Origin of the sequence: Chryseomicrobium aureum (genome assembly GCF_016909155.1) — a bacterium.
Taxonomy (GTDB): domain Bacteria; phylum Bacillota; class Bacilli; order Bacillales_A; family Planococcaceae; genus Chryseomicrobium; species Chryseomicrobium aureum.
Map to the genome: position 1 here is coordinate 1 of NZ_JAFBFG010000006.1, position 102,098 is coordinate 102,098.

The window sequence follows — 102,098 nt, forward strand, 5'->3', positions numbered from 1 at the left end:
GAATCGTACAAAGGTATATCCGGAGCCCACTATCAAATATCAGATGTGAAATAGTTCAAAAAGGTCCGGCCAGGGTTTTTGGCCGGATTTTCTTAGAATGGATGATAGGATGAAAAAGGTTTTAAGTTGGATCGGGGTAGCATTTGCAGGGCAGGAGGATTGTTTATGGCATATGACTATTTGGGTGGAAGTCTGTGGAGCTATTCAAATTTAATTTTTGTTCAGTGTCCCAAATGTGAAAAAGGTGCTAGAGTGTTTACGCTTTCGAATGATGAGGATGAACAAAGAGTTGTTGGTCACGAATCTAAACGGTTGCTTTGTAAGGAATGTGGCTATATAAAAGATATACATCCAGTAAGAAGATGGGACAACCTTTTAGCTTTTGAACATACACTTTATGATGTGAGAGAGGGAGTCGACTGGTACTTCGGTCTGCCTCTGTACCTTCAAACTACATGTTGTGGTCATAAGATTTGGTTTTTAAATTATGACCATTTGAAAGAAATCGAAGACTATATTCAAAAGAATAACAGGCCCTCCGGTTTATATTATTTAAGTGCTGAGAGTAGATTGCCAAAATGGATGAAGCTTTCAAAGAACAAGTCTGAGGTGCTTAAAGCGATTTCGAAAGTAAAGACATTAAAACCAATTTAGCAGTAATTAGTTTATTTTTGGAGGTGCACCATGATTTATATCGAGACCCCGAGATTAATAGTGCGTGATTGGAAAGACACGGATTTAGAGCCTTTCCGACAACTGAATGCAGATGAAGAAGTGATGAGATTTTTCCCAAAAACATTATCAAAAAGAAGAATCCGATGCCTTTTGTCAGGCCATCATTGCTGAGATCAAAGAGTGCGGGTACGGATTGTATGCTGTGGAAGTGAAAGCGACAAATGAGTTCATCGGCTTTATTGGATTTCACACAGCCACGTTCGAATCTGATTTTACACCCTGTATCGAAATTGGCTGGAGATTGAAAAAAGAAGCGTGGGGTAAAGGGTACGCAACCGAGGGAGCAAAAGCTTGTCTAGAGTATGGATTTGAGGAATTAGGTTTTGACGAGATTTACAGCTTCACTGCAGATATCAACGAGCCTTCGAAGCAAGTGATGAGAAAAATCGGGCTCAAGTTTTTGACGGAGTTTGATCATCCTAAAGTTGATCCAGATAGTACGTTAAGGGAGCATGTTTTGTATTATGTTCAGAGGAACGTTTGGCTAAAAGAATAGTAGATAAAGCGCAGAGTTAAACACGAGTCTTTTATTTAGGTTCGTGTTTTTTATATTGATTTGACTGGAATATATTTCACTAATTTCCTATATGTGATTTTATAAATGGAATATAATGCTATAATCAATTTAATTTCAATAAGTAATGATTTGATTGGGGGAGTAAATGATGGCTAGTGATCTACTTAATTTAATGATGTACATTGTTTATCTTCCCATCATCATTCTCATCCATGAACTTGGCCACGCTGCATTTGTTGTCCTGTTTGGACGCAATGTAACAGAAGTGAGTATAGGTCGCGGGGAAGAAGCCTTTCGATTTGGTAAGTTCGTGTTGTATAAAAGCCGGGTTTTGTGCATGGGAAGATATAGATTCTCTCGCAGAGTATAAACAACTTCTCATTTATATGGGAGGAATCATTTTTAATCTAGCTACTGCAACTACTGTGTGGATTTTTGGGGAGGCGCAGTATGCAGATTGGTATAGGTCATTTATTGTTGCCTCTTACTTTATGGCAGTACTCAATTTACTTCCAATCGTTTATAAAAATCTAAATTTGAAATCAGATGGTCTTCAATGCTTGGAACTCATTAAATCAACTGGAGGAAAATAAATGAGCGATTTAGAGTTTATGACGTCGTATGTAGATCATCTGAGTTTAGCACTTCTAGTATCAATCTTCAGCTTAATCGCTTCCGGTATTTTCAAGTCTAGAACGGATCTGATCTGGCTACTCAGTACAACTTTACTGTTAATTCTCTTTTCAAGCTTACTTGTCACCAATATGGAGTACATAGCAGAGAATCTTTCAACCGACTTCTATGTGATGTTCATCGCATACATCGCTCTTGTCATCATCTTCATTCGGAATTTGTATGTGTATTTCAGAAATCGGAAAAGAACAAAATACAATACTAATAAGGAAGTTTAGATAGTGTACTTTTTACTACCTCTTTAGCTACTAATAATAGTTGGAACATTATCAGTAGCGACAATTACTCGAACTAAAGTGGTTATGTGTTGATTGGGTAAAACCGTACCTGTGCCTCACACAATTCAACAATCTTAATTTAATAAGGTTTGCTCTATATAGTTATAGAATTGCAATGCAAACTCAGAATCATTGGGTACACTGTTACCTTAGAATAAAACGCTTAATTTAACAGTAATTGATTATGAATCTAGAGGATCAAAAAATTCTAGTAAATGGAAACGGAAGAGCAGTTTTTGTTGGAATTACATTTGATATATACTGAAAACTACTATATGATACTCTTATACAATAACGCCCGAAATAAAACGGGAGAGGTTCATAGCTACTACCCTCTATAAAAAACTATGGAAACATGACTATTCGCCATGTCCATATAGGACGTGGCTTTTTTTATGTTTTCTTCCTATGTTTTAATAGAACGAATCATAGCGCCTCTCTTGGAAAGTGTCGGAAACATTTTACGAGGGAGTTTTTTATATTTATAAGCTGAAGGAGATTTTAACATATGCCTGAATTTAGAATTGTCGATAAGCTACAAAAAATCGATGTGGATATTAAAAGTAGTCAATTGAAGTATCATGCGAAGCGTGTACTTGTCAGTAAAGAGTTTACGTTTGACGCCGCACATCATCTCCATAACTATGAGGGAAAGTGTAAAAATCTACATGGACATACGTATCGTGTGATTTTAGGCTTAAGCGGTTATACGGACGATCGAGGATTGATGATTGATTTTGGAGAAATTAAGGAAATGTGGAAGCAAATCGAAACGTATTTGGACCATCATTATATCAATGAAACGCTACCTCCGATGAATACAACAGCTGAAAATATTGTTGTTTGGATTTATGAAGAATTACATGGTGCTTTGCAACAGGAGCAACGGTATGATGGCGCACGTGTAGAGTTTGTAAAGCTATATGAAACGCCTACGAGCTATGCTGAAGCAAGAAGGGAATGGATGGAAGTTGAGTAAAGTCCCTGTAATTGAAATTTTTGGTCCTACAATGCAAGGCGAGGGCATGGTAATAGGTCAGAAAACGATGTTTGTACGCACAGCTGGATGTGATTATGCCTGTTCTTGGTGCGATTCGTCATTTACATGGGACGGCAGCGGCAAGCATTTAATCGTGCAAATGACGGCCGAGGATATTTGGACAGAGTTGAAACGTGTTGGTGGAAATAGGTTTTCATTTGTCACAATTTCAGGAGGAAATCCAGCACTTCTTTCCAACCTAGGTGCACTGATTGCGATTTTAAAACAAAATAATATAAAAATTGGGGTAGAGACGCAAGGAAGTAAGTGGCAGGATTGGCTATACGACATCGATGAATTAACAATTTCACCAAAGCCACCTAGCTCTGGTATGACCACAAATTTTTCGATGCTGTCTACTATTTTAGAGAAGTTGAAAATTCGAAATGGTAATCAACATATGTCCCTAAAAATCGTTATCTTTAATCAAGAGGATTATGAGTATGCCAAAGATGTACATCAACGATACCCAGACATCCCCCTTTATTTACAAGTCGGAAATGATGATATTACCACTTCAGACACTGGACAATTAGCAAATCATCTATTGGCAAAGTATGAAATGCTCATTGATCAAGTGATGATGGATGAACAATTAAATGATGTTAAAGTACTGCCACAGCTGCATACCCTCATCTGGGGAAATAAAAGAGGGGTGTAAGTCTGGGCTGTAAAATGATAGGCAAATGTGGAGGAAGCTTAAGTTTAGTATGAAATGAATTCACATTATTCTAGAAAAGCATCATGTCGAAATATTGATTTACAGGTACTACTATATATAATACAATGAACACTAATGAAATACCTGAGTTGTTCAGGAGAGGTTCATAGCTGATACCCTCTATAAAAAACTATGGAAACATGACAATTCGCCATGTCCATATCGGATGTGGCTTTTTTTATGTCTCTACTAGTTTATTTAGAGTCGTTATAGTTAGCCCTCCTTGAAATACTACGGTATTAACTTAAGGAGGTTTTTTTATGTCTGGTCGTCACCAAAAAGAAGGATTAGAGGATTTAACATTATTAGGGAATCAAAATGTGAAGTACACATTTGAATATGCACCAGAAGTTTTAGAGTCTGTTGACAATTTACATGTAGACCGTGATTATTTTGTGAAATTTAATTGCCCAGAGTTTACAAGTCTTTGTCCGATTACGCAGCAACCGGATTTTGCAACGATGTATATTTCATATATTCCAGATAAAAAAATTGTGGAAAGTAAGTCGTTGAAATTATATTTATTTAGTTTCCGCAACCACGGTGATTTCCATGAAGATTGTGTAAATATTATTATGAATGATTTAATTAAACTTTTAGATCCTCGCTATATTGAAGTATGGGGCAAGTTTACACCACGTGGAGGTATTTCAATTGATCCATGGTGCAACTACGGTCGTCCAGGTACAAAATATGAAGAAATAGCAAACTATCGTTTAATGAATCATGATTTATATCCTGAAAAAATTGATAATCGCTAATTTTTCAATTTACTAAACTTTGCTTGCAAAAAGAGGAGAAAAAATAATGAAACATGATAAGGCCGTTGTTGTATTTAGTGGCGGGCAAGATAGTACAACGTGTTTGTTTTGGGCTTTAAAAAACTTTAAAGAGGTAGAAGCCGTAACTTTTGATTATGGACAACGCCATGCACTCGAAATTGAATGTGCTAAACAAATTGCCCAGGAGTTGAACGTACGACATCATATTTTAAATATGTCGCTCTTGAATCAGTTGGCACCGAATGCGTTAACGCGAGACGATATCGAAATAAAAGAAGGGGAGGAAGGCGAGCTCCCATCTACGTTTGTACCAGGTCGTAATTTAGTTTTTTTATCCTTCGCAGGGATTTTAGCAAGCCAAATTGGCGCGAAGCATATTGTAACAGGTGTGTGTGAAACCGATTTTAGTGGCTATCCAGATTGTCGCGATGCCTTTGTAAAATCATTGAATGTCACATTAAATTTGTCGATGGATACATCATTTGTTATACATACGCCACTCATGTGGATCGATAAAGCAGAAACATGGGCTTTAGCAGATCAGCTAGGTGCGTTTGACTTTGTGCGTCAAAAAACATTGACATGTTATAACGGAATAATTGCGGATGGATGTGGGGAGTGCCCAGCATGTAAGCTTCGTCTGCAAGGAATGGAAGCTTATGTACACTCGTTAAAATAGGAGTATTTTAGCGAGCAGGATACCCTCAGTCATCTTAGGCAAGTCTAAATGGAGGTCGATGTCTCTCTCAATCATTATTGACATTTCAGCAAGAGGCAGCGAGTATTTAGATGAAATCTATTATGAAAATGGAAAGCTGAAGAGTCCGATCACTGGATTTGTAAATCCGCTTAGTGGGTTGTATCCTGTAGATTTTGATTACAATCAACAGTTTGAGTTGTTGGCCTATCAGAAAATTGCGGGGCGATATAATGCGGATTCTTTAGGGTATGTTTTGAATACTTTAGCATGGTCGGGTAATAGATTTGGTTTGCAAAATCAGTATGTTGCTATCTTTGGAAGTTAGGATATAAAAAGGTGTTAGGAGAGCATCAAAATGTAATCAACTAAATAGAAAAACAACCAGTTAGCCTTTAATTAACTGGCTGTTTTTATTACAAGAGTTCTTCAGCAATCAATTTATACGACTGTAAGCGATCCATATAGTCATGAGTGATAGTAATAATCATGAATTCATTGGTGTGGTAGATGGATTGTAACTGTTCAAGCTGCTCCCGTACTTCTTGTGGATTGCCGATGATCATTTTGCGCCGCATCTCTTCAATTTCTTGTTGATCTTCGCTTGTATATGGATAGTTTTCGACTTCTTCTAGTGAAGGGACCCCAACGCTACCTTCCCCTTTTGCCATATTTAACTTCCAGAGAAAACCACTCTTTGCCAAGTGTTCAGCTTTCTCGGTCGTTTCTGCACAAATGGCAGACACGGCTATGATTGATTCTGGTTGTTGGGATAAACCCGGTTGAAAATTTTCTTTGTAGGTTTTAAGGATTTCCGGCCCGTCTTTATCGCTCATAAAATGACCGAATGCATAGGCGCTTCCGTTCTCTGCAGCAAGCTTGGCACTTTTACTACTTGTCCCGAGAAGCCATGGTTTAGGAGAAATTTCCGGAAGCGGTGCTGCAGATACTTTTGAATACATATGGTCTTCCGGAAAATCATCTTTGAGGAAATGCAAAAGTTCTTTAAAGGATTCCGGCATTTTGTAGACATTTTGTAAATAATTATCCGAGAGAGCCGTCGTCACTTCCGCTGATCCGCCCGGAGCCCTTCCGATCCCTAAATCAATTCTGCCAGGAAACAGGGTCGCTAGCATATTATAGACTTCAGCAACCTTGTATGGTTTATAATGCGGAAGCAATACCGCCCCTGCTCCGATACGGATTGTTTTGGTGTGCGCCCCAATATAGCCCAGCATTACTTCCGGCGCAGAACAGGACAGTCCGGTGAAATCGTGATGCTCGGCAATCCAATAACGTGTGTACCCGAACTGTTCACCACTTTTTGCGAGCTCCATGGAAGCCTGCAAAGCCGTAGCTGGTGTTTTGCCAGCGGATACAGGTGATTGATCCAGGATGCTTAACTTCAGTCGATTTTCTCTATCCAATTTCAATCAGCTCCAGGCTGAATAGTGATGAAGAATTTTCATCCGTGAAATCAGTCCGTGAAGTAGAGTAATTGTTGATAGTTCCTCTGAAGCTCAAATCGAGTTCAGGGATCTTTACATCAAATGTATTTTTGTATAAATGGACCGTAACGTCGTGGTACTCATTTCCGCCTCTTACTTCGAAATCAAACCGAATCGTCTTTGCTTTTTTTTCGGAGCTGTTTGTGGAGACTCCCTCTTCAAAATCAGTTACCTTCAAAGAAAAATCGTCCAAAATCACTTCATTTACCATTACAGATCCTCCTCAATAGTTACCTAAGTTTGTCCATAGTAACACTCGCTAAAAACGTTTAACAAATCTTCTGCTTTGTTGAGTTAGGGTACAATAAAAGATAGGGTGAAGGAGATACCTGAAATTTTATAAACGAGCTGAACAGAAGTAAGCGATATTGTTTAACTAACGGGGTAGAAAAGATTAATGATTTTTTTAGGATTTGACGAATCAAATCAATTGAGGGGTTTCCATCTCGATCATGGACCTTCAACATGTCACGACGAACAACATCCTGAGAAACAAGAAGTGTGCCATTTCCTAATTGGTTTTGAAGAGTCTTCGCAGCAGTTGTTTTTCCACTTCTAGAGTTTCCTCTTATAATGATCAACGTAGATTCCATAATTTCCTCCTTGTATGTTACTTAATTCATTTTCCTAAATATATCTATGAAAATATCAGAGCTATCCTTAGCCTAATTCTAATGCAGTCGAGCTTCTTCTGAAAGTCATTCTCCAAGCAAGTAGTCCTACCGTGAGGAAAACTAAAGAACCTATAAATCCTACTAGTTGAACAGATGCACCTGTCGCTGCTAAACCAATACCCCCTGTTAAGACAATAATCATGAAGGCCTGCACAATTCCGAATAGACTACTAAATCTGCCCATCATTGAAGCAGGAACGTGGTTTTGATAAAACGTTAAGTATCCAGTGTTGGCAAAAGTAAATGCAAAACCTATGAGCACTGTTCCAATGACAGCGCTCATAAAATCTTGGGAGCTATAGAGAAGAATATAGCCGATTGTAGTTCCAAGTGAACCGTATCCAATCAAAGTATTGACAGCTAAATACTTTGTGAATAGTGTGTTGATGGCCGAGCCGAGTAAGATACCTGCACCAAATAGACTTAAAAGAAGTCCATAATTAGTATCTGATAGTTCAAGTGACTGCTTAATAAAAGCTGCTTCTATGGAATCGAGTGACGTCATCATCACAAGCATTGCGATAAAAAGTAAATAGATTTTAATGACGAATGTATTGGAATAGCTGAACGAATAGATGAGCGAAATGTCTTTCTTGACCATTGCCCAACTTAAGATACGAGAGTCGGTTTCCGAAGACTGCAAATCAACAGTTGGTAACAAGAGAAGAATACCTGCTGAAACGAGAAGTGCTAGAGAATTGATGTAAATGGCATTTTCTGCAGAACCAATAAAGAATAACAGTCCGGCCACGGCAGGACCAAATAATGTACCACACGAAAGAATCAGTCCTCGCAGTGCATTAAACCGCTGTCTATCTTCTTCCCGAATCAGTTTAGTCATATAGACCATAGAAGTGGGTTCGAACATCGTGCTTGCCACATTGATGAAGAATACGAGTATGTAAACGTAAAATATAGAAGGCATGATAGGTAGGAAACCAATAAGAGCTGCACGTAAAATATCGAGTACAATCATCAGATGCTTTGAGTTCGTGCGATCAATAAAACTTCCCGCCCAAAAATTTGTGAAAAGCGTCGCTAGCGGTCCAAGGATATAAAGGACCGATACAGCAATAACTGATTCGGTTCTTTCTAATACCATCAAATTTAAAGCGATTAGGTAAACCCATCCCCCTAAAGTAGAGGTTCCGATTCCAACCAATAGTAGACTTCTGTTCTTCCAATTCTTCATATTCATTCCCCCTAAAATAAAAAAATCCCGCCCTCAAGACGATTAGTCTTGAGGACGAGATTCTCTCGTGGTGCCACCTCTATTTGTTTATGCATTGCTACACAAACCTCATTCGGTACGACCGTCATTGCGGTGTATACCTAAGCTCTATAACGGGAGCGCCCGTTACACCTTCCCTTCACAGTTCCGGTGCAATGCTCAGAGGTTTGATTCGATACCCAGCCCTTACTCCTTCTCACCAACCGGAGCTCTCTTTCAAAGGCGTATGATATGTACTAGTCTCTTCCACGCATTTTGATTTTGCCTATCGTATCATAATTGGATTTGATTGGTAAAGAAAGAATTTAGAAATCCTTAAGAATTTCCCTACCTATTTCTTCAGATTTCAATGAAATAATTAGTGTATCAGCTATAAAGCATACATGCGATTGATCTGAAGAAGAGGAGTTGGATGAGAATGAAGATGGAAGAGTCTTGGTCGTATATAGCCACTATTGACGCATGGTATGTTTTGGGACCACTGTTTGTCGTGTATTTGATTTTGATGATGGGGAAGATAAAGAAACAGAGTGAGAGGTACAGTGTGTTTCAATACATCACGTTGATCACTTTAGGCATTTATCTACTATCGGTGCTAGCTTTAACCACGTTCCCAATTGAAGTGAACTGGGGAATGTATAAAAATCAGACTTCCTGGATTAGCCGAATCAATCCAATCCCGATACTAACAATTGATTTAGCAACATTTGTATTGAATATCATTATGTTCATTCCATTTGGCGTCTACCAATGGTTAGTGATGAGGAAAGATAAAATCTCGTGGGAGCCGGTCGTAGTCGGTAGTTTGCTGTTCAGTATCTGTATAGAAATAATGCAACTCCTAATGTACATTATTTTCAATAGTGCTCGAAGTGTAGATGTGAACGACTTGATTGCCAACACACTAGGTGGAGTAGTCGGTTTTTATACAATAAAATGGATTTCAAAAAATACGTACTTCCGAAACCTTATAGATGTATTTAAAGTTCCAGCAAAAATCTTATAAACTAAAATTGTAATTTCACAAATCCTAATATTTCAGGATTTGTGTTTTTTTATTTAACCTTCAATAGGTACCTGTGAGGGGAACTCTGGAAATTGTGATCACTTCTTCAATTGACTGATAATAAGATCTGTTACATCCTTCTGTGAAAGGTCACTTGTATAACTAAAACAGAAAGAAGCCACCAGAGGTTTGATGGCTTTTGTTTGGTTATGGAGTGAATAGATTGTTAATGATTGCAGTCAGTTTCCATTCATCGCTAGCATCTTCTTGCTCAAATACTAAGTTGAGGCTCCGGTAGTCGAGATTGCTATATTGGGCGGTTCCCGCGTGATAGAACTCGATGATCTTAGCTTCTGGATAGACACTCATTAAATAGTTCGACGGGTCGAGTTCTTCGTTCGGTGTATCGACGAAGACTTCATCTGCTTCGAAAAAGCGCTCGATTTGAAGATGTTCTTCAAAGTAACCCGCAGGCGTCAAACGAATCTCCGTATTGGCTTCTCCGTAGCCCCAAAGATACGTTTCGGAGTCGGATAACAGACCTGCGATTTCACTTTGCTGGAAGCTGACCGTAGAGTCTGAGACAGAAAGGTAAGGCGAGAACTGAATTCCTTTTTGTGAGTGAACGTTGTTTGCAAGTGCTTCCATATCGCGGTCGTGAAGAGCTTGCAGGATTTCATTGGCTTGTTGTTCAAGTGCAGCAGAATCAAACGGTGCTTCTTCTGGTTGTTCTTCGGGTGCAGTTCCTGGAACGAGGTCACCTGGTTGTTCAGTAGGAAGGGATGGTTCTTCCACTGCTGTGTTTGATGGTGTGTTGAACAGATTAATCGAAAGAATCGTCAGGATGAAAAGAGCAGCGACTGCAATGAGCCCAGTTCGTGCTTTAGACCAGTTCGTATGGCTTCGCTTTGGTGGAGCGACAGGTTGTTCAAGTGCTTTAATGATGTTTTGATGAAGGCGGTGTTGCGTTTCTTCTGACATGCGGTGCATCGGGAATGCGTTCAGTTTGTTGTCTGTGAGGCGATTATCGTTCATACAATTCCCTCCAATTGGGTTCGGATCGTAAGGCTTTAATGGCACGATGGAAATTTGTGCGAACCGCGGTCTCTTTACAACCTAGGATAGTGGCCGTTTCGCTGACTGAAAGTCCTTGGATTCCACGGAGTAGCAATACGTCTCGAAATTTCTTTTTTTGTTGGTTGATGAGATGGTAGAGTGCCAGTTTGTGTTCGCTATCAAGTACCTGTTGTTCGGGTGAGTCACTCGTCGGCGTAGTGAGAGTGGCGTCTTGCCACGGAAGTGCGGTCAAGCTGACTTTGGTTTGTCGTTTTCTTGCGTGATCGATTGCGATATTGCGTGCGATGCTCATCAGCCAGGTCTTGGGGCTCGATTGGTTCTGGAAACTGCCCAGGCCTCTTCCAGCTTTGATAAATACGTCTTGCACTAAATCTTCAACGTCTCGCGTGCCTGTATAGTAGACAAGGAAGTTGTAGATATCTTGGCTGTAGAGATAGAACCAGTCGGAGATGGTTTGTTGGTCGCTGTTCATGTAGCTTTGATCCTCCTTTGCGTGCAGGTACTAATTAGACGGATTGTTTTTCTCTGTGTGTCACAACGAAAGAGAATATTTTCGAGATGATTGAAACAAAAGTGGAGTTGATTGATATACTCATAGTACCAATATTTACGTTTTGAGAATTATGAGATTTCAAAATTAGGAAGACTTTCGAAAACAGGAGGATTTATTTATAACAAGGAGGTTCTCATGACAATCATCTATATAACAGGGTTATCTGGTGTCGGGACAACAAGTGCATTGGATGAATTAAATTATAGAGGCTATAGAACAATCGACACAGATTATGGAGACTATGTTGAAGAAGTAGTCACAGGAACAGCAAAAGCGCATTTCTTAAACGAGAATAAAATGAAGCAGCTAGTTGAAAGTAGTGGGGAGGAACACCTCTTTATTTCCGGATGCTGCGACAATCAAGGAAAGTTCTATAAAGACTTTGATGTCGTAGTCTTGTTGAAAGCGGATCTTTCTACAATGTTTGAGAGAATTGAGGCACGGACTACAAATCAATATGGAAAAACACCGGAACAGAGACAAGAAATTCTTGAAAACCACAGTGCAGTTCTGCCACTTTTAGAGAAGAGTTCAGATGTCATCATAGACACTACAAACTTATCTATTCCGGAAGTAGCAAATCAGTTAGAAGCTTTGCTTTGAAAGTATACTCGTATACCAGTATATGAATATACTGATATACAGCTGCCCAAAAGATAAAATCTATACTAAACTAAAACCAGCTGACCCCAAACAGGAGCCAGCTGGTTTTTGTATAATCTTACTTTTTACAATACAACTCCACAAAATGCGCAGGGTTGAGCTTTTCGCCTGTGATACGCTCGATTTTTTCGTTCCAGTCGTACAGGGCCGCTGGTTTGAAGAAATCATTCAGGAGCATGTCACCCGCTTCTTTTGTAAAGAATTCCGGTGAGATTTCTGTCTCGATATGGCGCTGAAGCTGTGCCGCCATCAATTCACCTAACAAGTAGTTCTGATAGTAGACTGGTGCTAGTGTGAAGTGGATTTTCGCTGCCCAGTCTGGATTCGATGTATCTTCTGGTGGCGTGACAAGTTGCACGTCGCTCACAATTTTCCACCATAATGCATTCAAATCTTGGTCAGGATTTTCATACAGTTCCTTCTCAAAGAACACAAACGTAATAATCCAGCGCACCATGATCAACATTTGAAGCTGTTGGTACTCTGCCAGCTCGCCCTCGAGGCCATCGACCGTCTTTTCGTCGAGCTTCAAGAAACGCTTTAACCAGCGCGGATCTTTCCCCATCTTGCCGAACAACATCGCAATCGCCTCTGTCGTCAACGTATGGCTATTCGTGCGTAACATGAACGGAAGGTCGCTATCAACATATTTGAAATACGCTGCATGCCCAAACTCATGCAAGTTCGTTTCCATCCAGTACGCATCCTCTGTCAGATTGCACAATACGCGCGTATCGCCAGCGCGGTCGACGTCCATACAAAACGCTGTCGGATTCTTTTTCGCACGCGGGAACAAATCGCTCTTTGCATACAAATCATCAATCTGGATTCCCATAGAATTGAACGTCTCTGTCGTCAGTCGTAGGATATCTTTCCCTTTATAGAACGAATCGAGGTTCGTCGCGTCCGATGCAGGCGCTTCTTGGAAGAACGGGTCCACATAGTGCCACGGGCGAATCTCTTCCGGTGTGATGCCGAACTTTTTCGCTAGACGTGCATCCAGATCTGACTTCATCTTGCGGTAGGCAGCATCCGACTGGTCAATCAGATCGTTGAAGATAGAAAATATCTCCTCGCGGTCCAGTTCCTGCAGTTCAAAACTCATTTGGTGATGGTTGTCGTAGCCAAGTAAACGCGCCGCTTCATTGCGTTTCTTCACAAGCTCAAGTAAACCTTTCTCTACAACGCCGCCAACCTCTTTGCTCGCGAGCCACACTTTCTTACGCAGTTCAAGGTCTGTACTTGTCAAAAGTACTTCGCGGATATCGTTTGCAGAATACACTTTGCCGTCCACTTTCGGTGAATAAGTATTAAACAAGTAGTTCAGTTCTGAACCACGCTTCGCAAGGTCCGCAATGATTTCTTCCGGAAGCTGATTGCTCTTCATATCATTCACCAGTAACTGCAATTGACGACGTTCTTCTGGGCTTCCACTGTCGGTTTCAAGGAACTTGAGCGTCTCTTCATATTTCTCTTTTGATGAAAACAACAGACTATACTTCGTGTCTTCTTCTCCAGATTTCTCCGCCCATTCCGCTTCTCCTGTCGTCTGCGCCATCCATCCTGCTTCCGAAGAACGAATATACAAGTCTTTCATTTGGTCATTGAATTCATTTAAAAACGTCTCGCGTGTACTCAAATCGTCGCAACCTTTCTCGTTTGAATTTACTTCCTCTATCTAACTATTCGACTTCCGTTATAAAATTCCTTCAAGAAGTACACAAAATCGCCTATAGCCAACTGAAAGAACATGGTATAAAGTGGTAGTATATATACTACTATTGGAGGTGGAAGGACATGTTTGTTGAACAGGAATCGATTTCAGAAGACTTGAAGGAACTGTTGAAATTACCACATGTGGTGAAGAGTTTCAGTAAAGACAGCTATTTGTTCCAAGAAGGCGATAAAATTCAGCATTTGTTCTTCCTCACAAAAGGCAAAGTGCAACTGAACAAAGTCAGCTCGGACGGTCGAGAACTCACGCTGCGCATCTGCGGAGCAGGCCAGTTGCTTGGTGAGGTGTATCTGTATTCCCCTGAGGCATTCTATATGCTGGATGCGAAGGTGAAAGAGGATGCCGAATGTTACTTGTTTCCGGTGCATGAGCTCGAAGCGGAACTCCAAAAGAATGCGCGACTCGCTGCGGCGTTTATGAAATGGATGTGCTTGAATCAGCAGAAGACGCAGACTCGCTTCCGGGACTTGTTATTGAACGGGAAAAAGGGAGCACTTTACTCGACGTTGATCCGGTTGTCGAACAGTTACGGCGTTCAGAAGTCAGAAGGTGTGTTGATTGATGTACAGTTGACCAATCAAGACCTCGCGAATTTTTGTGGCATGGCTCGCGAAGTGACCAATCGGATGTTGTCGGAACTGAAGAAGCAGCAAGTGGTGTCGACGTGTGATGGGAAACTCCTAATCCGAGACCTCGCGTATTTAAAAACTGAAATCCAATGCGAGAACTGCCCGTTGTCGCTGTGCCGAGTTGATTAACTGAAGAGATGCTAGATGACCACTTCCGAATTGCGGAGGTGGTTTTTTGTGTTTGAGACGATTTAGTTTCCATAATATGACTTCGGTAGAAGAAATCCTCGTTAGTGCAGAATAAATCGGCGATTCGGTAGAAGAAATCGAGTTTCGGTAGAAGAAATCCGCCATTCAGCCGATGAACGCCCGCTCACCCAAAACTTCCATCCTCTCCATCAGACAAAGTTTGACAAAAGTATGAAGTAATTTCACATTTTGCATAGATTAATGTCACAGATGTGATTTATGTCACAGTTGCCGCCTAGGGATTGCTTTACGCTTAAGTCATAAACGAAGTAGGAGAGGTGAGTGTCGTGGCAAAGAAAAAACAACACGAAGAAGAGAACCTAAAAGGCACATTGATCAGCGTATTTTTTGTCGGCTTTGTTATCGTGGCGATGTGGGTCGCCGTTTATCTAATGTACTTGTCGCTCTAGACAGAAAGGAGAATGAACATGCATCTGCATAAGTATGAAAAAATCTGGTTAGTTTTTGGAATCACGTGTTTAGTAGTATTTTTAACAGTCGTGGGAGTCAGCGCATTTACAGATAACCACCACACCCCAGCTGGAGGAATCGAGCACATCGATCCGGAAAAGGTAAGAGAAACAGCACCATTTGATAATCCAGGCGTGACGCAACTGGATGACGACACGTATCAAGTGTCCATCATTGCTATGGCATTCGGATACGAAGGACCAGAACTGAAAGTCCCTGTTGGGAAAGAAATCGTCTTTAAAGTAACAAGCACAGACGTGGTGCACAGTTTCACGATCGATGACACGAAAGTCAATATGATGGTTGTACCTGGCCAAGTGACGACGAAATCGTACACGTTCGATAAGCCAGGGAAGTATTTAATCATCTGTAACGAATACTGTGGAGCTGGCCACCATTTCATGTTCACAGAAATTGAGGTGACAGAATAATGATCGCATCAGGAGAACGCAAACTGGCCCTTTGGAACGTCGGGGTCGCGTACGCTGCCTTTTTAATTGGAACACTTGCAGGTTTACTACAGGTCTTTATTCGAAACGATAAGCTCCAACTTCCGGCATGGCTGGATTATTATCAAATTTTGACCGCACATGGAGTTTTACTCGCACTTATCTTTACGACATTTTTCATCTTTGCTTTCTTTATCACCGGCATGAGCAAGAGTCTTGGCGCATTCGGACCGAAAGTGTTGCTGTGGAACTGGATCGGTTTCCTGACAATGCTTGCTGGGACAGTGTTAGCAACCGTCATGATCATTAGCGGAAAAGCATCTGTTCTTTATACATTCTACGCACCAATGATGGCGAGTCCTTGGTATTACATCGGGTTGGCACTCTTTATTGTTGGGTCGCTCGTGATGGGCTTTGCACTTGTGGGTCATTATATTCGCTGGCGCAAGGAACATAAAGGTGAGTTAAGTCCTTTGTTTGCCTTCATGACCGTTTCTACAGTCATCTTATGGGCAATTGCGTGTCTAGGTGTTGTCGCGACGGTGTTGTTCCAATACATCCCGTGGGCATTCGGCTGGGTCGATACAATCAACGTTGAATTGAGCCGTACATTGTTCTGGTATTTTGGTCACCCGCTTGTGTACTTCTGGTTACTTCCAGCATATATGGCATGGTATGTGGTAGTTCCGAAGATTTTAGGCGTACCCGTATTTAGTGATGCACTTGCTCGTTTATCATTTGTGTTGTTCATCTTGTTCTCGATTCCAGTCGGTTTCCACCACCAGCTGATGGAGCCAGGAATCGAAAACTTCTGGAAGTTCTTCCAAGTCATTTTGACATTCATGGTCATCATCCCATCATTGATGACGGCGTTCTCGATGTTCGCGAATTTTGAGCGAGCAGGCCGCAAGAATGGTGGGAAAGGGTTGTTCGGCTGGTTTACAAAACTGCCTTGGAACGACCTACGTTTCACCTCATTATTTATTGCGATGGCGTTCTTCATTCCTGGAGGCGCGGGCGGAATTATCAATGCAAGTTTCCAATTGAATGAAATCGTCCACAACACGCTTTGGGTTGTTGGCCACTTCCACATCACAGTTGGAACTCCGGTTGCGATGACATTCATGGGTATCACGTTTTGGATGGTTCCATATTTAACTGGACGGAAGTTCACGAAGACGATGGAGAAGCTCGGCTTCATCCAAATCGGATTATGGGCAGTCGGAATGTTATTGATGAGTACAGCGCAGCACGTGTTAGGGCTTCTCGGAGCACCTCGTCGTACTGCGTATAGCGGCTACAATGATCACCCGGCAGCACTTGAGTGGTTTGAGGGGATTATATCCAATCACGTGACGATGGCGATTGGCGGAAGTATTTTGTTCTTGTCCGCGATGTTGCTTCTCTACATCGTGATCATGAGTGCATTCTTGTCACCAAAAGCTGTGGAAGTGGATGAGTTTGTGGAGTTCCCACTAGCAGAAAGTGATAAAGCGGCGACTCCAAAATTCTTAGAAAACTGGCTTCTGTGGATCGGCATTGCATTTGCGTTGATCATTATTGCGTATGCGATTCCAATTTTCCAGATGATCCAGCATGCACCACCAGGTTCCAAAGGCTTTATTACATGGTAAGGAGTGGAGAACAATGGTTTTAGGATTAATTGGTTTGTTCGTGGTGATTGTTTTGTCGACGGGAATTTTGGTTGAGGTTATGACAGAAGAAGAGTAAAAATAGAGCCAGTTGAGTCCCTTGTTTAGGACTTAACTGGCTTTTGTTTTGTTAGAGAATCGCCTCAGCAATGATTTTGTCGAGCTTGCGGACGTCTACTTTTTTATTGAGGTTTAGTTTGAAACGACCAGCTCTTGTCCAAAGTTCGAGCTCTGAGTTGATATCAAATGTGCCGCCGTTTTCAGACGAATACATCACGATGGATTTGAACGGAATTGTGTAGATTTCAATCTTCTTTCCTGTTAGACCTTGGCGATCGGCGATAATCAATCGTTTATTTGTGACTACGGCAACATCTCGGATTGTCTTGTAAGCAGTCGTTGCTGTCTCCCCAGCAATCAAAATATCCTTGATAGAATCTGGTACTGGGACCTCTTCGGTGAAAGTCCATGTCATGAATTTGTTCAATTCGCTCATATTTCCACTCCTATTCGTATGTAATTAGTTTAAGTATATACATAGTTTCCAGAAATGGAAGGAAAGGTAGTCTCAACTATCACTTTGCTTCATGTTGTAAGATGATTTTCGTGAATTTCTTAAAATCATCGATATGTTTGGTAAGGATGGATTCGAGTATTTCGATTTCTAAGGCCTGATAATCGTGGACAGCAATATTACGAAAACCAACCATATTCATCAAAGTTTTTGCTAAAGCTTCATCAATGATTTTAGCTTCATGTAACAACTTGAAGCCATCTCGACTAGACTTTGGTACTCCAAGTTTATTTTCACTGATAATGTGCATGGCCATGTCTATGCTTGCTTCACATGCACGCTGAATATTTAAGACAATACTATCTTGTTTAGTAAAATCTTTAAGATTAGTTGGATTACCTTCGTAAACCTCATGAATTCTTTTAATGCATCGTTCAATAGTTGCCGACTTATTCACTAGTACATCATTCATATCCAAAGACACTTCCTCGCTCTTTAATTGATTCAATAACAGGAGCACGCTGTTCATTTAAAGCTAGATACATACTATAGGCGCGCATACGCTGAATATAAAATTGATCGTGATTATTAATAAAAATAGGAAGACCTTGAGAGAAGATTTGCATAGTAAATACAGTATCTAGATTTCTAATATCGACCAAATCAACTTCTCTACCAGTGGCTTCTGCTAGCTCGCTAGCCAACAGAAATCGATCATAGGCTGAGATTCTTTGTTGACTAAAAAAAGCGATATCTAAATCACTGCTTTCTCTTTGCATTTCTTTCGCAAATGAGCCAAAAAGAATTATAAAATCAACATCAATTTTTTTTAGAATAACTTCAATGATTTGATTTTGTATCGTTGGAGTTAGCATTAGATCCACCACCTTTAAACTAGTATAGCTTGAAATATGCGATATCGCATAGAAAAATCCCCCTCACAGATGTGAAGGGGATAGCGATTATTTTAGGGCTTTGCTGACTTTCAGCTTTTTGCCTTTGACTGGAGTTGTTTCCATTGCTTGCAGCACAAGAGATCCTTTACCGTTCAAGATGTCCACATACGACATTTGATCTTGGATTGTAATGATGCCGATATCTTCTGCAGTGACACCCGGGATATTGGCGATTGTACCGACTAAATCGATGGCGCGGATTTTTTTCTTTTTCCCGCCGCTAAAGTGAAGCTTCATGATGTCTTGGTTGATACGAGCCGTCTTATTGTTGCGGACGACACGACGACTTGCTAGCTTCTCGTCGAAATCGTAGCGCGCACGTTTCACTTCCTGTTCTTCCGGAGCTTCTGCTTTAGGAAGTTCGAAGCCGATGTAACGCTCAATGGCACGAATGAATTTACTTTCATAAGGAGTAGCGAACATAATCGCAGTTCCAGCAGCACCAGCACGACCTGTTCGGCCCGTACGGTGAACGTAACTTTCTTTTTCCATTGGAACATCATAGTTGATGACTAGGTTGACGTTATCGATATCGATTCCACGTGCAGCCACGTCTGTAGCTACAAGATAGCGGAAGTTTCCAAGCTTGAATCCTTCCATTACAGCGAATCGGTCTTCTTGCACAATCCCGCCGTGAAGTTTCTCGACTGGGTAACCAGCTTCTTCAAGTTCACTGTAAACCGTATCAACATTTTCTTTCGTACGGCAGAAAATCAAGCAGCTGTTTGGATTTTCAACAACCGTTATGTCTTTAAGAAGAGCGATTTTGTCTTCTTCTTTCACTTCAATTAACGAGTGCTCGATTGTATCAGCAGTGACACCAGTCGATTCAATCTCGATGTACGTTGGGTCTTGCATATATTCATGGCAAAGACTCGCGATATCTTGTGGAAGCGTTGCAGAGAAGACCATTGTGACGCGGTCAGAAGGCACTTGTTTGATGATGGCTTCGACTTCATCGATGAAACCACGGTTTAGCATCTCGTCTGCTTCATCAATGATCAAGTACTTCACCATCTCAAGGTCTAGCGTTCCGCGGTCGATGTGGTCCATCACACGGCCAGGTGTACCCACAACTACGTGTGTCTTTTGTTTCAGCTCATCTCGCTGTTTCGAGAATGGCTCTTTTCCGTAAAGTGCAACGGCCTTCACGCGCTTGAAACGACCGATATTTGTAATATCTTCACGCACTTGAACAGCAAGTTCACGCGTTGGTGTCAAAATCAACGCCTGTGGCTTTTTCTCTTCCCAGATGATCTGGTCCGCTACAGGGATCCCGAATGCAGCTGTTTTTCCGCTTCCTGTCTGAGATTTCACTACAAGGTCCAGGTTTTCAAATGCAAGAGGAAGTACTTTTTGTTGTACTTCAGTCGGTGTGTCATATTTCAAAATCGTCAAGGCGCGGCGGATATCATCACTAATCGGTAAATCTGTAAAGCGTGTGGTTATCATTCAAATACCTCATTTTCTAGTTTTTCGTCATATATCTTCACAATCTGTTCCGTACATATGTCAATAGCTCTCATTATACGTGAAAACCGCGCACTTTATCCGGTTTTCTTTGAAACGTAACAGAGAAGATATATAGGAAATGAGAAACCATCGAATTCTGTTCACACTTTGACAAAATATGGCCCACACGTCTCGGTTTCATGCGTGATCACAAACGTCCATGTGAAATCCGCGTCTACCAGGTAAATGTCTTCTTCATTCTGCAGTATGTTCATATCTATACAAGAGGCATCCTCTATCAAAAAAGCATCATTCGAATGTTGATAAAAGACAAAACAGCGCTTTTTACACAAGGCATGAAATGCACTGATTGCCTCACTTCCAGAAAGATGTTCGTTTGTTTGATAGCTGAATACATGCCATAAGTATCCAGAGTAGTAACCAACATCCTTCAGATAGATTCTTTTCTTTCCAGCGGGTCTTAAATGACTAGCAAAAGCTTCTTCCCACTTCGCGTGGAGATACGCACTCCAGCCAGTAAGGACACGAGTTCGTGGGTCAATTTTCAATAATTCAGTGTGTAGGTTCATGTGTAAACTCCCTAGGATTTCAACCTTCCACCGGTGTCTCAGGTCCTTCTAAATCCAGCTGATAAAAAGCAAGATCAAGCCAGCGCTCGAACTTGTAACCGGCGTTGCGTAAAGTTCCGGAGTGCGTGAAGCCAAGACTTTGATGAAGCAAGATGCTTTTCTCATTCGCTGCATCGATTCCGGCAACTAGGGTTTTATACTCACCATTTTTAGCAAGTTGAATGATTTCCTGAAGCAATGTACGTCCGATTCCACGTTTTTGATAGTCGTTGCTGACATACACCGAATGTTCTATCGAATATTTATAGGCAGGCCACGCGCGGAAGGGACCAAATGTCGCAAATCCAGCTACATGTCCGTCGACTTCAAAGACAATCACAGGATAGCCATCTTTCATCTTTTGATCAAACCAAATCGTGCGGTCTTCTAAAGTTTGAGCGTGGTACGAATAAACAGCGGTCGTGTTGACAATAGCGTCATTGTAGATAGCTAAGATTTCTTTTAAATCATCAGAGGTGGCTGGTCGGATCATCGGGTTCTTCCTTTCAGGGTGGGAGTAAAGTCAAACTAGAATAGTCCTAGTTTAGCAGAAAACTATCAAAAGAGAAGAGGTTTTTTGTGAATCGAAACACAAAAAAGGCACCCCAGATGGGATGCCTTTTCGTATCATAAAATTAAAGTTTTACGATGTTTGTAGCTTGAGGTCCGCGTTGACCTTCTTCGATGTTGAATTCAACTTTTTGACCTTCGTCTAAAGATTTGAATCCTTCACCTTGGATTGCTGAGAAGTGAGCGAATACGTCTGCTCCGCCTTCAACTTCGATGAATCCGAAACCTTTTTCTGCGTTAAACCATTTTACTGTACCTTGTGTCATATAAATGACCTCCATTATAAATTATTAATAAGATCATTTTTCTGCAATAAAAAAATTCACGTATTACAAAAAGTACGGAAATAATACACAGATACTTTTTGTAATAGGTGAATTAAATGTGTTGTACTTCATGAACTTATTAAACCTAGTATACAACACAAAATCTGGTTTGTCTACTAAAACAAAAACAACCCCACAAAAGTGAGGCTGCTCTAAGCATAAACTTAATTAGGGAATTTGATTTTCATTGCTTTCGCCATATGTTTTGGAATATCTGTATTGTCCAAGAGACCTGTGAACAAGTCAGATTGAGGGCCATAGGCGTAGATTGGAAGATCCGTCCCGGTGTGTGCACCTGTTGTCCAGCCGATCAACGCGCGGTCGCTGACAACTGTGTTGATAGCACGTACAGGATTTTCGGCAGAAGCAATGGCTTCGATTTCCGCAGCTGTTAAATCAAATCCGGTGTGCGCTTCTACGACTTCCTCCACATTGTTACGCGTTTCATTCAACTGCGCAGCCATAAAGTCACCAGTAGCTGTAACGTCATGAAGTACTTCCGTTTTTACATCGTACACACTGTTCGAACCAACGGACATGCCGCCTGTGTCATGATCCCCTGCAACGACGACAAGTGTATTGCCATCTTTTTTCGCAAATTCAAGAGCAGCAGCAACAGCTTCATCGAATGCTTGGGAGTCTGTCATCGCCCAAGCTGCATCATGTGCATGACCCGCCCAGTCAATTTGTGAGCCTTCTACCATTAAGAAGAAACCGTCTTTGTCTTTTTTCAATGCTTGGATTGCGATATCCGTCATCTCGGCCAGACTTGGCTGATCTGTTTCACCGCGCTCTAGTTCAGGAGCCATTGCGTCGTCTGCAAATAAACCGAGTAGTTTTCCACTCTTCGCTTTTAGTAACTCTTCACGGGAGGTCACATACTCATAGCCATCATTCTGAGCAGCTTCCACTAAGTTTCCGGCAGGTTGTTTGCCACCTTCTTCTAGTGAAACGAAGTAGTCACGGCCTCCTCCGAGGAGCACGTCCACATCGTTCTCAAAATATTGCGGGGCAATCGACGATTCATCGCCGCGTGATGCGACACTTGCGCCGAACACAGCTGGCGTCGCGTGTGTGATTGTAGAAGTGGCAACTAGCCCTGTAGATTTCTTCGCAGCTTCTGCCGCATCTAAGATAGAGTCGACTTCTTTTCCATCGGGTGTAACACCGACCATCCCGTTATTCGTTTTTACACCTGTTGCCATCGCCGTCCCAGCAGCAGCTGAGTCCGTCACTTCTGTATCTGCTGAATAGGTTTTGATTAGACCTTTTACATACGGATCAAAAGAAGAGTCTTCGCCTTTGAACCAACGGTAGTTCGTTGCATAGGCGGCACTGTAGCCGTCAGGAATCATATAAATTACATTTTTGACTTTCCCATTATGAGCGTTATCTTTCCGTGCTTCTGCGTGATCCATCGTCACATTGACACTGATTCCGGATACGACAAGTCCTCCAACCAAAGCGGCTATTACAAGCTGTTTTTTCATGCACATTTCCTCCTTTTGTTTGGTACACGGCAATGATACTAACGAATTGTAAAGAGAGTGTGACAGGAATGTAAAAGCTTATGTGAAGCAGAAAAAATCGGTTTTTGGTCATAGGAAACCTGAAAACCATTTAATTTTTAGTAGCTATTTGGACCGTTCCGTTTGCAGTCATTTTGACGGATGTTCCGTTATCGAGTTCGACTTCGAGGGGAAAGACTCTAGATGGTTTGTCGGAAAAATACTAATTTGAAAGTGAAAGATACTGCTGCAACTTACGTTCATTTAAGCACAAAATATGAGATAATAAAGTATACTTAAATTAAGCAAATTCATTTTATTGAACTGGAGGGAAAATGTTTGACTAGACTATCTTTAGACTCAAAAGAATATCGTTTAGTAGAAAAGAGCCTTTCGTTAGAAGAGTTTAAAATCAATAAAAAAATTGCTTTGAGAGCTATAGAAGCAGTTAATACGAACCAAAGGTTAACTTCCAATTTGATTAAGGCTGTAATTAGAGATGGAAAAGTATAATTTTGGTTCTGATGAATCTTATTTGTTACAACATAATTTGTTGGGAATTGATGATTTAAGTGAGTTTCAATTAGCGGAGCAATATGTGTTTACAGTTAGGGCACTTCAAATTGCACAAGGAGTTTACAAAATTAGAGATTTTAAAATGGATGATTTATGTGCACTCCACAAACATTTATTTCAAGACATTTACTCTTTTGCAGGTGAGGTTCGAAGTGTACAGTTAACCAAAGGCAATACTAGATTTTGTCAATTTCAATATATCGATTCCTATGGAGCTTCAATTATAGGCGAATTAGCGTTAGAGAAAGATTGGAATACAATTGAGTTTGCCTCAGAGAAACTCGCTTATTATAAAAGTGAGTTAAATATGCTTCATCCATTTCGAGAGGGAAACGGTAGAACCCTTCGTATCTTTATTAGAGAATTAGAAAAAACAAAAGGATATGATTGGGATTTTGAGAAAATGGACAAAGAAGATTATATGAATGCAATGATTAGAGCAACATCAGACTCAACAGAACTTAAAAGGATTTTTTTAAATACACTTCATCTACAGACCTGAATTGATTTCGATCGATTTCGGTCTTTATTTAATTTTAAATACAAGGGGAGATTTTGTGTGCAGACGATTTATTTAGCAGGGGGATGCCTATGGGGCGTACAAGCATTTGTAAAGACGTTGCCAGGGGTTGTCTCGACTGAAGCGGGAAGAGCAAATGGAACATCTAAAACGTTAGACGGGGAATATGACGGATATGCGGAATGTGTAAAAACGACTTTTCATCCAGATGTGGTATCTGTCGAGGAGTTGATGGGCTATCTTTTTGAAATCATTGATCCGTATAGTATCAATAAACAAGGGGAAGATGTTGGAGAGAAGTACCGAACTGGGGTGTATAGTATAGACCCAAAACATTTAGAGCAGGCCAAGGCGTTCATCAAGAAACGTGAAGATGCGGGCCGAATTGCTGTAGAAGTTCTGCCGCTTATCAATTATGTACGTAGTGCTGAAGAACACCAAGACCGTCTTGCTCGCTGTCCGGATGATTACTGCCACATTCCCCAGCAGTTGCTGACAAAATACAAATCGAACGTGCTTACATGAGACGAGCCTCCTTTCTGTATTTAGAAAGGAAGCTCTTTTTTATTAGATAGCTTGTTCACATCTAGGAAATCAAAATAATGCTTTTTAAAGAATTTTTAATAAAACTAATAAAAAACTATCCGCGTCGTACCAACAAAGCAACCGCTTACATAGTCAGACTACTAAAAAAATTAGTAAAATTACTATTGACGACAAAACTTTGATGCTTTAGACTGTGAAACAGTTAGCAAGACGAACGAAATTCAAAACTACATACCAGCAATTCTTATCACGAGAGACGGAGGGACAGGCCCTGTGAAGTCTCGGCAAAGCGCGCATGCGTCAGTGCCAAATCCTGCAAGTGTCCACCACTTGAGAGATAAGACTGAGAGGCTTTTTCAAGGCTTTCATTTCTTATGTTCTTAAGAGATGAAGGTCTTTTTTTATGCACTCTAGCAAGAAAGTAGGGAAGTCCACCATGATTACATTCCAAAACGTATCCAAAACATTCAAAGTCGGAAAGCGTGATGTGTACGCGGTCCAAAACGTCACGCTCGACGTCAAAAAGGGCGACATCTTCGGCATCATCGGGTTTAGTGGAGCCGGCAAGAGCACGCTCCTTCGCCTCGTGAACCTTCTAGAGAAGCCGACGAGTGGCGTCATCAAAATCAATGATACCGACATCACATCTCTAAAAGCCAAACAACTTCGCTTGCAACGCCGACGTATCGGGATGATCTTTCAGAACTTTAACTTGTTCACATCCCGCACTGTCGCAGGGAATGTTGCCTATCCGTTGAAACTTGAAGGCACGCCAAAAGCGGAAATCGCAAGACGCACAAAAGAGTTACTTGAATTCGTTGGCCTATCTGATAAAGCAGATAACTATCCTGAGCAACTCTCGGGGGGGCAAAAGCAGCGGGTTGGGATTGCGCGAGCTCTTGCAACGAACCCGGAAATCCTAATTTGCGACGAAGCAACGTCCGCACTTGATCCGGAAACGACAGAGGACATCTTGAAACTTTTGAAGCGCGTCAATCAAGAATTCGGCATCACAGTGCTCTTGATTACACACGAGATGAACGTCATTTCAACCATTTGCAACCGAGTGGCGATTATGGAAAACGGACACGTCATCGAGCACGGGGAAGTCTTCGATGTCTTCACAAACCCGTCCCATCCGACGACAAAACGGTTTATCCAGTCGGTCAATAAAGACCTTCCTTCTCAAGAATTGCTAAAAGAATGGCGAGCAGCGGGAGATGAGCACATCTACCAAGTAACGTTTACTGGAAGTGCGACAAGTCAGCCGCTTCTTTCAAAAATCTCACAGCAACACAATGTCCACTTTAACGTTGTGTACGGCGCTGTTCGAGAAATCCAAAATCAGTTGCTAGGAAACCTGGTCGTTTCCTTCAAAGGAGAGACGACCGCGATTCAAAACGTGATCCGTGAACTAGCAGATGTTGTCGACATCAAGGAGGTGATCATCCATGAAAGTTGAGTGGAGTACATTTTATCAGCGCATCATAGAAGCAACCGGCGAGACGATTACGATGGTCATCCTGACTCTGATTCTCGGTTCGATTTTAGGCGTCTTGGTGGGACTCGCTTTATTCGTCTCTCGCCAAGGCAATATCTTAGAAAATCGCTTGTTATACGGCCTTCTCAACTTACTCATCAATGTGATTCGGCCGATTCCATTTATCGTGTTCCTCGTATTCTTGATGCCAGTGACGCGCCTCGTGATGGGTACGACAATTGGTGTAGGAGCTGCTGTATTCCCGATGGCCATCATGGCAACATTCAGTGTTGCGCGTATCGTCGAACAGAACTTACTGAGTATCGACCCAGGTGTTATTGAAGCAGCGAAAGCAATGGGGGCGAGCCCATTCCAAATCGTCTTTACCGTTTTAATTCCGGAAGCGCTTGGACCACTGATTCTTGGTCTCACGTTTGTGACAGTCAGCTTGATCGATTTCTCGGCAGTGGCCGGATATGTCGGTGGTGGTGGTCTCGGGCACATCGCGATTACATACGGCTACCAACGTTTTGATACGAGCGTCATGGTCGTGACGGTGATTATCTTGATTCTTCTGGTGCAACTCGCCCAGTGGCTTGGCAATACATTATCCAAAAAAATTATGAGACGATAGGAGATTAAAAAAATGAAACGACTAAAACTTGCAGCACTTGCTGCCACAGCTGCTCTAACACTTGCAGCTTGTAACTCAGCCGATGGGTCAGAAGAGACAATCAAAATTGGGGTGAACGGTGCGGATAGCCCGCAATGGCCGGTAATCGTAGAACTTGCAAAAGAGGAAGGCATTGATTTAGAAGTAGTAGAATTCACAGATTACATCATGCCGAACAAAGCGCTTGCAGCAGGGGACATTGATTTGAACGCGTTCCAGACGATCTCGTTCTTCTCAAACTTTGTGGCGGAATCTGGGGAAGACTTGGCACCTGTTGGTACAACCGTATTTGCGCCACTTGGTGTGTATTCAGATAAAATCGAGTCACTAGATGAATTGCAAAAAGGTGATCAAGTCGCCATTCCAAATGATGCATCAACACTTCCACGCGCACTGAACCTTCTGCAAGAAGCAGGTGTGATTGAATTAGCTGACGATTTTGGGATCACTGGAGACTTAGACAAAATCACATCAAACCCGTTAGAGCTTGAATTTGTCGCTATGGAACCCCAACAGACAGCACGTGTTCTTCCGGACGTTGCCATTGCCTTAATCAACAATGGTGTGGCCGTACAAGCAGGTCTTATTCCAGCTGAAGACGCTGTTGTGTATGAAGATACAGAATCCGAGTCCATCGAGCCGTACATCAATATCATCGCATCTCGTGCAGATGAAGCAGACAACGAAAACTACTTAAAGATTGTTGAATTGTATCAGCATCCTGAAGTAGAAGAAGCGATCAACAAAGAGTTCAAAGGTAGCATGTTCATCATCCGCAAGACGGCGGAAGAGACGCAAGCGATGTTTGACAAAATGAACACCTATTTCCAATAAGGGCACCCACCCACTGCAGCTTTGACCCCCTTAGCTGTGGTGGGTTTTTTTTTAAACTTTAGCAATCAAACTAATCGTCTGTCGCGTAATGCCTGTCTTCCTGGCAAGATCCGTCTGAGTGATGTTGGCAGAAAGACGAGCAAGCTTTACATTGTTTTTCATAGAATCTCCTTAATCAATGTAATATATATTCCATTTGTAATTTATTTGTTACATTCTAATCGAGTAGATGTCAATTCTCATTGACAACTTATTACCAAGTAATTCGTATAGATACAAGAGGTGATTGGGATGAACGAGTTAATTAATCAAACAGATGAGCAAATTGAACAGACACGCGCGATTTACAAAAGCTTGCCGAGCGCACTGACGTCCTGTGACTGTCTATATTGCCAAAATTATATCGCGTGTATTCCATCCTTTCCGGAGTGGATTCAAAAGCTTACTGATCACTACGGATTAGACCTAACAAAGGCTGCAGAAATCATGGCGCTGGATTCAAAGAACGACCTGCGTCAATTTTTCGCAATTTATCACGTGATTGGCTCAGCCTCTCCCGTGAAGTATGAGCAGCAAGATGCAACGGTTTTCATTGAAACAGAGGAGTTCGATTTTGTGCCCGACGTATTTCCAGAACCGATTGTTCAAGTCATGATTGAACTATGGCTTCCGTGGGTAGTTGAACCGCTCGACGAACAAGGGTAAAGTGAAAGAAACGAATGGGAGGCGAAAGGAAATGGTAAACCACGAACTAACGCAGGACCAACAACGTGAACTTTTGGCAGCATTAAAGGCTCGGTTTGAGAAGAACCGGGGACGACATAAGGGAGTCATTGAATGGGAGGACGTCGAGAAAAAATTAAACGCAAATTCAAAGGCACTCTGGTCACTTTCAGAAATGGAAGCGACCGGCGGCGAGCCGGACGTCGTGCGATTTGACGCTGTCAAAGAGCAGTATCATTTTTATGATTGCGCAAAAGAAAGTCCGAAAGAGCGACGTAGCGTATGTTTTGATCAAGTGGCTCGCGAAGGGCGCAAGAAGTTCCCTCCAGAGACGTCAGCACTTGAGATGGCAGAACTCATGGGCATTGAGCTTTTGACAGAAGAAGAATATCGCTATTTGCAGACGCTTGGAGAATTTGATTTGAAGACATCCAGCTGGATTGCAACACCATCTGAGATTCGTGAACGTGGAGGCGCTTTGTTCGGGGACCGCCGCTACAACACAGTATTTGCTTACCACAATGGGGCCGATTCGTACTACGCTTCGCGAGGGTGGCGTGGTGTACTAAAAGTTTAGTGAGAAGGAGAGGACCTATGAATAAAGCACAACAGATGGACCAATTACTTGCAGAGCAAGAACTAACTGTAGAGACGGTGTTTCAAGTCGTACACGAAGTATTTGGCTTTGATTTAGACAAAGTGCCTCTAGTGCATTCAACAAATCATTCTTCACGAGAAGTTGTAGCAGAAAAGCTTATTCAACAAGATGCTAAGCCTACAGGGCAACAAATCAGAGAGTTTATTAATGAACTGTTTAGTGTAAATTTGGAGGCACTCTCTGCACTTGAAGGAGCTGGACTGTCCTTGTATGCGAAAGGTCGTTGGGTGATTGAGGAACCAACAGATTGCTTTGTTATTTATTCAGAAATTGGGGACCAGATTACGCGTGTGTTCACAACAACTTATTACGCCCATACTACTGGTACTTCTTCAGCTCCTATTGCACTTCAAGAGACACTCCAAAGAATGGGATACACAGCGGACACAACAGCAAGTAGCTTCTATTTTGAAAGTGATACAGCTGTTCCAGATGCTTTCAAAGGGCAGACAATCGGAGCAGTGCTCCAAAACATGCCGAAAGTACATAGCTAAACATAAAATCCCTGACTCAGCGAAGAGTCAGGGATTTTTACATAAATTTATTTACCGAAAGAAGACAAGAACTTCACGCGGTCACCCATGGGTGGAGTGCTATTGTCTTGTAAAAAGACTTCAAGCACTGCAGGCCCTCCGTGATTCAACAGTTCATTCACTTTATCAGGTGTAAAGTCGGCCATCTCTGTCACACGGTGACTTGGAATACCCATTGCAGCTGCCATTGCACTGATGTTCACAGGCTCTTGTTCAAATGACGTATGCGTACGTTTGAACTGCAGGTTGTGCCCGTGATACACCATACCAAGGCGTGCATTGTTCATGATGACAAACAAAATTGGCAAGTTGTGTTCTTTTGCCGTCAACAATTCCATTCCGTGCATGAAGAAGCAACCGTCACCAGTGATGCAGACGACAGGACGTTCCGGTTCTGCAAGCTTTGAGCCGATTGCCGAGCCGATTCCGCTTCCCATCGCACCAAAGTGAACATTAATTTCATACGTATAGGACTCTTTTACTTGATGGTGATTGATCATATAAGACATGAATTCGCCGATATCGATTGTGTAGCGTGTCGATGCAGGGAGTGCTTCTTGAAGAGCAATCAACACGTTCTTTGTCGTGTAGTCGTCTCCTCCTGTTGATGGGGCTTGCTTGTTCACAGATAAACTAGTTGTACTATCTTGTTTCTTCGCTTTTACAGCTTCCACAAGAGCAGGAACACTTAATGTGATATCCCCGAGCAAAGCTTCGTCGACTTCATACTTACGATTGAAAACCGACGCATCAAAATCGAGTTGGACAGTGAAACGGTCTGCAGTAATGGATGCATTGTAATTGTTCGTCGCGGTCTCACCAAGGCTTGACCCGATGATCAGTGCGACATTGCGTGCATTTCCTGAAGCAACTAGCTCAGAAGCCGCTTCATGTCCTGCAAAACCGTACACACCAACTAGAAGTGGGTGATCCGTTGGAATATAGCCTTTTGCTTGAGGAGTCGTCACGATTGGCCAACCCAGTGTTTCCGCAAGCTCAAGTACAGAATCAACAGCCCCACGGATCCCTTGTCCAGCCAAGATATAGCCAGTATCACGTGCAATCAATTCATCTGCCACGCGAGCTAAAGTCTCTGCCTCTGGTGTAATCAAACTGCGTTTTGCAGGAGCAGGAAGTGTCGCGTCTGGAACTTGCTGGTGCTGCACATCGATTGGAAGTGCTACGTGTACAGGACCAGGTACACCAGAAAGTGCGATTTCTACAGCTTTTGTGATTTCAGCTACGACATCTTTCACATCGTTTACAGCTACACTATATTTTGTGACAGGTTGGAAGATAGGAGCAGCATCCAATTCCTGCGAAGCATTTAAACCGATTGTACTGACGGGAACGGCACCTGTTAAAAACACAACAGGCAGGTGTTCGCGCATCGCATTCGCCGCACCCGTCACGAGGTTTGTTCCACCTGGACCACTACATGCAATGGCGACACTTAAATGATTCGTATACTTTGCGTAAGCGGCAGCCATGTACCCGGCAGCGCCTTCGTGTTTTGTGACGACTGGCGTGATGTCATCCATTTGTGTCAACTCATCAAAGAAGGCATTGACCGAACCGGCCGGTATTCCAAAGATGTGGTTAACCCCATTTTGTTTCAAATACTCTAATACGAGACGTGCTGCTTTCATCATCGATCTCCTCACTTATACGTATTTGTTCGTTAAAGTCTCTGCGTCGAGCGGACGACTAAAATAATACCCCTGCATCAAAACGCAGTCTTGTTCAAGTAGATAGTCCGCTTGCTCTTTCGTTTCTACACCTTCTGCGATAACTTCCAAGTTCAAGTTCTTGGCAAGTGTAATGATCGTATTCGTAATGGCGGCATCGTCGACTAACATCTGGTCGACAAAGGATTTATCGATTTTTAACTTGGAAATTGGCAAGTTGCGCAAATACCCAAGAGATGAATAACCTGTTCCGAAGTCATCAATCGCAATCTTGATGCCATACTCTTTCAGTTGTTTCATTGTTTCGAGCGTTAACTCGGTATTTTTCACAATCAGGTTTTCTGTCAGTTCAAGCTCGAGAAAACTTGGATCAAGACCGGTCTCGTTCAAAATCTTCTTAATACTGCCAAATAGATCCGTTTGCTCAAATTGGTTAACTGATAAGTTTACTGATAAACGAGGTAATGCAAAGCCTTCATCATGCCATTTTTTTAATTGCTGACATGCACGGCGAAGGACCCAATCCCCAATCTGTACAATCAAACCAGTTTCTTCTGCAAGCGGGATAAAGCGGTCTGGTGGAATCAAACCATACTCTGGATGTTTCCAGCGTAATAAGGCTTCTACACCAACGATTTCATTATTGCGGTAGTCGATTTGTGGCTGGTAATGAATAAACAGTTCTTCTTTTTCGATGGCACGGTATAAATCATTTTCGAGCTTGATTGATTCATACGAGCGAATGTCCATTTCTTCACTAAAGAAATGGAAGCTTGTACCCGGGCGTTCCTTAGATTTGTACATCGCTGTATCCGCATTTTTAATTAGAATTTCTGCCGTATCGCCGTTTTCCGGGAAGAGGGCAATGCCGATACTCGTCTTAATATGCATCTCATGTTCGCTGAGTTTAAACGAATCAACGAATACAGCATTAATGCATTTAATGACTTTTAAAATATCACTGTCTTCTTTGACGTTCGGTAAGAAAATCGTGAATTCATCGCCACCTTGACGCGAGATCGTGGCTCCTTCTGGCACACAAGTCATTAGGCGCAGCGCTACTTCTTTCAACAATAAGTCGCCGTAGCTGTGCCCGAGTGAATCATTGACAAGTTTAAAGCGGTCGAGATCTAAAAACAGGACAGCTGCTTTTTCTCCATTTTTCTTTGCATACTTCAAGCCCTGCGTCAGGCGATCCATCAACAACACGCGGTTTGGTAGGTCGGTGAGACTATCAAAATATGCATAGTATTTGATTTTCTCTTCCAGCTGCTTACGCTGTGTGATGTCTTTGAATGTGACAACTTCACCGACCACTTTGTCATTCTCTTTGATAAGTGACGTTACATATTCTACAGGGAATCGAGAACAATCTTTTCTATAAAATTCTTGGTACTCTTCAAAGTACGTATCAGGGTAAGCGGATGCGTTTTCCGAACGTTCCATCACTTTGCCGTTCGTAATAATTTTCACGGGTTTCCCGATCAGTTCACTTTCCGACGAATAGCCAAGCATCGTAGCACCTGCAGGGTTACAGAATGTGATATTCCGGTGTAAATCTAAACCGAAGATGCCCTCTCCAGCTGAGTTCAAAATCAATTCTTTTTCCCGGCTCAAATGTTTCAGTTCTGAAACGACTTCTTCAAGCTCTTTGTTTTTCTCAAGCACTTCAGACGTGCGCTCTTCAATCAAGATCTCTTGCTTTTCCATATAAAGTAAGTGAGACAAGGCGGAAGCTGTCGTATCGATAATGGATTGAGCCAGTTGCAGTTGCGTCTCATTGTATGGTGGGACATTATCTTCTAGTGTGACAACTGAGATTTGCCCTAACACCTCTCCCATTGTAATGAGAGGGAACATGACAAGGCCGCGGATTCCAAAATTTCTACAGACATCATGGTTGGGTCGATCATCAATCGAGACATCGGGAATGTAGATGTACGCTTTCTTTTCAATGACTTCTTGCATTAGAACGTCATTACTGTCATCGACATCCAATTCATTATGGGTTTCAAGCCATTTTTCTTCGGTCCAGTCACTTTCTTTACTAAGTTTAGCTGGTTTGATTCGTTTTTTAGCTATTGGGTCGAATAGATGAACGCCGATGTTTGGATTGTTTAAGACTTTTTGAATATAGAAGAAGCAGCTATCAAAACATTCTTGAAGGGTGGTATACATCGATAAGTCTTTCGAGACGTCAAGAAGCAACTGCTTTTCGTTCAGTAGCATCTCTTTACGCGCCAAATTTGATGCATTTTGGATAGCTACAGCCGCCATATTGACATACGCTTCCACTGCTTGAATTTCATCTTCTGTCAGATTCATAGGGATTCCATAATCAAATAGGAAGACAAGTCCAAAAAGTTCACCTTCGAATGAGATGGGGAGGGCGAGCAAAGACTTGATTTGGAACGCTTCTACGGCTCGTGGGTCCGGTCGGTTGTCGCGCGAGGTGTCTGGAATATAAATTGTTTTTTTCGTTTCAATTACTTCTTTTGCCAACAGGTCATAGTCTGTGTCGATGACGTGCATATCTAAAGTACGGCCATTGATGACTTCTGGCTTCCCGACGTATCCTCGGAATGTGCCGTCTGGTTGGGGCATGTAGATACCGACTGAATCGCAGCGCATAATTTCTTCAGAGATGGCGAGTGTGACTTGTTCCATGACTTCACGCAAGTCGAGCTTCATGTTGATCATTTTCGTGATGTTGGCGAGACGAGAATACCTCGAGTGGTCTTGTTGCATTTAACGAACCTCCTTACAGTTTCAGAATGAGTCTATGAATGTGGCAACTCTATATATCATCTCTTTTATAGTAACAGGTAAAGTCGAAATTATTGTACTATTATTAGAAAAAAATATGGTTATTTTGATACAAGAACACCACTTTCCGGTTTAAGGTCTAAATGACTATCTATAGACCTATAAAATAAAAAATATTTTGTAAAACGTAGAGCTAGTGACTTTCTTACTAGATTGATTAGTATGACTTTGCGAATAGGGAAGTATAGAAGTTCCTATAAAAAAGTTCCCTGGGAAGAATAATAAAGATTAGCATGTCCCGTCATTTAACCCAAGCTTTATGGAAAGGTCAGTAAGCATTTTTTGATAAGCAGAGTACTGGTGTTCCGTGAGACCGAGAACCTCAGCAAGTTTTGCTGGAATATCCGCTGCATCATTTTGTAACGCGCGTCCAGTAGGTGTCAGTTGAATAACGAGCTGGCGTTCGTCGTGGGGATTTCGTGCTTTTTCGATATAACCTTGTGAAATAAGTTTATTGACTAGCGGTGTAAGGGTACCTGAATCAAGATGGAGCCGCTCACCAATTTTTTTTAAAGATAGTTGATCGGTCTCCCACAGTACGAGCATCACAAGATATTGAGGATAGGTTAGCTGCAAAGGTTCGAGTAACGGCCGGTAGCGCTTGGTGATTTCTTTTGATACCGCATAAAACGGGAAGCAGAGTTGATTCGAAAGATGAAGAGCATCCATAAACCATTCCTCCTTGTGCAAATTAGTTGCAAGTGTTTTTTAGTTGTGTAAAATTAAATTGTGTACAACTTAATTATACCAAAAAATTAGAGGAGGAACCACTATGCAAAAACTATTTACATCAACTGCTACAGCTGTCGGAGGACGCCAAGGCCGCGTTACTTCAGAGAGCGGAACATATGACTTGAATTTGGGAATGCCAATGCCAGGTGCAGACATGACAGGCAAGACGACACCTGAAGAATTATTCGCAGGTGCTTACTCAGCTTGTTTTGACTCTGCATTGAATATTGTTGCGATGCAAAAGAAAGCACAGATCTCAGGTTCTGAAATCACGTCGCACGTATCGTTAAATAAAGGCGATGCGGGGTATCAATTGTCAGTCGAAATGATTATTACTATCCAAGGGACGGATCAAGACACAGCAGAAATGTTGGTAGAAGAAGCACATAAAATCTGCCCATTCTCTAACGCAATCCGCAACAACGTCGATGTCGACTTTACAGTAAAAACAGCTTAATCTAATTTGATAAATGTAGACCCCTGGAGTTGTCTCACGCGCTAAGTAAACTTAGAAGTGACCCAACTCTAGGGGTCTTTTTTTTTATATACTTGAATAGAAAGTTACGTTTCACACACCGAACGGGTCATGTTATGCACGATTTAAAGCATGTTGGCCCTATCTTTGTCGCCCATTACATAAACTGACCTACACTAAGAACAAGAAAGGGAGGCCCAATGAAAATCAAAATTGACATTGATCCTCAACATGAGGACACAGCTGTGATTACCATCCAAGCCAATGAATGGACTGCCGAAGTGGAGGCAGTTGTACGCCACCTGAAAGAGTTGGAGAAATTAGACACTGCTCCGAAGCGACTTGTTGCTAGTGATGGTGAGCGGTCCATTATTTTGCAGCCGCACGATATTGATTTCGTATACTCAGCCAATCGTAAAGTGTTTGCCCAGACTGTTGAAGGAACATACGAACTCAAGTTGAAGCTGTATGAACTAGAAGAGTTCTTAGGGAACTATGGCTTTATCCGATTTTCTAAATCCGTCATCGGGAACTTAGACTTGATTGATCGTTTCGAATTGTCCTTTAACGGCAATCTTTGTGTATTCTTCAAGTCTGGTAATAAAGAATATGTGACACGAAGCTACGTGCACCATCTACGTAACCAACTTGTCGAAGGAGGTGGAAGTCGTGATAAGTAAGTTGATGATTCGGATTTTCGGAGGCTTTGGAGTTGGTGGTTTGCTGACCCTTCTCGTGCTTGTCTTTCTCTATGACAGTACAGCGGAAGTTCCTGCAAGGCTCATCGCACTAAATCTATTTGGAAGCATGTTGATTGGTGCTTATTTTAGTGTTTCTGCCCTGTTATTTGAGGTTGAGGAATGGAGTATGTTAAAGCAGACCTTTGTTCACTATACAGCTTCACTTATCGTGTTGTTCCCTGTCTTCACATGGCTGACTGGCTGGATTCCACTAAACCCACAATCTCTTCTCATTGGGTGGTTATTTTTCACAGGCACCTACATTCTGAACTGGTTCGGTTGGTACAGCTATTTCAAACAGCTAGAAAGACGCATGAATCAGTCTCTTCAAAAACGTAGATAGGGAGGAAGTTGAATGATTCACATCCAAAACGTGAAGAAAAGCTACGGTACACACTGTGCTCTTCAAGACGTGGAACTAACAATCGCAAAAGGAACTTGCTTCGGTTTGGTCGGGCCAAATGGTGCAGGGAAGTCGACACTGATGAAAATCTTAGTCGGTATTTTAGAAGAGTACGAAGGCGAAGTACTGCTTGAGAACGCCACATTTCATCATAACCGCCTAGCTATCAAACGTCGGATTGGTTATGTGCCACAAGATATCTGTTTAGAGGAAACGCTAACGGCACGAGATAACCTGCTCTTATTTGGAAGACTGTATGGACTCCCGAAAGCTCAAGTGTCCAAACGTATCAAAGAAGTACTTCGTCAAATCGGATTAGAAGAACGTGAAAAGTCCGTTGTTTCCACATTTTCGGGTGGAATGAAGCGCCGTTTAAATATTGGCTGTGCGTTGTTGCATGACCCAGACATCATTATCTTAGATGAACCGACTGTCGGCGTGGATCCGCAGTCTCGTCGAGCGATATTTGAGTTGATCCATTCGTTGAAAAAAGAAGGGAAGACGCTGATTTACTCCAGCCATTACATGGAAGAGGTCGAGCAACTCTGTGATGCGATCGGATTCATTGATCAAGGGAAGGTTGTAGAGCATGGGCCTATGCAGGAAGTGTTGGCACGTCACCATCATTCGTCGATTTATGTTGAAGGAAAACAAGTAACTGCTGAAGTGTTGCAAGGGTTTCCTTTACTCAAGGAACAAGGTGCAGGGTTCAGTATTGTCAGCGATGAGCCTCTGGAAACTTTAGAGCAGCTTGCACGTTCGTTTGCTTCACAAGCCGTCTTGCCCGAGCGGTTAGAGCTCAGCCAAGCACGACTAGAAGATATTTTCATTCGCTTAACAGGAACATCCTTACGAGATACGGGAATGGAGGGAGCGTCATGACAGCCATTGCTCTTTTAGAATTGAAAAAGAAGACGAAAGACAAAGGATTATGGTTTTGGACATTCCTACTGCCAGTCATTTTCATCGTAGGGTTTATCACGCTTTTCGGAGAAAGCATGGGGGCGGAACCTGAGCAGTTAGTAGTTCAAATAGTTCCGGGCTACACAGTGATGTTTTCGTTCTATATCATGATTTCTATCGTTGTTGCATTCATCAAAGACCGAGATAGCGGAATGGCTGCTCGACTTGCGAGTACACCTATCCGCCGCCTCGACTATTTTGCAGGAAAATGGCTGCCGTTTGTTGCGGTTGTGTTGCTTCAAATCGTTGTATTGTTCACGTTTGGCGTAGTGGTATATGACTTGCCTCTTGGTGATACTCTTTCTCTTCTAGCACTTTCTATAGGGCTTGCTTTTGTAGCGACAGGTTGTGGGATGGCCATGGCCGTGCTAGCAAAAACAGAAAATATGGGAATCGCGTTGACTCAGGTCATTGCACTTGGGGGAGCGATGCTTGGGGGTCTTTGGATGCCTGTAGAGTTTATGCCCGACGTCATGCAAAACATCGCGCGTTTTTTACCACATTACTGGGCACTTGAAGGGTATAAGACAGTGATTCTCGACAACGGTACGCTTATGGACGTATGGCAGTCGCTTGCAGTCCTCGTCGGATTTGGAATTGCCTGTATTACACTAGCTCTACTTGCCTATCCGCGTTACTTGAGGGAAGCGAAGAGTTAATAAAACTAGACCCCTGGGGTTGTCTCATGACTAAGTAAGTATCCTTAGTGTTTGAGACAAATCCAGGGGTCATTTTTTTATAGAGCGTTTCCAGAACCACCGTCAATGTTGACAGACGTGCCCGTCACGTAAGAAGCAGCGTCTGATACGAGGAACGTGATGACGTTAGAAGCTTCCTGAGTGTCACCGATCCGGCCGAGCGGAATGCCTTTACCGGTCTCATGCGAGAACTCATCCCACGTGAGGTCTGGGCGATTGTTTTGCCACATTTTTTCAATCTGGTCACTGCGGATCAAACCGATACATACAGCGTTCACGCGAATGTTGTGCTTGCCAAGGTCTTTACTCATCGCCTGTGTCAGCGCAAGACCGGCTGAACGACTGACGGAAGAGGGGAGACTGCTTGCTGGAGGCGTCTTTGCTACGACTGCTGCCAAATTGACGATAGCCCCGCCTCCTTGTTCTTTCATGTGCGGGATTGCGTAACGGGAACAGTGGATAGTTCCACCAAGCTTAAGGTCCAAGTCATTCTGCCACGCTTCACCGTCGACATCTTCAAACGCCTTTGCCGCTGCAGTACCTGCGTTGTTAACTAAAATATGTAACTTCCCAAAGTGTGCGACTGCCTCGTCCACTGCACGTTTACACTCACTTTCTTGCGAGACATCCGCTGAAATAGTAAGTACCTCACGCCCTGTCTTCTCCTTAATTTCGTCCTTGGCTTTCTGCAAATGTTCTTCGCTACGTGCGACGATTGCGACATGCGCACCTTCAGCAGAAAGATCAAGAGCTGTCTGGAATCCAATACCTTTACTACCACCCGTAATGAGTGCCACTTTATCTGTCAGTCCTAAATTCATGATGAGCCTCCTTGAATTGTTTGATTACTTAGATAATAGCATACTTATTTGAGGAATAGGGTCGACAAGGAATTACTGTATGGTAACATAAGGAAAAGGTGGTGGTTGGATGTTGCTGAAGTTTCCAGAAGGTTTAAAGAAACATTACTGGAAGATGTTTGTTCCTATATGGATTTTGTTTAGCGCATACCAGGTCTACTGGGGTTTCCTTTATCCAAATTTCACATTTAATTTAGCTTTAGATGGTGGCATTGTCCTTCTGATTCTTGCTCTTACTGCGATGTACAGTACAGTGCTAACCGTGCTTGGCTATCTTGTGGTTCAGAAAGTGAAGAAGAAACGGTCATTTTAACAAGAAAGTAGGAGAATTTATGTTGTTGTACAATTGATTCCCACTCGTTTTCAAATTATGACCGACAAGCAGGAAAATAAAGAAACGGAGCGCCGAATCTTTTAGGGTTCGGCGTTTTTTTGGTGGGATCAGGACGAATTAGTTTCCATAATATGACTGAGGGCACAAACCTTAATTTGCTCAAAGATCTTGCTAGCAAGAACTTTACAAACAAAAAACCAACCCTCAGAAAACCTCTGAAGGTTGGTGAAAGTGACTATAAATTAGTAAGCCGTCCAACCAGAATCTGCCGCAATGACTTGTCCGTTTACAAAGCTCGACTCGTCTGACCCTAAGAACACCGCAAGTTGCGCAATTTCTTCTGGTTTCCCCATGCGCGGATTGATAGCCATTCCCAGTTGTTGGCGACCCATTCCGTACTCGCTCAAGCTCGTCATCGAAGATCCGATATTGGTCTCGACGCCACCGGGAGCGATACCGTTGCACCGAATATTTTTATTCGCATACATAAACGCTGTATTTTTGGTTAGACCGACGACCGCATGTTTTGATGCCACATAAGCAGCCCCGGCACGTGCTCCGTACAATCCCCCGACTGAACTATTGTTGATGATCACACCATGACCGCGTTCTAAGAAGTGGTTCACTGCTAGACGAGATGCCCGCATGACAGCTGTCGTGTTGACTGCGAATACGCGGTCCCACCGTGCGTCTTCAATTTCCCCAACAGGTTCCATGCCATCCATGATGCCCGCGTTGTTCACGAGAATATCAATATGCCCATATTTCGCAACAGTTTCTTCAAATAGCTTATCCAAATCTGCACTGTCTGCCACGTTCGTTTGAATCGAGAATGCTTCGCCACCGTTGTCTTGAATCGCTTTCGCTACTACCTCAGCACCTTCACCATTCAAATCTGAAACGGCGACTTTTGCTCCTTGCTTTGCATACGCTTCCGCAATCGCTTTTCCCATTCCCGAAGCAGCGCCTGTTACAATGGCCACTTTGTCTTGTAAACGCATGTGTGTGTCCTCCCCACTCTTATTTTAAGATAATTATTGAACACCTGTTCAATAAAAAGTATACTAAGGATGATAAATTGACACAATAATCAAAAAATAGATATCTGTTTACTAATGAACAAAACGCATAAATGTGTCGAGGAGGAAGTGAACAAAAAATGAAAACGGATCTACGTGTTCTCAAAACAAAAGATGCTTTGCATGCAGGACTAGTTGCATTGTTAAAAACAAAGCCGCTCGAAAAAATTACCATCACAGAACTTTGCCAACAAGCCAAGATTAACCGCGGAACGTTTTATCTTCATTACCAAGAAATCAATGATGTGTTCGAGGAATACTTCCGGGAAATCACAGCGGACCTCGCAAAATCCTATGAAGAGCCGTACCGCCATGTGTCTGTATTGAAAACGTCAGAATTAGATCCGTCTACTATCCGTATTTTTCATCACATCAAGAACTACGAATCTTTTTATGCAATTGTATTGTCTAAACGAGTGCCTCTTTTGTATTACTACCTGCTGTTTGATGAAGTACGGACCTTATTTTTAAATGACCATGCGACTTCCTGGAATCAGCCCGAGATTCAACGAGATTTGTATTGTGCCTATCAAGCGAATGCGATCATCGGGATGATTTTGCACTGGTATCAACATGGTTTCGAAGCATCTGCCCAGGAAATGAACGAACAACTCGTGAAAATCATTAATTTACAACCAGCCAATTTAAATGACTAGTTGTTCCACGGGGAACTTGAGACCAGGTCATAGGGAAGGAATGCAACTATGAAAACTACTACTAAATTTGAAATTACGTTGGGAGATCCTATTCCGGCAAATGTAAAAGTGATTTCCCGCACCGGTGTTCGCGCAATCATCTGAAGTGGTCAGAACTTACTTATGATGAAATCGAACCGCGGAGACTACAAGTTTCCTGGGGGAGGTGTGGAGGCAGGAGAGAGTGACAAGCAGGCACTTGCACGAGAGCTGCTAGAAGAAACCGGGTATACAGATTTCGTGATTCGAGAACTCGCAGGACAGGCCATCCAAACGCACCCCGACCGAATCGAAAAAGGGGCTTGGTACCACCTTCGATCCCATTGACCCGTTCAAGAATTTTTATATCGAACGTGAAAACAGTGTTTTGCAAGAATTAGTAAGAGTGCAGCGAGTAAGGGGGGACACACCATGAGAACGCTGGAAGAATTAAAAGCCATCAAGACGTTGCAAAAAGTAGTGGAGGCTCATGACCACCTTGAGATGAAACTGAACTGGGAGATGCTCGAAGATAGAGAATCCAATGAGTATGATTTTCTCCACTATGAAAACGACGAACTCGTAGCCTTTCTTGGGCTCTATGGTTTTGGGTCTACTGTCGAAGTCACGGGGATGGTAAGGCCGAGGTCTCGTCGTGCGGGTCATTTTACACGCCTGTTTGATGAAGCAATGTTGACCGTATCGAAACTAGGATTCACAAAAGTCTTAATGAATGCACCAGCTTCTTCTGAAGCAGCAAAAGCATTCTTGCAAAAGAAAGGAGCTATCTACTCGTTCACTGAACATCAAATGCAGTGGCAGCCAGTGGAATTACCGGAAGCAACAGGGTTTACACTGCGACCTGCGGAAGACAGAGATAGAGAACTTCGTGTGCAACTGGATATCAAAGCATTTGGACTAACACGGGAAGATTCACTCGCAACAGAAGGACGCATCACCGCGGAACCGGACACAGATTTGTGGATGATTGATGTGGAAGGAGAGCCGGTTGGGAAAGTGCGCGTGAAGCGAGAGGAAGGCCAAGCGTGGATCTACGGGTTTGCAATTTTACCTGAACACCAAGGAAAAGGAATCGGCCGCAATGTCCTTCGCAGGATTGTGAAAGACCAAAGTGAAGCAGGATACTCGGTCCATTTAGAGGTCGAAGCGACAAACGCGCATGCTCTGTGGTTATATGAATCTGTAGGATTTAAAGTTCACCATGCGCAGGATTATTATACATACAGTTTGAATAGTTAAAAAAGGTGTGTACATAGCGTACGCAGCTTTTTACTGACTGTCTTTTGAAGACTTCTCTTCAGTTTCTGTAAAAATATAAAATATGGTCATTGCACTCAAAATCCAATAACAGGCGACAGCAATCCAATTCTCAATGACTATCGACATCATGATAGCAGTGGCTACCATGAATAGTGCCAGCAGTAGCTTTTCGTTCATGTCTTCACCTCATCCAATTTATGTATAGTTAATCCTACCAATAAAATCCAAATTAATCCATCTATTTTTATAAGGCACCAAGGCGAGCTAGTGGTCCACCGCAAATCCCAATAAACCGATTCAATACAGTCATTTGAATGAAAATGACTATATTAAAAAAATCCCTATCCGCATTTAAAGAAAAATCAAATTATCAATGCACTTACACGTAACAGGGCCAAGACTTCGGGTATCGTCTGGCTCATCTATTACATGCGACTCCGTAAAGAGGCTGACGTGATTGACAAGGCTTTAAATAATTAAAAAGAGAAGGCACCAACGCCTTCTCCCATGTATCTATTGAATTACGAGCCGGAGGTGTTGATGCCGCTTTGGTCAGGTTTTTTACCTTTACGAGCAGCATTCTCTTTGCTCCATGTCACATCGTCTGATGAATGGTTAGTGGAGTGGCTTGAAGAACTAATCTGGCCGCCTTTTTCGTCAAGCTCCTCGTGAATGATTTGATCAGGATTGTACGAAGTGTCCTCGCCGACATTGCGTTCAGCTTCTTCACGACGGATTTTCTGATCACCCTTTCGATTTGCCATGTACGATTCCTCCAATCCCTTAATTTGTGGTACACATTATAGATTCCCTCCGATTGTTACGAAAAACGTTATACATGAAGGTGATACAAAAATGTAACCTATGAAATACTCGTCTATAGTTGGAGAAAATACCAAGACTATAAGGGTTATTCATGACAAGTCTACATATCCAACATGTTTTTTTAGATTACCCCGCAAACTCCCGCTTATATTGCATCGCCAAGTATACACCAGTAGCGACAAATGCCACCCCATACTTGAGTACAAAGAAAATCGTCCACATTTCTTCTTTTGGCAGAATAAAATCTCCTAGAATTACCGCGCCTAGCAAAACGAACGTGCTCTTCAAATAAATTTGATTCGTCCGCTCATCAGGCTTCCCGATCCGGTAATAGTAAACCGTGATGAGTGCGGCTCCCAAAAGTAAAAGCCCTAAGCTCGCCATCAGTACCATATTGAAATTCGCATTCGATTGCTCGGCCCAGTCCATCAGCGGAGAAAAAACAAATGCCCCTACGTGATCTATCCTCATTTTTCATCCATCCCCTTTACATACGTAAAAATATCCCCGATTTCCACCTTGAAAAAATCAGCAATCCGGAAAGCCAAGAGCAGCGACGGCACATAATTGCCTTTCTCCATGACAAAAATCGTCTGCTTCGATACCCCAACGGCCTTTCCGAGCTCCGCCTGCGTCAGTTTGGCAAGAACCCGGTGTTCATAAACCTTATTGGCAATCGAATCGCCCACCTCATTTTTCATTTGCTTCACCTCTTATTTTCAATAATAAAGTAAACTTATCAAAAAGTAAAGTAAACTTTAATTCTTTATATTTCCAATTTACTTTACGGTAAATAAAAATCCAGCTCGCAACTGAGCTGGATCTACTGCTGACGGAAACGATTCCCCGTATTTGAATACACAAGCGTAAAAACAATCAGTCCTATCATCAACGCAATACCAATCCATAGCAGTGCGGGAATCTCTAGCCATTCACTTAGAGAGAGCAGTACCAAACTGAAGCAGATCCCGTACAGTACTTTTCCCATAAATTTGCATAGCGCGACCTCATCATACTTCGCTTTTTCCTCTTTCGGCACCGTGTTGTAACCCGCAATCAGAAAAGCGCCTTTGCCTTGGGAGAGGTAGACGGCTAGGATGAGGAGGGGGATGATCAATAGAAGATTGATTAAAGCTCCGGACATTTTGGGGCTCCTTTCTATATTGAATGTATAACTTGTTTACGGAGTTTTTCGCTCATTGGTTTCAGTAATCATTTCAAGCCCAAGACCAAAAGCCAAACTTCTTTTAGAAGTTTAGCTTCTTCTTACTAATTAATAGACTCTAGCATCCTCTCAAATAACAAGTATCGTAACTATATTAAATCTTCATTGTTTTTTAAGAATGTATTTAGCGAATAGTAGAAAGGGCATTATTAGTCTAATTTAATCTTTTTGCCTTCCTCTCAAAGTAACAATGCAACCGAAACTCACAAATCTCCTTAGTCCACTGAAATAAAATCGCTTGATCCTCAGCTGCTACATCAAAATCAAACCAGAACTCTTTGTTTTCAAATCTCACTAAGCCATCAACTTTGCCACTCCAAAACTTCATTGGGTTGTCTTCGATATGCTTAGCGACTTTCTGTTGCTCAAACTGTGAAAATTTAATTTGCTGGGCAAGTGTGAAATCGATATCACGTCGGTATTTCTTCCCCCAAAGAAATTCGTAAAAGCATTGGGCTACTTCTTCAGCTAAGATTGGTTTATACCATTCAGATGGGCCTCGCTGCAGCATACAGTGAAGAAGAGTCATTTTATAGCTCTTAGTCATACTAGTCTCTTCTACTTCAACCAACCAAGCTTGGTAGTCTCTCAAGATTCGCTCTTCATGAGTACTTAAATCGCCAGCTTCTTGTATTAAGTTAAAATAGGAACCAAATTCTCTTCTAATTGATAGAGTATCCACAGGTGTTTGCAAATGAAATTCAAGATAGGTTGGACGGCGACCGAGATCCGCTTTCAATTCGTAGTAATGAGATAGTAGGACATCTTTTGGCTTTCGGTATTTCCGAATCATATGTTTTACAAGATCTACTACTTGAGTATCTAAGTGAATCTCACAATCCATCGGTAGCGTATCAGCGATTTTAGTCACTCCAGTGCCAATAGGCTGTTCTGGATTAAATACACGCCATTTCAAATCCGCATTGCGATAGTTCCCTATCAAATCTATGATTACGCAGTGATCTTTCCCATCTGCCAGTCGCAGGCCTCGTCCAATCTGCTGGGTAAATACTGCAAGAGATTCGGTAGGCCGAACAAATAGAAGTGTATCTACCTTTGGGATATCTACCCCTTCATTGAAAAGGTCTACAGTAAAGATAATTTCGAGCTCTCCATCGTTTAACTTTTGTCGCGCACTTTTCCGTACATCTGGGTCCGACTTGGCATCTAGACTAATCGCATGAATTCCTTGTTGTTTGAAGTAGTTTGCTAAAAACTGTGCTTGGCGAACGGAAGAACAGAACCCGATTGTACGCGTCTGCTTTTTTGATTGCCACTCTGAGAAAATCATTTCTGCCATCGACTCACGGAGCTGAACTCGAGCAAGATCTTCCTCCGCATAGCCAGTTCCAACCCAACGTAATTGACTATAATCCGTATCGTCATAAACTCCATAATACTTAAAAGGGGCCAGCCATTGTTTTTGAATGGCATCTAAGAAGTTAATGGTAATAGCGACATTCCCATCACAAATCCCGAATACATCACTATTGTCTAATCGGTGAGGTGTGGCAGTGATGCCTAATAAAAATCTAGGTTTGAAATGATTGATGATGCGCATATAACTTGGGGCTGTCGCGTGGTGGAACTCATCAACAACAATCAAATCAAATTCTTCGGACTGGAACTTAGCTAGATGGTGTTCTTGGCTAAGTGTTGACACCGATGCAAATAAGAAATCTACGTCTATGTCTTTGTGTGTTGCGTTGTAAAGTCCGGACTTCTTCGAATTATGAACATGTTGGAAAGAGTCACGTGCTTGATACAAAATTTCTTCTCTATGTGCGACGAAGAGAACACGTTTGAAACGTTCCGCGAAAAAAGCTGCAAGATACGTCTTGCCTAAACCCGTCGCCATAACGGCAAGAGCCTTATCGTACTCTTCCTCCATTGACTCCTCCAGAGCTTTCAACGCCAATTCCTGTGCTGGACGGGGAGTGACATCTGTTGAATAAATTTCGTTCGTTTCAATCAAGATAGGCTCATAATCTGTCCCGTCTGTTCCAAACATCACTTCAATCTCATCGTGCTTTGCCCAGAGAGAACTGAGTGGCATAGCCTTATTGTTTTCGTTGTACTTAGTTTCATATAAAAGAAGAGTTTCAGAATTCACAGGTAGAGTTTGAGGGTGATAAAACAGACGCATAAACTCAGTTGCAGCTTCTTCAAAGAGTGGTTCTTCAAGTGGTGTTGGCACAAAAAGGCTCCATTCAATTCCGTTTGTCAGCGCAGATTTTGAAAGGTTGGAAGATCCAACGATCAATGTATTCTCTGTAGTATTTCGGAACAAGTACGCTTTTGGGTGAAAGGAGAGTCCATGACTCTGATAAATGCGTACTTCTGCTTCTGGCACTGCGTCAATTAACCGTCGCAAAGCTTCTGGCTGCGTAATGGATAAATAATCGCCTACTAAAAGTTTAATGTCTGCTCCACGCTTTGCGGCATCTACTAAACTAGGAAGTACCAGGTCCACACCGGATTTCATTGCAAATGCAGTAATCCAGTAGACAGTCGTAGCTTGTTCTAATTGCTGTTCCAAATTTGAAACTAGATTTTGTGTGATGAACCGAATCTCAGTCATCATGCACCTCGATCAAATAAATCCCTTTATCAAACCCGCCACGTTTTTCTTTCTTCTTCACGCGTACTTCTTCCAACTGTTCGTATGTTGCATTATGTAGGGGAAGAGCAGCATGAACCAACTCCAGAATATCTGCGAGTTCTTCTAGTGCATCATGGTTGTTTTGAGTTGACTGATACTCCTGCACTTCTTCTGTTAGCTTCGCTTTAATCTCTTCTTCATGACGTTCTTTAGATAGCATCTCCATATCATAAGTCTTACCGTCTTTTTCGATGATTTCTAGGATGCGATCTCGGATAAGCTTGTTGTAGATTGGCATTGTATGTCCTCATTTCATATATGGTTATTGCTTTCATTATACTAGTAGCATCTGTACATATTAAGATAATTCTGTAAATAAATGATGCTGTGTTGTTAGTATTTGGTTATAGTGGAGATATAGTCATATAAAATAGAGATTTAAAGATAAACATGGGGGAATGAAGTATGAGTCGGTTAAATGATGATAGTATTACCATTTTTCAAGCATTGACTAATATTGAAAGTGGAAAGTATGTTATGCCTGCTTTTCAAAGACAATTTGTATGGGGTACTGAACAAATAGAAAAGTTATGGGATTCTATTTTATTAGATTATCCAATAGCTACATTCTTATTTTGGCATGTTGACGATTCTAATGTTTCATGGGACACCTATTTCTGTAATTTCCTATCAAAGGTCACATTTGATAGTAGGAAACAAGCAGATACGATGAATTACGAGTTGACTAGTATTGATGTGAGAACTTCTGATACAGCTGTACTAGATGGACAACAAAGACTCACCTCATTGTTTTTGTCTTTATTCGGTGAATCTACTATTCGGCCAAATTACGCTCGTAGAAGTACTGGAAGTTTGACTTATACAAAACTATTGATTGAACTAGATCAAAATAAAATTGCTGTAGATGAGGAAGAATATAATAGCAAGAAATTTGATATTCGTTTTAGTGAAAAAGTAGGTCGTCTAAGCCCTACTCAATTTGAAATACGTACAATTTTACAAAGTCGTTTTCAAAATAATGAGACTAGAGAGCAGGCAATAGAAGATGAGATTTCAAATGTACCTTCCAATAGCAAAGAATATGCACGAAACATTTTAAACAAGTTATATCACAAAATATATACTGAAAAACTTATTCGTTATACAGAAATTAGAGATATGAAACAAGATGATGCTCTTGAAATGTTTGTCAGATTTAATAGTGGGGGAAAGGCTCTTAAAAAATCTGAGATTACAATGTCAATCTTAGAGGCGTACTGGCCAAGTGCAAAGTCGGAGTTTGGAAAAATACTTGTAGGAGCATATACAGGATTTGGTTCTGATTTTATTATACGTGCTGCACTAATGCTTTATGGCGATGTTGTAAAATCAAATATTAATAAAAAAATCGCAGAAGATTTGAAGAATGATTGGACGGGCTTTAAAATGGCTCTATTAAATTTAGAAGAGTTATTGAAAGAAATGAAAATAGATGTAAGTCGCTTTGCTTCTAGTTGGAACGTTTTACTGCCAATTGTTTATTATATATACTACTCTCCTGATTATAAGAAAAATACAGCTAGTATTAGAGCGTACTTAATAAGAGCAATTTTCTTTACATACTTTCAATCTGGCACAACAGGTAAGCTTCAACAGATGAAAAGTAATATTAATAATTATGATTATGAAATTACAATTGAGATGTTGGACCAAATTAATGATCTTCGAGTAACGGAAGGTAAGATTGAAGATATTTTGAACTCGGAAAAAGGTAGTAGAGTAGCAGGAGAAGTACTTTATTATTTAGGATTAGACTGGACGAATCGCAACTTTAAATATGAGCAAGATCATCTTCACCCTGACACGCGTTTCAGTGATAGTAAACCAGTTTCAGTTCAAATGGATGATTGGCGCAGGTGGCGAGGGATGAGAAATCGACTACCAAATCTACATCTACTTGAAGGCAGAAGCAATGGCAGTAAGAATGCAATGCGTTTAGTTGATTACTATAATGACATGAACCAAGATCAAAAAGAAGATTTCATTAAACAAGCTATGATTAATCCTAATTCATCGCTTGAATTTGAAAACTTTGAGGAGTTTTATGAGGCGAGAAAAGAGATATTGAAGGGGAAAATTAAAGGATTACTGATTTAAAAGGGGACAAAGTTAAGGGCGAAGTGGTGAATGATAAGAGCAGGGGATGACTATGAAACGTTGTAAAGTTTGCCGCAAAAAACCTACTATCGAGCGACGTGTGAATAGCGAAGGGGTATTGTTTTGTTCAACGGATTGCTATGAGGAATGGGAACATCCTGCAGATGATTGTGATCATCCCTATGTGAATGACTATGAAATGATTCGGTTGGATTATATAAAGTGGGCAAAAAATTACATTGTGCGCTTATATGAAGGGTTCATATATGGGTACCCGAGTCCGCGTTATTTACTCGAAGAGTTAGACGAAGTGGTGGAGGCGTATTATCAATATAGGTTACTGGAAGGGCGAGATGGTATTTATTCTGAAGAGATTCATACGTATCTTCTCAAGTTTGGAGAACTTCGAGCAGCAATTCAGTCTTGGAAGGTTGAAGACCATCAGAATAAGAGATTATTCAAAGCTATGGAGCGAGAGCGAAATGCGAGATGGACAAAGGCAAAAGAAGAACTAGAAGCTCGTTGGTTAGAAGAAGCCTGATTGGTTTTCCCCACTCAACCCACATACCTGTGTCAGCCACAATTCTCCCACACTTTCTAACCAGCCACAATTCTTCGGCAAAGCCTCGAATGGTGTCTGCACGAAAGCAGAATGGTGTCCAATACAGGTACATTCTATCTTTCTTTCGAGCGGATCTTCTTGCTACTAGATGGTATGCGTCTTAAAGAAAAGCGGTCAGTAGTCTCTCCCAAACCCCCGCCGCTCCGCAACTCCACACACAACCGACAAACCTTGATTGTCTGATTGGCTTCGTTCCGATACGTTCGCATGTCACGCGACTTCTTTTTACAGAAGTAACAAGCATTCTTGGGGATGACCGTGCCAGAAGGTGTTTTTTGTGTAGTGAATAAACCCGTTAGTTTTTGAAATAGGCTCATGTTAGTTGTTTCCTTCTTTCCCTACGCACTTGGCATTATTTGCAATACTATCATAAACAAGTGCTTTCACAGGTGAGCCGAGATTAAAAGAACTAGGTGGGATCTAGATTCTTTCTATATAGGAGAGAGAGCGGTATAGTGAAAAGAGAAACTCGTTACTGTTTGGAGGACAAGACATTGCCCAAAATCCCATTAGAAATCGTAAAAGACCTTGGTATCAAGGGGATGGAATTCGCCAGGAAAAATCCAGATAAATTAAAAGCGGCAGCCGCTATGGTGCCATCACTGGTCGGGATATTGTCTGACCTGAATGATAAAAAGAATGAATGGCATTTGAACAAATTGAAGAAGAAAAGTGAGCTCGGGAAGATGGAGTATCGGGAGACCCGCTATATGCGCTATCAAGATCAGATTTTGCCGAACTTGGAATCGTATAATTACGCGAAGCTCGATGAATGCATCTCCGAAGTGGAGAGCTTTTTGATGCAATTGAAGAGTGAGATGACGGTAATCAAGCGGCCCAAGCTGATGCCGCGCGTAACCAAATGGCAGGCTGTGAAAACGCAGCTGGAGGATTACCGAGATCTGCGTTTCTATAGTGAACTTGTGCGTGTGAATGATGATGCGGACTATGACAGTGCGTTTTTAACTAAAAGTGTGCAAACGTATTTTAGAGAGCTTCCGACGATTGAAGACCGCCGTGCATTTGTTTTGCAGGTTACCGAAAAAGACGAACAGAAAGTGGCGTTGGATTTTTTGAAGTAGCATGTTGTTGGTATATTTGAAATAAGATGGCGCTCCAAGTTAGGGCTTGTTAACATACACTACCTCATACAAAAGGGAGTTTCTCAACTAACGAGAAACTCCCTTTTTGATTTTGTCCCAGCTTCGCCTTAATCAGAAGAGGGGTTGCGCATCTCTTTTTGAAGTTGGCGCAAGGCTTTCTTTGAGCCACGCGTGATGTCATGTTCCCGCTTCCTCGTTTTGTAGTCAACGAACAATGCGTCGATGTCATAGCCTTCTGGATACAAGTCTTTGGCTGGGATGTCGAGTGAAACACGACGGGCATGAACCGTCAAAAACTCATCCTCGTAAAAGACAGTCAGATTGCCGTAAGAATCGGGTCCTTCATAAATCAGAGCGGTCTCTTGCCGATCTGTTAGTATCACACGGTCTCCTCGTTCAAACGGATACAGTTCAGTAGGAGCTTGAACAGGCGCTGCTGGTTTTTTGATTCGGTCCGTATGAACACGTTCAAATGTATAGGATTTGCTATCGATGTAGGCTTTCGCCCGCACCACGACATGCTCGGGAATGTTCATTTTTCGTGAGATCCAGAGGGCGTTGCTATCACCGGAAGTCCCAATCAGCAGTTTGTATTGCGGTTCGAGTGTGTCTGGGTTGAACTGCATGGCCGCGTTCATAAAATCACTATGCTGTTCGGAAAACCGTTTGATTTCGCCATAGTGTGTAGTCGCCACCGTGATACAGCCCTTCAGATAGAATTCCTCAAGGATAGAAATGGCGAGCGCTGCGCCTTCGTTCGGCTCAGTTCCGCTGCCAATCTCATCGAACAGCAAAAGAGTGTTGTTCTTAGAGCGTGCTAGAATCTCTGACAAATGCTTCATATGCGATGAAAAGGTGCTGAGCGCATTCTCTAGGCTTTGATTGTCACCAATGTCCGCAAAGATCTGGTCGAAGACGGCGATTTCTGTCCCGGGTTTGGCATGAATGTGGAACCCGGACATAGTGGCCAGAGTCAACAGACCAATCGTTTTCAGTACCAAGGTCTTTCCGCCAGCATTGGGTCCTGTAATGACCAAGCTACGGTAAGTATCTCCCACTTCAAAATTCAGTGGAACGGCATCTGAAGGTAACAACGGATGGGTGGCTTCAACAAGTCGAATGTATCCATGCTCGTTCAATGATGGTGCGCTCCCACTAATCTGTTTGCTGTATTTGGCTTTGGCGAACACCATGTCATAATGACTGACTAGTTCTAGGTTAATCTGAAGCGGGTGCAGCTGTTCAAGTGCCATTCCCGTCAACGTCGCAAGAATCTGGTATTCCTCAATCGCCTCTTCCGTTTTCAAGACAGTCAGTTGTTCGTTCAGCTTGGCGATGGTTTGTGGCTCAATAAAGACAGTGGCCCCTTTTGCTGAAACTTCTATGACAGAACCGGGTACTTGGTTTTTATAAGACGCTTTGATTGGAATAGTGAAACGGTCGTCTTTTTTAGTGATAAAGAATTCTTGGATGTAGGTCTTGTTACCAGCAGAGTTCAAGAACTTGTTTAAGCGACCTTTGATTTTTTCTTCCGTTGCCTCGATGGCCTGTCGGATGCGGCGTAGTTCTCGACTTGCCCGAGAATCGACACGTGACCCCGTGATCGCCTGATTAATTTCTTCTTCGAGTCCTTTGAGCTCGGTCATCGAGCCGGCATAGGAGGCGAGTAGAGGTGCCAAGAACGTGTGTCCTTCCATAAACTGCTTTAATCGACGGCAACCTCTTAGGAAGTCCGAAAGAGCAAGCAGTTCCGTTGTATGCAGAATCTGTCCCTTCTCCAAACTCTTAATCGTAGCCTCGATATTTGTGATGCCAGTAAAGGGGATATGTCCTTCTGCATCGAGCAAGGTACGGCCTTCTGTCGTCTCATTCAATCGCGTCTGAACAATTTGAAGATTAGTGCTAGGTTCCAATTTTTCAAGAAGGTGTTTTCCAAGACCGCTCACACAATGAGCCTGTACCTGGTTCTTCAATTCGTTATATTGTAGTTTTTCAAGGGTAATAAAATCCATGGGATGATTCCTCCGTTTCTTGTTCGGAAGACACCCGATCCGGATTCGCCGGTACGTATAAGAAAGACCATAGAAAAAAGCTGCGGATGTTCCCGCAGCTTCTAGGCACAGACAGGTATGCAAAATAAACCGCAGGGCACCTTGTCCAAATACGTGCTTTGTGAAGCCATCAGGTATCTTCTCCAGGGAAATATATGCAGTCCATAGCAAACAAACCTTTCAAACAGAGCTGTTTGGATGGGATGCACCGTTACTTCATTTCCTGAGTTAAAACCTGTTAGACACTCACAAAGACACCTCGATTCTTAAATGTTGAATGAAGTATACCAAATTTTTTCCGAATTGAAAAGTCGAGTTGTTGCGAGAGAAGGGGTCAAGACAATTTGAAGATGTGGTTGTCCTACTATTAATTGACAATAAGAAGTATAATTAATCATAAATAAAATAATTGATCATTCTCTGTAAGGGAGGACATTACAATGAGCGAGAAAGACTATAAGAAAGCAAAAAAATTAATCTTAAAAAATGAAGATGAGGCTGATTTTGAGGGTGGTCAACCAGATGAGCTTATTCGTAAGGCTGAAAAACTTCTGAATCTAAAGTTTTCAGGCTCTTATTTAGATTTTTTGCAGACATTTGGTGCGGGAAGTTTTGGTTCAGAGGAGATATTTGGAGTACTTGGAGAGGACTTTGAGAATTCTTCAATTCCAGACGCAGTATGGTATACCTTATCGCTTCGCAAGCAAGTAAATCTACCAGAGTCGTATCTAGTGATTTACGAGCTAGGGGATGGAGAAGTCTATTGTTTAGATTTTCAGGACCTCAATGAATTTAATGAACCAAAGGTGGTTTCTATAGAATTAGGTGAAAATGAGTTTGAGCCAGAGTGGATTGCTGATGGTTTTGGAGAATTTCTTTTAGAGCTAGTTAAGGAAGAACTATAGATTTCAATGAGAAGAAACGAGCAGGTGAAAACTGTGATAAGAGATTATTGGGTGACAATTAGGTTTGGTTCTTTAGAAGACTTTCAAGAGAAATTGCGAGCAGATAAGAAAACTGTCAGTGAGGTAATGAATCTTGTGGATGACCGGGGGATTAGTTTGCTACAACAGTCTTTGATTAGTAGAAAATTTGAGATTGCAGATGTGCTAGTAGATCAAGGGGCTCTAGTCAATAACGTTTCAAAAGATGGGTGTAATGAACTGCATTACATAGCAGCGCACTTTGAGGATAGACATGCGGTACAACTAGCCCATAGACTGATCGAGCTAAATGTCGACTTAGATTTACAAGATAAAAAATATGGGAATTCAGCATTTTTTACTATGTGTTATGAGGCCTTTAAAGTACGTTCTAATGAAACAAATGAATTACTTCTCTCTTGTCTAGAGTTAGGTCCAGATGTGGAAATAATAAATAGTGCTGGATATTCAGTGAAGCGGTTCATCGAAGAGAATGGGGACGAAGACTTGAAAAATGCTTTAGTTAGTAGTAGATAGCCATGGGATTTTTTGAAGTCAAATGCTGAAAAAGGGAGATTTTTCATTTTGAATCCACATTATCTAGCAAGCTTGAAATTATTGTTACTAGTAGTAACGATTCTTGGAATTGCAAAGTTTTGGTTAGACTTACCACTTGGTTTTGGAATCGTGATATTTCTAGGAACTGTGGCGTATACAATTTATAAAGATGTTCAAGCTGCGAGAAGCTTGCAGTAATAAAACTAATTAGTAAAGCCGTTCTTCGTTAACTAGAAGAGCGGCTTTTTGAATGCTTAACTTGTGTATAACTTTTCAAGCCATACTTCCTTCTAATTCTGTGGATAAGCAAACTTGAGAATTTCTATGCACATGTGGATAAGTGAATCTGAGTGCCATGTTGCTTTTAGTATACCGATAGATTTAAGGAAATCAGACCACTTTCTGAACATTTCCCAAAAAACTGTTCAAAACTTGAAACAAATTTCCAATTCATACGTACCTAAGGAGGGAGTACATATAAAGGAGTGAGGTCGTGAACGAACAAACAGTAGTGATGGACATCGTGAATCTGAAAAAGACCATTGGTAAAAAGGAAATCATCAAAGGTCTAAACTTCCAAATTCGTAGCGGTGAAGTTTTTGGATTCTTGGGGCCAAATGGTGCCGGGAAAACAACGACGATTCGAATGATGGTAGGCTTGATTGGCATTACAGAAGGCGACGTAGTGATTGAAGGAAAGAGTATCCGCAAAGATTTTAAAGGGGCCGTGCGTCATGTTGGGGCGATTGTAGAGAACCCAGAGATGTATCCGTTCTTAAGTGGATGGAAAAACCTGAAGCAGTATGCCCGCATGATGGAAGGTATTACAGAAGAGCGTATCCAAGAAGTAGTCGCGCTTGTTGGGTTAGAGAAGGCGATTCATGAAAAGGCTGGACGTTATTCCCTTGGGATGCGTCAGCGACTTGGAATTGCTCAAGCGTTATTACATAATCCGTCGATTCTGATTTTGGATGAGCCGACGAACGGGTTGGATCCTTCCGGTATCCGAGAAATCCGCCTTTACTTACGAAAACTTGCGCAAGAAGCGAACGTGGCCGTCATCGTGTCGAGTCACATGCTGAGTGAGATCGAATTGATGTGTGACCGGATTGGGATCATCAAAAACGGGGAGCTTGTAGCGATTGAAATGGTGCAGACAAAAGCAACCGAAGCGACAGGCTTGATTGTCCAGTTGGAAGTGGAACCTGTCCAAGGTGCGCTTCAAATAGTCAAAGGACACGTGGCAGGAGAAGTAGTGGCTGAAGGCAATACACTGACGTTCTCCACAACACGGGAGACGATTCCCGTACTGGTGAAGGCACTGGCGGCGAAAGATGTTGCGGTGTATAGCGTAGAGCAGAAACAAGCATCCCTCGAAGACAAGTTCTTCGATTTGATTGGAGAGAATGTCATTGGGTAACTTTTTCAAGCTCGTCTGGAACGAGCAAGTAAAGATTTTTGGACGCAAATCGGCGTGGGTAATGGTGGGATTAGTTTTCTTGCTAGTGGTCGGAAGCGGTATTTTGACAAATTCATTTTTAGATGAATGGGATAAAAAAGAGTATTCGAGTGACTGGCGTACAGAACTAACTGAAGAAAACGCAGCACTGGAAGCAGAGATTGCAGAGGCGGGAGACTTTGGCGGCTTCACACAACAGATGCGCATTGAACAGAACAATGTAGCACTCGCAGAAGACATCCAACCCAAGCCATATGATGCGTGGGCGTTCACATATGACAATACGTTTATGATGATGATTGTCAGCCTATTTGCGATTGTGACGGCAGCTGGAATTGTCTCGAACGAGTTCAAATGGGGCACAATCAAGCTGTTGTTAATTCGTCCAATTCAGCGTTCAAAGATTTTGCTTGCGAAATATGTATCTGTGTTTATTTTTACAGGAATTTTACTTGTGACATTGTTTGTCAGCTCAGTACTTGTCGGTGCAGTGCTGTTTGGAATCAATGATATCACGCAAACTTCTGTCATTCCAACGATGTCAGGTGAGTATCTGGTCATGAACTACATGACGGCGATCTGGCAGGAATACGGATTCAGTATGGTGTCGCTTGTGATGATGACGACACTTGCGTTTATGATTTCAACGCTCTTCCGCAGTAGTGGAATGGCCATTGGGATTTCGTTGTTCTTGTTGTTGTCGAATGGCGCTTTGATGTTGTTCTTGTCTCGCTTTGACTGGGCGAAGTTCGTATTGTTCGCGAATACAGATCTTGGTCAATACGCAGATGGTGGCACACCACTCATTGATGGGATGACGCTTGGTTTTTCAGTAACAATGCTTGTGATTTACCTTGTCGTGTTCCTTGCTGCTTCGTTTGTGACGTTTACGAAGCGGGACGTGGCGTAGAGATAGTTTTATAAGTTTTTGACCCCTGGGGTTGTATCAAAAGTCAAGTAAACTCCCATTGATACATGGATAGGACGATGTTTCTGGTTCAGATGGCAACCCCTGGGGTCAAAAAAATAGAATGAGACGCCTTTTTAATTATGGTGTTTTTTCTAAAAGAATTAGTATCAAAAGTTTGTGAGACTATTAGTACTACAAACTAGATTGGAGAAATCAATGTTACCTCCTATGAAAAAGCTTATTGAAGCTAGTTATTTGACCGCTGATAATGCCGCAGAATATCGAACGATTCTGCGCTATTTTTATATTCAACATGAGCGAATGCGTGATTTTATTGCTACTGAAGAAGTATTAGAGTATTTTCGGTCTATTCCTCACTACGCATATTATGAAGAAGAGCAATTAATGTCTCAATTAGCTCAACTTGTGAAATGGGGAAATTTAAGCGCACGCCAGGACATGACGAATGCCAAGACTATTGAAGAGTATAAAAAGAAACGATTCCGATATCAGCCCACGCCTTACACTATTGAAATAGAGCGTATGGTTGCTACTCTTGAAAAGAAAAGTGGGGAAACATTCGGAGGATCTTTAGAAAAGTCTTTATTTGATCGTTTACTTGAAGGGGTTCAACAACTTCATCATGTGCTGGAAAAGCAGGATTTTCAATCGACGGAATCCAGTATGATTTTATGGGGAGATATTCTTCAATATTTCCAAAAAGTTCGAAGCAATACAGCTGATTATATTGCTTATATTAATAGTGAACAAACGGATCAACGTATGCAAAGTGAAGCATTCTTAGTATATAAAAATCAATTTACGGTCTATTTGCGTGATTTTATTGTTTCCTTGCAGAAGACTTCTTTACAAATAGCAGATTATTTATTAGAAATGAATCATCAACGGATTGCCCCATTTTTTGATGAGTTGGTCCTTCATCAAAAGCAGGTTCCAAGGTTAGAGGCGCTAGCGCACAACCAAGAAACGGAGTGGCATCAAGAGTATCACGATACATGGTCCGTAGTGAGAGCATGGTTTATAGGGGCAGAATCTCAAAAAAGTGAGCTGGAGATGTTACAGATTCAAACAAATGAAATGATTAGAAGAATCACGCGCTCTGTTCAGCGTATGACGGAGCGACATCACAGCCAACATAGCCGGAAGAAAGATTATTCGCATTTGGCGCACATGTTCTATGAAGTGGGGACACTTAATGAGGCCCATAAGTTATCTGCCGTTGTATTCGGTGCCATGACTATTAGACATATCAAGATGGAAGAAGCGACAACAGAGAATATTTATGTTGATATTTGGGATGAAGAGCCACTCATTTTGCCAATCCGCCCTCGTATCCGAGAGTATCGTGAAAAGACACGTCCTAATGCTATGATAGTGAACCAAGAAAAGAAGAAAGCGCTGATGGAGGAACACCTGGCAGAGCAAGAGATGGAGCATGTGCTAATTACACGTTTATTTAAAGAACATCAGTTACGACTTTCTGAACTGGATTTAGTAGAACCCTTTATAAGAAAAGTTTGCTTAAACTGGATTGCAAAAGCGGTAACGAATGAGGAAAGACTTGTCAAAACAGATTATGGCTTTACACTTCATATGCAAATAGAAGAAAAAGAGTGGATTGAATTAAGTTCTGAGGACGGAACATTGAGGATGCCAAATGTCATTTTTGAGAAAAGAGGTGAGCGAGTTGGAAGTGAAAGTGGAATTCGATGAGCAGGCAAAGGAAGCACTTGAACTGTTACTACATCATTTTTGGATTTTGCGCACTACAAATCCAGATGCCTACCGTCGAATCCGAGAACGTGAAAAGGTGGTTCGACGCTATTTAGATGATAAATTTGGTCTACTCCTGATTGTGCATCAACATTTCATTAAACTAGAAAAGATTCCGGTCGAGCCAGAACCTTGGATGGGAATGAGTGAGTTTCAAGAAACTCGTGATTATACCCTGTTCTGTTCAGCAATGGCATTTCTCGAAGGAAAAACGGTTGGAGAGCAGTTTTTACTATCCGAGTTAACGGAAGAAATCCAACATAACTCTATCGGTGAAGACTCCATAGACTGGACCATTTATACCCATCGAAAATCACTAATCCGTGCACTGAAAGCAATGACCACTCTAAAAATACTTGTGACTGTAGATGGAGCGCTTCATCAATTCGATACGGATCAACAACAGGAAGTTCTGTATGAGACGACGGTCTATAGTAAATATTTTATTCGCTCTTTTCCTGAAGACTTGACATCATTTTCTAACTGGAAGGATGTATTGGCTTCCGAGTGGGGTACTCAACAAGAAGATGAAAGACGAAAACGCGTTTATCGGAAATTATTTTTTTCACCAAACTTACAAAGGATAGCGTTAGATGATCCAGATTTTGCTTATATCCGAACATTCCGCAACCACTTGCAAGAAGATATAGAAGCGCACAGTCACTATCAATTGCGAGTGTTTAAAAATACTGCTCTTTTGACTGCTGCTGATCCAGACTATAGGTATGACTATTTTCCTGATGCAAAGGCTGTCACAGATATTGTATTACAAGTTTCTATGTATTTGGCAAAAAACCGCTCAGACTTTACGCCATTAGAGACAGGAGAGCTACTTTTAACTATGGGTGATTTTGAAAGGCTGCTTGCTGATTTGAAAGTGCACCAAGGGTTTGGTTGGTCCAAAGAGTATCGCGAGACTTCTCTTGAAGGATTACGAAAAGAAATGATTTATACGATGGAAAGTTGGATGATGGCTAAGCAAACGGAACCAGCTCTTATCTATTTGCAGCCATTACTAGGACTATTAGCAGGAAGTTATCCAAAAGAATTTATCGAGTAGGAGGAGTTCCATAATGAATGAGCAATGGAAAATGAATCGAGCTGGACTCGTGAATTTCTGGTATTACGACGATGAGACCTTTGATTTTGCGGATGGGAAATTATTACTACGTGGTGCCAATGGATCTGGCAAATCTGTAACTATGCAGAGCTTTCTTCCCGTATTGCTAGATGGTCGTAAATCTCCGGACCGCTTAGATCCATTCGGGTCTCGTGCGCGAAAGATGCAAGACTACCTTTTAGGGGAAAAAGAAGTAACAGGGCATGAAGAACGCACAGGTTATCTATTTCTTGAGTATGTAAAAGAAAGTACAAGTCAATACATAACAACTGGTATTGGGATGCAGGCGAAACGCAATAAGCAAATGAAGTCTTGGTATTTTATTCTTACAGACCAACGTAGAATTGGGCAAGATTTCTTTCTGACTCAACAGATTGCAGGAGAACGTATTCCTTTTACTGAAAAAGAGCTAACCAACCGTGTTGGAACAGGGGGACATGTCGTTACCACTCAACGTGAATACATGGAAATGGTAAATCGCTACATCTTTGGATTCGAATCACTTGAAGCCTATGAAGACCTGATTAATCTTTTAATTCAAATTCGAGCACCTAAACTTTCTAAAGAATTTAAACCAACTGTTATTTATGAAATTTTAGAATCTGCTCTCCCGCCACTCACTGATGAAGAAATTAAACATCTTTCTGATAGTATTGATCAAATGGATCAAGTACAACAGCAGCTCACGACCCTGTTTGAACAGACGCAATCAATTGATCGGCTATCGAATTATTATGATACATACATTCGCTACACATTAGCTGAACGTGCAGAGAAGTGGAATGAATCCGAAATCGCTCTTAGTAATAGTGAAAAAAATCTTCAAGAAGTATTACGGAAAAAAGAGTTGTTGGATGAAACTATAGTAGAAGGGGAAATTGAACTAAAGAAAGTTGAACAAGCGATTGAGCTTCTCGAGAAACAGAAGGAACAATTATCCAAACATGAAGTATGGTCACTTGAAAAGAAAAAATTAGACTTGATAAAGCAGCGTCAAGCAAAAGAAGAGGATTTTGACAGAAACGAAACAAAACTTTCAAAAAAGCAGAGAGAGTATCGTGAAAAAACAGTCCAAGTGGATCAGACGCTATTAGTTGACCATAATCTAAACCGAGACATGACGGATTTAATATATCAATTGAATTTAGATGCAGAGGGGGGGCGTTTCCAGGGTCATCAAGTCAATATAGAAGATTATATTCGGATGCATCAAGAAAAATTTGATTTTGCTGTGTGGTTAACAAGTATTAAAGAATATAGAAACATTCTTCAGGAAGCGATAAAAATAGTCAACCAACACAATCAGACCCTTGTAGAATACAGGTTAATGGAGGAAAAATCTTCTGAACAAAAGCAGAAAGTCGATCATCTTCAACGTCAATTAGAACAAAATGAACGATGGGTTCAAGAAGAAACAGCCAAACTAGAAACAGCCATTTTCAGCTGGATGCAAGATTATCCCGTTCTTGAGTTTACAAATGAACAAAAGCAAAAGGTTTCGCGATTGCTCGATGAATTATATGAAACCAAACGTTATGAAGAAGTAATGGAACCGCTACGAAATGCCTTAACTAAATATGAGGTGACATTACGAACACGACAGTCTGAGGTGGAAAGTAAGCAAAGTATAGTCTCTGAGCAAAGAGAGAAGCTACTTCAGTCGATTTACCAATTAAAAAATCAGAGAATGATTGAACCGGAGCGTTATGCAGGAACTATCGCTTATAGGGAAAATCTAAAAGTTGTTGCCTATCCCTTTTATGAATTAGTAGATTTTCAAGAACATGTTTCTATGTCAGAAAGAGCCAGAATTGAAGCTGCACTCAAACAGACAGGCATTCTTGATAGTTTGATTTCTGCGGATGCGCTAGTACCCCAACAGGACGCTGTATTAAATGCATCTCCATTTCTTATGGTTCAGACATTAGCAGATTACTTAAAGCCAGATATAGAAGAAGGTTACGAACTAGCAGCGGCTCATATTGATGATATTTTACGTTCTATCCCGCTACAATCGGATGGTCAAAGTCTGTCTTTAGATAGTGATGGATCCTACACGGTTGGAATTCTAAAAGGTGATGCGCCTGATATGGGAGAAGCCAAGTACATAGGACGCTCATCGAGAAAGCGGTATCTACAAAATCAAATTAACCAATTGACTTCAGAAGTACAAGAGCTAGAGGAAATGCAGAGTCAGCTTACTTTAAAATGGAATGAGATTGAAAAAGAAAAAGAAAATGTCCTAGAGTGGGAGAATTCAATTCCAGATGATCATTCTCTATTTGAGGTCTATAAACATTATCAAGAGTTAGGGCAAAATAAACAGACAGAACAAAGAGTGCTCGATACAATTGACAGTCATTGGAAAGAAATCCAATATAAATTGGATATAATAAAACCTTCGATGTCTCGATTTGCAAATGAGCATGGATTACAGATGAACGAAACAGTTTTGAATGAAATTACAGAAGTGATGGATCAGTATAGTCAGGACGTAAACCGATTAGCACGCCTTTACTGGGAGTGGAAGAGTAATCAGAGTACTCTTAGTTCTCTTCAAGCAACGCTTGAAGAGATAGAAGAAGATATAGACTATCGTCGTGGAGAGCTTGCTGAATTAAAAGAAGCAAGCGATATGTTAATGAGAGAAATTTCAGGAATTGAAGAACAACTGATGCTTACTGGAGTAGAGGAGATTCGTAGTGAAATCAACAAAGTACAAATAAGCCTTCAAGAAAACAAATTAGAGCAAAATAGGTTGCAAAATCAATTACCAGAAGAGCGTGCTGAACGAAAACAACTAATGGAAAAGCAAACTACCCTCTTAAAACAGGTTGAGTTTTGGAGCAACTACACTAATGAATGGAAACGACTAGTTTTAAAAGAGATGGATCAGCAATCAGAACATATCGGAGAAGAACACACAGCATTAAACGCTTTAAAACGTTTCGAAAACTTGTTAACTTCTTTGGACAAATCTAAGGTACAAGAGCAACTCACCAAGTCCTATTATTCAGAGAGTCACTTATTATCTGAATACCGTTTGATTGATATGACCGAAGAGACTGATACCCCTGTTTGGATGATGGATTCACAGTTTGAAGATTTCAAAGTCTACATAGATTTATTTTCTAGATTGAAAAATAAAAGAACTATCCGGTTATCCTATCAAGGTGCTCAGGTGTCTCCATCATTTTTACGAGATGAGTTGACAATACTTTATCAGGAGCAGAAGCGTCATTTAGATGAACAAGATCGAAAATTGTACGAGGATATTATGTTAAACACTATAGGTTCCATCTTACGCCGACGCATTAAACGAGCACATGGTTGGGTAAAGGATATGGACAAAATTATGTCAGAACGAGACAATTCATCGGGATTGATATTTTCTATTCAGTGGAAGCCTAAGACAGCAGAATCAGAAGATGAGTTAGATACGAAAGAGCTCGTTGGTTTGTTAGAAAGAGATAGTAAATACCTCCACGAAGAAGATTTAGCTAAAATAACGAAACACTTCCAGTCAAGGATAATTCGTGCAAAAGAGTTGATTTCTCTTCGTAATGAAGGTTCTACCTTGCATCAAGTATTAAAAGAAGTATTAGATTATCGTAAGTGGTTCTCTTTTGTTCTATCATTCAAAAGGTCGAATGAGCCTAGAAAGCGAGAGTTGACAAATAATGCTTTCTTCCAATTCTCAGGTGGAGAGAAAGCGATGGCAATGTATATACCACTTTTTACAGCAGCTTACTCACGTTACAAAGAAGCAAGTGAATCTGCACCTTATATAATCTCTTTAGATGAAGCATTTGCTGGTGTGGATGAAAAAAATATTCGTGACATGTTTGAAGTAGTTGAACAGCTTGGTTTTAATTACATCATGAATTCGCAAGCACTTTGGGGAGATTATGATACAGTCCCAGCGCTGGCTATTGCAGATCTTCTTCGTCCAAAAAACGCAGACTTTGTCACGGTTATGAGATACCGGTGGAATGGTAGTAAACGTATTTCATTAGATTTATCGGATAAGTAGGAGGGATAACACTTGGATGAAATAGCACTCCTGAAGAAACAATCTGTGTTTCAAAAATTGTTCCATCTGTTTCGCAAGCGTTATGAAGGATTAGGAAGAATAGGAGGAAGTGTGAGTCTTGCAAAATTTTCTAAAGCAGAAATTCAAGAGCTGTCAGGGTTCACAGGTATTTCTTTTCAAGAGTTACAGAGGAAATCTTCTATCACACTTCTTCAATTTGAAAAATCATTACCAGGCACTCGATTTCGTGACCATTCATTGCTTCAACTTCTCGAAGCATTTTATGGCGAAGAATTACTCAATCGGCAACAGCAGAAATCATTACAAGTCGAAAAGGACCAACACTTTATTCAGCAGATGAAACAGAAGTTTTCATCTATACATTGGTATGTCGATTGGATGGCAGAGAGGACTACTACAACTAGTTGGCTATGGCGTATAGTGGATGAAGATAAAAAGGAGATGAAGAGTTTGCTTGCTTTCATTCAACGGGCATTTCATTTTATACATCTTCAGGAAGGAGCCATAACTCGTCTTCCTTTTGTCGCGCAAGCTACCACAGGTGATCCACACGGACTTGACAGAAGTCATATTCGCGGCCGCATGCTTTTACATGCGCTTCGTGTTCATCAACAATACCTAGGAAATGAGGTTCTCTATTCTTACTCATTAGAAGATGAAAATGAATTGCTAGGTCTATATGGAATTCTAAGAGACGACTTATGGAGCTTCGTCACCTGTCAAAATTTACTTGCGGAAATCAATGGCGTGATTCATCCTGTATGGAAGGCTGCTTGTGAATCAAGCACGGTATTGAATCTTCCTATGAAAGAAGTACTTAAAGTAACATGTGTATTTCCGGCTAGTGGCTCTACTGTTTGGGTTCTTGAAAACTCTGGTGTTGCTTCGACTATTATGGAGTTGAATCCAACACAACCCATCATTTGTACGCATGGACAATTGCGATTAGCAGGGTGGAAGTTGCTTGATTCTTTAGTTGCGGAAGGATTTCGTATTCAGTATTCAGGAGATCTTGATCCAGAAGGTATAGTAATTGCAGATAAAATAAAGCGGAAATACGGAAATTCAGTCTCTTTTTGGTACATGGATAGTTGCACCTATATACAAGGAGTAAATCTCTTAATTAAAGAAGGCTATTCATCTGATATGAAGTTAGCGGAAAATCGGATTGATAAGCTCAAGTCGATTACTTCTAGCGAATTAAAAGAGCTAGTTGATATGATGAAGCAAAAGAAAGTTGCTGTTTATCAAGAATCGTTTATTAATAAGTTGATTCCTGGGATTGTATCATAATTCAAGGGAGTTTCGCAGGCGTTTATGTAGCGTTGATTTGGATTGAAATGGCAATTCCTGAAGTGGAAAATAGTTGGAAAAAAGAGAGAGCTTTTAGACACGCGTATGTTTACGAGCTCTCTCTTTGTTCTTTTATAACGGCTAACCATTCGCTAAACATTTCTTGAGTCTTAAAAAATTTTTTGTTTACCTCTTCCTGTAAATAGTCCAAATCTACTTCATCATACCACCGTGTTAATAGTTCAAGGCCCCAATAACGAGTATCTTCATTCTCAAATGCATCTAATCTATCCAATATGATGTCCTCTACAGAAATAAGAAATACATAACTCAATCTACCATCCATATCTATAGGGAGTTTTTGAACTCGATTATAGTCTCCTTCAAGAAAGTTGGCTACCACATCGACTACTAACTCTAACTCTTCCATAAAATAAATTCGACCTTCTTTTTTAAACCCAACTTTAAGGAGGCGCTCAGCAAAAAGGGTGCTTGAAGACGTAACAAAATCTATATCTCGCGTTGTGTAGTCACTAGCAGTATAAATTTCAACCGATAATCCACCGACAATTATCGGCTTTGCACCTACTTGTTCAGACTCCACAAGTTCAGTTAAAATGGAAGCCGTTTGTAACATAACTTCACGTTTTTGATCTTTTATTGGAACAAGAGAAAGAAGTCTTTGTTTAATCTCTTCATAATTTAATTCATTCATTTAAGAGTGAACCTCGAAAGAACTTTCTCTTCATCACTGCAACGTGGTCTTCTAGTACCGCCTCGCACAGCCTTGCGATTACTATTTTCAGATTTAGCATTATAAAGTTTCACAACTTCAATAACTGCTGCATCAGAATTTTTCGCCACCTGTTGAATTTTAGCTAGTGTTAGTTCGCGCATAAGTAAGCTCCTTTCTTAAATGAATTCATTAAATACTTTGTAATACATTAATTTTAAATTATTGTATGCATCTAGTCTAATTATTGCATCTAAATCCTATATCTCAAGTGTAGTATGGCTAAGTATTTAAATATTTTATTTAATTTCTTGAATAGATTTTTGATCCGAGGGGTCAAAAATATAGTGAGACGCCCTCAAGTGAGGACGTCTCATTTTTTAATTCTATAGATAGGGCTCGCCCCAGACACCTAGTTCAGGAGCGGCCCCGTTATGCAAAAACATACCGCTTGCAGCAGGTGCTACTTTTACCGTGAATTGTTCATTTTGCACAGCTCGCTTTAAATCCCTTACGGTTGAACAGGTCGTATGGAGCTTTGTGTAGACCCGACCGTAATGATTTTTGTGAAATGCGCTTGTTCCTCCGACAACTGGTTTTGCAAGGCGCATTCCGAGATAATAAACCTCTTGAACGGATTCAGTTGTTGAAAGGATTGATAAATCTTTAGCATTCAGTTCGATTGCATCTAGCTTTTCAAGATGGCTTGGATATAATTCGAAGTAGGCTTTTTGATGCGCGAGCGGGTGACCACCAATGACTAAAACTTCTTCAAGTTTTACCAAATCCATTAATTTTTCGAATGAGATATAATTTAGTTTATGTGTAAACGGTTGAAGTTGCATACGTAAGTTTCGAATGACAGTACGGTCTGCAATGAGTAGAAGGTGGTCCATTTCTTTCGTATGGACCTCGATTCCAGGAAAGACGCGAATGCCTTCCACTAAATAGTATCCGTCTTGATAAGGATAGAAATCATCTAATGTTCCGAAGACATCAAAGAAGTGGCGTGTGTTGAAATGTTCCGTAAGCGCGAATCCATCGAGTCCAGATTCTTGTGCAGCTTTTACCAATATGCGAAAGTACTTCAAAGAAAATTCGTCGTATTTGGTGAGTTTGCCGTGCGTGTGGAAGTCAAAGTTCATCTCTGAACACATCCTTTCTATCTCGTAGTATACGTAGTTTGTGTTAAGAGAGAATGAAGGGAATGCTAATTTTTTGTAAAGAGCATAAGGTTTTGTTTGGACAAGCAATGGGAAAATCTACTATAGTAGAACCTCACCAGTTTTTTGGGACGGATTTTATGGGAAAAGAGGTGCCACGATGGAGTTATGGGATGTGTACACGAAAGACCGAAAGCTAACAGGGCGCACGCATGTCCGTGGAAGTGTACCAGCGCTTGTTGAAGGTGATTACCATATTGTGATTGATGTTTGGACATTCTTGCCGGATGGTCGTTTGATTTTATCACAACGCGATCCAGCGAAACCACACGGTCTGAAATGGGAGTCGACAGGTGGCTCGATTACCACGGGAGAGTCTTCTTTACTAGGAGCTGCTCGCGAAGTAGAAGAAGAATTAGGTTTATTATTAAACTCAGATGAAATGATCTTGCTCGGCGAACAAATCCGAAATGATTCTTTGATTGACGTATATGTCACGCGACTTCCAAAGAGGATTTCGTTGGATGAGTTGAGCTATCAAGTGGGCGAAGTAGTCGATGCCCGAATCGTAACGAAAGATGAGTTTTTTGAAATGGAAGCGCAAGGACTGCTCACGCACAATATGCTTCCGCGGTATGAGCTTTATAAAGAGATATTTGATACGTACTTTGAACCTGTACCGGTTCTCGAGACAAAATAAAAAGCGCCAGATGGAGAAGCCTCCTCTAGCTCACCATCCTCCTGCATGACAGCGCATATGGTCGAACAACTTAAAGACAACATCATTTTCCGACCGGAGTCGGTATACGTGACATTTGCAAAATGATTTTGCACCGTAAAAAAAGTATGGTATAGTAATCGCGACAACTACATGCACATCCACTAGGGGAGCCGAAGAGGCTGAGACGGACAAGTGTCCGGACCCTTTGAACCTGATCTGGATTATACCAGCGGAGGGAAGTGGCGCGACCGTTCTGGTAGTCTTTTTTGACGGCTTCACGCTACTTTCCTTCGGGGAAGTGGCGTTTTTTGTTGTCAGAAAGGATGGGATATTATGAGTTTTTGCAAAGAGGTACGAGAAGAGTTTAAAGACAGCTGGGAGAGCAGTTTTCATCATCCATTCGTCACGGGGTTAGCAGACGGAACATTGCCGGAGGATGTATTCCGGTATTACGTTATGCAAGACGCTTATTACTTAACACATTTCGCAAAGGTACAGGCACTCGGCGCTGTGAAAGCGACCGATCTTCAAATGACGCGTGCCTTCGCCCATCATGCAGAGCAAACGTGTGCGGCCGAGCTTAGTTTGCATGAATCGTTTATGCAGATTTTGGGTGTGACTGAGTCTGAATGGGAGACATTCGAGCCTTCACCTTCTGCATATGCTTACGTGTCTCACATGTATCGCGCAGCTCAAGGGGATGTAGCAGACGTACTGGCTACACTGCTTCCATGTTACTGGTTGTACTATGAAATTGGTGTCCATCTTCAAGGGGCAACACCTGACAATCCGATTTATCAGCGCTGGATTGCCACATACGGGTCTGAGTGGTTTGCGTCGCTTGTCGAGGAGCAGAAGGACCGGATGGATCAGTTGGCCGCAGACGTTTCACCTGCGCGTCTACAAGAACTAAAAGCGCACTTTAAACGCAGCACATATTACGAGTGGCATTTTTGGGAGCAGGCTTGGACTCAGGAAAAGTGGGTTGTTCAATCGGAGGTGCCAGCGTATGAGCGTTAATAACATCGCACCTGTTCCAATTGTTCATTGCATCACGAACTACGTGGTCGCAAATTTTGTGGCGAACGGACTAGTTGCAGCTGGCGCATCGCCCATTATGGGAGATGAAGAGCGAGAAGTGGCTGAACTTGTGCAGCTAGCAGACGCACTCAGTTTAAACTTAGGCACGCTGACAGAGCGCACTGTACGCAGTATGAAAGTAGCCGGAGAAGCCGCAGTTGAAAAGGGAATTCCACGCGTAGTGGATCCAGTAGGGGCAGGAGCTTCAGCGTACCGATTGCAATCTGCCAAAGAAGTGATTGCAGCAGCTCAACCGACACTTATTCGTTGCAATGCAGGAGAAGCCGCTGCGCTTTTAGGTAAAGACTGGCGCGGTCGAGGGATTGATGCAGGGACAGGAAACCAGGATGTGTCAGCGCTCGCTCTTGAACTGTCTACAGTCTATAACACAACAGTAGTCATTACAGGAAAAGTAGATTTCGTTTCAGATGGCAACGTTGTGTTGACAAACGACTCAGGGCACCCCGATATGACCAAGGCAGTCGGAACAGGCTGTTTACTGAGCAGCCTACTTGCAGCCTGGCTCGTTCAAGACGCTAGCCTTGAGGCAATCCGGGAGAGGTTGCATGAGTATGGCCGTGCTGGCGAAATCGCTGTAAAAAGTGGGATGGGTGGATTTCCTGCCGCGCTCTTAGACGCACTTGCAACTAAGGAGGTGTCTATCTCATGACCTATCCAGTTGCGCTAACTATTGCAGGATCTGATAGTGGAGGAGGTGCTGGTATTCAGGCAGATTTAAAAACATTTCAAGAACGTGGGGTGTTTGGAGTCTCTGCATTGACTGCTGTTACAGCTCAGAACACGCTTGGAGTCCAGCGTGTCGGCATGGTGGAACCGGAGCTTTTAAAAGCCCAGCTGGATTCAATCGGTACTGATTTTCAGCCTGCAGCTGTGAAGACCGGGATGCTAGGTGATTCGTTTGTTATTGAACAAGTTGTGCGAGCCATCGATGCCTATTCTTGGAATACAGTTGTTGTGGATCCAGTAATGGTTGCAAAGGGAGGGCATACGTTGCTTCAACAAGACGCGATCGAGTCATTGACGCAACTCCTTCTTCCAAAAGCATTTATTGTCACTCCGAATGTTCCTGAGATGGAGTTGATGACAGGACTGACGATTGAAGATGATAGCAGTGCACGAAGATCTATGGAAATGTTGTTGAAGACAGGTGTAAAGGCTGTGATTTTAAAAGGTGGGCATCGAAAGGGGCCATTTGCGACGGATCTTTACCTGGACCAGTCCGGTAGAGAGTTCAGCCTGTCTACCCAAAGGATAGCGACACATCAGACACATGGGACAGGATGTACGTTTAGCGCAGCGTTGACAGCAGAGCTCGCCAAAGATCATTCGGTAGAAGCGGCCTGCACGGTTGCGAAACGGTTTATTCAAGCGGCACTTCAGTATCCTCTATCGCTTGGAGCCGGTCATGGTCCTACACATCATGCGGCATATAGAGTATACGGACAGGGAGAGGAGGAGAAACAAGATGCACAGGCACCTATACTTCATTATGGGCACGTCCGATAATCAAGATCTACCTGTTGAGAAAATCTTAGAAGAAGCGTTGGAAGCAGGTATTACAGAATTTCAGCTGAGAGAGAAGGGGCCGCATGCCAAGTCTGGTAAAGCGTTACTTGAACTAGCACTCAACTGCAAGGAGTTATGTGCGCGTCACGATGTCCCTTTTTTCATAAATGATGATGTGGAGTTGTGTATAACAAGCGATGCAGATGGTCTTCATATCGGACAAGACGATGGGTCTGTAAAAGCTGCTCGTCTGCAAATTGGACCGAACCGGAAGCTCGGCGTATCCGTTCATACTCTTGAACAAGCCATTCGAGCTGTGCAAGAGGGGGCTGATTATTTAGGAATTGGTCCTGTCTTTGCAACTAACTCGAAAGCGGATGCCCGTCCCCCGTCAGGTGTTTCAGTAATTCAAGAGGTACATGCTTTGTACCCGGACGTCCCAATCGTAGGTATTGGGGGCATCACCGAAGACAATGCCCATGTGGTGTGGGAAGCGGGAGCAACAGGTATAGCTGTGATTTCTGCGATTGCAGGCTCGACAAATCGTAAAGAGACCATTGCTCAGTTCAAGAAAGGAAGTGCCGTATGGAATTGAAACGATTGACGCAAATGGCGATGTTGAGCGCGCTTGGGGTCTTAGGTTCTCTGTTTATCTGGATACCACTTGGTGTGGCCAAAGCCTTTCCGGTACAACACGCTATTAATGTGATTTCTGCCGTGCTATTTGGACCAGTGGGAGCTGGCGTTGTGGCACTTGTGACAGCGTTGATTCGTATTTTTACTGGGACCGGCTCACTCTTAGCGATTCCAGGAAGTGTTTTAGGAGCTGTACTAGCGGGGCTACTCTACCGTTATACACGACGTATTGGTTTTGCAGCTATCGGAGAGTTTGTAGGGACAGGAGTGTTAGCCTCATTAGTAGCTGTCCCATACGCGGCTATTTTTATGGGCACACAAGTCGGAGCATTCTTCTTCATGCCAGGATTTATGGCGTCGAGCGCGACGGGAGCCATTTTAGGCCTGGTCATCTGGCATTTTTTAGAGAGGTCAAAGGTGGCATTACCTGTGAATTAAACTAAAAACCACTTCGCAAGCACGAAGTGGTTTTTGGTATTACATATCTAAATCCGTAAACGCCATTGGCAGTAGTTCTTTTAACGCCAATGTGTAAATTTCATTTTTATCATTCGTTAAGTGGACCGGCATTTCGGGCTCGAAGAATTCTGCCATGACTTGACGACAGATACTGCACGGTGGAAGGAAGTCTTCCGTATTTCCATTCACCGCAATCTCCGCAAAATCACCTTTTTTATAGCCTTCCGTAATCGCTGTGAAAATTGCAGTACGCTCCGCACAGTTTGTTGCTCCGAACGAGACATTCTCAACATTCACGCCAGTAAATACACGGCCATCTTTCATTAAAAGCGCAGCGCCAACAGGAAACTTCGAATACGGTGCATAAGCGCGCTCTTTGATTTCACGTGCTTGACTAACTAATTGTTCTTTATTCATCCAATCATCCCTCTCACGAAAAATGAACTTTCTCAAGTTCCCTGTCGATTTTTCTGAAAATGGGCAGGAAGACTAGTATACATTGTTTTGAAAGCGGATGCAACAAACTTAGTGTGCAACAAGGTTACGCATTGCCTCTATCCCATAACGATCTACAAACTTAGACAAAGGCTCTCTTTTTTTCCCTTGTGCGGCATACAAATCTAATACTCGATCTATAGCCATATAAAGTTTGTCAGGAGAAGCCCCCTCTATTAGAATCTGACCAAGTTGAGCATCAATCCCTTTTGCTTTACCACCTGCATACAAAGAATAAGTCTCTTTTATTTTCATCACTCCAATGTCATTTGTACGAGGTTCACCGCAACCAACCGCACACCCTGTGTAGGCGGCTCGAACTGTAAATGGCATTGGCCGTCCAGCTATCCGGTTATTGATTTCTTTCGCTACAGGCATGCCTTCTTGCTCCGAACCTTTACAAAAATTACAGGTGCGTAAACTCTTTACAAAATTCCCTACAGGATAAACTGATAATCCCGCGTCCTCGAATGCTGTAAGGGCGGCATCCACTTTTGCTTGAGGAATATCAATATAGAGCTGCTGGAAGGTAGTCAGTTCAAGCTCGTCTTTTTCATCCATAAACGATGTCAGCACTAAAAGTTGTTTTCCCGTTAATTTTGAACCGAATCCAATCCCACCGTTTACAGCGAATCTTTGCTTCTCAACTGTCATTCGCTTCCACCTCCATCTACTTTTACGATTTTCTCCATTCTAATGATACTATACTAACGGGGGGTATGAAAAGAGCGTGTCATTTGGTTCATTTTTCCCCAAATCATCATTCCTCGCTTTTTTATTAGAGAAATGAAATTTATACTAAACATACATGTGCATGAAGGAGTGGAAAAGGCTTCAATGACAGACTCACTACTAGCGTTACTTACTGAACCGAGCATATGGACGGCACTTGTCGCATTTATGACCGTCATTGTAGTCTCAATGGTTCCGGTTTTACCGCTCCCACTTCTATATGGGACAATCGGATTTACCTTTCCTGTGGGAATAGGTCTTCCCATCAATGTATTCGGATCCCTGCTTGGGACATTTTTGATCTTTAGTGCGATTCGCTACCTATTTCATAAAAAAGCCGCTATGTACGTGGTACGCCATGATCGAGCACGCCGCTTATTTACGCAGATGGGAAAGAACGGCTTTCAAGTAATTTTAATCGCTCGATTGATTCCGGTGGTCCCATCACTGCTCGTGAATGTTGTCGGTGCATTGTCCACAATCAAGATGACACCATTTTTACTAGCGACGGCCATTGGAAAACTGCCACTTATCACACTCTATACAGTTGCGGGGAACCAAGTAGATATCTATACATGGCAATCTATCCTTGCGCTACTCATCTATACTTTTGTATTGCTCGTTCTCGCCAACTTTGTTCAAAAGAAATGGCGTTTGACCTCTACACCTATCCGATAAAGGAGTCGAATTTATGCTGCTAGATGAATTACTTGCACCCCTATCACAAGACCCTTTACCTAAAATAGAACTAACAGGAATTGAAACAAATTCGCTGAAGGTTCGCCCGGGAGATGTATTTTTTGCACTGACGGGCCATGTTTTTGATGGCCATGCCTATATAGAAGATGCAATTGAACGAGGGGCTGTTGCGATCGTTGGTACAAAACCACTAACGTCCCTCAAAGTTCCATACATACAAGTCAAAGATTCTCGCAAAGCTGTGGCGATTGCTGCGAAGCGCTATTATAACAATCCGTCTGCAACCAAAACCGTTATCGGCATCACCGGCACGAATGGGAAGACGACCACTTCATTTTATTTAAAAGAAATGCTTGAGAAGGCGGGGAAAAAGTGCGCACTTTTCGGGACTGTACAATACATCATCAATGGACAAGAATTGCCGTCTCCGAATACGACTCCAGACAGCCTAAATTTTCAGCGTATGCTGCATGAAAGTCAAGATGATGTGGTGATCATGGAAGTATCCTCGCATGGCATTGACCAACTGCGGATTGAAGGAATCGAATTCGATTTTGCTGTATTCACAAATCTTGATCAAGACCATTTGGATTATCACGGCACAATGGAAGAGTACTTTCAAGTCAAAGCGAAGCTCTTTGATCAGCTAAAGCCGGCTGGTGTAGCGGTTGTTTGGACGGAAGGTTACTGGGGGCGTCGTATAGCAGAGAAACTTGAACATGAGTCTCATCACGTACTCGAGCTTTCCAAAGATGCTGTCGCACGTTTTGCAGATAGTAACATTCCATTTCACAATCAAATTAATGCGGTGCTCGCTGCTGCAATCGCTAAAAAGATGATTGTAGAAGAACAGGTTGTCGAGAGAGTCATTAAAGAGTTTTCAGGCGTTCCGGGAAGATTTGAAGTCATTCATGTATCAGGAAATCGACATGTCGTGATTGATTATGCGCACACAGCAGATGCCTTCACGCAAGTACTAGCCAGTGTCCGTAAGCTTGCAAAAGGCCAAGTGATTCATGTCTTTGGTTTTCGAGGAGGGCGAGATGAAACAAAGCGACAGGCAATGATTGAAGCATCTGAAAAGGGGAGTGACATTCAGATATTGACCTTCGATGATTTGAACGGACTACCTGTTCAAGATATGCGCAACCAACTTACAAAATTAAAGTTTACGGGTATACGTATCGATGACCGGACGAAAGCGATTGCCTATGCACTTGAGCAAGCATGCTCTGGTGATTGGGTTGTCATCACTGGAAAAGGGAATGAACTGTACCGTGATCTTTACTCGGCACCTTGTCAAACAGATAACGAGACTGTTGACTGGTATTTCAAAAGAGAAAAAAGTAACTCAATTTAATCATCTGCACAATTTTTTCATATTTTGTGGGTATGCTAAAAGAGACAAAGATAAAGGAGGCATTCCCAATGAAAAAATATACTGGTTTCGCTACTGCCACACTCACGGTAGCTTTATTAGTAGCAGCTTGTGGAGATGCTACTGACGACATGATGATGGATGAGTCACAAATGGAAGAGCATGGTGAGATGGGTCACGGAGAGATGGATCATGGTTCCATGAATCATTCGACAGATGGGTCCATTCCATCTGGCTTACAAGAAGCTGAAAATCCAACATTTGCTGTTGGCGAAACAGCTCTTATAACAGATGCGCATATGGAAGGTATGGAAGGGGTAGAAGCTGAAATCGTGGGCGCGTTTGAGACAACCATCTATACAGTCAGTTATACACCGACATCTGGAGGAGACCCGGTCGAAGATCATAAATGGGTTGTCCATGAAGAATTAGAAGATGCTGGCGAAGCACCTCTAGAAGTGGGTACAGAAGTTACGCTCGATGCTGACCACATGGAGGGAATGGACGGTGCTACCGCTACCATTGATTCAGCTGAAGAAACAACGGTCTATATGGTAAACTATACGGATAAAGTAACTGGAGATGAAGTGACCAACCACAAGTGGGTCACAGAAAGTGAACTATCTCCTGTAAACTAACATCGTGAGAGTCTCTCCATCGTGGGGGGCTCTTTTTTGCAAGGAGGAGGGGGAAAATGAGCAAACTGTCCGTAAAATTGGCTGTGTGCTTTTTAGTGACAATCCTATTGTTAGAAGGCCTCTTGATGATGTATCTGCATCCAAATATCGAACAAGCACGATTGGATGAAGAGTATACGCGACAACTGGATACCGGCGCGAATCACCGGGAGGTTTTAGAAGATAATTTTTCTGAAGAGACCATCCATCATATCTTATTAATGGAGTCGCGCAATGACAGAGGTGTTGCACTCTTGGATGAAGAGCAACAAATAGTCGATGCTTCTGGGCAGATTTCGGCGGAGTGGCAGCAAATCGCCTCGCGCTGGGATTTTTCTATGATTACTGAAGATACGATTTTACAGAGAGAGTGGAGGGGCGAACCCTATTTAGTCAGTGCCCATCCATTTACTACAGAGACAGGGGAGTCCGGAACGCTTGTCATGCTACAGAGTACGTCAGCGATTCAAGCACTGATGGACACGTTAAACTTCCACTTTTTATTAGCAGGGGTAGGCAGTTTGCTTATTCTTGGCGTGATCTATTTGCTTGTGACACGCTTTTTGACGCAGCCTCTCAACCGGATGAAAGTTGCGACAGAAAAGTTAAGTAAAGGCAATTTCAATGTAGTGCTTCCAATTGAAAGTAAAGATGAACTTGGAGAATTGGCAGCCTCTATTCAAAAGTTAGCACGAGACTTAGAACATCTTCAAAAAAATCGAACTGAATTTCTATCTTCCATTTCTCATGAACTTCGTACACCGCTCACCTATTTGGCGGGTTATTCACAAGTAGCGATGCGACTAGATGTGCAGCCTGCTGAAAAACAGCGGTATCTAGAAATTATTCGGGAAGAAACCGTTCGACTGACTGCACTGATAGAGGATCTATTTGAATTAGCCAAGCTTGAAGATCCGAGTTTTCGCATCGTGAAAGAGCAAATTGAAATGGAGCCTTTTGTGCAGAGAATTTGTCAGCGATTGGCCCCATCATTTGAACAACAAAATAGTCACTTACTGTATACTACTGAACCTGGTGTGGTCACGTATGCAGACCCTCTGCGTCTTGAACAGATTTTAGTGAATTTGTTAGACAATGCTCGGCGGTATGGGGGGAAAGGAATAGATACTCAGATTCGCGTTCACCGGGAGGGGGCAAAGACGCGAATTGTAGTAATGGATCAAGGGCAAGGAATTGAGGAGAATGAGCGTGAGGCCATTTTTGACCGATTGTACCGGATCGAGAAATCAAGATCTCGTTCGCATGGAGGGTCGGGTCTTGGTCTGTCTATTGTTAAAGAGCTGGTGGAGGCCCATGGTGGCTCTATTCAAGTGAACAGTGAATTAGGAAAAGGAACAATCTTCACTATTGTAATGTAAGAGGTGAGAGAGATGAAAAAAATTTTACTTGTAGATGACGAACGGCGCATGGTCGAATTGGTCGAGTTGTTTTTAAAACCTCATGGGTTCGACTGTGTGAAAGTAATGAATGGGGCCGAAGCGCTTCATGTGATGCGTACGCAGACCATTCATCTCGTCATCTTAGATATTATGATGCCGGGGATGGATGGGTTCGAAGTGTGTGCGGAGATTCGTAAGCTATCAACAGTACCAATCTTGATGTTAACTGCACGAGAAGGAAAAGAAGCGGTGGTCAAAGGGCTGACGCTTGGTGCGGACGATTATGTCACGAAGCCTTTTGATGAAGAAGAGTTGGTTGCTCGAGTCCTTGCCCTATTGAGGCGAGTTCCAGAGCCAGAGCCTGCAGGGATTGAAATAGATGGTATTCGACTCGATACAGAAAGTTACGCGCTCATTTGGGACAGCGGACATGTCCGGTTGACAATGAAAGAGTATCAATTGGTAGAAGCCCTTATGAAGCATCCCAAAAGAACGTATAGCCGTGAACAGTTGCTAGCCATAGCTTGGGATTATGCAACCCATACAGATCCACGTACCGTAGATTCCCACATGCGTAATCTTCGGGATAAATTAAAAAAGGCAGAATTCCCAATCGATCAGTTCTTGGTAACTGTCTGGGGCATCGGGTATCGTTGGAAAGATGTTACCAAATAAGACCCCTGGGTTGAATCCCAGGGGTCATTTAGTTTAATACACTTTATCTCCATTAAAGATAGAGTTTTTGACAACAACATAGTCGACGTGACGGAGTGCGTCTAGTGTGTCGCCACCCGCGTACGAAATCGCTGATTGTAGGTCTTGTTCCATTTCTGTCAGTGTGTCTTGTAGTTTACCTTTATGCTCGACAAACATTTTCTTCCCCTCGACGTTTTTACGTTCGCCTTTTTGGAATTCAGAAGCAGAACCAAAGTATTCCTTCACGACTTTCCCGTCGACTTCTTTCACTTCTCCTGGAGACTCGTCATGCCCTGCAAACAAAGACCCGATCATCACCATCGAAGCACCAAAACGAACAGATTTTGCAATATCGCCATGTGTACGGATTCCTCCGTCTGCAATGATTGGCTTTGTTGCAGCTTTTCCACACAGTCGAAGAGCAGCGAGCTGCCAGCCACCTGTGCCAAATCCTGTTTTGATTTTTGTGATACACACTTTTCCTGGTCCAATCCCAACCTTTGTTGCATCGGCGCCTGCATTTTCAAGTTCACGAACGGCTTCTGGTGTTCCGACATTTCCTGCAATGACGAACGTTTCTGGAATATGCGACTTAATATGTTGAATCATCCGGATGACTGCATTCGAATGACCGTGTGCGATATCAATTGTAATGTAATCAGGAACAAGCCATTGTTGTTTCAATTCTTCAATAAACGTGTATTCTTCTGGCTTTACCCCAACACTGATCGATGTCACAAGTCCTTTTTCCTGCATCCTCTCAATGAATGCTTTGCGTGCTTCCGGCTGGAAACGGTGCATGATGTAGAAGTACCCGTTCTCCGCTAAATACATAGCGATTTTTTCATCAATGATGGTCTGCATGTTTGCAGGCACGACAGGTAATCGGAACGTGTGGTTTCCAAATTGAATCGACGTATCACACTCTGACCGACTTTCAACGATACATTTATTTGGTACTAACTGAATATCTTCATAATCAAATACATTTTCCATTCATTCCATCCCCTAAAAACGAATATTTTAATTTAAAACACTATTAATGTTCGTCCATTGAGTAATTTACAGCACTTTTTGGAAATTGTCAAAGGCTTATCTGTAGAATTTAAAATAAACCTGAAAATAATGATACTTATAGGAATGGAAATATGGTACAACTGAGGTAGAGAGAGAAGGAGGCTGTTGCACCATGGCATCACCTTTAAGAAGAGCAGCACGTGCGGCTTTTCCTGCGACCATTCCGATACTAGCCGGATTCACGTTTTTAGGAGCGGCGTACGGAATCTATATGACTTCATTAGGGTTTCATCCGATCTTCCCGATTTTGATGAGCTTTTTTATTTTTGCAGGCTCCATTGAATTTATTACAGCGAACCTTTTATTGATGGCGTTTGCTCCATTTCAAGCGTTTTTGCTAGCGATTATGGTGAATGCGCGCCACCTGTTCTATGGGCTATCGATGCTCGAGAAATACCATTCTGTTGGGAAGAAGAAGTTGTATCTAATTTTCGGCATGTGTGATGAATCATTTTCTATAAATTATACAGCGAAGCCAGATCCCACGATTGATAAAGGATGGTTCATGTTTTTTGTCACGCTCTACAATCACATGTATTGGGTGGGAGGTTCGACGATTGGGGCAGTACTGGGTCAATTCATCACATTCAATACAGATGGCCTGTTGTTCGTAATGACGGCTTTGTTTGTGGTGATTTTCTTAGAAAACTGGCTACAAGAAAAACGCCATACAAGTGCGATGATTGGGCTGGTTGCATCCGTTGCTGCACTGATGATATTTGGCGCGAATCAGTTCGTCATTCCGGCGATGATCGGGATTTTGATAATTTTAATTGCTTTCCGGAAGCCGCTTGAGCGAAGGGAAGTGAAGCCGTTTTGACATTGACGCAACAGATTATAACGATTGCAGTAGTTGTACTCGGTACGATGTTGACGCGGTTTTTACCGTTCTGGATTTTCCCAGCGGATAAACCGACGCCAGGCTATGTGTTGTTCTTAGGACGCTTATTACCGCCAGCTGTACTTGGCCTATTGGTGATTTATAGTGTGAAAGATGTGGAATGGACCGGGGGATTATACGGGTTACCCGAGATACTTGGGATTTTACTGATTGTCGGTTTACATATATGGAAGCGCAATATGTTACTCTCCATCGCAGGGGGAACGATTTTCTATATGATGCTCGTTCAAACGATCTTTGCATAAAAACAACCTCCCGCTCAGTCCGAGTAGGAGGTTGTTTTGTTGTCTAGATGAAACGCACCGGAAGCTAGCTGCGCTTTTAAAGATGCAGCCTTTTTCCGTATGGCTTCTTTGTCTTCTTCAGCGTGTTTCTCCCATGCCTCTTGAAACGACTCTGCCTCTCGGTAATCTACCGTATATCCTTTGTTTTTTAGTTCTTCCGCAAAGTGACGCATTGCTGAAAACACGAGAACAAGCTTCTGTTTGTGGTAGTTTTGCCAGGTCGAACGAGAGTGCGCTTCGACAAACAAAAAAACATCCGTTTCTTTATCTGCTTCTTTCACAATGGGTAAGTCATGTGAAAGATGACTTCCAAAAATCCATCGCGTCGCCATCTGATCCCCTCCAATTAAATTGAGTATACGAAACAAATACACACGTGTCTAAAACCGTGTGTTTCTGGAGCAAAATCAGCAATTACTTCAACAATTCTTCGTTAAAAAGTGATCCATTCTGCGAATTCTTTCGTTAGCTCGTTATAGAGAAAAATGAAGGAGTGGATACTATGAAGAAACAAAAAATTATAGCTCCGCTTGCCGGGGCTGTTCTTTTATTATCTGGCATCACAACAGCGAGTGCTGCGGAACAAGCACCCACAACTGATACTTCCGGTGTTGAGCTACGGGCAACTTTAGATGCCTTGTTATCTGAACACTATGTACTGGCTGTTGATAGCATGATGAAGATTTATGATGGTGATGAAGCAGCAGAAGCAGCAATGGATGCACTCGATGAAAATGCAGCAGATATGGAACCAGTCATTGCTTCTGTTTATGGAGAAGAAGGCGGTGCGGCATTCGTTGAAATCTTTGATAAACACAACACAGGGACGGATGACTACGCACTTGCTGTGAAAAATGGAGATGAACAACTAAAGCAAGAAGCATTGGATGGGATTCAAGCATTCGTTACCGAGATGGGCGACTTCTTAGGAACGGCTACTGAAGGAAATCTTCCAGCGGACGGGGCAAAAGAAGCGTTACGGACACATGAAGACTTCGTTCAAGATACATTTGATTTATATGTGGAGGGCGAGTACGAAGCGTCTTATATGACTTATTTAGAAGGGTTTAAACAAATTTTTGGAGCAGGAGCTGCAATCAGTGGAGCGATCCATGCACAGTTCCCCGACCAATTTACAGACCCGAACACGCCAGCTGGTGATTTCCGTTCGACTGTTAATCGTCTCGCAGCAGAACACTTTGCACTAGCACACCTAAGCTTAACAAAAGGGTTCACAGCTTCAGAAGACTTTGACTTTGTAGACTGGGCGCAGGACCAAAATACCGCTGAGTTTACTGGCGCAATCTCCACTTTTTACGGTGAGGAAGCAGCCACTCAGTTTGAACAAATTTGGACAGGAGAGCATCTTTCTGCACAAAGTGATTTAGCATTTGCTCGAGCAAATGAAGATCAAGAGGCGATTGATGAAGCAACACAGGCCTTAACGAACGCATTTGCTGAAGAGCTGGGAACATTCTTAAGTGAAGCGACAGAAGGGCGAATGCCTTTAGAAGATACAGTTGCTGCAATTGCTGCACATGAAAAGTTTGTAATCGATACATTCAACTTTTATGTGACAGGTGATTTTGACGGCTCCTATTCTACGTATCGCGATGGATATGCGATTATGTTCGACCTTGGAGAATTGTTGAGTTTTGCGATTGTCGACCAGTTCCCAGAAGAATTTACGACAACGGCACCTGAAAAAATGCCAGCCACAGGTCTTGGTGGTTCAGAAGCAAACTCTACGATGAACCTATGGGTAGCGTTAAGTACATTGATTCTTCTTTCAGCAGGAGCTGTAATGTACCGCCAACGAAATGCACAAAACTAATACTAAAGAATTCTCGTTGAAGGGAGGAGGGTATTCATGATGAAACGCTTTTTACCACTTGTTGTGGCATTACTTCTGATTGTTGGTCTATTTATAATGTTAGATCCGATAGGAGATGAGCCGACAGGAGCAGAAGGGCAATCGACAGAATCGAAAGAACCGCCCCGTCAAAAAGTAAAAACATTGACGGAGATTCAAGACGATGTCGATAAAATCGCCGAATTCCCGATTCTCCCTAAGCAACGTGAAAAATTGAAAGAATTGCAAAAGCAACGTTTAAATGCGATTCAGGGAATGGAACCCCAGACTATTGAAATACCTTCTATTGGAGTTAAAGCTACTGTACAACCAACAGGCGTATTGGAAAATGGTGAAATGGGGGTTCCGGATGATCCGGACGAAGTAGGGTGGTTTGAACCTGGATACAAAGTGGGGGCAAAGGGACACTCTGTTCTAGCGGGCCACGTCGACAGCACAACCGGACCTGCTATCTTTTATGATCTTAAAGATATAGAAGTAGGAGAGCAAGTCATTATTACAGACTCCACTGGACGAGAGATGGTGTTTGAAGTAACGAATAAAGTGAGCTATAAAACTGAAGAAGCACCAATACGTGAGATTTTTGGACCGTCAAATCAACAAATGTTGAATTTGATTACATGTACAGGAACATTTAACCGGGATGTTGGATCGCACGATCAACGTCTAGTGGTTACGACAAAGCTTGTATCAGATTCTAGCGTGTTGGAAACAGAACCCGAAGCGCCTTCAAACATCTCCTTAAATGAAGCAACGAGTACACTTTCATGGCATGCCGTTCGCGATGACGCAATTATTGGTTACCGCATTTACGCGCAAGATCCCGAAACGGGAGAAATGGAAAAGATTCAAACAGTGTCACTCTTTGATCGTAAGAAAGTAGTTGTAGATGGAGTTGAAGGGACAAAATACTTCATTTCTTCAGTAGACGTAGACTTAAACGAATCAGAACCAGCAGAAATGGAATCCGAATAAATGCTCGAGGAGTGCATGGGAGAGAACCATGCACTTCTCTTCTTCTTTATATTGTTTAGTGCTAAAATACAAGAGAAAGAGGGGGATGGATATGACAGAGAAATCGAAAGATTTATTTGAGTTGATTCATTCTGCTGAAGCAGTGACAAATGAGGCAATTATGCGCTGGAATGAAGAATTCGAACATCCACTTGGTATTTCACCAATCCTCGTGTTGGCTGAGTTGAAACGAAAAGGTCCACAAAATTCGATGAAACTTGCAGAAGGATTACATTTTACAGGTGGTGCGATGACCAATATTGGGAACAAACTTGTAAAGTTAGAATTGGTAGAGCGTTTAGCAGTTGAGGGAGATCGCCGTCAAACCAAGCTTTCTATTACAGAGGCAGGAGAGCGAGTGCTGGAAGAGGCGACTCAGTTGGGCCGTAAGCATCGTTTGGAGCTTTTTAGTATATTATCGGAACAAGAAGTTGAACAGTACTTAGCCATCAATCAAAAACTATTGACGGTCTTACGTGAACGTAAACAAGGAACAAAATAGACAAGACTAGTAGCTTCTTTAAACAAAATGAGAGACGCTACTTTTCTACACACCCTTTCTCGTTTAGTATGCCATGAAATTGAATCTTTTGCTTCCGTACTTCGTAAAGATATGTAGGTACAACGCGGAAGGGGATGCGGATATGAGACAACTCTATATCAAACAAAAAGTCTTTAGTTTAAATGGACAATTCACAGTGAAAGATGAGAACCAGAACGATGCTTATTTTGTAGAAGGTAGCTTCATGAAGATTCCAAAGACCTTCAGTATCTTTGACACGTCACGCACAGAAATTGCTATGGTTACGAAGAAAACCTTTAGTTTCTTACCCCAGTTCTTTCTAGAAGTGAACGGGCGTCAAATGATCACAATCAAAAAAGAGTTCTCCTTCTTCAAAGCGCGTTACACGATTGACGCTGCCGGAATTGAAGTACAAGGGAATTGGTGGGACATGACATTTGATGTTCTTCAAAATGGAGAAGTCATTGGGAGTGTATCGAAAGAATGGTTTGCTTGGGGAGATAGCTATCAAGTCACCATCTACAAGGAATCTATGGAAGAAATTATGATTGGATTGGTAGTCGCGATTGATTGCGTGAAAGCAGATGAAGCGGCTGCATCGAATGCCGCTACGTCATTCAATTAAAAAGCAGCTGGCCTCATGGGGTCAGCTGCTTCTTACGTCCTGGAGTAAATCACGTAGCACAGACTTCAGAGCGATAGCTTCTAAATAGAGTGGATGCCAATCGCCTAACTCTTTTTCAGTGGCATAAATAGCGGTTATCGCCTCATTCCTATCACCAGAAATAAGTGCTAAATACGCATCGCGCAGATGACGAGAGACCTTGTCACGGTCACTAATTTGGCGGAGCTTTTCTTCAATACCCGGTTCTGTCCTCAATCTTCCAGCGTAATAGTAGTTCGTAATAACCGAGAGATCTGTAATGTCTTCTAAAATAGTACTTTGCTTTGTCCGCTCTAAAAACGCTCTGTCTTCGGAAAGCTCTATAATGCGTTCGGGGTCTCGAGAATAGTAGTACGGACTAACAGAAGCCAATAAAGACGCTGCAAGAGGCCAATTTTTATAACGTAAGATGATTTCTTCTGCTTCTTGCATGACATCATTCGTCCAACGTCCAGAGGCTGTGGGGTCTTGTTGCAATAGCTTATAGCTGATCAATAACAGATCTGCCCCTGGCTCTTTTCCTTTTAACATCGCAATCACTCGCCCGTCTGTCTGGGCACCACCAGTTTCCATCGATGTAAGGTTTGAGAGACCTGTAAACAGTTGAACTAGCGCAAATGTAAACCAGCCACTCCATCCGTAAATGTAGGATGGAATGAGTAGGGAGACGGCTACGACTATATTCGCTACAGGACCTCCGTAAATGAAAGGAATCAATCGTCTCCGCATTTCATGATCTGGTAATTGTGTGGGGAAGCGCAACATTGCACGTCCTATGTATCCCATAGCAGGTGCCTTAAAATAGAATTTAGATGCTCCATTTGTCTTTGCATAGATGAAGGGTCCGTAAGAAAGGTTCATCACTTCCATACCCGAAAGCTTACCAGCAAGTGCATGACCAGTTTCGTGTAAAATAATAGCGAAAATAAAACTAGCAATCGCGATGAGTAGAATTGATAGAACACTCATTAAGCTGATAGTGATGTCATGGGTAAAGTAGTAACTGACGATTGCGAACCCTACTATACCTCCAACGAGGAATTGAGAGAGCTGGGTCTTCCAACTTGATTTACCTCTTTGTTTAGTTTCCATCGGAAAGCTCCTTTATGATTTTTGTTTCGACTGATACCGAAACATCTGGATGAAGAAGTAAATCACCGGCGCAAATGTCCCCGTCAAAAATACTGGCATGAACCAGTTTTCTAAGAATGGTGAATGGCCACGTGCAATTTGAACGACATCCCATGACAACCACGCAAACCCTGCCACAATGACAAACGTGATCCATACAAGCAGATTTCGGGACAATCGATAATAGAAAGGCGCATTTTCTTCTGTTATGTTAACAGGAAAGTTGTGCCATTCTGGCTTCTTTCGTAACCAAATCATGAAGAAACCCAGTACTCCAGAAATCACTGGCAACATGATCAATTCCCATTTTGACCCCCATCGTGTCACTTCTCCATTGATTCCAAAGTGACCCGGAACCTCAGCGGGGATATCTCCCCATATTAAGGCAAGCCAACCTACCCAAACACTATAAATTCCTATACTCAAAAAAACGAATACCCGCTCTACGAACGTAGACTCAAGTTCCACGTGTGGTCGATTTTGTTTCCACATAAAAATCACTCCTTAGGTTACCTACGAGAGGAGTGAGGGAAAGTTTCACTAGGTTAGAGCCCGTAATGTAAAATGACTGCGAGGATAAGAATATGGAAAATTTGGTCCGAGACAATCGATAACAAAGATAGTTCGTTATTGCGCATGATGACTCGGTTCCACCACTGGATAAAATCGCGTCGGTCTAACAGGATGTTGGAAATGAACACAATTCCTATAGCAAGAGGTGACAAAGCAAATCCGCCCCACCAAGAGACAAGGAAGATGAAGAATATCATGTGATGAAAGAGCATTCGACGATTGGTTATGACGTATTTAAACATTCCAATCGGGACCTGTTAAAAGTGGCGGCATTCATTGCCCATCAGCAGCACGAACGATGGAATGGCAGGGGCTACCCACAAGGGTTAAAAGGTGAAGAAATTCATATCTTTGGACGGATTATAGCCATAGCGGATGTCTTTGACGCCCCTGGCAGCAACCGTATTTATAAGAAGGCTTGGTCAGATGAAGAGATTACGGACCGGCAATTGCCGTCAATGCCAATGACTTACTCGATTACTTTGGCCGGACAATCAATATCGCAGCCCGCATGCAACAGTTGAGTAAGGGGCATGATATCGTGATGGCAAAAGATGTATTCGAAGAAATCTCGAGCGACTCGCCTCTTCTCGATGGCATTAGGATTGAGCATGTTACAGCGGAAATTAAAGGCATCGATAAAGAAATGAATGTGGTTCGCTTCATTTGCAAAAACTGACAAGGTTCACTATTTCCCGGGAAATATCGACAAGCATATCCTTCGAAATGAACGAAATGATATTTTTGTGGTTTCAATATGTTTTAAAATAGGGTATATTTTAAACAAAATGTATTCTTTAAAGAGGGAAGATAGAATGACTGTACAAATTGATCAAACAGATAAGCGCATACTTGAACTACTCATTCAAAACGGGCGTATGTCATATGTGGATATTGGAAAAGAATTAAACTTATCACGTGTAGCGGTTCGTGAACGTGTACATGATTTACAGAAACGTGGCGTTATTGAGCGCTTTACGGTAGTTGTCAATTCAGAAAAAGTAGGAAAGAGTGTGTCTGCTTTCTTTGAAGTAGATTGTGAACCAAAATCATTGGTCGAGGTTGCCGAAAATTTAGCAGAAAACGCAAGTGTGGCTAGCTGTTATCAAATGACAGGGCCTTCCACTCTACATATGCACGTCCTCGTTGATGACTTTCAAAGTTTGGAAAAATTCATTAATGAAGAGTTATATGCTTTTGAAGGGATTACACGTGTAGAAAGCCATATTTTACTTCGAAGATTCAAAAGTCGCTCCGGTCTAAAACTTTAATAATTTTGATTTACATAGCTCCTGACTAATTGTCAGGGGTTTTTATTTACCATTTTTTAGAATTTTATACAAACAGGTTGTATAGATTAAGTTTTTATAATGAATAGTTTGTTACTTACGTTTGTATCTGAAAAGTTTAGAATTAACAACAAAACGTAACTAAATGAACAAATAATACGATATTAATTAAAATAAATGTGTAAATTCAAATTTATTTGAAAAATAGTGTAGATTTTTAGAATTATCTGTTTTATACTCAAAAACAATAAATAATTAACTTTTGTTAATTTAAACATAATTATTGATTAACAAATGTATAAGGGGGTACGGAATGATCACATTAATCGTTCGTCGTGTAGGAGAATTGCTTCTTCTACTACTCGGGATTTCGTTTCTAGTATTTGGTTCCATGTATATTGCTCCAGGGGACCCGGCTAGCATGATTGGGGGTCCGACGGCCACAGAAGCTGATTTAGAAAACATACGAGAAAATTTGGGGTTGAATGATCCTTTCTTGGTCCAATATGGCCGGTATTTAGGAAATGCCGTACAAGGAGACTTTGGATACTCCTATCAAACCAAACAGTCGGTAGCGGATGCCATAGCCGTTCGCTTTCCGAACACATTAAAGTTAGCCATTGCTAGTATGGTGGTCGCTGTTGTGATTGGTCTCGTTGCAGGACTGATATCGGCCCTGCGGCACAACTCATGGCTAGACTTCACATCGACTACATTTGCACTAGCCGGTATATCAATTCCGAACTTTTGGTTAGGCGCTCTATTAATTTTAGTGTTTGCGGTAAATTTACAATGGCTTCCGGTCGGAGGGTTAAGTGAACCATTCTATACAGCTGAAGGGTTTAAACAACTGATTTTACCAGCCATCACCTTAGGAACGGGTTCAGCGGCCATGATTGCTCGAATGACCAGGTCCTCTATGTTAGAAGTGGTTCGTGCAGATTATGTTCGAACGGCCCGCGCGAAAGGTGTAAAAGAGACAAAGGTCATTTGGGTCCATACACTGAAAAATGCCATGATTCCTGTCATCACAGTCATTGGATTGAATTTTGGATTCTTACTAGGTGGGACCATTATTACAGAAAAAGTATTTGCGATTAACGGTGTAGGTCGATTAATGATTGATGCCATCGCAATGCGAGATTTTCCACTTGTTCAAGGTTCGGTACTACTCGTCGCCACACTTTTTGTTGTGGTGAACTTGATTGTTGACATTGTTTACACGTACGTAGATCCTCGAATCAAATACGAATAGAAAGGAGGCTGACGATGTCTACCACATTCTCCGTAGAGACTCCTCAAGTCCGAACAAAGAAGAAAGATCGATTTGTTGTATCTACAATGAAACGATTGTTGAAAAACAAGTTGGCGGTAGTTGGGCTGATCATCATTGCGATTCAAGTTATTATGGCGCTCACCGCACCTTGGATTACATCTTATGATCCTGCGACACAACAACTGACTAAGAGTGAATTACCTGTCATGTCAGAAGGACATATCCTCGGTACAGACAATTATGGAAGAGATGTATGGACACGCATTGTCTATGGCGCACAAATTTCACTTGTGGTGGCGATCACTGCCGTTACATTAGGACTCCTCGGTGGTGTAGTGCTCGGTATGCTGGCTGGTTACTACAAAAAATGGGATGCCGTCATTATGCGTTTTGTCGATCTGTTGTTCGCATTTCCAGGTATCTTACTAGCGATGTTGATTATCGCAATTTTAGGAACAAGCTTGATAAATGTCGCTATTGCCATCAGTATTTGGTCCATTCCGACGTGTGCGAGAATTGTGCGCGGTTCGGTTCTCTCTATTAAGGAAAAGGAATACATCATGGCGATGAAGTCTATGGGTGCTTCGGACCTTCGGATCATGGTGAAACATATTCTTCCGAATGCTTTAGCACCGATCATTGTTTTTGCCACGATGCGTATGGCAACCGCCATCCTCTCCACGGCTGCACTCAGTTACCTTGGCCTTGGTGCTCAACCTCCAACACCTGAATGGGGCGCAATGATTGCGCAAGGTCAGGATTATATGTGGACATCCCCTCACTTAACTGTAATTCCGGGGATTGCTATCATGCTAACGGTATTTGCTTTCAATGTAGTAGGTGACGGATTACGGGATGCACTGGATCCAAATATGGATCTGAATTAACTAATAAAAGGGAGGAAATGAAGAATGAAAAAGGTATGGGTACTTTTTGTAGCACTTATCGCAGCAGTGGTATTAGCGGCTTGTGGAGGGGAATCGAGCTCTGCACCAAGCCAAACAAATGAAGGAGGAACGACAGAAGCAGGGGGTGGAGAAATTGAAGAATTTGTGTACGCTTCGACTTCTGATGTAGCCGGCCTTTCACCAATTTTGACAAACGATTCGGTTTCAGCCAATGTCCAAGAACATGTTTACGAAACGCTGTTTGAACGCGATACGGATACAGGGGAGTTGATTCCATCTCTTGCAGAATCGTATGAAAACCCTGATGAGTTAACTTGGATTTTTAAGATTCGCGAAGATGTAGTTTTCCATGACGGGACACCTCTTAATGCAGAATCTGTTAAGTACACATTCGATAAATTGCGTGATCCAGCTACTGCTGCACCACGTGCATCTTTACTTGAACCAGTGGATGAAATTACTGTAGAAGACGAATTCACTGTAAAAATCACAACAAAGTATCCATACGGGCCGTTCTTAGCTTCTTTGGCACACTCAAACGCAGCTATTGTAAGTCCAACAGCTGACCAAGCGCAAGACTTGATGAGCAACCCTGTAGGTTCAGGTCCATTTAAGTTTGTCAGCTATACACCAGGTGACCAAGTTGTTCTAGAAGCATTTGAAGACTACCGTGACGGCGCACCAGATATTAAGAAGCTCGTTTTCAAAGTTGTCCCTGAAATATCAACAGCAATCTCTATGCTTCAAACAGGAGAAGTTGATTTTATCGATAACTTGCCAAGTGAGCAGATTGCACGAATTGAATCTATCCAAAATGTCGATATTGAGAAAAAAGATGGAACATCTGTCTTCTATTTGGCTTTCAACCAATCACGACCAGAGAATCAAGATGAGAATTTTCGTAAAGCGGTTGCGGCTGCTGTAGACCGTGATACATTCGTTGGTAAATTAAATGGCTTAGGTCTTCGAAGCGACAGCGTATTAGGACCTATGGTATTTGGTTACAATGAATCAAAAAACGCAGCAGGGCAAGCTTATGATCCGGAACTCGCCAAGCAACTTGTTGAAGAAAATGGGTATGGTGATCGAACGATTTCTCTACTCACTGCGAACCGTGATAATTTTATTTTGATGGCAGAAATTGCTCAAGCTCAGTTAACGGAAGCTGGATTTAATGTAAAGATCGAAACGATGGAATGGGCAACATTCTTAGATACAGCTCGTGCTGGCCAATTTGACATTACGTTCTTAAGTTGGGCGAACTTAACACAAGATGGATCAGAAATGTTCTATCCGAACTTGCACACTGACAATATCGGTTCTTCTAACCGTGCACAATATTCGAATGCCGAGTTTGATGAGTTAGTCGATGCGTCTCGTACATCGGTTGACCAAGAAGAGCGTTTAAACTACTTGGATCAAGCGAATGGATTATTGCTCGAGCAGAATGATGTCGTCGTCATGTACCATGGTGTCGTAACTGGGGCGATGAACAGTGAGTATACAAATTTAATTCTCGAACCAAATGGAAAATGGACACTTAAAGATGTAACAAGAAAGTAGGAGATTCGATGAAGGAGACATTACTTGAAGTTAACAACTTGGTTACTGAATTCCGTACAAAGGAAGGTCCAGTCCAAGCGGTTCGGGATGTCACCTTTTCAGTTCGAAAAGGAGAAACTCTCTGTATCGTAGGGGAGTCTGGTTGCGGAAAGAGTATTACATCTCTTTCCGTCATTGGACTTTTACCTGAAAATGGACGTATTGCTAATGGAGAAGTTCGGTATAAAGGCGAAGCCATCCACAATCTCTCAGCGGAAAAAAAGAGATTGATGCGCGGCTCTGAAATATCGATGATTTTTCAAGAGCCTATGACGGCTTTAAACCCAGTTTTGACGGTGGGCTATCAACTAAGAGAACCACTGATGATTCATCATGGAATGTCGAAGCAACAAGCGACGACTCGTGGTATCGAATTACTGAATCAAGTAGGGATTCCTTATCCAGAAAAGCGAATGAATCAATACCCGCATGAACTGAGTGGGGGAATGCGCCAGCGTGTGATGATTGCCATTGCATTAGCCGGCGACCCGGGGTTATTGATTGCAGATGAACCGACAACAGCGTTAGATGTTACGATTCAAGCGCAGATCTTAGATCTGATTAATGAACTGAAAGACCGTCTGGATATGGGGGTCATGTTTATTACTCATGATATGGGTGTTGTGGCTGAAGTTGCAGACCGTGTGATGGTCATGTATGCTGGCCAAAAAATTGAGGAAGGTCCAGTAGAGGAAATCTTTGATCGACCGAAGCATCCATATACAAGAGGATTACTTGGTTCGGTGCCAAATGTGGATGACCCAACATTTGAGCTTCACCCAATTCCTGGAACCTTGCCAAGTTTGACCGAGCAAATTCAAGGGTGTCGGTTCCACCCGCGTTGTCTATTTGCAATGGACCGATGCCGCCAGCAGGTTCCCCCGGAAGATGACTTAGGGAACGGGCATTATGTAAGTTGTTGGTTAACAAGAGAGGAGGCAGTATCTGATGGTGTTGGCACAAACGACGAAGGAACAGCAACAAGAAGCGAAGACGCCCCTCTTAAAGTTGCACAACGTTAAAAAGTATTTTCCGATTAAAGGTGGTTTACTTAAGCGCGTTCAAGGGCATGTGAAGGCCGTTGAATCCGTTTCCTTTGAACTGATGGAAGGCGAAAGTTTGGGTGTCGTCGGAGAATCCGGTTGTGGGAAGTCCACTCTAGGTCGAACCATTTTAGGATTAGAAGAGATTACAGATGGTCAAGTGTACTATCGTGACCAGGAAATCCAAAATTTAAAACGCCATGAAAAGAAGAAGTTTGTGAAAGAAATGCAAATGATCTTCCAAGATCCTTATGCTTCTTTAAATCCTAGACAGCGTGTAGGCGATGCCCTTGTAGAAGTGTTCTCGATGCATACAAATCTTTCTGCGAAAGAAAAAAGAGATGCTGTCGTAGATCTGCTGAAAGAAGTAGGTCTAAAAGAAGAACATTTTGATCGGTATCCTCATGAATTTAGTGGAGGACAACGACAACGCATCGGAATTGCACGAGCGATCGCATTAAATCCATCGTTTATCATTTGTGATGAAGCGGTCTCCGCGCTCGATGTTTCCGTTCAAGCGCAAGTCTTAAAGTTATTAAAAACCATTCAAGAGAAATATAACCTTAGCTATCTATTCATCTCTCACGACTTAGGTGTGGTACGATATTTCTGTGACCGCGTCTTAGTAATGTATTTAGGAAACAGTGTAGAATTAGCGAAAGTAGAAGAACTTTTTGAAACCCCTCTTCATCCGTATACTCAAGCGCTTCTCTCAGCTATTCCACGCCCATCCGTCCATGCCAACGTGAAACGAGTGCGCTTACAAGGGGATTTACCGAATCCGGCAAACCCACCAAGTGGGTGTCCATTCCATACACGTTGTCCGATTGCCCAAGACGTCTGTGTCCAATCCAAACCAGAATGGCAAGAATATCAACCAGAGCATTTTGCAGCCTGTCATTTTGCAGGAAAGAGTATACTCGAAGGAGCTGACGTATAGTGGATTATTTATACCATCCCTTTCCAGGGAAACGAAATACCGTATTTGGAAAAAACGGCATGGTGGCAACATCTCAACCACTTGCTGCCCAAGCAGGACTAGATATTTTAAAACAAGGTGGAAACGCCATTGATGCAGCCATTGCAACTGCAGCCGCATTGACAGTTGTTGAACCGACATCAAATGGAATCGGTGGCGACGCCTTTGCTCTTGTCTGGGTAAAGGACAAGTTACACGGATTGAACGCTTCCGGACCTGCGCCACAGTCCATTTCTGCTGATAAATTGAAAGAAGCGGGACACAAAAATGTCCCTGTGTTTGGCGTACTTCCTGTGACGGTTCCTGGCGTTCCTGCTGGGTGGGTAGCCCTATCAAAGAAATTTGGAAAGCTGCCGCTAAAAGACGTGTTGGCCCCTGCCATCCGCTACGCAGAAGGAGGGTACCCGATCTCCCCAATCCTCGGAAAGTTCTGGGGCCTTGCGCATAAGAAGTTTAAAGAAACGCATACGTCGGAAGAGTTTGCAGGTTGGTTCGAGACATTCGCGCCATCTGGGGAAGCTCCGAAGATTGGTGAGCTATGGTCTTCATCAGGACATGCATCGACGTTACGTGCGATTGCAGAAACGGAAGCGGAAGCCTTTTATAAAGGTGAACTTGCCGATCAGATGGATACTTTCATGAAAAAACACGGCGGGTATTTATCAAAAGAAGATCTTGCTGCGTATGAACCCGAATGGGTAGAACCGTTATCGGCCAATTACAAAGGCTATGATGTGTGGGAAATTCCTCCTAACGGACAAGGCATGATTGCACAAATGGCATTAAAAATCTTCGAGAAAACAGGTGAAAATCATTGGCAGGATGTCGACAGCTTACACCGTCAAATCGAAGCGATGAAACTTGCGTTCACAGATGGCAAAGCATTTATTACGGAACCGAGTGAAATGCCAGTTGACCCGCAGCATCTGCTTTCAGATGAGTATGCATCGAAACGTGCGAAACTTATTGGTGACGAAGCACTTCAACCGGAACCATACGATCTTCCGCGCGGAGGTACAGTCTATTTAGCAGCGGCAGATAATGAAGGCAACATGATTTCTTATATTCAAAGTAACTATATGGGCTTCGGTTCAGGCATAGTTGTGCCAGGTACAGGGATTGCCCTACAGAACCGTGGGCATGATTTCTCGCTGGATCCGGAACATCCAAACTACTTAAAGCCAGGGAAACGAACGTATCACACGATTATACCTGGATTCCTTTCAAAAGATGGCAAAGCCGTTGGACCGTTTGGTGTCATGGGTGGATACATGCAGCCACAAGGACACTTCCAGGTCGTTGCAAGTACAGTAGACCATCACTTGAATCCGCAAGCGACACTAGATATGCCAAGATGGCAGTGGATTGAAGGAAAGACGATTCATGTCGAACCGGAATTCCCGAACTACTTGGTTCAGGCATTGATTCGCAAAGGACATACAGTACAGGTCTTACCGGATGGAGGAAGTTTTGGACGTGGTCAAATCATTTGGCGAGATCCTGAAACGGGCGTACTCCAAGGTGGGACCGAATCACGGACAGATGGATCAGTCGCTGCTTGGTAGCACGTCAACATGTAAAGACAGCAGATGAACGCTCGACTGGTCGTCTTTACAAAGAACTGGCGCTTGGATTCTTCCGCGTTGGGATCTTCGGATTTGGAGGCGGACCGTCTTCTATCCCGTTAGTTCATACAGAGGCAGTGAAGAAATATAAATGGATGACCGATGACGAATTTGGTGATATCCTTGCCCTCGCCAATACAATGCCGGGACCGATTGCCACGAAGATGGCGGGCTATATCGGGTACCGCGTGGCGGGCATGCTGGGGCTACTGATTGCCCTTGTGGTCAATGTAGTGCCTACAGTCATTGCGGTGATTCTGTTGCTCAACTTATTAGCAGCGTATAAAGATCTACCGGTGGTGAACAATATGGCCAGCGCAGTCATCCCAGTGGTGACTGTCATGCTTGGGGTCCTCGCATGGGATTTTGTGAAAAAATCTGGGGATTCGATTGGCTGGGCAAAAGCCATATTTGCGATTGTCATTGCTTATGTTGCCATGTATGTATTGAACATTCACCCAGCCTTTGTGATTCTTGCAGTGTTTGCACTCATCTTCTCGCCACTTCTCACGAAAAGGAGGAAACGCCTATGATTTACTGGGAACTGTTTCTCGCCTTCTTGATTCCGGGAATTCTCGGGTACGGAGGAGGACCTGCTGCTATTCCACTCGTACAAGTGGAGGTCGTGGATCGCTACGGCTGGATGACCAACCCGGAGTTCTCGGAAATGGTTGCTGCCGCAAACGCGCTTCCGGGACCGATTGCGACGAAGATGGCTGGATTTGTAGGGTATGATCAAGCAGGTGTGCTCGGGGCGATGGTTGCTCTCTTTGCGAGTGTCGGTCCCTCCCTCCTGATGATGATTGTGCTACTAAACATTCTATGGCGCTACAAAAATTCGCCGTATGTGAAAAACCTAACGAAATGGGTTCGTCCGGTTATTGCGGTTCTGTTGGTCGTCCTTACCTTTCAATTCTTTTTTGATTCCTATGAAATAAATGGGGCGTGGATCACCGTGTTTTTAGTGATTGGCGCTTATATCTTATTGGAACGTGTAAAACTGCATCCGGCAGTTGTGATTTTACTTGCTCTTGGATTTGGGGCTGTGACGACGTACATCTAATAGTAAAAAACGCCTTTCCTAAACGGAAAAGGCGTTTTTTGATATACAGATATTAACCAAAGAACATATTGGCGATGAGAAGCATAACTAATGATGTTGCCCAAGCTAAAGTTGTTGGGACTGACCACACCATGATTTGTTCTTTGACATTTTTGATGCCGAGCATGCGGTTGACGACCCAGAACATGGAGTCGTTGAAGTAAGAGAAAATCATGGCACCTAATGCCGCCGCTTGCGCAGCTAATGCTAAGTTCACATCTAGGTTCGCTAAGATCGGTGCAGAGATAGATGCCGCTGTAATCATAGCAACCGTTCCACTTCCCTGGATCAGACGAACCAAAGTAGCAACGAAGAAAGGAATCAAAATGGCTGGAAGCGGTAAGTCTGCAATCACTTGCGCAATATAGTCACCCGCGCCACTTTCACGCAGAACCTGCCCCAACGCACCACCGGCACCGGTAACTAGTAAAATGATACCAGCAGTTGTCATTCCTTCTTCCATACGCTCGAGTGCTTCCTCACGTTTCAAGCGATTCGCTAGAGCATAGATGGCAGCCACTAAACCTAATGCGACCGCAATGACTGGCTTTCCTAAGAAGAGAAGGTAATCAATTGCCCCACCCGAAATCTCGAGTGCGGTTAAAGTGGTATTAATAAAGATAAGAACAATCGGTAATAAAATCGGTAAAATTGATTTGAATAACGACGGAAGCTCTTTTTCACGCTCAGATGAAAGAGCAATAAATTCATCATAGGCAGAAACATTTTCAGGACGGACGAAGCCTAATCCATCTTCACTTGGAATTTGATAGATGCGCTTCCCGACCCATTGAGCATAAAATACGCCTACAATAATAATCGGCACAGCAAAAATTAATCCCCATAAAATCATTAAACCGACATCAACTCCGAAGATACCAGCAACTCCTAATGGACCTGGAGTTGGAGGGACGGCGTGGTGAGTCGCAACGAGACCGATGGCTAAAGCTACACCTAACGTAACAACGGATTTACCTGTTTTTGATGATAAGGCACGTACTAAAGGATTTAAAATAACGAAAGCCGAATCAACAAAAATTGGAATGGATACAATATAACCGGCAATTGCCATTGCCCATTCCTCTTTGCGTTTCCCAACAAATTTGATCAATGTATAGGCAAGCTTTTCAGCGGCACCTGTTACTTCTAAGATTCGTCCCATCATTACACCAAAACCAATAATGATCCCGATGGAAGCGAGTGTATTCCCGAATCCTAAAGATATCGAATCTGCTACATCCAGTGGAGCCATTCCCCCCACTAAACCTGTAATGGAAGCAGCAATGATTAAAGCTAGAAATGCATGAATCTTCGTTTTTAAAACGAGTAAAATAAGAACAGTAACACCTAAAACTAATCCTAACATCATTTGAGTCTCAAGAGTCATCCCCATGTAACCCCTTTCATTTTTAATATATGGGAAGGAAGGGGAGAACCCCTTCCAAGTTCCTACTAGTTAGATAGAATCTGCTGTGAACTTCGGTGCATATGTTGCAGCGAGTTTGATACATTCTTCCATGCTGACACTTGATGCAATGTTCTTCCATGCGATATCGAATGCCGTACCATGGTCAACAGATGTACGAAGGAAAGGAAGGCCATTCGTAATAGAGATCGTACGGTGGAAGTCCGTCATTTTAGCGGCGATGTGCCCTTGATCATGATAAAGAGAGAGGACGGCATCGTATTTCCCGTGTAAAGCTTGGAAGAAGACTGAATCAGCTGGTACTGGACCATGTGCGTCAATTCCATCCGCGCGTGCTGCCTCAATTCCCGGTGCAATTTCATCTAGTTCTTCTCGACCGAAAAGTCCATTTTCTCCACTGTGTGGATTCAATCCAGCTACAGCAAGTTTACGATTTTCAAGACCTAGGCGTTGCAATGCTTTATCACAACGGTTCAAGTAGTCTCTCACACGCTCTTTCGTCATCTGATCAATGGCTTCTTTTACAGATACATGACGCGTCAAGAAGAAGATACGTAAGTCATGCACTTGGAACATAGTTAGTGGGTCTGGCGTGTTTCCAAGGTCCTCTAACATTTCTGTATGTCCAATGTATGGTACATTCGCAGCTTTTAAAGATTCTTTGTTGATTGGTGTAGTTGCCAAAGCAGCGACTTCACCAGCTTTTGCTAGTTCGACAGACTTCTTGATGTATTCAAAAGAAGCTTGACCACATTGTGCAGATACTTGACCAGCCTCCCAAGTAGAAAGGTCAATATTGTTTAAATCTAAAACATTTACGGTTCCGAATTCATATTTCCCCTCTGCAGGTGAGGTTACTGTACGAACAGACAATTTCACGTCTGTTACTTCGATTGCCTTTTCGATGATTTTTGCATCTCCGACGACAAGAGGTTTACATGCATCATAAATTTCTTGTTTAGCTAGAGATTTTACCGTGATTTCTGGTCCAATTCCTGCTGCATCTCCCATTGGGATTGCAATAATTGCGCGTTCGTTTGTCATTCTTCGCCACTTCCTTCTTGGTTTTTAGTTTTTAGAAATGTGAAACATTGATAAATCGATTGTTTATCGCCAACCATTCCGCCTTTCGTGACGACAGAGATGCCATTTAGAAGCCCTCCGATAAATGTGCCATAGGCAGCCAGAGGAATAACTTCGTCTTCAAGACCGATGGCTTCCGCTTGGCTCACGGAACAAATCGCAGCTGTTACATCCCCGCCGCTTGAGAAGGTTCCTCCGATTACATGATTGGTCTGTGTCATAATCTGTGTACTGATAGTTGCGAGGCCTTCTGTAATACGTTTGGCAAGGACGGTTGACGTCACGCCTTCCTTCTGTCCAAGTTCTGTTAAATTGAGCACCTGACCCGATGGTGAATACGTAGTAATAATTAAAACGTCCTCTTGGTTCAAGCGAGTTAAGCCTTCCTTGATGGCACGTTCGATTTCTGTGTCCCAACTTGAAGTTGTGGATGCCAGTTTCTTCACGTCCACATAGACAGGTTTCGCGTTCGTCTTATCAATTAGATAGCGGAGTTGTCTCCCTGTAAGCGGGGTAATGCTTCCAATAGAAAAGATCCACTTTTTTGGAGCTACACTTTGATGTGCCATTAATCTTCCATAAGTTGCTGTAAGGGGACCTGGATCAACAGGTACCCAAGAAATGGTGCTGAGTTCTGCCATCGCTTCCGCAATATGGTCTACTTCTTCGTTCGTTACGGCATCTAAAACAATGATGCGAGAACCTGCTTCCACGAGTTGTTGTAACTTAGGTTTGATTGCAGCACAACCTTGTAAAACAATGTCTAGTCCTACATGAGCTACTGGATGAGAACTTTGCTCACTAAAGAGAGTAGGGACATGCGATTGTGTAATGGGATTCATAGGATCTTTTGCAACATCCGTTTCTTGAACAGGAATACCATCAACTAGTAAGTACCCCCCTGATGTCACTCGACCTGAATCGGGATAGGAAGCCACTACAATAGCTACCGCTTCCGGACCGAGCTCATTTAGTAAGGTGTCCGTCTCGATTCCTAAATTACCTCTAATGGTGCTATCAATTCGCTTTGCGAATATCTGAGCGTCCCAAGCAGCGAGCTTGTGATAGGCATCTTGAACGCGCACTTTTGCTAGTTCTTGATCGACATACCGACTATCTGTGTCGATACAAATGGCGGATACGCCCCCATTTTGAGGGATAGGCCCACCAAAAACGACCGTCGCACTTGAAAATCCATTTTTGGCAAGACGAACACCGGTTGCATTCGCCCCTGTTAAATCATCTGCTATAATTCCAATCTTCATTTCTTCACAACCTTTTTTAGTTCCGCAAGTTCCTTATATTGTGTATAGATCTCTTTCGGTAACGAATCATCTGTAATAATTCCAGTAATCGAAGAGAGGTCACACACTTTCGCGAAAGCTTTCTGATTGAATTTTGACGTGTCTGCGACGAGGTAGACTTGTTCAGCTGCACGAATCATCTCACGCTTTAGTGCGGCTTTTTCAATTGTAGGTGCTGTAATCCCAAAGGAGGGATGGATAGCATGTGCCCCAAGGAAGAAAAGGTCGACATGCAATTCTTTAAGCATTTCTTCGGCATGATTGCCAAATACAGCGCCTACATCATTTTGAACGCGCCCTCCAAGTAGATAGACGTCTAATTTCGAATTCATAAGAACAGCAGCAATTTGGATATCGTTTGTTACCACTGTAAGATGTTCGATATCGGAAAGTCGCTTCGCAATTTCAAGTGTAGTGGTTCCTGAGTCAAGTAATAATGTCATCCCTGGTTGAATGAACGGAATGGCGTGTTCTGCTATTTGTTGTTTCTGTTCAAGCATTTCCAATTGTTTATCAGAAAAACTACGCTCAGACTTTAGTGGATGGGCTAAGGTAGCTCCTCCATACGTACGTATCAATTTCTTTTCGTTCTCTAATTGATCTAAATCCCGGCGAATGGTCATAGAAGACACTTGGAAATGTTCTGTTAACTCAGCGATTTCTAAGGTGCCTTGCTGTTGTAACAATTCCATAATGTGTTTTTTTCTCTTCATAGACATACCGTAACCTCCACCTAATGAAAACGCTTTATTGTTCACTTCAAACATCATTATGTTACCTATGAACATAAAAGTCAATAGCATTGTTCGATAAGAACATTTTTTCTACGATTCTGAGAATGATTCTATTTTTTGAAACAATGTCCATCTTGAATCGTATACACTAGAAATAAGAGATGGAAAGGGGTACCCTCCATGTTTTTCTTGGTGTGTATAACAATCGTGTTTGTACTGCTAGGGATTTTTGCGCTTCGCCACCCAGAAGAGGCAGAGTTTCTCTTCGAGCGCTGGAAATACAAAGAAGATCCGCAGCTGAGTGATGCAGGAAAAGCAGCGATACGTTTTCGAGTATGGATTGGCTTTGGTATCCTCGGAATCTTATGGCTCGTCACTATATTAGAAATCCTTCGTACAAATTAAGGGGGAATGAAAGGAAGGTTGGATGAAGGGGTTTTTGAAGTTTTTGTTGTTCCTAGTCGTCATGGTGTTGTTTTTAGGTGGAAGTGGCTACCTTATTTTTTCGTATGATGAATTGATCGGCATGCTTTGGGGTATTGTGCTTTGGTTTGTGCCATTTGCGATATTTATTATCTCACTTGTCGCTCTTGTCGTTGGCAAATTGCCACGGCTTGGCATTCGTTCCCGTTGGAGCGGGACGGTCGTTCTCGTGACATCGTTAGCGGCCGGACTCGCCATTGTGCTGTTGGCATTCGGCAATGCGTTTGTGATCCAAGCGGGGAATGTGGACGAATCAGTGAAAGAGAAAGTGCGTTGGTATGCGCGTCTGACAGGACAGACGACGATGCAAGATGATTCATACCGAGTAGACGGGAAGTATGCGACGTATTATGTAACAGAAGACAATGAACATAAAGTCGCCATTATGGAAGAATTATTCCCGCGTATGGAAGCGCAGCTTGATCGTTATCTTTCCCCTCTAGCAGAAGGAGAAAAACCAGAGATTGAATTACATAGAAATGCTTCGACTCTTCAGCTGTTAGAAATGGACGGCAATATGGCTGGCGTATATTCAATTATTACGGGGCGCATCGACATGCTTGAGAATACACTGTACTGGGAAAAAATCTTCATTCATGAGTACACGCATTACCGCGTCCACCAGTTCCAATTGCAAGAAGCGGGAAAACACGTAAGGATTCCTCATTGGCTAGAAGAAGGATTTGCCGAAGCAATGACAGGTTCCTTGATGCTTGGACCATTTGATAACTATAAAAATCTCTCGTTTGCAGATGCATCCAGTAAAATCTTGCAAATGAATAATCACACGCAAGATGTCTATACATACGGGCAAATTTTAACGTCGGAATTGATTCATGGAGCGAGCACGGAACAATTTCAAAAGTGGCTTCTCACGGATGACTACGCAGTAATTGAAGAAGAAATTCGTGACCTGTATCAAATCCCAGAAGACGTGACGACACAAAGTTTTCTAATTGACCGTTATGAAGAGACGCTGGCTAAGGATAGAACATATTTTGATCGGACCTATGAAATTCCGGCAAGTGAATGGGAGGAAGAATGGACGGCTTTTCAAGAAGAGGTCTATTTTCCGATGTACGGACAATATTTATCTAGTTTACGCAGATTGGTTCTGGGTGAACTGGACTTCGATGCCGGGGAGAAAATCTTACAGGAACGGTTGACCTATGATTTATCCTATAGTCCTGAAGCTAGTAATTATGATAGGGCAATCATTGTCGCAGGACGAGGGGATTTGGACGGAGCCATTGCCATCTTGGAAGACTCCATGAATGGAGAAATCGAGCTTAAATCATTAGAAACGGAGCACTTACATTCTACTTTAGAATTGTTACGTGAAGATCCGAGTCATCCAGAGGCAATCGAACGCTTAGAAAAACGTGGACTCTACTTCCAAGGCACTGACGAGTGGCTCGAATCCTTACAAACCAACTAATTGTGGACCTGTGCATAAAGCACAGGTTCTTTTTGTAATCTGAATACCCCCTGCAATGCAGGGGGTTCCTGAGAGCTTTCAGCTATGGACAAAAAAATCCCCTCATCATACGATATTTTCAGGT

113 protein-coding genes, 4 pseudogenes, 4 riboswitches and 1 other annotated feature are annotated in these 102,098 nt (G+C 42.4%); of the genes and pseudogenes, 75 read left to right on the forward strand and 42 right to left on the reverse strand.

Going from position 1 to position 102,098, the window contains the following annotated elements; all coding sequences use genetic code 11:
* Positions 1–165: 165 nt before the first annotated feature.
* The 9 genes and pseudogenes from JOD03_RS06170 to JOD03_RS06210 all read left to right on the forward strand — a co-directional run.
* Positions 166–654 carry a hypothetical protein gene (locus tag JOD03_RS06170; protein ID WP_204589974.1) on the forward strand — a complete coding sequence of 163 codons (489 nt, stop codon included), beginning with the start codon at positions 166–168 and terminating at the stop codon, positions 652–654.
* A gap of 30 nt (positions 655–684) precedes the next feature.
* A pseudogene (locus JOD03_RS06175) lies at positions 685–1,231 on the forward strand (GNAT family N-acetyltransferase).
* A gap of 169 nt (positions 1,232–1,400) precedes the next feature.
* The gene (locus tag JOD03_RS06180; RefSeq protein ID WP_204589975.1) at positions 1,401–1,622 is read left to right on the forward strand and encodes a site-2 protease family protein; all 222 of its coding nucleotides are present in this window, start codon (positions 1,401–1,403) and stop codon (positions 1,620–1,622) included.
* Positions 1,623–1,845: 223 nt separating this feature from the next.
* Positions 1,846–2,163 (forward strand): hypothetical protein, encoded by a 318-nt coding sequence (locus tag JOD03_RS06185; RefSeq protein ID WP_204589976.1) that lies wholly within the window; start codon positions 1,846–1,848, stop codon positions 2,161–2,163.
* Positions 2,164–2,531: 368 nt separating this feature from the next.
* Positions 2,532–2,578: riboswitch (PreQ1 riboswitch) on the forward strand.
* Between the two features lie 153 nt (positions 2,579–2,731).
* Positions 2,732–3,202, forward strand: coding sequence for a 6-carboxytetrahydropterin synthase QueD (gene queD, locus JOD03_RS06190; protein WP_204589977.1), 471 nt, complete (start codon positions 2,732–2,734; stop codon positions 3,200–3,202).
* A complete protein-coding gene (gene queE, locus JOD03_RS06195; protein ID WP_204590080.1) occupies positions 3,195–3,923 on the forward strand; it encodes a 7-carboxy-7-deazaguanine synthase QueE in 729 nt (242 codons plus the stop codon). The genes queD and queE overlap by 8 nt, the downstream gene beginning before the upstream one ends.
* A 153-nt stretch (positions 3,924–4,076) precedes the next feature.
* Positions 4,077–4,123, forward strand: a riboswitch (PreQ1 riboswitch).
* Between the two features lie 120 nt (positions 4,124–4,243).
* Positions 4,244–4,744, forward strand: coding sequence for a preQ(1) synthase (queF, locus tag JOD03_RS06200; protein ID WP_204589978.1), 501 nt, complete (start codon positions 4,244–4,246; stop codon positions 4,742–4,744).
* 46 nt (positions 4,745–4,790) lie between these two features.
* Positions 4,791–5,444, forward strand: coding sequence for a 7-cyano-7-deazaguanine synthase QueC (gene queC, locus JOD03_RS06205; RefSeq protein ID WP_204589979.1), 654 nt, complete (start codon positions 4,791–4,793; stop codon positions 5,442–5,444).
* A gap of 73 nt (positions 5,445–5,517) precedes the next feature.
* Positions 5,518–5,790: pseudogene (locus JOD03_RS06210) on the forward strand (VCBS repeat-containing protein); the annotation flags it as partial.
* An 88-nt stretch (positions 5,791–5,878) separates the two neighbouring features.
* On the opposite strand, the gene JOD03_RS06215 reads toward JOD03_RS06210, so the two are convergent.
* From JOD03_RS06215 to JOD03_RS06230, 4 genes and pseudogenes are all read right to left on the reverse strand, one after another.
* Positions 5,879–6,871, reverse strand: coding sequence for an LLM class flavin-dependent oxidoreductase (locus tag JOD03_RS06215; RefSeq protein WP_204590081.1), 993 nt, complete (start codon positions 6,869–6,871; stop codon positions 5,879–5,881).
* A gap of 10 nt (positions 6,872–6,881) precedes the next feature.
* Positions 6,882–7,181: a DUF3219 family protein gene (locus JOD03_RS06220; RefSeq protein WP_204589980.1), complete on the reverse strand. Its 300-nt coding sequence runs from the start codon at positions 7,179–7,181 to the stop codon at positions 6,882–6,884.
* 193 nt (positions 7,182–7,374) lie between these two features.
* Positions 7,375–7,563, reverse strand: a pseudogene (locus JOD03_RS06225) (AAA family ATPase); the annotation flags it as partial.
* A gap of 67 nt (positions 7,564–7,630) precedes the next feature.
* Positions 7,631–8,836 (reverse strand): MFS transporter, encoded by a 1,206-nt coding sequence (locus JOD03_RS06230; protein ID WP_239584865.1) that lies wholly within the window; start codon positions 8,834–8,836, stop codon positions 7,631–7,633.
* A gap of 47 nt (positions 8,837–8,883) precedes the next feature.
* Positions 8,884–9,133, reverse strand: a binding site (T-box leader).
* A gap of 160 nt (positions 9,134–9,293) precedes the next feature.
* Here JOD03_RS06230 and JOD03_RS06235 point away from each other — a divergent pair.
* The gene (locus JOD03_RS06235) at positions 9,294–9,881 is read left to right on the forward strand and encodes a VanZ family protein (protein ID WP_204589982.1); all 588 of its coding nucleotides are present in this window, start codon (positions 9,294–9,296) and stop codon (positions 9,879–9,881) included.
* 207 nt (positions 9,882–10,088) lie between these two features.
* On the opposite strand, the gene JOD03_RS06240 is transcribed toward JOD03_RS06235, so the two are convergent.
* Together JOD03_RS06240 and JOD03_RS06245 are read right to left on the reverse strand one after the other, a co-directional pair.
* Positions 10,089–10,916, reverse strand: a complete 828-nt coding sequence (locus JOD03_RS06240; protein ID WP_204589983.1) for a hypothetical protein — start codon at positions 10,914–10,916, stop codon at positions 10,089–10,091.
* Positions 10,906–11,430: an RNA polymerase sigma factor gene (locus JOD03_RS06245; protein ID WP_204589984.1), complete on the reverse strand. Its 525-nt coding sequence runs from the start codon at positions 11,428–11,430 to the stop codon at positions 10,906–10,908. Before JOD03_RS06245 ends, JOD03_RS06240 begins: the two co-directional genes overlap by 11 nt.
* 216 nt (positions 11,431–11,646) lie before the next feature.
* On the opposite strand from JOD03_RS06245, the gene JOD03_RS06250 reads away from it, so the two are divergent.
* Entirely contained in the window at positions 11,647–12,114 is a 468-nt protein-coding gene (locus JOD03_RS06250; RefSeq protein ID WP_204589985.1) for an AAA family ATPase, read from the forward strand.
* Positions 12,115–12,232: 118 nt separating this feature from the next.
* Here the strand turns inward: JOD03_RS06250 and JOD03_RS06255 are convergent, their stop codons facing one another.
* The gene (locus JOD03_RS06255) at positions 12,233–13,813 is read right to left on the reverse strand and encodes a M2 family metallopeptidase (RefSeq protein WP_239584866.1); all 1,581 of its coding nucleotides are present in this window, start codon (positions 13,811–13,813) and stop codon (positions 12,233–12,235) included.
* 158 nt (positions 13,814–13,971) lie between these two features.
* Here JOD03_RS06255 and JOD03_RS06260 point away from each other — a divergent pair, with 158 nt between their 5' ends.
* From JOD03_RS06260 to JOD03_RS06275, 4 genes are all read left to right on the forward strand, one after another.
* Positions 13,972–14,667: a Crp/Fnr family transcriptional regulator gene (locus JOD03_RS06260; RefSeq protein WP_204589986.1), complete on the forward strand. Its 696-nt coding sequence runs from the start codon at positions 13,972–13,974 to the stop codon at positions 14,665–14,667.
* Between the two features lie 338 nt (positions 14,668–15,005).
* Positions 15,006–15,137: a cytochrome C oxidase subunit II gene (locus tag JOD03_RS06265; RefSeq protein ID WP_338032441.1), complete on the forward strand. Its 132-nt coding sequence runs from the start codon at positions 15,006–15,008 to the stop codon at positions 15,135–15,137.
* An 18-nt stretch (positions 15,138–15,155) separates the two neighbouring features.
* Complete coding sequence (locus JOD03_RS06270; RefSeq protein WP_204589987.1) at positions 15,156–15,629, forward strand: cytochrome c oxidase subunit II; 474 nt, start codon at positions 15,156–15,158, stop codon at positions 15,627–15,629.
* Positions 15,629–17,281, forward strand: coding sequence for a b(o/a)3-type cytochrome-c oxidase subunit 1 (locus JOD03_RS06275; RefSeq protein ID WP_204589988.1), 1,653 nt, complete (start codon positions 15,629–15,631; stop codon positions 17,279–17,281). The genes JOD03_RS06270 and JOD03_RS06275 overlap by 1 nt, the downstream gene beginning before the upstream one ends.
* Before the next feature lie 148 nt (positions 17,282–17,429).
* On the opposite strand, the gene JOD03_RS06280 is transcribed toward JOD03_RS06275, so the two are convergent.
* The 8 genes from JOD03_RS06280 to JOD03_RS06315 all read right to left on the reverse strand — a co-directional run bounded on the left by JOD03_RS06280 (position 17,430) and on the right by JOD03_RS06315 (position 23,236).
* Entirely contained in the window at positions 17,430–17,795 is a 366-nt protein-coding gene (locus tag JOD03_RS06280) for a PH domain-containing protein (protein ID WP_204589989.1), read from the reverse strand.
* A 79-nt stretch (positions 17,796–17,874) separates the two neighbouring features.
* Complete coding sequence (hepT, locus tag JOD03_RS06285) at positions 17,875–18,285, reverse strand: type VII toxin-antitoxin system HepT family RNase toxin (protein ID WP_204589990.1); 411 nt, start codon at positions 18,283–18,285, stop codon at positions 17,875–17,877.
* A complete protein-coding gene (gene mntA, locus JOD03_RS06290) occupies positions 18,278–18,688 on the reverse strand; it encodes a type VII toxin-antitoxin system MntA family adenylyltransferase antitoxin (RefSeq protein WP_204589991.1) in 411 nt (136 codons plus the stop codon). The genes hepT and mntA overlap by 8 nt, the downstream gene beginning before the upstream one ends.
* A gap of 87 nt (positions 18,689–18,775) precedes the next feature.
* Positions 18,776–20,221 carry a DEAD/DEAH box helicase gene (locus JOD03_RS06295; protein WP_204589992.1) on the reverse strand — a complete coding sequence of 482 codons (1,446 nt, stop codon included), beginning with the start codon at positions 20,219–20,221 and terminating at the stop codon, positions 18,776–18,778.
* Between the two features lie 161 nt (positions 20,222–20,382).
* Complete coding sequence (locus JOD03_RS06300; protein WP_204589993.1) at positions 20,383–20,811, reverse strand: DUF4275 family protein; 429 nt, start codon at positions 20,809–20,811, stop codon at positions 20,383–20,385.
* A 19-nt stretch (positions 20,812–20,830) separates the two neighbouring features.
* A complete protein-coding gene (locus tag JOD03_RS06305; RefSeq protein WP_204589994.1) occupies positions 20,831–21,343 on the reverse strand; it encodes a GNAT family N-acetyltransferase in 513 nt (170 codons plus the stop codon).
* A gap of 142 nt (positions 21,344–21,485) precedes the next feature.
* Positions 21,486–21,686, reverse strand: coding sequence for a cold-shock protein (locus tag JOD03_RS06310; RefSeq protein ID WP_204589995.1), 201 nt, complete (start codon positions 21,684–21,686; stop codon positions 21,486–21,488).
* 224 nt (positions 21,687–21,910) lie between these two features.
* Positions 21,911–23,236 carry an alkaline phosphatase gene (locus JOD03_RS06315; protein WP_204589996.1) on the reverse strand — a complete coding sequence of 442 codons (1,326 nt, stop codon included), beginning with the start codon at positions 23,234–23,236 and terminating at the stop codon, positions 21,911–21,913.
* Positions 23,237–23,593: 357 nt separating this feature from the next.
* Here JOD03_RS06315 and JOD03_RS06320 point away from each other — a divergent pair, with 357 nt between their 5' ends.
* From JOD03_RS06320 to JOD03_RS06345, 6 genes are all read left to right on the forward strand, one after another.
* Positions 23,594–23,767 (forward strand): hypothetical protein, encoded by a 174-nt coding sequence (locus JOD03_RS06320; RefSeq protein WP_204589997.1) that lies wholly within the window; start codon positions 23,594–23,596, stop codon positions 23,765–23,767.
* Positions 23,754–24,332, forward strand: a complete 579-nt coding sequence (locus JOD03_RS06325; RefSeq protein ID WP_204589998.1) for a Fic/DOC family protein — start codon at positions 23,754–23,756, stop codon at positions 24,330–24,332. The genes JOD03_RS06320 and JOD03_RS06325 overlap by 14 nt, the downstream gene beginning before the upstream one ends.
* Before the next feature lie 57 nt (positions 24,333–24,389).
* Positions 24,390–24,875, forward strand: coding sequence for a peptide-methionine (S)-S-oxide reductase (locus JOD03_RS06330; RefSeq protein WP_204589999.1), 486 nt, complete (start codon positions 24,390–24,392; stop codon positions 24,873–24,875).
* 262 nt (positions 24,876–25,137) lie between these two features.
* Positions 25,138–25,240: riboswitch (SAM riboswitch) on the forward strand.
* A gap of 92 nt (positions 25,241–25,332) precedes the next feature.
* A complete protein-coding gene (locus JOD03_RS06335) occupies positions 25,333–26,358 on the forward strand; it encodes a methionine ABC transporter ATP-binding protein (protein ID WP_204590000.1) in 1,026 nt (341 codons plus the stop codon).
* Positions 26,348–27,010 carry a methionine ABC transporter permease gene (locus tag JOD03_RS06340; protein ID WP_204590001.1) on the forward strand — a complete coding sequence of 221 codons (663 nt, stop codon included), beginning with the start codon at positions 26,348–26,350 and terminating at the stop codon, positions 27,008–27,010. Before JOD03_RS06335 ends, JOD03_RS06340 begins: the two co-directional genes overlap by 11 nt.
* A 12-nt stretch (positions 27,011–27,022) precedes the next feature.
* Positions 27,023–27,883, forward strand: coding sequence for a MetQ/NlpA family ABC transporter substrate-binding protein (locus tag JOD03_RS06345; RefSeq protein ID WP_204590002.1), 861 nt, complete (start codon positions 27,023–27,025; stop codon positions 27,881–27,883).
* Positions 27,884–27,940: 57 nt separating this feature from the next.
* On the opposite strand, the pseudogene JOD03_RS06350 reads toward JOD03_RS06345, so the two are convergent.
* Positions 27,941–28,045 (reverse strand): annotated as a pseudogene (locus JOD03_RS06350) (helix-turn-helix transcriptional regulator); the annotation flags it as partial.
* Positions 28,046–28,174: 129 nt separating this feature from the next.
* Between JOD03_RS06350 and JOD03_RS06355 the strand changes: the two are divergent.
* From JOD03_RS06355 to JOD03_RS06365, 3 genes are read left to right on the forward strand one after another with little or no spacing between them, the layout of a single operon-like run.
* Positions 28,175–28,588, forward strand: a complete 414-nt coding sequence (locus JOD03_RS06355; RefSeq protein ID WP_204590004.1) for a hypothetical protein — start codon at positions 28,175–28,177, stop codon at positions 28,586–28,588.
* Positions 28,589–28,619: 31 nt separating this feature from the next.
* Positions 28,620–29,183, forward strand: coding sequence for a DUF4256 domain-containing protein (locus JOD03_RS06360; protein ID WP_204590005.1), 564 nt, complete (start codon positions 28,620–28,622; stop codon positions 29,181–29,183).
* 17 nt (positions 29,184–29,200) lie between these two features.
* Positions 29,201–29,758, forward strand: a complete 558-nt coding sequence (locus tag JOD03_RS06365; RefSeq protein ID WP_204590006.1) for a hypothetical protein — start codon at positions 29,201–29,203, stop codon at positions 29,756–29,758.
* A gap of 47 nt (positions 29,759–29,805) precedes the next feature.
* Here the strand turns inward: JOD03_RS06365 and JOD03_RS06370 are convergent, their stop codons facing one another.
* The 3 genes from JOD03_RS06370 to JOD03_RS06380 all read right to left on the reverse strand — a co-directional run bounded on the left by JOD03_RS06370 (position 29,806) and on the right by JOD03_RS06380 (position 34,980).
* Positions 29,806–31,446: a thiamine pyrophosphate-binding protein gene (locus JOD03_RS06370; RefSeq protein WP_204590007.1), complete on the reverse strand. Its 1,641-nt coding sequence runs from the start codon at positions 31,444–31,446 to the stop codon at positions 29,806–29,808.
* A 15-nt stretch (positions 31,447–31,461) separates the two neighbouring features.
* A complete protein-coding gene (locus tag JOD03_RS06375) occupies positions 31,462–34,233 on the reverse strand; it encodes a bifunctional diguanylate cyclase/phosphodiesterase (RefSeq protein WP_204590008.1) in 2,772 nt (923 codons plus the stop codon).
* A gap of 306 nt (positions 34,234–34,539) precedes the next feature.
* Positions 34,540–34,980 carry a MarR family winged helix-turn-helix transcriptional regulator gene (locus JOD03_RS06380; RefSeq protein ID WP_204590009.1) on the reverse strand — a complete coding sequence of 147 codons (441 nt, stop codon included), beginning with the start codon at positions 34,978–34,980 and terminating at the stop codon, positions 34,540–34,542.
* 103 nt (positions 34,981–35,083) lie between these two features.
* Between JOD03_RS06380 and JOD03_RS06385 the strand changes: the two genes are divergently transcribed.
* The 5 genes from JOD03_RS06385 (at position 35,084) to JOD03_RS06405 (ending at position 38,283) form a co-directional block, all read left to right on the forward strand.
* A complete protein-coding gene (locus JOD03_RS06385) occupies positions 35,084–35,500 on the forward strand; it encodes an Ohr family peroxiredoxin (protein ID WP_204590010.1) in 417 nt (138 codons plus the stop codon).
* A 218-nt stretch (positions 35,501–35,718) separates the two neighbouring features.
* A complete protein-coding gene (locus JOD03_RS06390) occupies positions 35,719–36,198 on the forward strand; it encodes a LytTR family DNA-binding domain-containing protein (RefSeq protein ID WP_204590011.1) in 480 nt (159 codons plus the stop codon).
* Positions 36,188–36,601, forward strand: a complete 414-nt coding sequence (locus tag JOD03_RS06395; RefSeq protein ID WP_204590012.1) for a DUF3021 family protein — start codon at positions 36,188–36,190, stop codon at positions 36,599–36,601. Before JOD03_RS06390 ends, JOD03_RS06395 begins: the two co-directional genes overlap by 11 nt.
* 12 nt (positions 36,602–36,613) lie before the next feature.
* A complete protein-coding gene (locus JOD03_RS06400; RefSeq protein WP_204590013.1) occupies positions 36,614–37,543 on the forward strand; it encodes an ABC transporter ATP-binding protein in 930 nt (309 codons plus the stop codon).
* On the forward strand, positions 37,540–38,283 hold the full coding sequence (locus JOD03_RS06405; RefSeq protein WP_204590014.1) for an ABC transporter permease: 744 nt from the start codon (positions 37,540–37,542) through the stop codon (positions 38,281–38,283). Before JOD03_RS06400 ends, JOD03_RS06405 begins: the two co-directional genes overlap by 4 nt.
* Positions 38,284–38,360: 77 nt before the next feature.
* On the opposite strand, the gene JOD03_RS06410 is transcribed toward JOD03_RS06405, so the two are convergent.
* Positions 38,361–39,143, reverse strand: coding sequence for an SDR family NAD(P)-dependent oxidoreductase (locus tag JOD03_RS06410; RefSeq protein ID WP_204590015.1), 783 nt, complete (start codon positions 39,141–39,143; stop codon positions 38,361–38,363).
* A 109-nt stretch (positions 39,144–39,252) separates the two neighbouring features.
* Between JOD03_RS06410 and JOD03_RS06415 the strand changes: the two genes are divergently transcribed.
* Positions 39,253–39,495, forward strand: coding sequence for a hypothetical protein (locus JOD03_RS06415; RefSeq protein WP_204590016.1), 243 nt, complete (start codon positions 39,253–39,255; stop codon positions 39,493–39,495).
* A gap of 263 nt (positions 39,496–39,758) precedes the next feature.
* Here the strand turns inward: JOD03_RS06415 and JOD03_RS06420 are convergent, their stop codons facing one another.
* Entirely contained in the window at positions 39,759–40,517 is a 759-nt protein-coding gene (locus JOD03_RS06420; RefSeq protein WP_204590017.1) for an SDR family oxidoreductase, read from the reverse strand.
* A 158-nt stretch (positions 40,518–40,675) separates the two neighbouring features.
* Here JOD03_RS06420 and JOD03_RS06425 point away from each other — a divergent pair, with 158 nt between their 5' ends.
* The 3 genes from JOD03_RS06425 (at position 40,676) to JOD03_RS06435 (ending at position 42,529) form a co-directional block, all read left to right on the forward strand.
* A complete protein-coding gene (locus tag JOD03_RS06425) occupies positions 40,676–41,251 on the forward strand; it encodes a TetR/AcrR family transcriptional regulator (RefSeq protein WP_204590018.1) in 576 nt (191 codons plus the stop codon).
* Positions 41,252–41,413: 162 nt separating this feature from the next.
* Positions 41,414–41,617 (forward strand): NUDIX domain-containing protein, encoded by a 204-nt coding sequence (locus JOD03_RS06430; RefSeq protein ID WP_204590019.1) that lies wholly within the window; start codon positions 41,414–41,416, stop codon positions 41,615–41,617.
* An 84-nt stretch (positions 41,618–41,701) separates the two neighbouring features.
* Positions 41,702–42,529: a GNAT family N-acetyltransferase gene (locus tag JOD03_RS06435; RefSeq protein ID WP_204590020.1), complete on the forward strand. Its 828-nt coding sequence runs from the start codon at positions 41,702–41,704 to the stop codon at positions 42,527–42,529.
* Positions 42,530–42,559: 30 nt separating this feature from the next.
* Here JOD03_RS06435 and JOD03_RS06440 read toward each other — a convergent pair whose 3' ends face one another.
* From JOD03_RS06440 to JOD03_RS06470, 7 genes are all read right to left on the reverse strand, one after another.
* The gene (locus JOD03_RS06440) at positions 42,560–42,727 is read right to left on the reverse strand and encodes a hypothetical protein (RefSeq protein WP_204590021.1); all 168 of its coding nucleotides are present in this window, start codon (positions 42,725–42,727) and stop codon (positions 42,560–42,562) included.
* Positions 42,728–43,071: 344 nt separating this feature from the next.
* Positions 43,072–43,314 (reverse strand): hypothetical protein, encoded by a 243-nt coding sequence (locus JOD03_RS06445; RefSeq protein ID WP_204590022.1) that lies wholly within the window; start codon positions 43,312–43,314, stop codon positions 43,072–43,074.
* 187 nt (positions 43,315–43,501) lie between these two features.
* Positions 43,502–43,846, reverse strand: a complete 345-nt coding sequence (locus tag JOD03_RS06450; RefSeq protein WP_204590023.1) for a DUF2178 domain-containing protein — start codon at positions 43,844–43,846, stop codon at positions 43,502–43,504.
* Positions 43,843–44,076 carry a helix-turn-helix transcriptional regulator gene (locus JOD03_RS06455; RefSeq protein ID WP_204590024.1) on the reverse strand — a complete coding sequence of 78 codons (234 nt, stop codon included), beginning with the start codon at positions 44,074–44,076 and terminating at the stop codon, positions 43,843–43,845. The genes JOD03_RS06450 and JOD03_RS06455 overlap by 4 nt, the downstream gene beginning before the upstream one ends.
* Before the next feature lie 122 nt (positions 44,077–44,198).
* Entirely contained in the window at positions 44,199–44,519 is a 321-nt protein-coding gene (locus JOD03_RS06460; RefSeq protein WP_204590025.1) for a DUF3784 domain-containing protein, read from the reverse strand.
* A 235-nt stretch (positions 44,520–44,754) separates the two neighbouring features.
* Positions 44,755–47,181 (reverse strand): DEAD/DEAH box helicase family protein, encoded by a 2,427-nt coding sequence (locus tag JOD03_RS06465; RefSeq protein WP_204590026.1) that lies wholly within the window; start codon positions 47,179–47,181, stop codon positions 44,755–44,757.
* Positions 47,174–47,500 carry a nucleoside triphosphate pyrophosphohydrolase gene (locus JOD03_RS06470; protein WP_204590027.1) on the reverse strand — a complete coding sequence of 109 codons (327 nt, stop codon included), beginning with the start codon at positions 47,498–47,500 and terminating at the stop codon, positions 47,174–47,176. Before JOD03_RS06470 ends, JOD03_RS06465 begins: the two co-directional genes overlap by 8 nt.
* A gap of 167 nt (positions 47,501–47,667) precedes the next feature.
* On the opposite strand from JOD03_RS06470, the gene JOD03_RS06475 reads away from it, so the two are divergent.
* The 3 genes from JOD03_RS06475 to JOD03_RS06485 all read left to right on the forward strand — a co-directional run bounded on the left by JOD03_RS06475 (position 47,668) and on the right by JOD03_RS06485 (position 51,063).
* The gene (locus JOD03_RS06475) at positions 47,668–49,359 is read left to right on the forward strand and encodes a DUF262 domain-containing protein (RefSeq protein WP_204590028.1); all 1,692 of its coding nucleotides are present in this window, start codon (positions 47,668–47,670) and stop codon (positions 49,357–49,359) included.
* Between the two features lie 52 nt (positions 49,360–49,411).
* On the forward strand, positions 49,412–49,900 hold the full coding sequence (locus JOD03_RS06480) for a hypothetical protein (RefSeq protein WP_204590029.1): 489 nt from the start codon (positions 49,412–49,414) through the stop codon (positions 49,898–49,900).
* A 575-nt stretch (positions 49,901–50,475) separates the two neighbouring features.
* The gene (locus JOD03_RS06485) at positions 50,476–51,063 is read left to right on the forward strand and encodes a hypothetical protein (RefSeq protein ID WP_204590030.1); all 588 of its coding nucleotides are present in this window, start codon (positions 50,476–50,478) and stop codon (positions 51,061–51,063) included.
* 128 nt (positions 51,064–51,191) lie between these two features.
* Here the strand turns inward: JOD03_RS06485 and JOD03_RS06490 are convergent, their stop codons facing one another.
* Positions 51,192–53,096: an endonuclease MutS2 gene (locus JOD03_RS06490; protein WP_204590031.1), complete on the reverse strand. Its 1,905-nt coding sequence runs from the start codon at positions 53,094–53,096 to the stop codon at positions 51,192–51,194.
* Positions 53,097–53,575: 479 nt separating this feature from the next.
* Between JOD03_RS06490 and JOD03_RS06495 the strand changes: the two genes are divergently transcribed.
* The 9 genes from JOD03_RS06495 (at position 53,576) to JOD03_RS06535 (ending at position 65,246) form a co-directional block, all read left to right on the forward strand.
* Positions 53,576–54,040 (forward strand): SMI1/KNR4 family protein, encoded by a 465-nt coding sequence (locus JOD03_RS06495; RefSeq protein ID WP_204590032.1) that lies wholly within the window; start codon positions 53,576–53,578, stop codon positions 54,038–54,040.
* Between the two features lie 51 nt (positions 54,041–54,091).
* Positions 54,092–54,595: an ankyrin repeat domain-containing protein gene (locus tag JOD03_RS06500; protein ID WP_338032442.1), complete on the forward strand. Its 504-nt coding sequence runs from the start codon at positions 54,092–54,094 to the stop codon at positions 54,593–54,595.
* A 48-nt stretch (positions 54,596–54,643) separates the two neighbouring features.
* Positions 54,644–54,814, forward strand: coding sequence for a hypothetical protein (locus tag JOD03_RS06505; RefSeq protein ID WP_204590034.1), 171 nt, complete (start codon positions 54,644–54,646; stop codon positions 54,812–54,814).
* A 316-nt stretch (positions 54,815–55,130) separates the two neighbouring features.
* Entirely contained in the window at positions 55,131–56,036 is a 906-nt protein-coding gene (locus JOD03_RS06510) for an ABC transporter ATP-binding protein (RefSeq protein ID WP_204590084.1), read from the forward strand.
* Positions 56,029–56,985, forward strand: a complete 957-nt coding sequence (locus JOD03_RS06515; protein ID WP_239584867.1) for an ABC transporter permease — start codon at positions 56,029–56,031, stop codon at positions 56,983–56,985. The genes JOD03_RS06510 and JOD03_RS06515 overlap by 8 nt, the downstream gene beginning before the upstream one ends.
* A 216-nt stretch (positions 56,986–57,201) precedes the next feature.
* Complete coding sequence (locus JOD03_RS06520; protein WP_204590036.1) at positions 57,202–58,719, forward strand: TIGR02677 family protein; 1,518 nt, start codon at positions 57,202–57,204, stop codon at positions 58,717–58,719.
* Positions 58,700–59,839 (forward strand): TIGR02678 family protein, encoded by a 1,140-nt coding sequence (locus JOD03_RS06525; RefSeq protein ID WP_338032443.1) that lies wholly within the window; start codon positions 58,700–58,702, stop codon positions 59,837–59,839. The genes JOD03_RS06520 and JOD03_RS06525 overlap by 20 nt, the downstream gene beginning before the upstream one ends.
* A 13-nt stretch (positions 59,840–59,852) precedes the next feature.
* Positions 59,853–63,932: a TIGR02680 family protein gene (locus JOD03_RS06530; protein WP_204590037.1), complete on the forward strand. Its 4,080-nt coding sequence runs from the start codon at positions 59,853–59,855 to the stop codon at positions 63,930–63,932.
* Between the two features lie 12 nt (positions 63,933–63,944).
* The gene (locus JOD03_RS06535; protein WP_204590038.1) at positions 63,945–65,246 is read left to right on the forward strand and encodes a TIGR02679 family protein; all 1,302 of its coding nucleotides are present in this window, start codon (positions 63,945–63,947) and stop codon (positions 65,244–65,246) included.
* 109 nt (positions 65,247–65,355) lie between these two features.
* On the opposite strand, the gene JOD03_RS06540 is transcribed toward JOD03_RS06535, so the two are convergent.
* The 3 genes from JOD03_RS06540 to JOD03_RS06550 form a co-directional block, all read right to left on the reverse strand.
* Positions 65,356–65,961, reverse strand: a complete 606-nt coding sequence (locus tag JOD03_RS06540; protein WP_204590039.1) for a DUF6036 family nucleotidyltransferase — start codon at positions 65,959–65,961, stop codon at positions 65,356–65,358.
* Positions 65,958–66,143 (reverse strand): hypothetical protein, encoded by a 186-nt coding sequence (locus JOD03_RS06545; protein WP_204590040.1) that lies wholly within the window; start codon positions 66,141–66,143, stop codon positions 65,958–65,960. Before JOD03_RS06545 ends, JOD03_RS06540 begins: the two co-directional genes overlap by 4 nt.
* A 222-nt stretch (positions 66,144–66,365) precedes the next feature.
* Entirely contained in the window at positions 66,366–67,124 is a 759-nt protein-coding gene (locus JOD03_RS06550) for a PHP domain-containing protein (protein ID WP_204590041.1), read from the reverse strand.
* Positions 67,125–67,302: 178 nt separating this feature from the next.
* On the opposite strand from JOD03_RS06550, the gene JOD03_RS06555 reads away from it, so the two are divergent.
* The 6 genes from JOD03_RS06555 (at position 67,303) to thiW (ending at position 71,544) form a co-directional block, all read left to right on the forward strand.
* The gene (locus tag JOD03_RS06555; RefSeq protein ID WP_204590042.1) at positions 67,303–67,842 is read left to right on the forward strand and encodes an NUDIX domain-containing protein; all 540 of its coding nucleotides are present in this window, start codon (positions 67,303–67,305) and stop codon (positions 67,840–67,842) included.
* 174 nt (positions 67,843–68,016) lie between these two features.
* Positions 68,017–68,118: riboswitch (TPP riboswitch) on the forward strand.
* Positions 68,119–68,196: 78 nt separating this feature from the next.
* Positions 68,197–68,883 carry a thiaminase II gene (tenA, locus tag JOD03_RS06560; RefSeq protein ID WP_204590043.1) on the forward strand — a complete coding sequence of 229 codons (687 nt, stop codon included), beginning with the start codon at positions 68,197–68,199 and terminating at the stop codon, positions 68,881–68,883.
* A complete protein-coding gene (gene thiM / locus JOD03_RS06565; protein ID WP_204590044.1) occupies positions 68,873–69,613 on the forward strand; it encodes a hydroxyethylthiazole kinase in 741 nt (246 codons plus the stop codon). Before tenA ends, thiM begins: the two co-directional genes overlap by 11 nt.
* Positions 69,610–70,470 carry a bifunctional hydroxymethylpyrimidine kinase/phosphomethylpyrimidine kinase gene (gene thiD, locus JOD03_RS06570; RefSeq protein WP_204590045.1) on the forward strand — a complete coding sequence of 287 codons (861 nt, stop codon included), beginning with the start codon at positions 69,610–69,612 and terminating at the stop codon, positions 70,468–70,470. Before thiM ends, thiD begins: the two co-directional genes overlap by 4 nt.
* Complete coding sequence (gene thiE, locus JOD03_RS06575; protein WP_204590046.1) at positions 70,430–71,065, forward strand: thiamine phosphate synthase; 636 nt, start codon at positions 70,430–70,432, stop codon at positions 71,063–71,065. Before thiD ends, thiE begins: the two co-directional genes overlap by 41 nt.
* Positions 71,056–71,544: an energy coupling factor transporter S component ThiW gene (gene thiW / locus JOD03_RS06580; protein ID WP_204590047.1), complete on the forward strand. Its 489-nt coding sequence runs from the start codon at positions 71,056–71,058 to the stop codon at positions 71,542–71,544. Before thiE ends, thiW begins: the two co-directional genes overlap by 10 nt.
* A gap of 39 nt (positions 71,545–71,583) precedes the next feature.
* Here thiW and JOD03_RS06585 read toward each other — a convergent pair whose 3' ends face one another.
* Together JOD03_RS06585 and JOD03_RS06590 are read right to left on the reverse strand one after the other, a co-directional pair.
* A complete protein-coding gene (locus tag JOD03_RS06585; protein ID WP_204590048.1) occupies positions 71,584–71,982 on the reverse strand; it encodes a cytidine deaminase in 399 nt (132 codons plus the stop codon).
* Between the two features lie 108 nt (positions 71,983–72,090).
* Entirely contained in the window at positions 72,091–72,714 is a 624-nt protein-coding gene (locus tag JOD03_RS06590) for an NAD(P)/FAD-dependent oxidoreductase (RefSeq protein WP_204590049.1), read from the reverse strand.
* Positions 72,715–72,897: 183 nt separating this feature from the next.
* On the opposite strand from JOD03_RS06590, the gene JOD03_RS06595 reads away from it, so the two are divergent.
* The 5 genes from JOD03_RS06595 (at position 72,898) to JOD03_RS06615 (ending at position 77,621) form a co-directional block, all read left to right on the forward strand.
* On the forward strand, positions 72,898–73,470 hold the full coding sequence (locus JOD03_RS06595) for a TVP38/TMEM64 family protein (protein ID WP_204590050.1): 573 nt from the start codon (positions 72,898–72,900) through the stop codon (positions 73,468–73,470).
* 13 nt (positions 73,471–73,483) lie between these two features.
* The gene (locus tag JOD03_RS06600) at positions 73,484–74,851 is read left to right on the forward strand and encodes a Mur ligase family protein (protein WP_204590051.1); all 1,368 of its coding nucleotides are present in this window, start codon (positions 73,484–73,486) and stop codon (positions 74,849–74,851) included.
* Between the two features lie 68 nt (positions 74,852–74,919).
* Entirely contained in the window at positions 74,920–75,507 is a 588-nt protein-coding gene (locus JOD03_RS06605) for a YdhK family protein (protein WP_204590052.1), read from the forward strand.
* Between the two features lie 56 nt (positions 75,508–75,563).
* Positions 75,564–76,925, forward strand: coding sequence for a sensor histidine kinase (locus JOD03_RS06610; RefSeq protein WP_204590053.1), 1,362 nt, complete (start codon positions 75,564–75,566; stop codon positions 76,923–76,925).
* A 12-nt stretch (positions 76,926–76,937) separates the two neighbouring features.
* On the forward strand, positions 76,938–77,621 hold the full coding sequence (locus JOD03_RS06615; protein ID WP_204590054.1) for a response regulator transcription factor: 684 nt from the start codon (positions 76,938–76,940) through the stop codon (positions 77,619–77,621).
* Between the two features lie 33 nt (positions 77,622–77,654).
* On the opposite strand, the gene guaC is transcribed toward JOD03_RS06615, so the two are convergent.
* Positions 77,655–78,638 carry a GMP reductase gene (guaC, locus tag JOD03_RS06620; protein WP_204590055.1) on the reverse strand — a complete coding sequence of 328 codons (984 nt, stop codon included), beginning with the start codon at positions 78,636–78,638 and terminating at the stop codon, positions 77,655–77,657.
* Between the two features lie 193 nt (positions 78,639–78,831).
* Between guaC and JOD03_RS06625 the strand changes: the two genes are divergently transcribed.
* Both JOD03_RS06625 and JOD03_RS06630 read left to right on the forward strand, forming a co-directional pair.
* Positions 78,832–79,539 (forward strand): AzlC family ABC transporter permease, encoded by a 708-nt coding sequence (locus JOD03_RS06625; RefSeq protein WP_204590056.1) that lies wholly within the window; start codon positions 78,832–78,834, stop codon positions 79,537–79,539.
* Positions 79,536–79,865, forward strand: coding sequence for a branched-chain amino acid transporter permease (locus JOD03_RS06630; RefSeq protein WP_204590057.1), 330 nt, complete (start codon positions 79,536–79,538; stop codon positions 79,863–79,865). Before JOD03_RS06625 ends, JOD03_RS06630 begins: the two co-directional genes overlap by 4 nt.
* A 14-nt stretch (positions 79,866–79,879) precedes the next feature.
* On the opposite strand, the gene JOD03_RS06635 is transcribed toward JOD03_RS06630, so the two are convergent.
* Positions 79,880–80,236, reverse strand: coding sequence for a cryptochrome/photolyase family protein (locus tag JOD03_RS06635; protein ID WP_204590058.1), 357 nt, complete (start codon positions 80,234–80,236; stop codon positions 79,880–79,882).
* A 170-nt stretch (positions 80,237–80,406) separates the two neighbouring features.
* Here JOD03_RS06635 and JOD03_RS06640 point away from each other — a divergent pair, with 170 nt between their 5' ends.
* The 4 genes from JOD03_RS06640 to JOD03_RS06655 all read left to right on the forward strand — a co-directional run bounded on the left by JOD03_RS06640 (position 80,407) and on the right by JOD03_RS06655 (position 83,939).
* On the forward strand, positions 80,407–81,738 hold the full coding sequence (locus JOD03_RS06640) for a hypothetical protein (RefSeq protein WP_204590059.1): 1,332 nt from the start codon (positions 80,407–80,409) through the stop codon (positions 81,736–81,738).
* 36 nt (positions 81,739–81,774) lie between these two features.
* On the forward strand, positions 81,775–82,752 hold the full coding sequence (locus tag JOD03_RS06645; RefSeq protein ID WP_239584869.1) for a class F sortase: 978 nt from the start codon (positions 81,775–81,777) through the stop codon (positions 82,750–82,752).
* Positions 82,753–82,843: 91 nt separating this feature from the next.
* On the forward strand, positions 82,844–83,293 hold the full coding sequence (locus JOD03_RS06650; protein WP_204590060.1) for a MarR family winged helix-turn-helix transcriptional regulator: 450 nt from the start codon (positions 82,844–82,846) through the stop codon (positions 83,291–83,293).
* 142 nt (positions 83,294–83,435) lie between these two features.
* Positions 83,436–83,939, forward strand: coding sequence for an LURP-one-related/scramblase family protein (locus JOD03_RS06655; protein ID WP_204590061.1), 504 nt, complete (start codon positions 83,436–83,438; stop codon positions 83,937–83,939).
* Between the two features lie 21 nt (positions 83,940–83,960).
* On the opposite strand, the gene JOD03_RS06660 is transcribed toward JOD03_RS06655, so the two are convergent.
* The gene (locus JOD03_RS06660) at positions 83,961–85,070 is read right to left on the reverse strand and encodes a M50 family metallopeptidase (protein WP_204590062.1); all 1,110 of its coding nucleotides are present in this window, start codon (positions 85,068–85,070) and stop codon (positions 83,961–83,963) included.
* A gap of 12 nt (positions 85,071–85,082) precedes the next feature.
* Complete coding sequence (locus tag JOD03_RS06665; protein ID WP_204590063.1) at positions 85,083–85,601, reverse strand: DUF1648 domain-containing protein; 519 nt, start codon at positions 85,599–85,601, stop codon at positions 85,083–85,085.
* Between the two features lie 281 nt (positions 85,602–85,882).
* Between JOD03_RS06665 and JOD03_RS06670 the strand changes: the two genes are divergently transcribed.
* From JOD03_RS06670 to JOD03_RS06720, 11 genes are all read left to right on the forward strand, one after another.
* Positions 85,883–86,206, forward strand: a complete 324-nt coding sequence (locus JOD03_RS06670) for an HD-GYP domain-containing protein (RefSeq protein ID WP_204590087.1) — start codon at positions 85,883–85,885, stop codon at positions 86,204–86,206.
* A gap of 17 nt (positions 86,207–86,223) precedes the next feature.
* Positions 86,224–86,361 (forward strand): hypothetical protein, encoded by a 138-nt coding sequence (locus tag JOD03_RS06675; protein ID WP_239584870.1) that lies wholly within the window; start codon positions 86,224–86,226, stop codon positions 86,359–86,361.
* 136 nt (positions 86,362–86,497) lie between these two features.
* The gene (locus JOD03_RS06680) at positions 86,498–86,953 is read left to right on the forward strand and encodes an Lrp/AsnC family transcriptional regulator (RefSeq protein ID WP_204590065.1); all 456 of its coding nucleotides are present in this window, start codon (positions 86,498–86,500) and stop codon (positions 86,951–86,953) included.
* 331 nt (positions 86,954–87,284) lie between these two features.
* Positions 87,285–88,226 carry a nickel ABC transporter permease gene (nikB, locus tag JOD03_RS06685; protein WP_204590066.1) on the forward strand — a complete coding sequence of 314 codons (942 nt, stop codon included), beginning with the start codon at positions 87,285–87,287 and terminating at the stop codon, positions 88,224–88,226.
* A gap of 14 nt (positions 88,227–88,240) precedes the next feature.
* The gene (locus JOD03_RS06690) at positions 88,241–89,134 is read left to right on the forward strand and encodes an ABC transporter permease (protein ID WP_204590067.1); all 894 of its coding nucleotides are present in this window, start codon (positions 88,241–88,243) and stop codon (positions 89,132–89,134) included.
* A 24-nt stretch (positions 89,135–89,158) separates the two neighbouring features.
* The gene (locus tag JOD03_RS06695) at positions 89,159–90,718 is read left to right on the forward strand and encodes an ABC transporter substrate-binding protein (protein WP_204590068.1); all 1,560 of its coding nucleotides are present in this window, start codon (positions 89,159–89,161) and stop codon (positions 90,716–90,718) included.
* Between the two features lie 8 nt (positions 90,719–90,726).
* Complete coding sequence (locus JOD03_RS06700) at positions 90,727–91,779, forward strand: ABC transporter ATP-binding protein (protein WP_204590069.1); 1,053 nt, start codon at positions 90,727–90,729, stop codon at positions 91,777–91,779.
* Positions 91,706–92,740, forward strand: a complete 1,035-nt coding sequence (locus JOD03_RS06705) for an ABC transporter ATP-binding protein (RefSeq protein WP_204590070.1) — start codon at positions 91,706–91,708, stop codon at positions 92,738–92,740. Before JOD03_RS06700 ends, JOD03_RS06705 begins: the two co-directional genes overlap by 74 nt.
* Entirely contained in the window at positions 92,740–94,344 is a 1,605-nt protein-coding gene (locus JOD03_RS06710) for a gamma-glutamyltransferase (RefSeq protein WP_204590071.1), read from the forward strand. Before JOD03_RS06705 ends, JOD03_RS06710 begins: the two co-directional genes overlap by 1 nt.
* Positions 94,338–94,937 carry a chromate transporter gene (locus tag JOD03_RS06715; RefSeq protein ID WP_204590072.1) on the forward strand — a complete coding sequence of 200 codons (600 nt, stop codon included), beginning with the start codon at positions 94,338–94,340 and terminating at the stop codon, positions 94,935–94,937. The genes JOD03_RS06710 and JOD03_RS06715 overlap by 7 nt, the downstream gene beginning before the upstream one ends.
* Positions 94,934–95,467, forward strand: a complete 534-nt coding sequence (locus JOD03_RS06720) for a chromate transporter (RefSeq protein ID WP_204590073.1) — start codon at positions 94,934–94,936, stop codon at positions 95,465–95,467. The genes JOD03_RS06715 and JOD03_RS06720 overlap by 4 nt, the downstream gene beginning before the upstream one ends.
* Before the next feature lie 52 nt (positions 95,468–95,519).
* Here the strand turns inward: JOD03_RS06720 and JOD03_RS06725 are convergent, their stop codons facing one another.
* The 4 genes from JOD03_RS06725 to JOD03_RS06740 form a co-directional block, all read right to left on the reverse strand.
* On the reverse strand, positions 95,520–96,893 hold the full coding sequence (locus JOD03_RS06725) for a GntP family permease (protein WP_204590074.1): 1,374 nt from the start codon (positions 96,891–96,893) through the stop codon (positions 95,520–95,522).
* 69 nt (positions 96,894–96,962) lie between these two features.
* The gene (pdxA, locus tag JOD03_RS06730) at positions 96,963–97,976 is read right to left on the reverse strand and encodes a 4-hydroxythreonine-4-phosphate dehydrogenase PdxA (protein ID WP_204590075.1); all 1,014 of its coding nucleotides are present in this window, start codon (positions 97,974–97,976) and stop codon (positions 96,963–96,965) included.
* Complete coding sequence (locus JOD03_RS06735; protein WP_204590076.1) at positions 97,973–99,280, reverse strand: four-carbon acid sugar kinase family protein; 1,308 nt, start codon at positions 99,278–99,280, stop codon at positions 97,973–97,975. The genes pdxA and JOD03_RS06735 overlap by 4 nt, the downstream gene beginning before the upstream one ends.
* A complete protein-coding gene (locus tag JOD03_RS06740) occupies positions 99,277–100,038 on the reverse strand; it encodes a DeoR/GlpR family DNA-binding transcription regulator (RefSeq protein WP_204590077.1) in 762 nt (253 codons plus the stop codon). The genes JOD03_RS06735 and JOD03_RS06740 overlap by 4 nt, the downstream gene beginning before the upstream one ends.
* A gap of 195 nt (positions 100,039–100,233) precedes the next feature.
* On the opposite strand from JOD03_RS06740, the gene JOD03_RS06745 reads away from it, so the two are divergent.
* On the forward strand, positions 100,234–100,458 hold the full coding sequence (locus JOD03_RS06745; RefSeq protein ID WP_204590078.1) for a DUF6199 family natural product biosynthesis protein: 225 nt from the start codon (positions 100,234–100,236) through the stop codon (positions 100,456–100,458).
* 22 nt (positions 100,459–100,480) lie between these two features.
* Positions 100,481–101,974 (forward strand): AI-2E family transporter, encoded by a 1,494-nt coding sequence (locus JOD03_RS06750; protein WP_204590079.1) that lies wholly within the window; start codon positions 100,481–100,483, stop codon positions 101,972–101,974.
* Positions 101,975–102,098: the final 124 nt, after the last annotated feature.

Coding starts and splice junctions, on each gene's coding strand:
- JOD03_RS06590 (WP_204590049.1), bottom strand. CDS start 72,714: ATGACAGTTGAGAAGCAAAGATTCGCTGTAAACGGTGGGATTGGATTC.
- nikB (WP_204590066.1), top strand. CDS start 87,285: ATGATCACATTAATCGTTCGTCGTGTAGGAGAATTGCTTCTTCTACTA.
- JOD03_RS06695 (WP_204590068.1), top strand. CDS start 89,159: ATGAAAAAGGTATGGGTACTTTTTGTAGCACTTATCGCAGCAGTGGTA.
- JOD03_RS06460 (WP_204590025.1), bottom strand. CDS start 44,519: ATGTCCGGAGCTTTAATCAATCTTCTATTGATCATCCCCCTCCTCATC.
- JOD03_RS06655 (WP_204590061.1), top strand. CDS start 83,436: ATGAGACAACTCTATATCAAACAAAAAGTCTTTAGTTTAAATGGACAA.
- JOD03_RS06355 (WP_204590004.1), top strand. CDS start 28,175: ATGAACGAGTTAATTAATCAAACAGATGAGCAAATTGAACAGACACGC.
- thiD (WP_204590045.1), top strand. CDS start 69,610: ATGACCTATCCAGTTGCGCTAACTATTGCAGGATCTGATAGTGGAGGA.
- JOD03_RS06260 (WP_204589986.1), top strand. CDS start 13,972: ATGTTTGTTGAACAGGAATCGATTTCAGAAGACTTGAAGGAACTGTTG.
- JOD03_RS06480 (WP_204590029.1), top strand. CDS start 49,412: ATGAAACGTTGTAAAGTTTGCCGCAAAAAACCTACTATCGAGCGACGT.
- JOD03_RS06345 (WP_204590002.1), top strand. CDS start 27,023: ATGAAACGACTAAAACTTGCAGCACTTGCTGCCACAGCTGCTCTAACA.
- JOD03_RS06410 (WP_204590015.1), bottom strand. CDS start 39,143: ATGAATTTAGGACTGACAGATAAAGTGGCACTCATTACGGGTGGTAGT.
- JOD03_RS06455 (WP_204590024.1), bottom strand. CDS start 44,076: ATGAAAAATGAGGTGGGCGATTCGATTGCCAATAAGGTTTATGAACAC.
- JOD03_RS06375 (WP_204590008.1), bottom strand. CDS start 34,233: ATGCAACAAGACCACTCGAGGTATTCTCGTCTCGCCAACATCACGAAA.
- JOD03_RS06555 (WP_204590042.1), top strand. CDS start 67,303: ATGGAGTTATGGGATGTGTACACGAAAGACCGAAAGCTAACAGGGCGC.
- JOD03_RS06650 (WP_204590060.1), top strand. CDS start 82,844: ATGACAGAGAAATCGAAAGATTTATTTGAGTTGATTCATTCTGCTGAA.
- JOD03_RS06405 (WP_204590014.1), top strand. CDS start 37,540: ATGACAGCCATTGCTCTTTTAGAATTGAAAAAGAAGACGAAAGACAAA.
- JOD03_RS06520 (WP_204590036.1), top strand. CDS start 57,202: ATGTTACCTCCTATGAAAAAGCTTATTGAAGCTAGTTATTTGACCGCT.
- JOD03_RS06185 (WP_204589976.1), top strand. CDS start 1,846: ATGAGCGATTTAGAGTTTATGACGTCGTATGTAGATCATCTGAGTTTA.
- JOD03_RS06360 (WP_204590005.1), top strand. CDS start 28,620: ATGGTAAACCACGAACTAACGCAGGACCAACAACGTGAACTTTTGGCA.
- JOD03_RS06645 (WP_239584869.1), top strand. CDS start 81,775: ATGATGAAACGCTTTTTACCACTTGTTGTGGCATTACTTCTGATTGTT.
- JOD03_RS06735 (WP_204590076.1), bottom strand. CDS start 99,280: ATGAAGATTGGAATTATAGCAGATGATTTAACAGGGGCGAATGCAACC.
- JOD03_RS06280 (WP_204589989.1), bottom strand. CDS start 17,795: ATGAGCGAATTGAACAAATTCATGACATGGACTTTCACCGAAGAGGTC.
- JOD03_RS06420 (WP_204590017.1), bottom strand. CDS start 40,517: ATGCGTTTACAAGACAAAGTGGCCATTGTAACAGGCGCTGCTTCGGGA.
- JOD03_RS06365 (WP_204590006.1), top strand. CDS start 29,201: ATGAATAAAGCACAACAGATGGACCAATTACTTGCAGAGCAAGAACTA.
- JOD03_RS06740 (WP_204590077.1), bottom strand. CDS start 100,038: ATGTCTATGAAGAGAAAAAAACACATTATGGAATTGTTACAACAGCAA.
- JOD03_RS06670 (WP_204590087.1), top strand. CDS start 85,883: ATGAAAGAGCATTCGACGATTGGTTATGACGTATTTAAACATTCCAAT.
- JOD03_RS06640 (WP_204590059.1), top strand. CDS start 80,407: ATGAAGAAACAAAAAATTATAGCTCCGCTTGCCGGGGCTGTTCTTTTA.
- JOD03_RS06440 (WP_204590021.1), bottom strand. CDS start 42,727: ATGAACGAAAAGCTACTGCTGGCACTATTCATGGTAGCCACTGCTATC.
- guaC (WP_204590055.1), bottom strand. CDS start 78,638: ATGGAAAATGTATTTGATTATGAAGATATTCAGTTAGTACCAAATAAA.
- JOD03_RS06425 (WP_204590018.1), top strand. CDS start 40,676: ATGAAAACGGATCTACGTGTTCTCAAAACAAAAGATGCTTTGCATGCA.
- JOD03_RS06230 (WP_239584865.1), bottom strand. CDS start 8,836: ATGAAGAATTGGAAGAACAGAAGTCTACTATTGGTTGGAATCGGAACC.
- JOD03_RS06660 (WP_204590062.1), bottom strand. CDS start 85,070: ATGGAAACTAAACAAAGAGGTAAATCAAGTTGGAAGACCCAGCTCTCT.
- JOD03_RS06450 (WP_204590023.1), bottom strand. CDS start 43,846: ATGAGGATAGATCACGTAGGGGCATTTGTTTTTTCTCCGCTGATGGAC.
- JOD03_RS06295 (WP_204589992.1), bottom strand. CDS start 20,221: ATGATAACCACACGCTTTACAGATTTACCGATTAGTGATGATATCCGC.
- JOD03_RS06275 (WP_204589988.1), top strand. CDS start 15,629: ATGATCGCATCAGGAGAACGCAAACTGGCCCTTTGGAACGTCGGGGTC.
- thiE (WP_204590046.1), top strand. CDS start 70,430: ATGCACAGGCACCTATACTTCATTATGGGCACGTCCGATAATCAAGAT.
- thiM (WP_204590044.1), top strand. CDS start 68,873: ATGAGCGTTAATAACATCGCACCTGTTCCAATTGTTCATTGCATCACG.
- JOD03_RS06270 (WP_204589987.1), top strand. CDS start 15,156: ATGCATCTGCATAAGTATGAAAAAATCTGGTTAGTTTTTGGAATCACG.
- JOD03_RS06390 (WP_204590011.1), top strand. CDS start 35,719: ATGAAAATCAAAATTGACATTGATCCTCAACATGAGGACACAGCTGTG.
- JOD03_RS06470 (WP_204590027.1), bottom strand. CDS start 47,500: ATGCCAATCTACAACAAGCTTATCCGAGATCGCATCCTAGAAATCATC.
- queD (WP_204589977.1), top strand. CDS start 2,732: ATGCCTGAATTTAGAATTGTCGATAAGCTACAAAAAATCGATGTGGAT.
- JOD03_RS06625 (WP_204590056.1), top strand. CDS start 78,832: ATGGCATCACCTTTAAGAAGAGCAGCACGTGCGGCTTTTCCTGCGACC.
- JOD03_RS06490 (WP_204590031.1), bottom strand. CDS start 53,096: ATGGATTTTATTACCCTTGAAAAACTACAATATAACGAATTGAAGAAC.
- JOD03_RS06305 (WP_204589994.1), bottom strand. CDS start 21,343: ATGATCCGACCAGCCACCTCTGATGATTTAAAAGAAATCTTAGCTATC.
- JOD03_RS06385 (WP_204590010.1), top strand. CDS start 35,084: ATGCAAAAACTATTTACATCAACTGCTACAGCTGTCGGAGGACGCCAA.
- JOD03_RS06605 (WP_204590052.1), top strand. CDS start 74,920: ATGAAAAAATATACTGGTTTCGCTACTGCCACACTCACGGTAGCTTTA.
- JOD03_RS06600 (WP_204590051.1), top strand. CDS start 73,484: ATGCTGCTAGATGAATTACTTGCACCCCTATCACAAGACCCTTTACCT.
- tenA (WP_204590043.1), top strand. CDS start 68,197: ATGAGTTTTTGCAAAGAGGTACGAGAAGAGTTTAAAGACAGCTGGGAG.
- JOD03_RS06310 (WP_204589995.1), bottom strand. CDS start 21,686: ATGACACAAGGTACAGTAAAATGGTTTAACGCAGAAAAAGGTTTCGGA.
- JOD03_RS06745 (WP_204590078.1), top strand. CDS start 100,234: ATGTTTTTCTTGGTGTGTATAACAATCGTGTTTGTACTGCTAGGGATT.
- JOD03_RS06380 (WP_204590009.1), bottom strand. CDS start 34,980: ATGGATGCTCTTCATCTTTCGAATCAACTCTGCTTCCCGTTTTATGCG.
- JOD03_RS06750 (WP_204590079.1), top strand. CDS start 100,481: ATGAAGGGGTTTTTGAAGTTTTTGTTGTTCCTAGTCGTCATGGTGTTG.
- JOD03_RS06435 (WP_204590020.1), top strand. CDS start 41,702: ATGAGAACGCTGGAAGAATTAAAAGCCATCAAGACGTTGCAAAAAGTA.
- JOD03_RS06170 (WP_204589974.1), top strand. CDS start 166: ATGGCATATGACTATTTGGGTGGAAGTCTGTGGAGCTATTCAAATTTA.
- queC (WP_204589979.1), top strand. CDS start 4,791: ATGAAACATGATAAGGCCGTTGTTGTATTTAGTGGCGGGCAAGATAGT.
- JOD03_RS06705 (WP_204590070.1), top strand. CDS start 91,706: ATGGTGTTGGCACAAACGACGAAGGAACAGCAACAAGAAGCGAAGACG.
- JOD03_RS06615 (WP_204590054.1), top strand. CDS start 76,938: ATGAAAAAAATTTTACTTGTAGATGACGAACGGCGCATGGTCGAATTG.
- JOD03_RS06665 (WP_204590063.1), bottom strand. CDS start 85,601: ATGTGGAAACAAAATCGACCACACGTGGAACTTGAGTCTACGTTCGTA.
- queF (WP_204589978.1), top strand. CDS start 4,244: ATGTCTGGTCGTCACCAAAAAGAAGGATTAGAGGATTTAACATTATTA.
- JOD03_RS06635 (WP_204590058.1), bottom strand. CDS start 80,236: ATGGCGACGCGATGGATTTTTGGAAGTCATCTTTCACATGACTTACCC.
- JOD03_RS06325 (WP_204589998.1), top strand. CDS start 23,754: ATGGAAAAGTATAATTTTGGTTCTGATGAATCTTATTTGTTACAACAT.
- JOD03_RS06540 (WP_204590039.1), bottom strand. CDS start 65,961: ATGAATGAATTAAATTATGAAGAGATTAAACAAAGACTTCTTTCTCTT.
- JOD03_RS06690 (WP_204590067.1), top strand. CDS start 88,241: ATGTCTACCACATTCTCCGTAGAGACTCCTCAAGTCCGAACAAAGAAG.
- JOD03_RS06550 (WP_204590041.1), bottom strand. CDS start 67,124: ATGAACTTTGACTTCCACACGCACGGCAAACTCACCAAATACGACGAA.
- JOD03_RS06315 (WP_204589996.1), bottom strand. CDS start 23,236: ATGAAAAAACAGCTTGTAATAGCCGCTTTGGTTGGAGGACTTGTCGTA.
- JOD03_RS06335 (WP_204590000.1), top strand. CDS start 25,333: ATGATTACATTCCAAAACGTATCCAAAACATTCAAAGTCGGAAAGCGT.
- JOD03_RS06445 (WP_204590022.1), bottom strand. CDS start 43,314: ATGGCAAATCGAAAGGGTGATCAGAAAATCCGTCGTGAAGAAGCTGAA.
- JOD03_RS06240 (WP_204589983.1), bottom strand. CDS start 10,916: ATGAACGATAATCGCCTCACAGACAACAAACTGAACGCATTCCCGATG.
- JOD03_RS06510 (WP_204590084.1), top strand. CDS start 55,131: ATGGACATCGTGAATCTGAAAAAGACCATTGGTAAAAAGGAAATCATC.
- JOD03_RS06300 (WP_204589993.1), bottom strand. CDS start 20,811: ATGAACCTACACACTGAATTATTGAAAATTGACCCACGAACTCGTGTC.
- JOD03_RS06475 (WP_204590028.1), top strand. CDS start 47,668: ATGAGTCGGTTAAATGATGATAGTATTACCATTTTTCAAGCATTGACT.
- JOD03_RS06430 (WP_204590019.1), top strand. CDS start 41,414: ATGATGAAATCGAACCGCGGAGACTACAAGTTTCCTGGGGGAGGTGTG.
- mntA (WP_204589991.1), bottom strand. CDS start 18,688: ATGCTAACTCCAACGATACAAAATCAAATCATTGAAGTTATTCTAAAA.
- JOD03_RS06180 (WP_204589975.1), top strand. CDS start 1,401: ATGGCTAGTGATCTACTTAATTTAATGATGTACATTGTTTATCTTCCC.
- hepT (WP_204589990.1), bottom strand. CDS start 18,285: ATGAATGATGTACTAGTGAATAAGTCGGCAACTATTGAACGATGCATT.
- JOD03_RS06530 (WP_204590037.1), top strand. CDS start 59,853: ATGAATGAGCAATGGAAAATGAATCGAGCTGGACTCGTGAATTTCTGG.
- JOD03_RS06250 (WP_204589985.1), top strand. CDS start 11,647: ATGACAATCATCTATATAACAGGGTTATCTGGTGTCGGGACAACAAGT.
- JOD03_RS06465 (WP_204590026.1), bottom strand. CDS start 47,181: ATGACTGAGATTCGGTTCATCACACAAAATCTAGTTTCAAATTTGGAA.
- JOD03_RS06495 (WP_204590032.1), top strand. CDS start 53,576: ATGAGCGAGAAAGACTATAAGAAAGCAAAAAAATTAATCTTAAAAAAT.
- JOD03_RS06370 (WP_204590007.1), bottom strand. CDS start 31,446: ATGAAAGCAGCACGTCTCGTATTAGAGTATTTGAAACAAAATGGGGTT.
- JOD03_RS06595 (WP_204590050.1), top strand. CDS start 72,898: ATGACAGACTCACTACTAGCGTTACTTACTGAACCGAGCATATGGACG.
- JOD03_RS06400 (WP_204590013.1), top strand. CDS start 36,614: ATGATTCACATCCAAAACGTGAAGAAAAGCTACGGTACACACTGTGCT.
- JOD03_RS06720 (WP_204590073.1), top strand. CDS start 94,934: ATGATTTACTGGGAACTGTTTCTCGCCTTCTTGATTCCGGGAATTCTC.
- JOD03_RS06585 (WP_204590048.1), bottom strand. CDS start 71,982: ATGAATAAAGAACAATTAGTTAGTCAAGCACGTGAAATCAAAGAGCGC.
- JOD03_RS06245 (WP_204589984.1), bottom strand. CDS start 11,430: ATGAACAGCGACCAACAAACCATCTCCGACTGGTTCTATCTCTACAGC.
- JOD03_RS06545 (WP_204590040.1), bottom strand. CDS start 66,143: ATGCGCGAACTAACACTAGCTAAAATTCAACAGGTGGCGAAAAATTCT.
- JOD03_RS06725 (WP_204590074.1), bottom strand. CDS start 96,893: ATGACTCTTGAGACTCAAATGATGTTAGGATTAGTTTTAGGTGTTACT.
- JOD03_RS06415 (WP_204590016.1), top strand. CDS start 39,253: ATGTTGCTGAAGTTTCCAGAAGGTTTAAAGAAACATTACTGGAAGATG.
- JOD03_RS06235 (WP_204589982.1), top strand. CDS start 9,294: ATGAAGATGGAAGAGTCTTGGTCGTATATAGCCACTATTGACGCATGG.
- thiW (WP_204590047.1), top strand. CDS start 71,056: ATGGAATTGAAACGATTGACGCAAATGGCGATGTTGAGCGCGCTTGGG.
- JOD03_RS06340 (WP_204590001.1), top strand. CDS start 26,348: ATGAAAGTTGAGTGGAGTACATTTTATCAGCGCATCATAGAAGCAACC.
- JOD03_RS06220 (WP_204589980.1), bottom strand. CDS start 7,181: ATGGTAAATGAAGTGATTTTGGACGATTTTTCTTTGAAGGTAACTGAT.
- JOD03_RS06700 (WP_204590069.1), top strand. CDS start 90,727: ATGAAGGAGACATTACTTGAAGTTAACAACTTGGTTACTGAATTCCGT.
- pdxA (WP_204590075.1), bottom strand. CDS start 97,976: ATGACAAACGAACGCGCAATTATTGCAATCCCAATGGGAGATGCAGCA.
- JOD03_RS06680 (WP_204590065.1), top strand. CDS start 86,498: ATGACTGTACAAATTGATCAAACAGATAAGCGCATACTTGAACTACTC.
- JOD03_RS06610 (WP_204590053.1), top strand. CDS start 75,564: ATGAGCAAACTGTCCGTAAAATTGGCTGTGTGCTTTTTAGTGACAATC.